99 protein-coding genes and 2 pseudogenes are annotated in these 113875 nt (G+C 68.1%); 49 read left to right on the plus strand and 52 right to left on the minus strand.

The window, feature by feature from the left end:
• Window positions 1-158: 158 nt before the first annotated feature.
• From E1J61_RS19510 to E1J61_RS19625, 24 genes are all read left to right on the plus strand, one after another.
• Complete coding sequence (locus E1J61_RS19510) at window positions 159-416, plus strand: hypothetical protein (protein ID WP_133095678.1); 258 nt, start codon at window positions 159-161, stop codon at window positions 414-416.
• 3 nt (window positions 417-419) lie between these two features.
• Window positions 420-1058 (plus strand): DUF4255 domain-containing protein, encoded by a 639-nt coding sequence (locus E1J61_RS19515; RefSeq protein WP_133095679.1) that lies wholly within the window; start codon window positions 420-422, stop codon window positions 1056-1058.
• Window positions 1055-2236: a hypothetical protein gene (locus E1J61_RS19520; protein WP_133095680.1), complete on the plus strand. Its 1182-nt coding sequence runs from the start codon at window positions 1055-1057 to the stop codon at window positions 2234-2236. The genes E1J61_RS19515 and E1J61_RS19520 overlap by 4 nt, the downstream gene beginning before the upstream one ends.
• Before the next feature lie 54 nt (window positions 2237-2290).
• On the plus strand, window positions 2291-6091 hold the full coding sequence (locus tag E1J61_RS19525) for a phage tail sheath C-terminal domain-containing protein (RefSeq protein WP_133095681.1): 3801 nt from the start codon (window positions 2291-2293) through the stop codon (window positions 6089-6091).
• A 33-nt stretch (window positions 6092-6124) separates the two neighbouring features.
• Window positions 6125-6583, plus strand: coding sequence for a phage tail protein (locus tag E1J61_RS19530; protein ID WP_133095682.1), 459 nt, complete (start codon window positions 6125-6127; stop codon window positions 6581-6583).
• Window positions 6584-6615: 32 nt separating this feature from the next.
• Entirely contained in the window at window positions 6616-8694 is a 2079-nt protein-coding gene (locus E1J61_RS19535) for a phage tail sheath C-terminal domain-containing protein (protein WP_133095683.1), read from the plus strand.
• Complete coding sequence (locus E1J61_RS19540) at window positions 8691-9245, plus strand: phage tail protein (RefSeq protein WP_133095684.1); 555 nt, start codon at window positions 8691-8693, stop codon at window positions 9243-9245. Before E1J61_RS19535 ends, E1J61_RS19540 begins: the two co-directional genes overlap by 4 nt.
• The gene (locus tag E1J61_RS19545) at window positions 9242-9472 is read left to right on the plus strand and encodes a hypothetical protein (RefSeq protein WP_133095685.1); all 231 of its coding nucleotides are present in this window, start codon (window positions 9242-9244) and stop codon (window positions 9470-9472) included. The genes E1J61_RS19540 and E1J61_RS19545 overlap by 4 nt, the downstream gene beginning before the upstream one ends.
• A complete protein-coding gene (locus E1J61_RS19550; RefSeq protein WP_133095686.1) occupies window positions 9469-10173 on the plus strand; it encodes a LysM peptidoglycan-binding domain-containing protein in 705 nt (234 codons plus the stop codon). Before E1J61_RS19545 ends, E1J61_RS19550 begins: the two co-directional genes overlap by 4 nt.
• A 10-nt stretch (window positions 10174-10183) precedes the next feature.
• Window positions 10184-11431, plus strand: coding sequence for a phage late control D family protein (locus tag E1J61_RS19555; RefSeq protein WP_133095687.1), 1248 nt, complete (start codon window positions 10184-10186; stop codon window positions 11429-11431).
• A complete protein-coding gene (locus E1J61_RS19560; RefSeq protein WP_133095688.1) occupies window positions 11428-11940 on the plus strand; it encodes a phage baseplate assembly protein V in 513 nt (170 codons plus the stop codon). The genes E1J61_RS19555 and E1J61_RS19560 overlap by 4 nt, the downstream gene beginning before the upstream one ends.
• A 53-nt stretch (window positions 11941-11993) precedes the next feature.
• Complete coding sequence (locus E1J61_RS19565) at window positions 11994-12758, plus strand: hypothetical protein (RefSeq protein ID WP_133095689.1); 765 nt, start codon at window positions 11994-11996, stop codon at window positions 12756-12758.
• A gap of 1 nt (window position 12759) precedes the next feature.
• Window positions 12760-13158: a GPW/gp25 family protein gene (locus E1J61_RS19570; RefSeq protein ID WP_133095690.1), complete on the plus strand. Its 399-nt coding sequence runs from the start codon at window positions 12760-12762 to the stop codon at window positions 13156-13158.
• Between the two features lie 10 nt (window positions 13159-13168).
• Window positions 13169-15163 (plus strand): putative baseplate assembly protein, encoded by a 1995-nt coding sequence (locus E1J61_RS19575; RefSeq protein ID WP_133095691.1) that lies wholly within the window; start codon window positions 13169-13171, stop codon window positions 15161-15163.
• The gene (locus E1J61_RS19580) at window positions 15160-17544 is read left to right on the plus strand and encodes a hypothetical protein (RefSeq protein ID WP_133095692.1); all 2385 of its coding nucleotides are present in this window, start codon (window positions 15160-15162) and stop codon (window positions 17542-17544) included. Before E1J61_RS19575 ends, E1J61_RS19580 begins: the two co-directional genes overlap by 4 nt.
• A 74-nt stretch (window positions 17545-17618) precedes the next feature.
• Window positions 17619-20123: a hypothetical protein gene (locus tag E1J61_RS37845; protein WP_133095693.1), complete on the plus strand. Its 2505-nt coding sequence runs from the start codon at window positions 17619-17621 to the stop codon at window positions 20121-20123.
• A 13-nt stretch (window positions 20124-20136) separates the two neighbouring features.
• Window positions 20137-22149 carry a hypothetical protein gene (locus tag E1J61_RS19590; protein ID WP_133095694.1) on the plus strand — a complete coding sequence of 671 codons (2013 nt, stop codon included), beginning with the start codon at window positions 20137-20139 and terminating at the stop codon, window positions 22147-22149.
• A gap of 12 nt (window positions 22150-22161) precedes the next feature.
• Window positions 22162-24426 (plus strand): hypothetical protein, encoded by a 2265-nt coding sequence (locus E1J61_RS19595; RefSeq protein WP_133095695.1) that lies wholly within the window; start codon window positions 22162-22164, stop codon window positions 24424-24426.
• Between the two features lie 11 nt (window positions 24427-24437).
• Window positions 24438-24686 carry a hypothetical protein gene (locus E1J61_RS19600; RefSeq protein WP_133095696.1) on the plus strand — a complete coding sequence of 83 codons (249 nt, stop codon included), beginning with the start codon at window positions 24438-24440 and terminating at the stop codon, window positions 24684-24686.
• Between the two features lie 2 nt (window positions 24687-24688).
• On the plus strand, window positions 24689-26437 hold the full coding sequence (locus tag E1J61_RS19605) for a hypothetical protein (RefSeq protein WP_133095697.1): 1749 nt from the start codon (window positions 24689-24691) through the stop codon (window positions 26435-26437).
• A gap of 4 nt (window positions 26438-26441) precedes the next feature.
• Window positions 26442-28577, plus strand: coding sequence for an ATP-binding protein (locus E1J61_RS19610; RefSeq protein WP_133095698.1), 2136 nt, complete (start codon window positions 26442-26444; stop codon window positions 28575-28577).
• Between the two features lie 15 nt (window positions 28578-28592).
• Window positions 28593-30716, plus strand: a complete 2124-nt coding sequence (locus E1J61_RS19615) for a DUF4157 domain-containing protein (protein ID WP_133095699.1) — start codon at window positions 28593-28595, stop codon at window positions 30714-30716.
• 16 nt (window positions 30717-30732) lie between these two features.
• Window positions 30733-33717 carry a DUF4157 domain-containing protein gene (locus E1J61_RS19620; RefSeq protein ID WP_133095700.1) on the plus strand — a complete coding sequence of 995 codons (2985 nt, stop codon included), beginning with the start codon at window positions 30733-30735 and terminating at the stop codon, window positions 33715-33717.
• Window positions 33714-34178 (plus strand): hypothetical protein, encoded by a 465-nt coding sequence (locus E1J61_RS19625; protein WP_133095701.1) that lies wholly within the window; start codon window positions 33714-33716, stop codon window positions 34176-34178. Before E1J61_RS19620 ends, E1J61_RS19625 begins: the two co-directional genes overlap by 4 nt.
• A 71-nt stretch (window positions 34179-34249) precedes the next feature.
• Here the strand turns inward: E1J61_RS19625 and E1J61_RS19630 are convergent, their stop codons facing one another.
• The gene (locus E1J61_RS19630; RefSeq protein ID WP_243736927.1) at window positions 34250-35293 is read right to left on the minus strand and encodes a sigma-54-dependent Fis family transcriptional regulator; all 1044 of its coding nucleotides are present in this window, start codon (window positions 35291-35293) and stop codon (window positions 34250-34252) included.
• A gap of 232 nt (window positions 35294-35525) precedes the next feature.
• Here E1J61_RS19630 and E1J61_RS19635 point away from each other — a divergent pair.
• The 4 genes and pseudogenes from E1J61_RS19635 to E1J61_RS19650 form a co-directional block, all read left to right on the plus strand.
• Window positions 35526-36296 (plus strand): annotated as a pseudogene (locus E1J61_RS19635) (aminomethyltransferase family protein); the annotation flags it as partial.
• A gap of 360 nt (window positions 36297-36656) precedes the next feature.
• Window positions 36657-38177, plus strand: coding sequence for an aldehyde dehydrogenase (gene adh, locus E1J61_RS19640; RefSeq protein ID WP_133095702.1), 1521 nt, complete (start codon window positions 36657-36659; stop codon window positions 38175-38177).
• A 115-nt stretch (window positions 38178-38292) separates the two neighbouring features.
• Window positions 38293-39321, plus strand: coding sequence for an alcohol dehydrogenase AdhP (gene adhP, locus E1J61_RS19645; RefSeq protein WP_133095703.1), 1029 nt, complete (start codon window positions 38293-38295; stop codon window positions 39319-39321).
• Window positions 39322-39335: 14 nt separating this feature from the next.
• Window positions 39336-39731 carry a DUF779 domain-containing protein gene (locus E1J61_RS19650; protein WP_133095704.1) on the plus strand — a complete coding sequence of 132 codons (396 nt, stop codon included), beginning with the start codon at window positions 39336-39338 and terminating at the stop codon, window positions 39729-39731.
• 6 nt (window positions 39732-39737) lie between these two features.
• Here the strand turns inward: E1J61_RS19650 and E1J61_RS19655 are convergent, their stop codons facing one another.
• Window positions 39738-41699, minus strand: a complete 1962-nt coding sequence (locus E1J61_RS19655; protein WP_133095705.1) for a sigma-54-dependent Fis family transcriptional regulator — start codon at window positions 41697-41699, stop codon at window positions 39738-39740.
• Window positions 41700-41878: 179 nt separating this feature from the next.
• On the minus strand, window positions 41879-42121 hold the full coding sequence (locus E1J61_RS19660; protein WP_133095706.1) for a hypothetical protein: 243 nt from the start codon (window positions 42119-42121) through the stop codon (window positions 41879-41881).
• Window positions 42122-42327: 206 nt separating this feature from the next.
• On the opposite strand from E1J61_RS19660, the gene E1J61_RS19665 reads away from it, so the two are divergent.
• The 3 genes from E1J61_RS19665 to E1J61_RS19675 are packed head-to-tail and all read left to right on the plus strand — an operon-like array spanning window position 42328 to window position 46813.
• The gene (locus tag E1J61_RS19665) at window positions 42328-43302 is read left to right on the plus strand and encodes an alpha/beta hydrolase (RefSeq protein WP_133095707.1); all 975 of its coding nucleotides are present in this window, start codon (window positions 42328-42330) and stop codon (window positions 43300-43302) included.
• 55 nt (window positions 43303-43357) lie between these two features.
• On the plus strand, window positions 43358-45514 hold the full coding sequence (locus E1J61_RS19670) for a penicillin-binding protein 1A (protein ID WP_133095708.1): 2157 nt from the start codon (window positions 43358-43360) through the stop codon (window positions 45512-45514).
• Between the two features lie 45 nt (window positions 45515-45559).
• The gene (locus E1J61_RS19675) at window positions 45560-46813 is read left to right on the plus strand and encodes an arsenic transporter (protein WP_133095709.1); all 1254 of its coding nucleotides are present in this window, start codon (window positions 45560-45562) and stop codon (window positions 46811-46813) included.
• Window positions 46814-46857: 44 nt separating this feature from the next.
• Here E1J61_RS19675 and E1J61_RS19680 read toward each other — a convergent pair whose 3' ends face one another.
• Window positions 46858-47055 carry an arsenite efflux pump ArsB gene (locus tag E1J61_RS19680; RefSeq protein WP_240745822.1) on the minus strand — a complete coding sequence of 66 codons (198 nt, stop codon included), beginning with the start codon at window positions 47053-47055 and terminating at the stop codon, window positions 46858-46860.
• A gap of 323 nt (window positions 47056-47378) precedes the next feature.
• Between E1J61_RS19680 and folE the strand changes: the two genes are divergently transcribed.
• Both folE and E1J61_RS19690 read left to right on the plus strand, forming a co-directional pair.
• A complete protein-coding gene (gene folE / locus E1J61_RS19685; protein ID WP_133095710.1) occupies window positions 47379-48128 on the plus strand; it encodes a GTP cyclohydrolase I in 750 nt (249 codons plus the stop codon).
• Window positions 48129-48184: 56 nt separating this feature from the next.
• On the plus strand, window positions 48185-48628 hold the full coding sequence (locus tag E1J61_RS19690; protein ID WP_133095711.1) for a BLUF domain-containing protein: 444 nt from the start codon (window positions 48185-48187) through the stop codon (window positions 48626-48628).
• A 57-nt stretch (window positions 48629-48685) separates the two neighbouring features.
• On the opposite strand, the gene E1J61_RS19695 is transcribed toward E1J61_RS19690, so the two are convergent.
• Entirely contained in the window at window positions 48686-48937 is a 252-nt protein-coding gene (locus tag E1J61_RS19695) for a hypothetical protein (protein ID WP_133095712.1), read from the minus strand.
• Window positions 48938-49118: 181 nt separating this feature from the next.
• Window positions 49119-49376 carry a zinc ribbon domain-containing protein gene (locus E1J61_RS38885; protein WP_371704464.1) on the minus strand — a complete coding sequence of 86 codons (258 nt, stop codon included), beginning with the start codon at window positions 49374-49376 and terminating at the stop codon, window positions 49119-49121.
• 375 nt (window positions 49377-49751) lie between these two features.
• Between E1J61_RS38885 and E1J61_RS19705 the strand changes: the two genes are divergently transcribed.
• From E1J61_RS19705 to E1J61_RS19715, 3 genes are all read left to right on the plus strand, one after another.
• Window positions 49752-50399: a response regulator transcription factor gene (locus E1J61_RS19705; RefSeq protein ID WP_133095713.1), complete on the plus strand. Its 648-nt coding sequence runs from the start codon at window positions 49752-49754 to the stop codon at window positions 50397-50399.
• 26 nt (window positions 50400-50425) lie between these two features.
• The gene (locus E1J61_RS19710; RefSeq protein ID WP_133095714.1) at window positions 50426-53881 is read left to right on the plus strand and encodes an ATP-binding protein; all 3456 of its coding nucleotides are present in this window, start codon (window positions 50426-50428) and stop codon (window positions 53879-53881) included.
• A 148-nt stretch (window positions 53882-54029) separates the two neighbouring features.
• A complete protein-coding gene (locus tag E1J61_RS19715) occupies window positions 54030-55421 on the plus strand; it encodes an MFS transporter (RefSeq protein WP_133096023.1) in 1392 nt (463 codons plus the stop codon).
• A 23-nt stretch (window positions 55422-55444) separates the two neighbouring features.
• On the opposite strand, the gene E1J61_RS19720 is transcribed toward E1J61_RS19715, so the two are convergent.
• The 3 genes from E1J61_RS19720 to E1J61_RS19730 all read right to left on the minus strand — a co-directional run bounded on the left by E1J61_RS19720 (window position 55445) and on the right by E1J61_RS19730 (window position 58450).
• Window positions 55445-56257, minus strand: coding sequence for an SDR family oxidoreductase (locus E1J61_RS19720; protein ID WP_133095715.1), 813 nt, complete (start codon window positions 56255-56257; stop codon window positions 55445-55447).
• A gap of 45 nt (window positions 56258-56302) precedes the next feature.
• Window positions 56303-57235, minus strand: coding sequence for an IclR family transcriptional regulator (locus tag E1J61_RS19725; protein WP_240745823.1), 933 nt, complete (start codon window positions 57233-57235; stop codon window positions 56303-56305).
• Between the two features lie 186 nt (window positions 57236-57421).
• Complete coding sequence (locus tag E1J61_RS19730) at window positions 57422-58450, minus strand: YeiH family protein (protein WP_133095716.1); 1029 nt, start codon at window positions 58448-58450, stop codon at window positions 57422-57424.
• Between the two features lie 459 nt (window positions 58451-58909).
• On the opposite strand from E1J61_RS19730, the gene E1J61_RS19735 reads away from it, so the two are divergent.
• Window positions 58910-59587, plus strand: coding sequence for a hypothetical protein (locus E1J61_RS19735; RefSeq protein ID WP_133095717.1), 678 nt, complete (start codon window positions 58910-58912; stop codon window positions 59585-59587).
• 17 nt (window positions 59588-59604) lie between these two features.
• Entirely contained in the window at window positions 59605-60270 is a 666-nt protein-coding gene (locus E1J61_RS19740; protein ID WP_243736928.1) for a hypothetical protein, read from the plus strand.
• 60 nt (window positions 60271-60330) lie between these two features.
• Here the strand turns inward: E1J61_RS19740 and E1J61_RS19745 are convergent, their stop codons facing one another.
• The 6 genes from E1J61_RS19745 to E1J61_RS19770 all read right to left on the minus strand — a co-directional run bounded on the left by E1J61_RS19745 (window position 60331) and on the right by E1J61_RS19770 (window position 66561).
• Window positions 60331-60867 (minus strand): GNAT family N-acetyltransferase, encoded by a 537-nt coding sequence (locus E1J61_RS19745; RefSeq protein WP_133095718.1) that lies wholly within the window; start codon window positions 60865-60867, stop codon window positions 60331-60333.
• A 62-nt stretch (window positions 60868-60929) separates the two neighbouring features.
• Entirely contained in the window at window positions 60930-61196 is a 267-nt protein-coding gene (locus tag E1J61_RS19750) for a hypothetical protein (RefSeq protein WP_133095719.1), read from the minus strand.
• A gap of 93 nt (window positions 61197-61289) precedes the next feature.
• Window positions 61290-62492 carry an acetate/propionate family kinase gene (locus E1J61_RS19755; protein WP_133095720.1) on the minus strand — a complete coding sequence of 401 codons (1203 nt, stop codon included), beginning with the start codon at window positions 62490-62492 and terminating at the stop codon, window positions 61290-61292.
• 4 nt (window positions 62493-62496) lie between these two features.
• Entirely contained in the window at window positions 62497-63459 is a 963-nt protein-coding gene (locus tag E1J61_RS19760) for a phosphate acetyltransferase (protein ID WP_218959454.1), read from the minus strand.
• A gap of 36 nt (window positions 63460-63495) precedes the next feature.
• The gene (locus E1J61_RS19765) at window positions 63496-65817 is read right to left on the minus strand and encodes a DUF3141 domain-containing protein (protein WP_133095722.1); all 2322 of its coding nucleotides are present in this window, start codon (window positions 65815-65817) and stop codon (window positions 63496-63498) included.
• 156 nt (window positions 65818-65973) lie between these two features.
• Entirely contained in the window at window positions 65974-66561 is a 588-nt protein-coding gene (locus tag E1J61_RS19770) for a hypothetical protein (RefSeq protein ID WP_133095723.1), read from the minus strand.
• A gap of 421 nt (window positions 66562-66982) precedes the next feature.
• On the opposite strand from E1J61_RS19770, the gene E1J61_RS19775 reads away from it, so the two are divergent.
• Window positions 66983-67504, plus strand: coding sequence for a hypothetical protein (locus E1J61_RS19775; RefSeq protein WP_133095724.1), 522 nt, complete (start codon window positions 66983-66985; stop codon window positions 67502-67504).
• A gap of 107 nt (window positions 67505-67611) precedes the next feature.
• Here the strand turns inward: E1J61_RS19775 and E1J61_RS19780 are convergent, their stop codons facing one another.
• The gene (locus E1J61_RS19780; RefSeq protein WP_133096025.1) at window positions 67612-68295 is read right to left on the minus strand and encodes a nitroreductase; all 684 of its coding nucleotides are present in this window, start codon (window positions 68293-68295) and stop codon (window positions 67612-67614) included.
• 257 nt (window positions 68296-68552) lie between these two features.
• On the opposite strand from E1J61_RS19780, the gene E1J61_RS19785 reads away from it, so the two are divergent.
• The 4 genes from E1J61_RS19785 (at window position 68553) to E1J61_RS19800 (ending at window position 73091) form a co-directional block, all read left to right on the plus strand.
• A complete protein-coding gene (locus tag E1J61_RS19785) occupies window positions 68553-69689 on the plus strand; it encodes an iron-containing alcohol dehydrogenase (protein WP_133095725.1) in 1137 nt (378 codons plus the stop codon).
• Complete coding sequence (locus tag E1J61_RS19790) at window positions 69689-71110, plus strand: amidase (protein WP_133095726.1); 1422 nt, start codon at window positions 69689-69691, stop codon at window positions 71108-71110. The genes E1J61_RS19785 and E1J61_RS19790 overlap by 1 nt, the downstream gene beginning before the upstream one ends.
• Window positions 71107-72015, plus strand: coding sequence for a tryptophan 2,3-dioxygenase (locus tag E1J61_RS19795; RefSeq protein ID WP_133095727.1), 909 nt, complete (start codon window positions 71107-71109; stop codon window positions 72013-72015). Before E1J61_RS19790 ends, E1J61_RS19795 begins: the two co-directional genes overlap by 4 nt.
• 104 nt (window positions 72016-72119) lie before the next feature.
• A complete protein-coding gene (locus E1J61_RS19800) occupies window positions 72120-73091 on the plus strand; it encodes a glutathione S-transferase family protein (RefSeq protein WP_371704471.1) in 972 nt (323 codons plus the stop codon).
• 91 nt (window positions 73092-73182) lie between these two features.
• Here the strand turns inward: E1J61_RS19800 and wrbA are convergent, their stop codons facing one another.
• Together wrbA and E1J61_RS19810 are read right to left on the minus strand one after the other, a co-directional pair.
• Window positions 73183-73809, minus strand: a complete 627-nt coding sequence (gene wrbA, locus E1J61_RS19805; protein WP_133095729.1) for an NAD(P)H:quinone oxidoreductase — start codon at window positions 73807-73809, stop codon at window positions 73183-73185.
• 17 nt (window positions 73810-73826) lie between these two features.
• Entirely contained in the window at window positions 73827-74777 is a 951-nt protein-coding gene (locus E1J61_RS19810) for a ring-cleaving dioxygenase (RefSeq protein ID WP_133095730.1), read from the minus strand.
• A 276-nt stretch (window positions 74778-75053) separates the two neighbouring features.
• Here E1J61_RS19810 and E1J61_RS19815 point away from each other — a divergent pair, with 276 nt between their 5' ends.
• Entirely contained in the window at window positions 75054-75965 is a 912-nt protein-coding gene (locus E1J61_RS19815) for a LysR substrate-binding domain-containing protein (protein WP_133095731.1), read from the plus strand.
• Window positions 75966-76180: 215 nt separating this feature from the next.
• Here E1J61_RS19815 and E1J61_RS19825 read toward each other — a convergent pair whose 3' ends face one another.
• Together E1J61_RS19825 and E1J61_RS19830 are read right to left on the minus strand one after the other, a co-directional pair.
• Window positions 76181-76378, minus strand: coding sequence for a hypothetical protein (locus E1J61_RS19825; protein WP_133095732.1), 198 nt, complete (start codon window positions 76376-76378; stop codon window positions 76181-76183).
• A 124-nt stretch (window positions 76379-76502) separates the two neighbouring features.
• Window positions 76503-77057: a TetR/AcrR family transcriptional regulator gene (locus tag E1J61_RS19830; protein WP_133095733.1), complete on the minus strand. Its 555-nt coding sequence runs from the start codon at window positions 77055-77057 to the stop codon at window positions 76503-76505.
• Window positions 77058-77271: 214 nt separating this feature from the next.
• Between E1J61_RS19830 and E1J61_RS19835 the strand changes: the two genes are divergently transcribed.
• Window positions 77272-78135, plus strand: a complete 864-nt coding sequence (locus E1J61_RS19835) for an NmrA family NAD(P)-binding protein (RefSeq protein ID WP_133095734.1) — start codon at window positions 77272-77274, stop codon at window positions 78133-78135.
• A 590-nt stretch (window positions 78136-78725) separates the two neighbouring features.
• On the opposite strand, the gene E1J61_RS19840 is transcribed toward E1J61_RS19835, so the two are convergent.
• Both E1J61_RS19840 and E1J61_RS19845 read right to left on the minus strand, forming a co-directional pair.
• Complete coding sequence (locus E1J61_RS19840) at window positions 78726-79757, minus strand: hypothetical protein (protein WP_240745826.1); 1032 nt, start codon at window positions 79755-79757, stop codon at window positions 78726-78728.
• Window positions 79758-79915: 158 nt separating this feature from the next.
• Window positions 79916-80929, minus strand: a complete 1014-nt coding sequence (locus E1J61_RS19845) for a carbon-nitrogen hydrolase family protein (RefSeq protein WP_133095735.1) — start codon at window positions 80927-80929, stop codon at window positions 79916-79918.
• Between the two features lie 351 nt (window positions 80930-81280).
• On the opposite strand from E1J61_RS19845, the gene E1J61_RS19850 reads away from it, so the two are divergent.
• Window positions 81281-82240 carry a GlxA family transcriptional regulator gene (locus tag E1J61_RS19850; RefSeq protein ID WP_133095736.1) on the plus strand — a complete coding sequence of 320 codons (960 nt, stop codon included), beginning with the start codon at window positions 81281-81283 and terminating at the stop codon, window positions 82238-82240.
• 205 nt (window positions 82241-82445) lie between these two features.
• Here E1J61_RS19850 and E1J61_RS19855 read toward each other — a convergent pair whose 3' ends face one another.
• The 6 genes from E1J61_RS19855 to E1J61_RS38890 form a co-directional block, all read right to left on the minus strand.
• On the minus strand, window positions 82446-83903 hold the full coding sequence (locus E1J61_RS19855) for an AdeC/AdeK/OprM family multidrug efflux complex outer membrane factor (RefSeq protein ID WP_133095737.1): 1458 nt from the start codon (window positions 83901-83903) through the stop codon (window positions 82446-82448).
• Entirely contained in the window at window positions 83900-87052 is a 3153-nt protein-coding gene (locus E1J61_RS19860) for an efflux RND transporter permease subunit (protein ID WP_133095738.1), read from the minus strand. Before E1J61_RS19860 ends, E1J61_RS19855 begins: the two co-directional genes overlap by 4 nt.
• 27 nt (window positions 87053-87079) lie before the next feature.
• Window positions 87080-88249: an efflux RND transporter periplasmic adaptor subunit gene (locus tag E1J61_RS19865; RefSeq protein WP_133095739.1), complete on the minus strand. Its 1170-nt coding sequence runs from the start codon at window positions 88247-88249 to the stop codon at window positions 87080-87082.
• A 422-nt stretch (window positions 88250-88671) separates the two neighbouring features.
• A complete protein-coding gene (locus tag E1J61_RS19870) occupies window positions 88672-89163 on the minus strand; it encodes a YkgB family protein (protein ID WP_133095740.1) in 492 nt (163 codons plus the stop codon).
• Between the two features lie 229 nt (window positions 89164-89392).
• A complete protein-coding gene (locus tag E1J61_RS19875; RefSeq protein ID WP_133095741.1) occupies window positions 89393-89698 on the minus strand; it encodes a carboxymuconolactone decarboxylase family protein in 306 nt (101 codons plus the stop codon).
• 375 nt (window positions 89699-90073) lie between these two features.
• Window positions 90074-90214, minus strand: coding sequence for a hotdog domain-containing protein (locus E1J61_RS38890; protein ID WP_371704477.1), 141 nt, complete (start codon window positions 90212-90214; stop codon window positions 90074-90076).
• Window positions 90215-90218: 4 nt separating this feature from the next.
• Here E1J61_RS38890 and E1J61_RS19885 point away from each other — a divergent pair, with 4 nt between their 5' ends.
• Window positions 90219-90644, plus strand: a complete 426-nt coding sequence (locus tag E1J61_RS19885; protein WP_165971504.1) for a MarR family winged helix-turn-helix transcriptional regulator — start codon at window positions 90219-90221, stop codon at window positions 90642-90644.
• Between the two features lie 127 nt (window positions 90645-90771).
• Here the strand turns inward: E1J61_RS19885 and E1J61_RS19890 are convergent, their stop codons facing one another.
• The 3 genes and pseudogenes from E1J61_RS19890 to E1J61_RS38895 all read right to left on the minus strand — a co-directional run bounded on the left by E1J61_RS19890 (window position 90772) and on the right by E1J61_RS38895 (window position 92604).
• Window positions 90772-91173, minus strand: coding sequence for a cupin domain-containing protein (locus tag E1J61_RS19890; protein WP_133095743.1), 402 nt, complete (start codon window positions 91171-91173; stop codon window positions 90772-90774).
• A gap of 387 nt (window positions 91174-91560) precedes the next feature.
• Window positions 91561-92427 (minus strand): annotated as a pseudogene (gene pstS / locus E1J61_RS19895) (phosphate ABC transporter substrate-binding protein PstS); the annotation flags it as partial.
• A gap of 24 nt (window positions 92428-92451) precedes the next feature.
• On the minus strand, window positions 92452-92604 hold the full coding sequence (locus tag E1J61_RS38895) for a hypothetical protein (RefSeq protein WP_371704479.1): 153 nt from the start codon (window positions 92602-92604) through the stop codon (window positions 92452-92454).
• A gap of 69 nt (window positions 92605-92673) precedes the next feature.
• Between E1J61_RS38895 and E1J61_RS19900 the strand changes: the two genes are divergently transcribed.
• The gene (locus E1J61_RS19900) at window positions 92674-92904 is read left to right on the plus strand and encodes a hypothetical protein (protein WP_133095744.1); all 231 of its coding nucleotides are present in this window, start codon (window positions 92674-92676) and stop codon (window positions 92902-92904) included.
• 27 nt (window positions 92905-92931) lie between these two features.
• Here E1J61_RS19900 and E1J61_RS19905 read toward each other — a convergent pair whose 3' ends face one another.
• The gene (locus E1J61_RS19905) at window positions 92932-93717 is read right to left on the minus strand and encodes an SDR family oxidoreductase (RefSeq protein ID WP_133095745.1); all 786 of its coding nucleotides are present in this window, start codon (window positions 93715-93717) and stop codon (window positions 92932-92934) included.
• A 99-nt stretch (window positions 93718-93816) separates the two neighbouring features.
• Between E1J61_RS19905 and E1J61_RS19910 the strand changes: the two genes are divergently transcribed.
• The gene (locus E1J61_RS19910) at window positions 93817-94728 is read left to right on the plus strand and encodes an AraC family transcriptional regulator (RefSeq protein WP_207951237.1); all 912 of its coding nucleotides are present in this window, start codon (window positions 93817-93819) and stop codon (window positions 94726-94728) included.
• Between the two features lie 31 nt (window positions 94729-94759).
• Here the strand turns inward: E1J61_RS19910 and E1J61_RS19915 are convergent, their stop codons facing one another.
• The 20 genes from E1J61_RS19915 to E1J61_RS20010 all read right to left on the minus strand — a co-directional run bounded on the left by E1J61_RS19915 (window position 94760) and on the right by E1J61_RS20010 (window position 113842).
• Window positions 94760-95344, minus strand: a complete 585-nt coding sequence (locus E1J61_RS19915; RefSeq protein ID WP_133095747.1) for an NADPH-dependent FMN reductase — start codon at window positions 95342-95344, stop codon at window positions 94760-94762.
• A 27-nt stretch (window positions 95345-95371) separates the two neighbouring features.
• Window positions 95372-95893, minus strand: coding sequence for a DUF4863 family protein (locus tag E1J61_RS19920; protein ID WP_240745828.1), 522 nt, complete (start codon window positions 95891-95893; stop codon window positions 95372-95374).
• The gene (locus E1J61_RS19925) at window positions 95890-96912 is read right to left on the minus strand and encodes an amidohydrolase family protein (protein WP_133095748.1); all 1023 of its coding nucleotides are present in this window, start codon (window positions 96910-96912) and stop codon (window positions 95890-95892) included. The genes E1J61_RS19920 and E1J61_RS19925 overlap by 4 nt, the downstream gene beginning before the upstream one ends.
• A 6-nt stretch (window positions 96913-96918) precedes the next feature.
• A complete protein-coding gene (locus E1J61_RS19930; protein WP_133095749.1) occupies window positions 96919-97725 on the minus strand; it encodes a 2-keto-4-pentenoate hydratase in 807 nt (268 codons plus the stop codon).
• On the minus strand, window positions 97722-98762 hold the full coding sequence (gene dmpG, locus E1J61_RS19935; protein ID WP_133095750.1) for a 4-hydroxy-2-oxovalerate aldolase: 1041 nt from the start codon (window positions 98760-98762) through the stop codon (window positions 97722-97724). Before dmpG ends, E1J61_RS19930 begins: the two co-directional genes overlap by 4 nt.
• A gap of 11 nt (window positions 98763-98773) precedes the next feature.
• Window positions 98774-99724: an acetaldehyde dehydrogenase (acetylating) gene (locus E1J61_RS19940; RefSeq protein ID WP_133095751.1), complete on the minus strand. Its 951-nt coding sequence runs from the start codon at window positions 99722-99724 to the stop codon at window positions 98774-98776.
• Complete coding sequence (locus tag E1J61_RS19945; protein ID WP_133095752.1) at window positions 99721-100548, minus strand: fumarylacetoacetate hydrolase family protein; 828 nt, start codon at window positions 100546-100548, stop codon at window positions 99721-99723. Before E1J61_RS19945 ends, E1J61_RS19940 begins: the two co-directional genes overlap by 4 nt.
• On the minus strand, window positions 100545-102035 hold the full coding sequence (locus E1J61_RS19950) for a 2-hydroxymuconic semialdehyde dehydrogenase (protein ID WP_133095753.1): 1491 nt from the start codon (window positions 102033-102035) through the stop codon (window positions 100545-100547). The genes E1J61_RS19945 and E1J61_RS19950 overlap by 4 nt, the downstream gene beginning before the upstream one ends.
• Window positions 102036-102178: 143 nt before the next feature.
• A complete protein-coding gene (locus E1J61_RS19955; RefSeq protein ID WP_133096028.1) occupies window positions 102179-103228 on the minus strand; it encodes a porin in 1050 nt (349 codons plus the stop codon).
• Between the two features lie 191 nt (window positions 103229-103419).
• Complete coding sequence (locus tag E1J61_RS19960) at window positions 103420-104382, minus strand: LysR family transcriptional regulator (protein WP_133095754.1); 963 nt, start codon at window positions 104380-104382, stop codon at window positions 103420-103422.
• Window positions 104383-104407: 25 nt separating this feature from the next.
• Window positions 104408-105058, minus strand: coding sequence for a flavin reductase family protein (locus E1J61_RS19965; RefSeq protein WP_133095755.1), 651 nt, complete (start codon window positions 105056-105058; stop codon window positions 104408-104410).
• Window positions 105059-105083: 25 nt separating this feature from the next.
• Window positions 105084-105632 carry a 3-hydroxyanthranilate 3,4-dioxygenase gene (locus E1J61_RS19970; RefSeq protein WP_133096029.1) on the minus strand — a complete coding sequence of 183 codons (549 nt, stop codon included), beginning with the start codon at window positions 105630-105632 and terminating at the stop codon, window positions 105084-105086.
• A gap of 13 nt (window positions 105633-105645) precedes the next feature.
• Entirely contained in the window at window positions 105646-106095 is a 450-nt protein-coding gene (locus E1J61_RS19975) for a RidA family protein (RefSeq protein WP_133095756.1), read from the minus strand.
• Between the two features lie 47 nt (window positions 106096-106142).
• Window positions 106143-107744 carry an MFS transporter gene (locus E1J61_RS19980; protein ID WP_133095757.1) on the minus strand — a complete coding sequence of 534 codons (1602 nt, stop codon included), beginning with the start codon at window positions 107742-107744 and terminating at the stop codon, window positions 106143-106145.
• A gap of 209 nt (window positions 107745-107953) precedes the next feature.
• A complete protein-coding gene (locus tag E1J61_RS19985; protein WP_133095758.1) occupies window positions 107954-109108 on the minus strand; it encodes a patatin-like phospholipase family protein in 1155 nt (384 codons plus the stop codon).
• Between the two features lie 263 nt (window positions 109109-109371).
• Window positions 109372-109791, minus strand: a complete 420-nt coding sequence (locus tag E1J61_RS19990) for an organic hydroperoxide resistance protein (RefSeq protein WP_133095759.1) — start codon at window positions 109789-109791, stop codon at window positions 109372-109374.
• 99 nt (window positions 109792-109890) lie between these two features.
• Window positions 109891-111405 (minus strand): fumarate hydratase, encoded by a 1515-nt coding sequence (locus E1J61_RS19995; protein ID WP_133095760.1) that lies wholly within the window; start codon window positions 111403-111405, stop codon window positions 109891-109893.
• A gap of 18 nt (window positions 111406-111423) precedes the next feature.
• Window positions 111424-112467, minus strand: a complete 1044-nt coding sequence (gene gtdA, locus E1J61_RS20000) for a gentisate 1,2-dioxygenase (protein WP_133095761.1) — start codon at window positions 112465-112467, stop codon at window positions 111424-111426.
• Between the two features lie 24 nt (window positions 112468-112491).
• The gene (maiA, locus tag E1J61_RS20005; RefSeq protein WP_133095762.1) at window positions 112492-113130 is read right to left on the minus strand and encodes a maleylacetoacetate isomerase; all 639 of its coding nucleotides are present in this window, start codon (window positions 113128-113130) and stop codon (window positions 112492-112494) included.
• Window positions 113131-113143: 13 nt separating this feature from the next.
• Window positions 113144-113842 (minus strand): fumarylacetoacetate hydrolase family protein, encoded by a 699-nt coding sequence (locus tag E1J61_RS20010; protein WP_133095763.1) that lies wholly within the window; start codon window positions 113840-113842, stop codon window positions 113144-113146.
• Window positions 113843-113875 lie beyond the last annotated feature (33 nt).

The following is a 113875-nucleotide window of genomic DNA, read 5'->3' on the forward strand; positions in this document are numbered from 1 at the left end:
TCCCTCCTCCCCCCCTCCTCCCCCGCCGTGCCGCCGGTTGCAAGGCCTGGCCGGCCTGGCCCGCTTGTTGCACATTGGGTTGGCCAACCCGCCCCACCCGCGACAGCCACGATATGGTCGACAGCTCGGTCTCAGGCCTTGACCCCAGTGCAGCCGCCGTGGCGCTGCAGGTGGTCCGGTATGTGCGCCGCAATCCGCGGGCCGCCGATACCTGCAACGGCATTGCCCGCTGGTGGCTGCCGGCCGGCGCGCAGGCCGACCCTGCCGTGGTACTGCGGGCGCTGGAGGCGCTGGTGCGGGACGGGATGCTGCAGGCGAGGCGCTTGCCCTCGGGAGACTTCCTCTACAGCGCCGCCGCCGCTTTCGGCAACGGCAACGGCAACGGCAACGACAGCGCGCCGCGCAACGGGAACTGAGCGATGAAGACAGCGATACGCGATGCCTGCCAGAGCCTGCGCCGCCATATCGAGCAGGCGCTGCGCGACGACCCGGACTTGTCGCCGTACTTCGATCCGGCCGACCCGATGCCGGACGCGATCGGCACCATGATCGTCTCGCTGGACACGCCGCAAGAGCTGGAAGAGCGCGATCGCGAAGGCCTGTCGCTATGGCTCTACCTGGTCCAGCGCGAGGAATTCACGCTCAACCGCCCGCCCCGGCGCAGCGCCGCCGACCGCATCGAACATCGCCCGCTGCCGCTGCGCCTGCATTTCCTGGTCACGCCCCAGGTCGCGGATGAGCGCGAAGACGCCACCGACCTCGAGCACCTGATCCTGGGCAAGATCCTGCAGCTTTTCCACGACGACGCCAGCCTGAGCGGCGCGCGCCTGGCCGGCACGCTGGCCGGCTCCGGGCTGGAGTTCTTCGTGCGGCTGGAGCCGCTGTCGCTGGAGGAGATCACGCGCGTCTGGGACGCGCTCGACAAGCCCTACCAGCTTTGCGTGTCGTTCGAGATGAGCATCGTGCCGATCGCCTCGGGCCACGATCCGGAGCGGGTCACGCCGGTGGACTCGGTGCTGTCCGAACACGGCATCGCCAGCGTGCAGGAGCCGGCATGATGGACTGCCGCCCGGAAACCATCGGCGCCGCCACCTGGCACCTTTGCCCCGACCCGCTGCAGCCGGCGGGCGCGAGATTGCGCGCACTGGTACAGGCGCGGCTGATCGATGAGATCACGCAGCGGCCGGTGCAGGCCAGCCGGGTCGGCACGACCGACCGGCGCCTGGCCTTGCACGTGGCCCAGCGCATCACGCGCGATGGCCTGGCGGGTCTCGCCGGCTGGCCGGCCAGCGTCTTCCCGGCCCTGGCATCGGGCGCTGCCGCGATACCAATGCGGATCGAAGCCCACGGCTACCTGCCACTCGACCTCGACGGCACGCTCGGCCCGTTTCCCGCCTTCCCCGGCGACTTCACGGCGCTGGACCACGGCGATGTCTTCCTGCACCGGACCGGGGTCGCCTGCAAAGGCCGCGTCGTGCGGCGCGACACGGCGGCCAACTTGCCCCTGCCCGGCGCGACGGTGGAGATCGACGGCGTATGGCCGGCCTATCCGCCCGCTGGCGTGATGCCTGCCGCGGTGATGGAACCGGCCAACCTGGTAGCGCTGTCGCCTGGGCTTTACCGCAGCCATGCGGTGGCCGCACTGGCGCGCTGCGACCTGGTCGAAGACCTGCCGCAGGCCAAGCGCCTGCTCCAGCCCGCCGCGCCGGGCGCGCGCCGGCTGCGGCTGGACAACCGCGACACACTGGCGCCCGGCATGCCGCTGGTGATCGACGCCGGCGATGCCGAACGCCGGGAAGTGATCGGCATCCATGCGGTCGATACCAGCCTGTCCGCCGACCAGCCGGCCTGGGTTGAACTCGACTACCCGCTCAGGCACCTGCACCGGCGCCAGGCGCAGGCAGTGCCCGCCAGCATCCCCGCCACGCACGACCCGCGCAACCTGTCGCGCGCGGCGCAGGCGGGCGACCCGTGCGCCTTCCTGGCGGCGGCCGCGCCGTGGCCGGCGTTGTCGCTGGTGCAGGTCGACGACGGCGCCAACCCGCCCGAATACCAGCGCATCGAGCACTACGCCACCGCCGCCGACGCCGACGGCTATTTCCGCCTGCCGCGCATCTCGCGGCTGGCCCTGTTCCGGCTGCTCGCCACGCACCCCGCGCCGCCGCAACCGCTGCTGCTGACCATCGAGCCCGACTACGGGCTGGCCGAGCAGGTCCTGCCGGTGGCTTTCGAATGACGCGAATGAACTACGCCCTCCTGTTCCGTCCCGCAACCGCATAGGGGAACCAATATGCCCGAATATCTCGCACCCGGCGTCTACGTCGAGGAAACCCAGGCGAGCAACAAGCCGATCGAGGGGGTCAGCACCAGCACCACCGGGCTGGTCGGCGTGACCGAGCGCGGCCCGCTGAACGTGCCGCAGCTGGTCACCAGCTTCGGCGAGTTCCAGCGGCTGTTCGGCGGCATGCTGCCAGCGGACGAGTTCACCGGGCCGGGCGCACGCGTGCACAGCTACCTGCCACATGCGGTCGAGGGCTTTTTCCTCAACGGCGGCAAGCGCGCCTGGGTCACGCGCGTGCTGCCGGAGCAGGCCGAGCGCGCGCGGCGCGACCTGTTCCACCTCGACCTGGCCAATGCGGCCATCGGCGGCAGCGTACTGCTGCGCCCGGCACTGCAGGACACCGGCACGGCCATCAACCTGCCGCGCCTGTACGTGCTCGATCCCGGCAACTTCGGCGTCGGCGACTGGGTGCGCGTGGGTGACGGCAGCCGCGCCGACTACCGCCTGGTGCAGGCGCTGGGTGCGGCGCCGGCCCATACCGCGCTGACGCTGCCGCTGTATTTCTCGCACGCGGCCGGCGCGCCGACGCGCGATATCGCCGTCACCGTGAACGCCACGCTCAGCCCCTTCACGCTGCGCGACGACACCCGCGCCGGCGCCACCGAAGTGGTGCTCAGCGGCACCGCCGCGCTGATCACCAACCTGCTGCCGCTGACGCACCAGCTGCTGCAGGTCGATGGTGCCGAGTACGTGTTTGCCGCCGCGGTGGTCGGCCTAAGTACGACCGAGGCCCGCGTGCTGCTGGAAACCCCGCTGCGGCTGCCGCATGCGCGCGGCGCGCAGCTCGACGGCCTCGACATCCCGGCCGGCGCCAACGTCAACCTGGACGTGGCGGCCAGCGCCGGCGGCCTGCTGCTGTTCGGGCCCGGCTTCAGCACCGCGGGCAACCTGGTGGTGGTCGGCGTGGGCAGCGCGCAGGAAGAAGTGCAGCGCGTCGGCACGCTGGCGCAGCTGCCGCTGGACGTGCCCGCCTACGCGCCTTACCCGGCCGGCACCATCGGCCAGCTGGTCACGCTGGACGACGACGCGCGCACGGTCGTGGACCTGCCGACCAATGTGGTGGTGCCGCTCGATACCGTGGCCGGCATGAGCGCCGGCATGACCTTCACCTTCGGCGCCAACAACCAGGTGGTGGCGGCGGTCAACCCCGCCCTCGGCCTGGTGCGCCTGGCCGCGCCGCTGCCAGGCCCGGCGCTGGCCGCCGGCGATGCCGTGCAGGTGGGCGCGATAGCGGCCAGCGTGGTGGCCTATCCGACCGAACGCGTGGTGCCGCTCGACAGCGTCAACGGCGTCGAGACCGGCATGACCTTCGACAATGCCGGCGATACCGCGCTGGTTGCGACCGTGCTGCCCGACCTGCGCGCGGTGGTGCTGGCGACCGCGCTGGCGGCAGCGCCTGCCGCCGGCACCGCGGTCACGGTCGGCGGCAATGCCAATACGGCGCAGTCCCTGCTGCGCCCCGACGTGATCCCGCTGGACGATGTCGACGGCCTGGCGCCCGGCATGTCGATCACCATCGGCGCCGATACCGGCACCATCAGCGCCGTCAACACCACGGTGGGCGCGGTCGCGCTTCAGGCCCCGCTGCCCGCGGCGCCCGCCGCAGGCGCCACCGCCAGCTTCGCGCTGCGCCACACCACCCAGGCCGCCGGCGCCGGCGCCGCGACGCTGGCGCTGGACAACCGCCTCGGCCTCGATGCCGGCGACGTGCTGCGCATCGGTGCGTCTCCGGACGAGGAATACGTGGCCATCGCGCGCATGCTGGGCGAGCGCGGCGTCTCGCCCGACGCCGGCGTGGTCCAGCTGGCGCACCCGCTGAGCGCGGGCCATGCCAGCGGCGTCGAGGTCGCGCGCCAGGACGTGGCGGTCGACACCACGCGCCAGCCGGCCACGCTGGTGCTGTCGACCGCCGACGGCAGCGATCAATTGCTGGTTGGCGACGGCACCACCTATGGTGCGGTGCTGCCGGAAGTGGTCCGCTTCACCACCGCGGACGGCATTGCCTACTTCCACCGCCTCGACGGCGCCGCGGCCAATGCCAGCCCGCTGGAGATCGAACTGGACGACCGCCTCGACTTCAGCCACGCCGCGGGCGCGGTGGTGGCCGAGCGCAACCGGCTGTTCGCGGTGCAGGCGCTGGACGCCGGCGGCTGGGGCGACCGGCTGATGGTCGCCGCGGCGGACGAGGCCAGCAGCCTCGCGGCCAACGCCAATGTGCTGGCCGCCAACCCGCCGCCGGGGCCGGGCATGTTCTCGTCGCTGCAGCTGGCCACGCTGACCGGCATCGAGCCCGGCACCATCCTGGAGCTGCTCGCACCCGACGGCGCGCCGGTGGCCGGCGCCCCGCTGCTGAAGGCGCGCGCGGTAGACCGCGCCAGCCGGCTGGTGCTGCTGGACCCGCCCGGGCTGCAGGCGGCACATATGAACGCCGTCAACAACGCGCTGATGGCCGGCCTCAACGCCCGTGTGCGCTCGCGCGAGTGGAGCCTGACGGTGCTGCTGCGCCAGCGCCCCGACCCCGCCGTACCCACGCGCAACGACAACCTGCTGGACCAGGAGAGCTTCCGCCAGCTGTCGATGGACCCGCGCCACAGCCGCTATTTCGAGCGCGTGATCGGCGCCACCTTCACGCCGGGAGCGCCCGCCGACGACGCCGGCAACCCGCTGCGGCGCTGGGACCGGCGCTCCGAAGGGGCGTCGCAATATATTCGCGTGCTGGACCTGGAGCCGGTGATCGCCAACCGCACCGCGATCCGGCTCGGGCCGGAGGCCTTGCTGGACGTGCTGCCTTCCGGCCTGGTGCGCCCCGCGCGCCTGCCGCTGTCCGGCGGCAGCGATGCCGTGCCGCTGATGGGTGATCCCATGTACGCCGGCACCGACAACAACGAGCCCGACCTGCGCACCGGCCTGCAGGCACTGAAAAACCCGCAGAACATCTCGCTGGTCGCGATTCCCGGCCAGACCACCGCGGCCCTGCAGCAGGCGCTGATCGACCAGTGCGAGGCGATGCGCTACCGCTTCGCCGTGCTCGACGGCCCGCCGCCCGACAACGACACGCTGGCCGACGTGCAGGACCTGCGCAGCCGCTACGACTCGCGCTATGCCGCGGTCTACCACCCGTGGCTGACCATTCCCGACCCGTTCCCGCAGAGCCTGGCCAACCTGCGGCAGGTGCCGATCCCGCCGTCCGGACACATGCTCGGCATCTATGCCCGCGTGGACAACGAGCGCGGGGTGCACAAGGCGCCGGCCAATGAAGTCGTGCGCGGCATCAGCGGGCTGACGCGCTACTTCAGCAAGGGCGAGCAGGACATCCTGAACCCGTATCCGGCCAATATCAACGTGGTGCGCGACTTCCGGCCCAACAACCGCGGCCTGCGCGTGTGGGGCGCGCGCTGCATCACCTCCGAGAGCGAGTTCAAGTACCTGAACGTGCGCCGCCTGCTGATCTTCCTGGAAGACTCGATCGACCGCGGCATGCAGTGGGTGGTGTTCGAGCCCAACGCCGAAGAGCTGTGGGCGCGCGTGCGGCGCAGCATCACCAACTTCCTGACCACGGTGTGGCGCAACGGCGCGCTGGAAGGCACCACGCCCGAGCAAGGCTTCTTCGTCAAGTGCGACCGCACCACCATGACCCGCGACGACATCGACAACGGGCGCCTGATCGTGGTGATCGGGGTGGCGCCGGTCAAGCCGGCCGAGTACGTGATCATCCGCATCGGACTGTGGACGGCCGACGCGGAGCAATAAGCGAACAATGAGCGAAAGCCGAGGAGCAAGGCCATGGCCGCCACCGACATCCGCATCGATCCCTTCCCGGTCTTCAACTTCCGCGTCGAGCTGGACGGACTGATCGTGGCCTCGTTCAGCGAGGTCAGCGGCCTGACCGCCGACGGCGACGCGATCGACTACCGCGAGGGCAAGGACCCCACCAACAACGTGCGCAAGCTGCAGGGGCTGCGCAAGTACACGCCGCTGATGTTCAAGCGCGGCTACGTGCAGGACGACACGCTGTGGCAGTGGTACCGCCATATCGCCGACGGCGCCAACGAGCGCCGCAACGGCAGCGTGATCCTGATGAACGAGGCCCACCGCGACGTGCTGAGCTGGAACTTCGTCAACGCGTGGATCAACAAGATCGAGGGGCCCAGCCTGACCGCCACCGGCAACCAGGTGGCCGTGGAAAGCATGGAGCTGCACCACGAGGGCCTGACCATCGAGATCATCAGCACCGCGCCCTGAACGGAACGGCAACCCCAGCACCGGAGACCGCCATGCGCCACGGCATGCCCGCCGTCAGCATCGAACGGACCGACGCCGCCAGCGACGGGCCGGTGGTGCTGCGCACCGACATCGCCGCGTTTATCGGGCTGGCCGAGCGCGGCCCGCTCGATACGCCGGTGGCAGTGGAATCGTGGCGGCAGTTCCAGGCGCACTTCGGGCGCCCGTTCGGCAGCGCCTACCTGGCGTGGGCGGTGCGCGGCTTCTTCGACAACGACGGCCTGCGCTGCTGGGTCGTGCGCGTGGCCGCGCGGCAGTTTGGCGACGATGGCAACGAGGCCGCGCCGGGCGGCGGCGCACGCAGCGCCGGCGTGCTGCTGGCGGACACCGCGGGCGTGCCGCGCTGGCGGCTGTCGGCCACCTCTCCCGGCAGCTGGGGCAACGAACTCAGCATAGCGTGGCGTCGCGAGCGGCCGCTGACGCAGCGCGCCTTGTCGGCCGACAGCACCAGTGCACGGCTGGCCGCCGTGGCCGGCTTTGCGCCCGGTGAGCTGGTGCGGCTGGCGCAGCCGGCGGCGAGCGCGCATCGCGTGCTGGTGCATGTCGACGCAGCGGCGGGCAAGCTCTATTGGGTCCATCCCGATCCGCGCCAGCGCGGCGCCGACCAGCTCGCCTGGAGCGCGCTGGACCCTGCCCAGCCGCTCATGGTGGAGCGTGTCGCCTACACGCTCGACGTCTGGCGGCGCGACGCCTTTGCCGCGCAATACCGCGACCTGCACCCGTCGCCGCGGCACCCGCGCTACTTCGGCACCGTGCTGGCGCCGGCGTATGGCAGCGGGGCCGAACGGCTGCGCCTGCCGCCGGTGAATCCCGGCGCCCTGCCCGTGCCGCCCGGACTGGTCGAGATTGCTGGCCTTGCCCCCGCGCTGCCGCCCCTGCCCCTGGCGGCGGCGTCCGGCGAGCGGCTGCCGCTTGCGTCCGGCGCCGACGGCCTGGCCGCGCTGACCGCCAGCGACTTCCTCGGAGAGCCGTACTCCCCGCGCGACAGCGACTTCGCCCGACTACGCAAGGCGCGCGGCCTGCAGGCGCTGGCGGAGATCGACGAAATCTCGCTGGTGGCCGCGCCCGACATCCTGATCCGGCCGCAGCCGGACCCCGACTACGAGCCGCTGCCGCCTGATGCCGCCAATCCCTGCCTCGCCTGCCCGCCGCCCGCGCCGCCGCGCCGCGTGCACCAGCCGCGCGCCGTCGCCGAGCTGCCGCCGGTCTTTGCCGAGCCCGACATCCTGCGCGTGCAGACCGCGCTGATCGCCGACTGCGATGCGCGTGGCGACCGCTTTGCCGTGCTGTCCGCGCCGTTCGAGCGCGCCACCAGCCGCGCCCGCGGCATCCGCGCGCTGGCCGAATGGCGCCGCATGCTGGTCGAGCAGCAGCCCGCCCGCGCCGCCGCGCTGTACGCGCCTTGGCTGGCGGTGGCCGAGAACGACGGCGCCGCGCCACCCGTTGCCGGCAGCGTCGCCGGCGTCAGGATCGTGCCTGCCTGCGGCCACGTTGCCGGTGCCATCGCCAGTACCGACCTGGCGCTCGGCGTGACGCGCGCGCCGGCCAATGTGCCGGTGCAGCGCGTGGTCGACGTGCGCAGCGCGGTCAACGATGCCCAGCATGGCGAACTCAACGATGCCGGCGTCAACGTGCTGCGCGCCGAATTCGGCCGCGCGCCGATGCTGCTGGGCGCGCGCACCGTCAGCGACGAACCGGAATGGCGCTACGTCAGCACCGTGCGCATGCTGATCGCGCTCAGGCGGGCCTGCGACATCGCGCTGCGCTGGGCCGTGTTCGAGCCCAACGACGCGCCCACGCGCGCCGCCGTGGCCACCACGCTGATCGCCATCCTGACGCTGTTCTGGCAGCGCGGCGCCTTTGCCGGCGCCACCGCGGCGGAATCGTTCTTCGTGCGCTGCCAGGAGGACCCCACCGAAGACACCACCAACGCCGACGCGCGCGAGCACGGCCAGCTGATCGCGCTGGTCGGCATCGCGCCGGTGGCGCCGGCCGAGTTCATCGTGCTGCGCGTGGGCAGGCAGGACAACCTGCCGGTGTTTTCGCTGTTCGAACGCAAGGAGTTCGCATGAGCCTCGCCACCCGCCGCGACCCGCTGCTCGGCTTCAACTTCCTGGTCACGCTGTATGACTCGACCGCTTCCACCGGTTCGGCGGTGACACGGATCGCCCTGTCGCCGCTGATGCCCGCGCCGGTGGCCGGCTTCAGCGAATGCAGCGGACTGGAGATGACGATGGAAACCGACGACTACATGGAGGGCGGTCTCAACGGCACCGTGCTCAAGTTCCCAAAGCGCATCCGCAACACCGAGATCGTGCTGCGCCACGGCGTGACCAGGAGCACCGAGCTGTTCGACTGGTTCTACGCCTTCACGGCGGGCGCCGGCAAGCGCAAGGACGGCCTGATCACGCTGTGCGACGCGCGCCACAAGCCGCACACGGTATGGGGCTTCCGCCGCGGCCTGCCGACCAGGTACAGCGGGCCGCAACTCAATGCCCAGCAGAGCGCGGTGGCGGTCGAAGCCGTCACCATCACCCACGAAGGCCTCTACCAGCTGGGCGGCGCGGCCGCGCTGGCCGGCGCCATCGGCGAGGCCGCCGGAGCCATCGGGAGCCTGTTTTGAGCGACGTCATCATCGAAAGCGTGGTCAGCCGCGTGCGCATCGTCGACGGTGCCGGCGGGTTGTCCGAGCAGACCGTGCGCAGCATCGTCGCGGCGATCCTGCCCGCGGTACAGCAGATGCTGGCGCATCAGCGCCAGGTGTCCAGCGAGACTTCGACCGGCAATGGATACCTCGACTGGATGGAAGGCGAGACCGGTTCCGGCGGACCTGACGGAGCAACGCCATGACGATACCGGCCAAGGGCAAGTTCAAGGTGCGGGTGGGGCCCAAGCCTTCCGACACCATCAGCTACCCGGTGCAGTTCAACCCCACCGAGCTGCAGTTCGACAAGCAGGTGCAGATGGCGGAGATCGGCATTCCCGGGCTGGATGCGCCATTGCAGCAGTTCGTGCGCGGCAATGCCGAGAAGCTGACGCTGGAGCTGTTCTGCGACAGCACCGACAAGGGCATGGGCATCGGCGCGCAGTCGGTGACGAAAGAAGCCGACAAGTACTACCAGCTGGTCAAGATGATCCCCGCGCTGCATGCGCCGCCGGTGGTCACCTTCATCTGGAACGACCAGTTTCCCGGCAACGAAGTCGGCAAGGCCTGGGGCGGCAGCCAGCGGCGCACCAGCTTCACCGGCGTGGCCGAGAGCGTGCGCAGCCGCTTCACGTTGTTCAGCCCCGAAGGCATCCCGCTGCGCGCCACGGTCAACCTGGTGTTGCGCGAGTGGCGCCCGATCGAGCAGCAGCTCGGCAGGCAGAACCCGAGCTCGCCCGACCGCAGCCACGCCCACGTGCTGCGCCGTGGCGACACCCTCAGCGCGGTCGCGGGCGACTACTACGAGCGCGCCGGCGAGTGGCGCGCCATTGCCGACGAGAACGGCATCGAGGATCCGCGCCGGCTGGCGGCGGGATTGCGGCTGACGGTGCCGTCGATCCGCTAGGGGCGATGCCATGGGCGCGAGCGAATACCTGACCCTTGCCGGCGAATCCGCCCGCAGCGAAATGGGTGGCCTGCGCGTGCCGCGCTTCGAGCTGACCATCGACGGCGTGCGGCCGGAGAACAGCGTGCTGCGCGACATCGTCGACATCACCTACCGCGACAACATCGACCAGATCGACGGCTTCGAGCTGACCGTCGGCAACTGGGATCCGGCGCGGCGCCGCTACAAGTACATCGGCTCGGAAGACAGCAAGAGCGCGGCCGATGCCACGCTGCATGAGCTGGAGACGCTGTTCGAGCCCTGCTCCAAGGTGGTCCGCATCAGGATGGGCTACGCCAGCGAACTGGTGGAGATGCTGACCGGCAACTTTACCACCATGGAGCCGACCTTCTCCACCGGCGGCCCGCACACGCTGGCGGTGCGCGGCCTGAACCGGCTGCACCGGCTGCGGCGCAAGCGCTATGACGGCAACTGGCACGACACCACCGACAGCGCCATCGCCCGCAGCTTCGACGGCCTGACGGACCCCGACTGGCGCAACAGCGGCCAGGACGCGCGCCGCATCCCGATGCCGATCCGCACCGACCCCGACAACGAACCGCCGCTGGTCTTCGTCGGCCAGAAGAATGAATACGACATCGATTTCCTGTGGCGGCGCGCGCGGCTGCGCGGCTACGTGGTAACGATCGAGCAGGACCCTGCCGACGGCAGCGACAGGCTCTACTTTGGCCCGTCCACCAAGGGCGGGCCCAGGCCCTACCGGCTCGACTGGGGTGCCGGCCTGGTGGACCTGAAGGCCACCCTGACCACCGCCAACCAGGTCAAGAAGGTGACTGTGCGCGGCTGGGACCGCGCCGGCCAGCGCGCCATCGAGGAAACCGCCGACCTGGAAGACCCGCGCTTCCTGCGGCGCAACCCGCGCCTGCTGGAGATCGTCAGGCAGTGCGACCCGCGCGAGGAACGCGTGGTCACGCGCCCGGTATCGACCCGCAACGAGGCCCGGCGGCTCGCGCTCGACATCCTCACCGGCCACGCGCAGGAACTGGTGAAGGTGCAGGCCAGCGTGGTCGGCCTGCCGCGGCTGCGCGCCGGCTCGCACGTCAGCATCCAGGGCATCGGCGCGCGGCTCTCGGGCGAATTCTTCGTCACCGAGACCACGCACACGATCAACGCCAGCGGCTATGTCACCCGCTTCACCGCGCGCCGGGAAGACCCGGACACCGGCTTGCAACTCGCCCCCGGAGGAGGCACCCCATGAACCGCAGCGAACGCAGTGCAGGCATCGTCATCGGCAAGGTGATCGCGGTGCGCGACCCGGAGCGCCTGGGCCGCATCCAGGTCAACTACCCCTGGCTGTCCGGACCGGAGCAGCGCTGGGTGCCGGTGGCCGCGCCAATGGCCGGCAGCGAGCGTGGCGCGTTCTTCATGCCTGAGGTTGAGGACGAGGTGATCCTCGCCTTCGACCAGGGCATGTGGGACCACCCCTATGTGATCGGCTTCCTGTGGAACCCGCGGCAGCGGCCGCCGTCCTCCGACGAGCGCCAGCGCATGATCCGCTCGCGCAACGGGCATGCGCTGCGCATGGTCGACTCCACGCCGGTGGCCGGCAACAAGGGCGCGCTGATCATCGAGGACGCGCACGGCAATACCGTGGTGATGACCAACACGCATATCAGCATCAACACGCGCGGCGCGCTGGCGATCAACGCGGTCGGCAGCATCACCATCAACGACCGGCTGGTGCGGCCCGCCGGCGGGCCGATCTGAAGGCTGGCCCTGCAGGCTGGCCCTACCGACGCAGACCACACCGCGAGGCAAGCATGGACGTCCCGATCGAGGTACCGCTGCCCGAATCCCTGCAGAAGGCGCTGCAGAAGCCGGTCTGCATCCCGCTGCCCAAGCCCGGCAGCGCGCAGATCCAGCTGCCCACCGGCGGCACGCTCAAGGGAATCGTCGATATCACCAAGGGCATTCCGGACGACTGCTCGCTCAACTTCTCGCTGGTGCTGCAACTGGCGCCGGTGATGGCGAGCATCGAATGCCTGGTCAAGGTGCTCAAGCTGATCAAGCCGCTGATCGACGTGGTCAAGGCGCTGGGCCCGCCCGACCCGCCCACGCTGATCAAGGTGGTGCCGGAGTTCCTGCAGGCGGCCGAGGCGGTGCTGCCCTGCCTGGCGGTGCCAACGCCCGTGGTGATGATCCCGTTCGTGCGCGACGTGCTGCTGCTCATCATCAAGCTGCTCAGGTGCATCATCGGCCAGCTCAAGAGCGTCCTGGCGCTGATGGGCGGTCTGGCGCTGCAGATCTCGTCGGCGCAGGCCGAGGGCAACAGCGAGCTGATGGCCGCGCTGGAATGCGCGCAGGCCAACGCCAATGTCTCGGCCCAGCACATGATGTCGGCAATCGACCCGGTGCTGGTGCTGCTGTCGCTGGCCGAGCCCTTCATGGGCATCGCCGGGGTCGATCCTATCAAGACGCCGACCATCGGCGCGGCCGAGGACATCGAGAGCCTGCAGAACGTGGTCACCACGCTCGACGAGCTGACCAAGGCGCTGCAGCTCGTCGCCGACGCGCTGGGAGGCTGAGATGGCACAGGACTTCCTCGGCACCGGCTTTGCCTTCCCGCTCTCGGTCACGCCGCGCGGCAAGCTGGCGCTGGCGCGCGCCGGGCAGCGCATCGAAGAATCGATCTACCTGATCCTGGGCACGCGGCTGGGCGAGCGCCTGATGATGCCGGCGTTCGGCTGCGCCATCCACGACCTGCTGTTCGCGCCCAACGACCCCACCACGCGCACCGAGGCGGTCGACGCGGTGCGCGAGGCGCTGGCGCTGTGGGAGGCGCGCATCGACGTGCTGGCCGTGACGGCCGACTTCGACCCCGCGCAGCCCAGCCTGCTGCTGATCCGCGTCGACTACCGCATCCGCGCCAACAACGCGCTGGCCAACCTGGTGTACCCGTTCTACATCAACGAATCCTACGTCTAGGGCCAGGATCATGCCGCTCAGGAACGAATACCCGGTGATCGACGACAGGCGCTACGCCGACCTGGTGGCCGAGGCGCGGGCGCGCATCCCGCGCTACACGTCGGAGTGGGACGACGTCAACGACAACGAGCCCGGCATGGCGGTGGTGCAGCTGATGGCCTGGATGAGCGACCTGCTGCTGGCGCGGCTGGGACGCGTGCCCAAGCTGAACTACCTGAAGTTCCTGGAGCTGCTCGGCATCGAGCTGCTGCCGGCGCGGCCGGCGCGCGCCGAGCTGAGCTTCCCGGTGCAGGCGACCTACGCCGAGCCGACGCTGATCGTGCCGCTGCACACGCAGGTCGCTGCCGAGGTGCCGGGCGAAGACCGGCCCGTGGTGTTCGAGACCGAGAAGGCACTGGTCGCGCTCAGCGCCCGGCTCGATGCGGTGCAGGTCGACCTCGGCCTGCAGACCACCGACGTCAGTGCCGCCAACGCGGAGGTCCAGGCCGGCTTCCTCGCCTTCGGGCCGGCGGTACGGACAGGCAATGCGCTGATGCTGGGATTCGACTCCCCGCTGGACTTCCCCAGCGTGCCGATCGACCTGGCGGTGTGGATCGCCCGGCGCGATGCGCGCGCGCCCTTCTATGTCGACAGCCCGCTGGCCACCGCGCCGCCGGCGACGCTCGCGTGGGAATACTGGAACGGCAAGGACTGGTACCCGCTCGACACGCTGCGCGACGACACCGCCGCCTTCACCCGCAGCGGCCATGTGCTGCTCGGCGCCGCGCCCCGCAACGGCCCGCAGCGCGCGGTGCTGGGCAAGGTGGCCGCGCCGCGCTACTGGCTGCGCGCGCGGCTGGCCGGCGGCGCCTACCAGCGCCCGCCGCGGCTGCTGGCGGTGCGCACCAACACGGTCCCGGCGATCGCCGCGCAATCGGTCGATGCCGAGATCGCCGGGCGCAGCACCGGCATGCCCGACCAGGTGTTCCAGCTCGCCCAGCACCCGGTGCTGGCCGGCAGCCTGGCGCTTGAAGTCGATGAAGGCGACGGCTTGCAGCCGTGGCAGGAGGTGGCGGACTTCCTGGCATCCGGGCCGGACGACGCGCACTACGTGCTCAACCGCACCACCGGCGAGATCCGCTTCCACGGCATCGGCGGCCGCATCCCGGTGGCCAACCCGAACCGCCCCGCCAATATCGTCGCGCGGCGCTACCGCGTGGGCGGCGGCGCGCACGGCAATGTCGGTGCCGGGTTGATCGCCACGCTGCGCGGCAGCCTGCCGGGCATCGACACCGAGGGCGTGGGCAACCTGTTCCCGGCCTTCGGCGGTGCCGATGAAGAGACGCTGGAGGCCGCGCGCGAACGTGCCGCGGCCACGCTGAAGAGCCACGAGCGCGCCGTCACCCGCGACGACTTCGAGCTGCATGCGCGGCAGGTCGGCGGCGTAGCGCGCGCGCGGGCGCTGCCGCTGTTCCATCCGGCCTTCCCCAATGTGGAAGTGCCCGGCGTGGTCAGCGTGGTGGTCGTGCCCGAGGCCAGCAACCCGCAGCAGCCGCTGGACGACCCCGCGCCGCAGCCCACCGAAGGCCTGCTGCGCGAGGTCTGCGCGCAGCTGGACCAGCGCCGCCTGGCCACCACCGAACTCTATGTGCTGGCACCGGCCTACCGGCTGCTCCGGCTCTCCGCCACGCTCACCGTGGCCGGCGCTGCCGACCTGGCCGCGGTCAAGCAGGCCGCGCTGCTGGCGCTGCGGCGCTACTTCCATCCGCTGGTCGGCGGCGAAGACAGCAAGCCGGATGCCGACGGCAGCGGCTGGCCGTTCGGCGGCGACATCAACTACTCGCGCGTGGTGCAGCGGCTGCTGCTGGCCGGCGTGGTCAGCGTGGACGACCTGCTGTTCCGGCTCGACGACACCGACTACCCGGCCTGCACCAATGTCCCGGTCGGCGGCGGCGCGCTGTTGCGGCTGGCCGACGACTCCCTGGCGTTCAGCGTCCGCTACGAGACCAGCGAGGTGGATGCATGACCCAGCCCTGCACCTTGCCCGCCGCCACGGCACCGGCGGGGCCAGCCTCGCACGCGCCCTACCTGCCACCGGTACCGCGCCCGCCGCACGATCCCCTGACGCTGGTGCTCAACGGACAACTCGGCTGGCAGGCGCTGCCCGGCAAGCCGCCGGCCGTGCCGGCCGCCACCATCGGCCCGCTGGGTCAATGCGGCGCGCTGACGCTGCTGCCGCTGCCGGGTTCCGGCCGCACGCTGCCGGAAGCCAGCGGCAGCTTTGGCGGGCTGGTGCTGCCACGGCATATGGCGCTGGCCACGCTCGGGCCTTGCCAGCAGGCGCTGTTGCTGTTCGATGCCACGGGCCGGCGCCTGCTGCGCTTCGACCCATGCGCCTGCGTGTTCACCGACGCCTTCTGCCTGCGCCCGCAGGATCCTCGGCTGCCCTCGGGCCCGGCCACTCTGGCCGCGAGCTGCGGGCGTCTCTACCTGGCCGATCCTGCCACGCGCCGCGTGGTCGTGCTCAACGCAGCCACCGGCGCGGCACGCGGCGTGTGGCGCGCACCGCTGGCCACGCCACCGTGCGATGCCGGCAGCCGGCTCGACGACTGGCAGCCCGCGGCGCTGGCGGTGGCGCCCAACGGCGATATCTGGGTCGGCGACCGCATGCACGGCCTGCTGCTGCGCTTTGCCGCGTCCGGCTGCGTACTGGAGCGCCATGACGGCTTCGGCGCCGTCGCCGCGCTGGCCGCCGCCTGCGACGGCAGCCTGCTGGTCGCCACGGATGGCGCCGAGGCGGTGGTGTTCTACGATCCCGCCACGCGCAGGCGTCTCGATCCGCCGCTGCGCCCGGCCGACCTCGCCGGCGCCTTCGCGCCGCTGCCGCTGACGGTGCATGCCGACGGCTCGGTCGACCTGTCCGCGCTATGCAGCCCGCCATGCGCCGCGCCGTGCGTGTTCGACCCGTCCGGCACGCTGCTGGACGCGCCGCCCGACGACCCACCCGATGCCTGGCCCTCCACCGGCACGTGGCACTCGCAGGCGCTCGACAGCGGCATCTCGGAGTGCATGTGGGACCGCATCGTCCTTGGCGCCACGCTGCCCGCGCATACCCGGCTTGCCATCGACGTGCTCACCGCCGAAACCGCGCTGCAAGCGTCAGACCTGTTCGAGAGCGGCGACTGGCAGCCCGCGCTGGCGCTGCATCCCGAGCCTGAAGGCGCCACCGCCTTCGACGGCATCGACTACATGCTGCGGGCCCGCCCCGGCCGCTTCCTGTGGCTGCGTTTGCGGCTGGACGGCAACGGCGCGGCGACGCCGTCGCTGGCCTGCGTGGCGATCGATTTCCCGCGCATCAGCTGGCGCCGCTATCTGCCGGCGATCTTCGGCGCCGAGCCGGTCAGCGCCGAATTCACGGACCGCTGGCTGGCGCTGTTCGACCGCCAGTTCCGCGACATCGAACGGCAGATCGACACACAGGCGCGCTTGTTCGACCCGAATTCGGCGCCTGCCGGCGGGCGCCAGGATTTCCTCGGCTTCCTGGCCGGCTGGCTCGGCCTGGGCAGCGGCCTGTCGGCGCTGCCGCTGGCCCGGCAGCGCGCGTTCATCAAGCATGCGGCGCGGGCATTTGCCTGGCGCGGCACGCCGCGCGGGCTGACGCACACGCTCTACCTCTTTCTCGGCCTGCAGCGCTGGTGCGGATACAGCGCCGGCGCGGCGCCCTGCGTACCGTGCGCCAGCGACATTCCCGAACGCTTCCGCTGGCGCCCACCGCGGCTGCTGCTGGAGCACTACATCCTGCGGCGCTGGCTGTTCCTGGGATTCGGCCGGCTGTCCGACAACGCGCGCCTGTGGGGCGAGCGCATCGTCAACCGCAGCCGGCTGGGCGCGGGCGCGCCGCCGGCGGCGATGCCAGGCTGCCCGCTGCCGGGCCGTGCCGGCAGCGAAGGCGGCGATGACTGCGAGCCGTGCGTCGGTGCCGTCCATGCCGGCCGGCACGGCGCCGCCAGCCCGGACGAAAGCGCGCGTCTCGGCGTCACCCAGCTCAAGACCGCGCAGGACCCGTGGCGCGATCCCTTCCATGTCTATGCGCACAAGCTGTCGGTGTTTGTGCCCGCGGCGTGCGTGCGCGATCCGGCGCTGGCACGCGCGCTGGCACAACTGCTCAAGGCCGAGGTGCCGGCCCACGTGCAAGCCACGCTGGTGCCGGTGGAGCCGCGCTTCCGCATCGGCGTGCAGGCCATGCTGGGGCTGGATGCCGTGATCGGCTACCGCGCCGCGCCGGCCGCGCTGGATGCGATGCGGCTGGGACGCGGCACCGTGCTGGGCGGCGCCGACCGCGACGGCGGCGCGCGCGCCTTGCGTGTGGGCACGCGGCGCGTGGGGATGGACACCACCATGCAGTAATGGCTGTAGCTGGCCACCAGAGCGGATCAACGACAGCGGCCAAACGACGAGAGGTCTGAATTATGGGCAACGCAATGCATACCCCGACTGGCTGCTGCGACGCACCCTGCCCCGGCTGCGAGGTGCAGACCCCGCTGCGCAACCACTACTTCTTCGGCAAGCTGATGGACGTGCCGGACTTCGACGTGGAACAGGCCTACGTGGTGGAGAAATTCCGCCGCCACCATGCACGGCTGCACGGCACCGGCGTGATCTGCGGACTGGAAGTGGCAGCACACCCGAACCCTGCCTGCCGCGACCGCTACGTGGTGGTCAGGCCCGGCGCGGCGCTCGACTGCTGCGGCAACGAGATCCTGGTGATCGACGAGGAAACGCTGGACATCACCTGCTTCCCGGCGGTCCGTGCGCTGATCGAGCAGCCCGACAACGCGGACCACCTGTTGCTGCTATGCATCCGCTACCGCGAATGCCCCACCGAGGAAGTGCCTGTGCTGTACGACGAATGCGGCTGCGACGACTCCCGCTGCGCGCCGAATCGCATCCTGGAAAGCTACGAGTTTGACGTGCTGGTTGACCCGGAGCTGCCGGCGGTACCGCCCGCGCAGCCGCAGCCGCCCACGCTGACGTGGCAGGCCAGCGTCACGCTGGCCGGCGCGCGCGCGGTGGCGCTGCATGAGGCGAGCCAGCGCGCCTATCTTGCGGCGGACTTGTCGGGCGGCGGTGGCACGGTGCAGCAGTTGTGGCTGTCGAACCAGGCGTATATCGCCACCCACAATTTCACCACCGCCGTGTCCGGCATCGCCGTGAGCGGCGACGGCACGCTCCTGGTGGCGCTGGTCGCCGGCGCCACCGCGGCGGACCCGGCACGGCTGGCGCTGCTGGATACCACATCCGCCGGCGATTTCGCCGGTGCCGAAGACGCAACGCTCGACCTGCCGGGCACGGCTGGTGCCACGCAGGCCTGGGTAACGGCGATCGGTCCCAACCGCGTGGCCGCGCTCGTGGTCGGCGGCGGCGACAGCCTGCTATTCACGGTCGATCTCGCGCCGGGCACGCTGACGGCCGTGCTCGACGCCACGCTGAGCGGCTTTGCCGCCACCGCCTGGGCGCTTGGCAGCGACGGCAAGACGCTGTACCTGGCGCAGGCCAATGGCGCGATGCAATCGGTCGACCTGGCCGCGGCAGCACTGACGCCGGCCGCGCTTGGCCTGTCCGGCACCAGCGTCAGTGCGCTGGCAACGGTCAAGACCGATGCCCTCGACCTGCTCGCCTGGACCGACCAGGCCGGCCAGCGCATCGCATTGTCCAAGCCGGACGGCACGCTGCTGCACCAGGATCCGCTGCCCGCGCCTCCCGTGGCGCTGGTCGCCGAAGCGGCCGGCCGCTTCGGCTATGTGCTGATGCAGCCCGCCACCGGCAACAGCCGCATCGTCGCGGTAGACCTGCGCCGCATGCAGCAGGGCCAGCCGGCGCTGCTGTCCAACGCACTGGAAATCGGCCCGGGCGGCGACGCGCTGGCGCTCGCCGGCGAGCGGCTGTGGGCAGTGTATGACGACGGCGCCGCGATCGCCGCCATCGAAGCTACCCATTGCGAGGACTTCCTGGATCCGCATCCCTGCCCGGCCTGCCCCGCGCCGGACTGCGTGACGCTGGCCACGATCGCCCGATACCGCCCGTCGCGCAAGCTCGAAGACCCGACCGTGCCGCCCAGCGACCCGCTCGCCGACACGGCGGCCAATATCGCCCGCCTCGACATGCTGACGTGGCGCGCGGACGTGCCCAGCGTGGCCGACCTGGCGCTGGCGGTGCGCTGCATGCTGGAGCACTGCTGCGGCGGCACCAGCGCCAAGGGCGAGCAGGGCGACCCTGGCCTGCCCGGACAACAGGGTGAGAAAGGCGATAAGGGGGATAAGGGGGATAAGGGGGATAAGGGCGACAAGGGCGACCCCGGCGATCAGGGCGAGCCAGGCAAGCCCGGCGACGGCCTGGACTGGGCCCTGCCCCACATCTGCGACATCAACTGGAAGCATGCCGAGCGAATCCCCTTCGACGCCATCGCCAGGGGACTGGTGGTGGCGTTCGACACGCCGGTGATGGCCGGGGACCTGCATGCCGACTCGATTCACCTGCAGGTGCAGCACGAGGGCCGCCTGGTCGAACTGCCACTGCAATGCTGGTGCGACCTGCCACTGTCGCGCGAAGACCTGAAACCCGGCCGGCTGGAACGCGACTGCGATGCGCAGACCCAGTTCGACCCCGGCGTCGACGCCAACGGCATGGCCACCGCGGTGCGCATCGGCCAGCAGGTCCTGCCAAAGCTGTTTGGGGCCATGCAGGGCAAGCCGGTCAAGCTGCGGCTGCTGGTCAACGGAGACTTTATCCGCGGGCTGCACCATGACACCAAGCAGCTGCGCGCGCTCGACGCCGACCACATCCCCAAGCTGGTCCCGCCGTCGCCGCCCAATCCGCCGCAGCCCGGCGCAGTGCCGGAGTGGCTGCAGCCTCAGGACGAGCGCGTCAGCGGCGACGGCATCGAGGGCGGCACCTTCGAAAGCTGGTTCACCATAGAGCAACGATAGGGAGCACCAGGCCATGAACACCGTGAACGACCTCTATCGCAAACGGCAGGGGCAGAGCCCCACCGCCTGCCCGCCCGAACCCTGCGTCTGCGGCACTTGCGGCATGCTGGAATGCCTGTGCCGGCCGCGCTTCTTCGCCGGCCAGGTGCTGACCGCCGACGACCTCAACCGGCTCGACGGCTATATCCGCGGCAAGCACCGGCTGCACAACCGGCAGCTGCACGGCTGGGGCGTGGTCAACGGGCTGGAAGTCACCTGCAACCCGTGCGGCGACGGCGTCGCGGTCGGCTGCGGCTATGCGCTCAGCCCCTGCGGCGACGACATCGTGGTGTGCGAGGCGGTCAGCGTCGATGTGTGCGAGCTGATCCGCCGCTGCAAGGACGCGGAGCACCGCTGGCAGCAGTGCGAGCCGATGAAGCATCCGCCGCCGCAGCAGTGCGATGCCGGCGAGGAGGAGTGGATCCTGGCGATCCGCTACGCCGAGGCGCCAGCGCGCGGGGTCAAGCCGCTGCGCCCGGCGCCGGACTGCACCGCCAACAGCTGTGCCTGCGGCGGCAATGGCGGCAAGTGCGGCTGTGGCGGTGCCTGCGGCGGCATGAAGTGCGGCTGCAACGGCGCCACGCTGGCCAGGCCGCGCGGCGCGCCGGTGCAGTGCGAGCCCACCGTGATCTGCGAGGGCTTTGCCTTCGAGGTCTACCGCAAGCCGCCCGACAAGGCCCCGGACCCGGTCGGGACCAGCGACAGTACCGTCGGGGGCGCGGCTGGCAACAACCAGGCCTTCAACCCGGACTCCGAACTGATGCAGCGCTTCCGCTGCTGCGTCGAGCTGCTGGTCACGCAGATGCCCAAGCTGCCCGGCGCGCTCAAGGTCCCCGCCACCGCCGCCGAAGCGCTGGCGTGGTACCAGTGGCTCGGCGCGGCGCGCATGCAGCTGCGGCGCTATTTCGGCAGCCACGGCAGCTACAACTGCGACCTGATGGCACAGTTCAATGCCATCTCCTACCCCGCCGCAGGCACGCTCGCCAATGCGGGCGCCATCTACCTGGCGGTGGTGCTGCTGATGATCGTGTGGCTGGACGCCATGCTCGCCTGCTTCTGCTCGGCGCTGCTGCCGCCGTGCCCGGCGCCGACGCGCGAGGTGCGCGTGCCGCTGGCGTCGCTGCATGTCGCCGGCGGCTGCGGCGCCCAGTCCTGCCGCGTGCTGCGCGTGTGCAACTGGACCGTGCACCGCAAGTTCGCCACCACCTTCCCGTCGCTGCAGTACTGGCTCGGCATCCTGCCATTCGGGAAGCAGTTGCGGCAGTTGCTGGAGAACCTGTGCTGCTTCGATATCGGCGGCATCCTGCCCGACAACCGCCTGCAGGACAGCGCGGCGGGCGCGCAGCCCGGGCTCTTCGCGATGCGCGCGGAGGTGGCGCCCGATGTAGCCCCGAACATGGCGCCTGACAACGCGGCCGGGAATGGCAACGGCAATGGCAACGGCAACGGCAACGGCAGCGGCAGCGGCAGCGGCAACGCCGACATCAAGCTGGCCGATGCGGCCTACCAGCGCGCCAACGACCTGCTGAACCCGGCCGTGGCCGAACCCGAACGCATCGCCGGCGCCACCGGGCTGCTGCGCGCCGCGCTGGCGCGCACCGGCAAGACGCTGGAGTTCAGCACGCTGGCCGAGAGCATGATGGGGCCCGGCAGCCCCGGCAATGGCCGGGACCGGCTGTCCCCCGCGGAGACGGCCAACCTGCCCCAGTTCGTGATCGCCAACCAACTGATGCGTCCGAGCGTCGCGGCCGCGATCGCACCGCTGCTCGACGCCGCGCTGGGCCTGTCGCTGCGCGCCACGGCCTTTGCCGGGGCAGCGCCGGAGACGGCCGCCCCCGATGCCATGGCCATCCTGCGCGCCGACATGGACGCGTTGCGCGACAGCGTCAAGGCGCAGGCCGCCGAGATCGAACGGCTCAAGGCAGCGGCCAGACCTGCGCCCAAGCCCGCGCCTGCCACCAAGCGCGGCGGCCGCAAACCCGGCTAGGAGGAGTGCGCCATGACCACCGAATTTGCCGAGCGTCCGCGCTTCTTCGAGGGCCAGTATCTCGGCGCCGAGGACCTGCAGGCGCTGCTGCGCTACTTCAGCACACAGCTGGCGCGCCACCACCTGGGCAGCCACAGCTGGGGCATCGCCTCCGGCATCGAGCTGGTCTACCAGGATTCGCCGCAGGGCGCGGTCGAGGCTTACCTGACGCCGGGGCTGGCCACCGACGGCTATGGCCGCGCCATCGTGGTGGCCGAGCCCTTCCCGCTCGACGCCGGCCTGTTCGCGGGTCAGCCGGCCGGGCTGGTCAACGTATGGATCCGCTATGACGAGGCCGCCGGCCAGGGCGTGCGCCCCGGCTTCGAGGTGTGCGGCGCCACCGATGCCTATGCCCGCGTGGCGGAGTCCTTCCTGGTCGAGGTCGGCGAGCGCAAGACCATCGAGACCCGCCAGGGCGGCGTGGCGCTGGGCGACGACAGCTACGGCGACGCGCGCGAGGCGCCGGGCGCGCTGCTGCCGCTGCAGCCGATCGCGCCGGATGGTTCGGTGCCGGCGCAGCGCTTTCCCGGCGACGACGATCCCAGCCTGTGGCTGATCCCGGTCGGGCGCGTGCTGTGGCAAGGCGGCACGCTACAGAAACCGACGCCCGCCAGCGCCACCCAGTCGCGCCTGTTCCGCCGGCATTCCGGCTGGATCGGCGAGGCGCTGCACGGCACCGGCGGCCTGCTGCGGCTGCGCGGGCGCTGGATCCCGCGCGCGGGCGCCACGCCGGTCGAGCAACTGTGCGAGGCCGACCAGCCCGCCGCCGCCGACCTGGTGTTCTGCGCCAGCGACCCCGACACGCCGCACTTCCGCGAACCGGTCTGGCTCGACGCCGACACACGCGCGCGCGGCCACCTGCGCTACTACGGCACGCGCGCCGAGTGGGTCGATGCCGGCGGCACCGACTACCTGGCACAGGGCACCGTCACCGCGCTCCAGCGCGCCGCGCCCAGTGCCGTCGACGGGGTCGACCTGCGGGTGCTGCTGGGCCAGCCGCAAGGCAGCGCCGGCCCGACCCGGCTCACCCTCGGCGCCGCCACCCCGACCGGCACCGATCCCTGCGCGATCGGATTCAGCTATACCGCCGGCGTGGCGATCCAGCACGACGGCCGTGTCGGCATCGGCAGCACCGACAAGGCGCTGGCCTTGCCGCTGACAATACGCGCGCTCGCGGCCAATGGCGGCCTGGTCGGGCTGGAAGGCACCGGCGGCGCGCTGGCGTGGCAGATCAACATGGGCCCGGCAAAGAACGGCCTGAACGTGACCCAGTCGGATCCGACGCTGAGCAACCTGTTTATCGAGGCGGCCAGCGGCAACGTCGGCATCGGCACGCTGACGCCGGGCGCACGGCTCGACATCCAGGGCGTGCCGTCGCCGCAGGGCAATGCGGTGGGCAACGGCAAGTGGCTGCAGATGGGCAGCAGCACCGCCCCCGATGCCGGCCAGGCCTGGTTCCAGTACGGCCCGCAACTGGCGCCGCTGCTGGTGCTGAGCGACTTCGACGATCCGCCCCGGGTGCAGTTCCAGCAGGTCGGCAACGGTAACGAGGCGGCCGCGCAATTCTCCAGCTGGATCGGCCAGGCCCGTGGCAACTCGTCCGACCTGGCATTGTTCGGCGGCAGCGTCGGCATCGGCACGCTGACGCCGTCGCGCACGCTGCACGTGCTCGGCAGCGAGATCCACAGCGGCGGCGGCGGCGCCGGGTTTTCGTTCGAGAACCGCGAGACCGGCGCCTTTATCGGCAACCCCGGCAACGGCGAGCGCTGGGTCTGGTACGCCAGCGGCGGCAATGCGCGGCTGTGGAGCAACGGCGACAAGCTGACCGTGACCCCGGCCGGGCGCATGGGCCTGGGCACCGCTGCGCCCGCCAGCACGCTGGAAGTGCGCGGCGCGATCCGGCTCGGCGACAACGGCGACTACTTCGCGGTGGGCGGCCTGGCCGAGATGCGCATCGTGGCCGGGCAGGCCAGCGCGGGTGGCGGCTCCGCCGGCACAGGGTGGAGCGTGACGCGCACCGGCACAGGCCAGTACACCGTGAGCTTCGCGCCGGCCTTCACCGCGACGCCGGTCATCGTCGCCAGCCTGGTCGACTCGGCCAACGACGACCAGGTCTGCACCGTGCGCAACGTCGGCCCCGGCGGCTTCACGCTGATCGCCCGCGACGTCACGCCGCCGTCGGAAGGCAGCTTCGTCGACAACGCCTTCCACTTCGTCGCCTACGGGCCCCGCACCTGAAAGGAGCCGCCATGGACCACGCCACCGCCAATGCGCCCGCGGCATCCGCCGCGCCCATCGAACGCAGCCTGCTGCAGGCGCGCCTGGCCACGCTGCGCGGCGAATACAGCGCGGGCCAGCGCCTGCTGGCCGAGGCCGAGGCGCGCGCCGCCACGTTGCGCGAGCAGCTGCTGCGCATCGGCGGCGCCGCGCAGGTGCTGGAAGAACTGCTGGCCGTCGATGCGCAGCCGCCTGCAGCGGCCGTCACTGCGCAGGCTTAGCCATGGCCCACCTGCGCATCCGCCAGTGGCACAACGCATATGCGGTGCCTGCCGCGCACCCCGCGCCGGCCGCGCTCGGCCACCAGCTCGACGCGCTGGCGCCGCAGCTGGCGCAGGCGCTGGCGGATCAGCTCGACGCACTCGGGCTGGATGACGACGCCGTGGTGCTGCTGCCGCGGCTGGAGATCGCCTGCGAGATCGATACCGCGTGCCCCGCCGGGCAGATCGTGCGGCACTGGTCGCGCCAGCTGGCGCTGGCCTTTGCGCGCGCGCTGGCGGATCCAGCCGGCGACGCCATCAGGATGCCCTCGCGCGCGGCTTACCATGCGCGCTTTATCGAACGGCTGCTGCGCGGCGACGGCTGGGACAGCTGGCTCTTCCACCGCTTCGCCGGCCTGCGCATGCTGCCGGCGGGCGCGGCCATCCGCACCCTGCTGACGGAAGACGCCGCCACGGGACGCGCCACGCTGGCGCTGCTGGACAGGGCAAGCTGGCCCATGCTGCTGGCGGCGCTGGGCGAGCGCGAGGCGGTGCGCATCCTGTCCCGCTGGCACGAACAGGAGAGCGAGGCCACCGACGTGGGCCCGTTGGAGCCTGCCGCCAGCGCATGGCGGCAGGCGTCGCCCGGCCGCGTCGCGCCCGCGCTGCTGGCACTGTGGCTGCTCGCGCATGGCGGCGCGGCGCAGCCGGCTGGCATCGGCGCGCTGTGCTGGCTGGCGGCGTTGCTGTCGATGCCTGAGGACATGCCTGCCACCGTGCTGGCGCGTCTTGCCGCGCACGGCGTCATCGATGGCAAACCTGCCTGCGCCACGGATCCCGACTGGCTGGTGCTGCTCGCCACCACGCCGCAGCCTGTGCGTGCGGCAATGGCATCGCTGGCGGCGCAGGCCAGGCAGGTGCAGCAAGAGCGCGCGTCGTCCACACCCGATGCCGCTGCGGAACCGCTTGACGCGCCATTCGGCGGCCTCGCGTGGCTGCTGCCTGCCCTGCATGACCTGTTCGACGGCGGCTGGGCCAGCGCACTGCCCGCGCCGCCGGCCGGGGCCGGCAGCGCGCGCGACGTTGCCGCGCTGCTGGCGCTGGCGATCGCCGCCGGCCATCGTGGCGAACGGGTGTGGCGCGACCCGTTCTGGCGCACCTTCCTGCAGGTGGCGCCAGCCTTTTCACTGCCAGCGCTGCACGACTGGCTGGCCGCCACGGACGCCGAAGCGCCGGCCCTGGCACTCGCCGCCTCGTTGCGCCGCTGTGCCTTCACCGGCGTCGCGCGGCTGCGGGTGCCAGCCGGCGCGATCCGCACCGAAGTATGGATCGAACCCGGCAGCGCCTGCCGCCTGCATGCCGCGACGCCACCGGCTGGCCTGGCCGAGTCCGCGCCGCTGCCGTTCGCCATGCGGCTGCGCCTGACACGGTTGCTGCGCCAGGATCGTGCGCTGCTGGGTGCCAGCCCGGTGCTGGCGGCGCTGCCGCCGGCCTGGCGGGACATCTTCGCCACGCTGGCGCAGGCCGCGCTGCGGCGCATCGCCTTCCGCATTCCGGGCGCGGCCTGTTGCACCTTGCCGTACCTGTTCGCCAACGTGCTCGATACACGCGGCGAGGCCCACCGCGGCGGTGCCGGCGCCGCAACCGGGACCGCCTGGACCCTCTCGCTGCGGCGCCCGCCGCTGCACGTGCTGATGAGCCTGAACGGCATGGCGCGGCTGCGCGTGGCCTGGCCGGGCCGGCGCGAGCTGAGCCTGCACTGCACGGAGTGAACGCATGCGCCGCGATCTCGACCCGCTCATCGCCGGTGGCCGGCAAGCACCGATGCCGGCGCCATGGCCGCAGGCGCATCCCTTCGGCAACGAACGGCTGTGGCTGGACTGCCTGGTCGAGCGCGAGATCCTGCGCCTGCGCGCACGCTACGAACTGTCGCTCGACGAACTGCGCGGCCTCTACATCTCCGACCGCCAGGTCGATGCGCTGCTGCGCCAGCAGGCCGGGCAGCTCGGCCAACCCGATGCCGATCCCGCCGGCGCGCTGACGCGCCAGGCCGCGCAGTGGCGCGAGCATTTCAACGCGGGCTCGCCGCTGGCGCTGCTGGGCGAGCGGCTGGCGCTGGCGCCGGACGATCTGGAGTTGCTGTTCGTGGTGCTCGCGCCTGAACTCGACCTGCGCTACGAAACGCTCTACGCCTACCTGAACAACGACATCGCGCGCAAGGTCGCCACCGTCGACATGGTGTGCCGGCTGCTCGGCGCCGACGTGGTCCCGCATGACGCCGCCGCGCTGCGCGGCCGCGTCCGCGCGCTGGCCGCGGCCGGCATCCTGGTGCTGGCCGACAGTGACAAACAACGCAGCACGCTCGGGCAAAGCCTGGCGCTGGCGCCGCCGGTCGCGCAATTCCTGCTCGGCATCCCGCCCGCCGCGCAGGAGACGGCAGACGCGGACGAACCCTGGCTGGAAGCCGTAGCCGACGCCGTCGGCGCGCCAACCGCCTGCAGCGAGTTGATCGCCTGCCGCAGCGACGACCCCGAACGCCAGGCCGGCTGGGCGCGCCGCCTGCTGGCCCGCCGCGGCCGCCACGCGCTGCACCTGGCGCCGCACGCCCTGCTGGCCGGCACATCGCCGCTGCTGGCCGCCCGGCTCGCGCACGCCGCGCTGGTGCTGCATGATGCCGCCGGCACCAGCCGCGACGCCGCCGCGGACGAACGCCTGGCCGCCGCGCTGCGGCGCACGCTCGACGGCGGCCTCGACGTGCTGTGGCTGGTGCCGCCGAACTGGCGCCCCCTGCCCGCGCTGTCGCGCCTGCCGCTGACCACCTTCACGCTGCCGGCCGCCACCGGCGCCGAGCGCGCGCGGGAATGGGCCGATGCCATCCGCGACGCCCGGCTGGCCGATGCGGGACAGCCGGCCGCGAGCCTGGCCGACACGCTCGCCGCCCGCTTCTCGCTGTCCGGCACCCGCATCCGGCAGGCGGTGCGCGCCGCGCAGGCATTGTGGGCGGCCGACCCGGCCATCGCCAGCGGCCACGAGGCCCTCGACCGCGCCGCGCGCCAGCTCGCCGCGCAGGGGCTGGCACAGGTGGCCGAGCTGGCCACGCGCCCGCACCGCTGGCCGCAACTGGTGCTGCCCGCCACCACGCTGCAGCTGCTGCATGAAATCGCCGCCGCCATCGCCTGCCGCGAGCAGGTGTTCCGCGACTGGAACATGCAGGGCCGCACCGGCCGCAGCGCGGGACTGATGCTGCTGTTCGCCGGCGCCTCCGGCACCGGCAAGACCATGGCCGCCTCGGTGCTGGCCAACCACGCCGGGCTGGACCTGTTCCGCGTCGACCTGGCCAGCGTGGTGTCGAAGTACATCGGCGAGACCGAGAAAAACCTGGAGCGCATCTTCAGCGCGGCGCAGGATGCCGACGCGATCCTGCTGTTCGACGAGGCCGACGCCCTGCTCGGCAAGCGCGCCGAGGTCAGGGACGCGCACGACCGCTACGCCAATATCGAGGTGGCCTACCTGCTGCAGCGCATGGAAACGCACGACGGCGTGGTGATCCTGGCCAGCAACCTGCCCAAGAACCTCGACCCTGCCTTTGCGCGGCGCATGCACTATACCGTCGAGTTCGGGCGGCCCAACGCGGCGCTGCGCGAGCAGTTGTGGCGCGGCATGTTCCCGCCGGGCGTGCCGCTGGCGGGCGACATCGACTATGCGTTCGTCGCCGGGCAGTTCGAGCTGACCGGCGGCGACATCCAGGCCATTGCGCTGGAAGCGGCCCTGCTCGCCGCGGGCGAAGGCAGCACGGTCGGCATGGCGCAACTGATGCGGGCACTGTCGCGGCGCCAGACCAAGCATGGCGACCCTGGCACGGCGGCGCGCTTCCGCGCCTACCAGGACACCATCGAGCGGGGGCGCGCCTGAGGCGCGGCGACGGCCATGGCGCACTATGCCCGCCATGCCTGGCGGCAACGGCCCGCGGGCGAACCGCCGAAAGAACTTGGCCGGCAGCACCACCGGCCCGGCGGCGGCGCACCAGCGCGACTCGACAACCAGGCCGCCCAACGCTACCGGCCCGGGACTGGAACCAGGACCGGGACCACGGCCGGCCACGATGTCGCCGCCATGCTCGGCAGGCTCGCCGCCCTGCCCGCGCGCAGGCTGGATGCCGGCGAGCGCGAACGCCTGCCCGCCGCGGTGCGGGAGCCGGCCCGGCAGGCCCTGCTGCACACCGGCCCCGAGGCCGCCGCGATGGCGCTGGCCCTGCGCGCCCGCGCCTTCACGGCCGGCCGCCACGTTGCCTTCGGCGAGCGCCAGTTCGAGCCGGGCTCGACGGCAGGCAACCGGCTGCTCGTGCACGAGCTGAGCCACGTCGGCCAGCACCGCGGCGGCGATCTCCCCAGCCATGGCGAAGTGGCCCCGGCCGACAGCGCGCAGGAGCAGGAGGCCGCCCGGGTGGCGCAGGGCGCCGCGCCTGCCATCGCCGTCCCCGGCCACGGCGGCATCCTGCGCGACGAAAACCGGACCTCGAGCCGCGACGACCTGATCGCGCGCTTCCGCGCAGCCGTGCGCGCCGGCCGCTGGGAAGAGGCCGCCGTGCTGCTCAACGGCTTCAGTGACGAAGACATCGGCATGCTGCTCGGCGAGCTCTCGCGCAAGGACCGCGAGCTGCTGCGCAACGGCGCCGCCAGGGGCATGCGCGGCTGGTCGAAGCGGGTCACCGATCCGATCGAGAACATGGCCTTTGCCGACATTGAGCAGGACCGCATCCGCCAGTTGCGGCAGGACTACGACAACGCCGTCGCCAAGGGCAACTGGGAGGATGCCGCGCTGCTGCTCAACGGCTTCAACGACGCGGACATCGCGGCACGCACCGCCCAGCTGGGCCCCGAACAGCTCGACGCGCTGACCAAGGCCGCGGACCGCAAGATGCCGGGCTGGGGGGACCGCGTGATCTTTCCCGCCCAGGCCAGCCTGCTCAGCCATGTGCCGCTGCTGTTCCCCGGCGGCGGCACGCCGCGCAACCCGCTGGTCAACTGGAACGCGGGCAACCTGCGTGGCCTGCCGGCGGAAGACATGGTGCTGGTCAACAACTATCCGGGCGCGGTCAAGCTGCCGCGCAACTTTCCCGGCGTGGATTTCATCGAGGGCGGCACCGCCATGCCGATCACCGGACTCGGGCGGCAGGGCCTGCCCTTCTCCGGGCAGAGCGCCAGCATCGAGGGCGGCGCGCTGATCCAGCTCAAGACCATGAAGAACTCGATGGACTTCTATCAGCGGCCCGACACGATGTACAAGGAGCTGAGCAAGGGGCTGGAAAAGCTCGCCAACTTCGAGCCCGGCACCGGGCGCAGCGAGAAGATCGGCAACGAATGGTTCCGCATCGAACACCAGGGCACGCCGCAACGGCGCATCCTCCATATCGAACTGGAGGTCGCGCCGACGCCGCAGCAGCAGGCGCAGCTGGCCCGGCTGGCGACCGACGCGCAAAGCTACGGCGCCTTCGGCGCGGGCAACAAGGTCGAGGTGGTGGTCAAGACGCCAGCGCCGCAGAGCAAGGCCGGCCCCTATGCCAGCTGGGGGGCGGGCACCTTCAACATCGCGATGTTCGCCGCGCAGATCATCGGCCGGCAGAAGAAGATGGCGCGCGACCTGGAAACCAAGGGTTACGCGCCGGTGGGCCCGCTGGCCTACGCCGACCAGCCGTGGTACGTCAGGCTCGGCAGCTTCCTGCGCGGCGACTTCATGGAGCGCTACGGCGATGTCGGGCCGCTCAACATGCCCGTGTGGCGCGCCAACGTCCGCGGCAAGGCGAACGCCAAGCGTCCCGGTGAAACGCTGGTGGTGAGCTGGCAGTACAAGGATCCGCTGGATCCGCTGGGCTTTATCCAGGACGTCGACGTCACCTACCTGAAGAAGCAGGATGGCAGCTGGGAAGTGAAATCGGTCGAGGACAAGCCAGAGGGCTTTACGCCGCCCAGCCTCGATACGATCCTGGATTCCAAAGTTACGGACCAGGACGTGGAACTCCACCTGACCTGCTCCGCCACCCGGTGCGCCTGAGCCGCCGGCGAACGCCATGCAGACCCGAGCCCACGCTGACCGCACCGCCGACACCGCCGGCACCGACCGCGCCGGGAAGTCCGCCAATGCCGGGCGCCAGCCGGGCGAGGGCGCCGACCCCGCCGGCACCCGGCTTGCCGGCGCCGCGCAGCTTGGCAACCTGGCCTTGCAGGACCTCTGCGCGCGTGGCGAGATCCGCGCCAAGCACGCGGTGGGCGCACCCGGCGACCCCGAAGAAGCCGAAGCCGACCGCATGGCCGATGCCGCGCTGGCCTCCAATCCCGTCGCCAGGCCCGCCGGCTGCACCTGCGCGGCCGGCCTGCCGCCGTGCCCCCATTGCCAGGCCGCGGCGCATGGCACCGTGCGCCGCAAGCCGCGCGGCCACGGCCTGCCTGCCGGTTCATCCAACCTGTCGCTGGGCCATGCGCGCCGCCTCGGCGACAACGAGCGCAGCTTCTTCGAGGCGCGCTACCAGGCCGACCTGTCCGATGTCAGCATCCACGACAATGCCGAGGCCGCCGCCAGCGCGGCGCAACTGGACGCCCGTGCCTTCGCCCTTGGATCGCACATCGCCTTCGGCGCCGGCCAGTACCGGCCGCACACCAGCGATGGCAAGCGGCTGCTCGGGCACGAACTCGCGCACGTGCTGCAGGACGGCCGTGGCGCGCGGGCAGAGCCGACGCTGCGCCGGGATCCGCAGCAGTCCTCCGCTTCGTCCGCGGCACAGGCCTCTTCTCCGCTGAGCCTGGCGCCATCTGCCGACGAACCCCAGGTCTGCCAGGCCGAAGCCCCGGCCGCGCCGCAGATGTGCGTGGCGCCACCAGACCCGGCCAACCCGACCGTACTGAACCTGACCGGCCCGCTGGACGAGCGCGTGTCGTCCTTCAAGGAACTGGTGAAGACCACGGCCATCCACCGGTTGCTGGCGAACAAGCGCAATCTCGGCATGTGGTCGGAACTGGTGGACGAAATCATTCCCAGCGAAGACCTGGCGGCGATGGGCATGACACAATCCGGCGCGTCGCGCCCCTATTTCGAGCTGCAGGAAATGCGCGACCCGCTGATGCGCGAACTGCGCGCGAGGCAGGCGTTCGGCGAGTTCCGGGCCTGCACGGGGTGCCACCTGGAAACCCAAATCTCCGCCTCGCGGACCGAGCGCGAGGCGCTCAGCTTTGGCAGTTGGGCAACCCCCACCGAACTGCGCGCGGGAGTGCGCCCGCCGTCGCGCTTCGACATGCTGGCCGGCCGGTCCGCCCTGCCGGACCTGGGTGCGCTCTACGGGCTCACCCCGGCCCCCGCCACCGGCACGGCAACGCCGCAGGCGGCCAGCGGCGCCGCGCGGCCGAGCCTGTACCGCCCGCCGGCCGGCTCGGCCGAAGCCGAGCTGCACCAGATGTTTCCCGATCCCGCGGCGACCCGGCAAGCGCTGGCCCGGGTCGGGCCGATCATGCAGGCACTGGGGCCGGAGGGCTACAAGGTGCTGCCGGAGGGCATGCTCGGCACGTTGCGCACCGGCACCGCGCGGGAGATACGCGATCAGATCCTGTCGGCCATCACCACGCGCCGCGGCAACTACGACGAGCTGATCAGCAAGATCCGCGCGAACGAGGTCGGCTACGAGCATTTCGGCCCCGTCATCAGGAGCCTGCTGCCGCTCGCCGACACCGAGGTCCGCACCGCCATCCAGGATGAGATGGACCGCAACGCGTTCTGGGAGAAAGTCGAGTCGGTCGTCGTGGCCGCGCTGTCGGCGCTGGCGCTGCTGCTCGCCATCTTCCCGCCGACCTCGGCCGCCGGCATCGCCTTCTTCGCCGCGCTGGAAATCTCGCTTGGCGTCTATGGCGTGCAGAAGGGCCAGGAATCGATGCGCATAGGCTCCGCCTACGCGCTGGCCACCGGCGCGCATGACGTCTTCACGCCCGAGCAGCAGCGGGCCGGCAACGCGATGGTGCTCGGCGGCTTCATCAGCGTGGCCACCGGCTACCTGGGCATATTCAGCGGAGCCTTCCGCATGGGCGCCGCCCTGCCGCGCGCGGCTCCGCTGGCGGAAGGCACCACCGCGCTGGCCGCCCGCGGCACCACCGCGGCCCGCACCATCGAGCGTGGCGAGTACGTCATCACGATCGGCGAGGATGGCTCCATGTTCGTGACCGTCGCCTCCCGCCCCGACCTGGTGATCATGGTGCGCGGCGAAACCGCGACGCTGTACCAGCTGCTCGAAGGCGGCGGCATGCGGGTCGCCGCCACCGCCACGGTGCCGTCGCGGGCAGCGGGCCCGGCGCCGCTGCTGCTGGGCGCGGGTAGCGAAACCGGCGCGGCCAGTACCGCGCTGGTGCCGGCGGGCACACCGTCCCTGGTCGCGCCGGCGCCGGGTACCACGGGCAGCGCTCCGCTGATGCTGGGCGCCGGCAGCGAAGCGGGTGCCGCCAGCACCGCCCTGGTTCCGGTCGGTCCGCAGGCGCTGGTGCCGTTTGCGCCGGCGTCGCCCTTGTCGACCACCGGCCCGCTGTCGCTCGGCACCGGCCAGGCCAGCCGTGTGCTGATCACGCCGCCGCCGCGCGAGCCGCTGATGCTCGGGCCGGGCAATGCCACCACGTACACCTGGGACGAAATCAGCCGCATGCGCCAGCCCATGCTGTGGCAAGAGCGCGAGACATACCTGCAGCAAGTGTACGGCGCGCCGGGACAACAGCACTTCCCGGTGCCGAATACCGGCGGGCGCTACGTGGACGTACCCGTGCCGCAGGCCGGCGGCGGCGTGCTGGCGGGCGAGGCAAAATCGTACACGCGCTGGATCGGCGTGCCCGGACAGCGCGGCGGGATTCCGAACCAGGTCGAACTCACCGACCGCATCCGCGAACAGATCCAGCGCGATGTCTGGCTGCGCAACAACGTCCCGGGCTATGATCCACGCTGGATGTTCACCGACGCCCCGCCCTCTGCAGCGTTGCGGCAGGCGCTGCGGGACGAGGGCATCGTCTTTATCGAGTACAGCTTTTGACCGAGCCCGCCCAACCCCTCCCTTCGCTGGCCGCCCGCCGCGCCTGGCTGGACACGCTCAAGGCGCGCCAGCGCGACATGCTGGACGAACTCGCGCAGGTCGCCGGCATCGTGCCCCACAGCGCCCTGTCGGACGACCCGCAGGGCCAGTTCGCGCGGCTCGCGGCCTTTGTCGATCGCACCGACCTGCAGGCGGCGACGGACGACGCGCGCACCTGGCTGCTGAACCGGCTCGGCCTTTACCTGGCGCACTACGTGATGGCCCGCCACGGCGGCCAGCTCACGGTGCAGGACAATCCGCAGCAGCGCTTCTATCTTGCCTTTGTGGTCACCGGCATGGACGCGCCGGTGCCGGCCGGGGCCAGGCTTGACCCGTTCGCGCTCGCATACGACGCGATCCACGCACTGCCGCGCATCCCGCTCGGCACGCTGCTTGCCACCGCCGAACACGAGCTGGCCTGAATCGGCCCCCTGAATCGGCCCCCTGAATCGGCCCCCTGAATCGGCGTATCGCAAGCGCGCCTGCAAGCCGGCTAGGAGAACTCGGCCCGATCGATGCCGTGCTTCTTCAGCAACCTTCCGAAGACCCGTCGCTCCTTGCCCGCCTCACGCGCCGCCGCTGACACGTTGCCGTGGCTGCGCGCCAGCGCCGAGCGCAGGTAGGCCGCCTCGAATGCCGCCAGGGCCTGGTCGCGCGCCTCCTTGAATGGCTGCATGCCGGGCGCAGCCTCGCTGGCCAGGTCGACCGTGCAGTGCGTCGCCGGGCAGCCTTCGGCATGCACCACGCGCCCGTCGCACGACAGCAGGCAGCGCTGCACGAAGTTCTCCAGCTCACGCACGTTGCCCCGCCACGGCTGTGCCAGCATCCACGCCAGCGAGGCCTGGTCGAACCGGCAGCCGGGCCAGCCATAGCGGGCACAGAAGCGCGACGCAAACAGCTCGACCAGCGGCGGGATGTCTTCGGGGCGCTCCCTCAGGCTGGGCATGCGCACGTTGGCCACGTTGAGCCGATAGAGCAGGTCTTCGCGGAACCAGCCATCCTGGGCGCCCTGCTTCAGCTCGCGGTTGGTGGCGGCGACGATGCGCACGTCGGCCTTGCGGCTGTGCGGGGCACCCAGCGGCCGGTAGCGGAAGTCCTGCAGGAAGCGCAGCAGCGACGCCTGGCTGCGCAGGGACAGCGCATGGATTTCGTCGAAGAAGAGCGTGCCCCCTTCTGCCTGCGCGACCAGGCCGGCGGCATCGCGGCGCGCATCGGTATAGGCGCCGCGCACGTGGCCGAAGAGTTCGCCTTCGAACAGCGTTTCGGGCAACGCGCCGCAATCCACGGGGACGAAGGGCCGGTCGCGGCGCCCGCCGCGATAGTGCAGGCTGCGCGCCACCAGCTCCTTGCCGGTGCCGGTCTCGCCCAGGATCAGCACGGGCACGTCGACGCGGGCCAGCCGGGCCACCACCGCCATCGCCTCCCGGAACACCTGGCTGGATCCCAGCAACCCGCCGGGGTCCTCGCCGTCCGGCATGACGCCGTCCTCCCCTGCCTGCGCGATGCCGGCAGGCGCGAATTCTTGCTTCGGAGACATCTTTCCCTCCCCCGGCGCCGGCAGCGCAGCGACAAGCATCGCGCGTCACGGGCCCAAATGCCTCACCCGGCGCCTTTGTGCAGGGCAGCAGCAAGCGGCGGGATGGCTACACACTAGCCCATGGCGGCCGAAACGCAATTAAGTTTGCCGCAGATCAGCTTTCACACGGCATTTGCAGCTTGTATTCAAGGATTTAGGCGTTTCGCAGGGCGACGCGAAAGCGCATTGAAGTGAGAAGCGCTGCGTGATCGTCGACATCACCGGCCAGTACGCGGTGCTGGCGGTGATGGGGCCGCGCTCGCGCGAGCTGCTGCGGAAGGTGTCGCGCGCGGACTTCTCCAACGAAGGCTTTCCCTTCGGCAGTTCGCGCGAGATCGATCTCGGCTATGCCACCGTGCGCGCGACCCGCCTGACCTACGTGGGCGAGCTGGGCTGGGAACTGTACGTGCCGGTGGAATTCGCCGTGGGCGTCTACGAGACCCTGCACGAAGCCGGGCGCACCCTCGGGCTCATCAATGCCGGCTACTACGCGATTGAATCGCTGCGGCTGGAAAAGGGCTACCGCGCCTGGGGCCGCGAGCTGTCGCCGTCGGTCAACCCGTTCGAGGCGGGACTGTCGTTCGCCTGCAAGCTGGCCAGCGGCATCGACTTCCGCGGCCGGCAAGCGCTGCTGCGATTGCGGCGGGCGGGCGGTCTCACGCGGCGCATGGTGGTCGTCACGGTGGATGGCGCCAGCGATGCCATGCTGTGGGGCGGCGAGGCGGTACTGCGCACCGGCCCCGACGGCAGCGTGCGCGCAGTGGGATCGCTCAGTTCCGCCGCGTTCGGCCATACGCTGGGCTGCCCGGTCGGCATGGCCTTGCTGGCGCGCGAGGATGGGCCGGCCGATGCGGCCTGGCTGGAAGCCGGCACGTATCACGTGGACCTGGCCGGCGCGCTGCTGCCGGCACGCGTACACCTGCGCGCGCCCTACGATCCGGCATCTGAGCGACCTAAGGGTTGAGCATCGGGCCGCGCGGAAAATACCTGCAAGCGACGCACCGTTCGCGAGGGCGGTGACCATCCCGCGTGTTTTCTCCCTCTCCCGCTTGCGGGAGAGCGTTTGCGAGGGGTGGTGGCAAGCGCCAACCCGGTCGCCTAGCGGCGTCAGTTCACCAAGTGCTCCAATCTGGAACACCCGCTGTCACGCGCTGGCACACCGCCTCCAGCGCGTGACACATTCCTGGCCGCTCTCCGCGGCCATTCCTCTCAATTTCCCTCGCTTTTCCGCCTCTACGCACTCCGGCACAGCTCTTGCGATCTGCCTGCCTGCGCACGGCCCTGGCCGTGGCGACACGACACAGATCATCGAACGGAGCGAGACATGAACATGGCGGAAATCGCCCAGCTGGGCGTCAGCAACCCCTACAAGCAGCAGTACGAGAACTACATCGGCGGCCAGTGGGTGCCGCCCGCCGGCGGCGAGTACTTCGAGTCGGTCACGCCGATCACCGGCAAGCCGTTCACGCGCGTGCCGCGCTCCAACCAGCAGGACGTCGATGCCGCGCTCGATGCCGCGCACGCCGCCAGGGCGGCATGGGGACGCACCTCCACCACCGAGCGCGCCAACATCCTGAACCGCATCGCCGACCGCATCGAGGCCAACCTGACGCTGCTGGCGGTGGCCGAGACCATCGACAACGGCAAGCCCGTGCGCGAGACCACCGCCGCCGACCTGCCGCTGGCGGTCGACCACTTCCGCTACTTTGCCGGCTGCATCCGCTCGCAGGAAGGCGGCATCTCCGAGATCGACGGCGACACTATCGCCTACCACTTCCATGAGCCGCTGGGCGTGGTCGGCCAGATCATCCCGTGGAACTTCCCGCTGCTGATGGCCACCTGGAAGCTGGCGCCGGCGCTGGCCGCCGGCAACTGCGTAGTGCTCAAGCCGGCCGAGCAGACGCCCGCGTCGATCCTGGTGCTGATGGAGGTGATCGGCGACCTGCTGCCGCCCGGCGTGGTCAACGTGATCAATGGCTTCGGGCTGGAGGCGGGCAAGCCGCTGGCATCGAGCCCGCGCATCAGCAAGGTGGCCTTCACCGGCGAAACCACCACCGGCCGGCTGATCATGCAATACGCGTCGCAGAACCTCATCCCGGTGACGCTGGAGCTGGGCGGCAAGTCGCCCAACATCTTCTTCGAAGACGTGCTGGCCGCCGACGACGCTTACTTCGACAAGGCGCTCGAAGGCTTTGCCATGTTCGCGCTGAACCAGGGCGAGGTCTGCACCTGCCCGTCGCGCGCGCTGATCCAGGAATCGATCTACGACCGCTTCATGGAACGCGCGCTCAAGCGCGTGGCGGCGATCCGCCAGGGCCATCCGCTCGACAAGGGCACCATGATCGGTGCGCAGGCATCGGCGGAACAGCTCGAGAAGATCCTGTCGTACATCGACCTGGGCCGCAAGGAAGGCGCGCAGTGCCTGGCGGGCGGCGAGCGCAATGCGCTGGACGGCGACCTGGCGGGTGGCTACTACGTCAAGCCGACCGTGTTCGCGGGGCACAACAAGATGCGCATCTTCCAGGAAGAGATCTTCGGGCCGGTGGTGTCGGTCACTACCTTCAAGGATGAGGAAGAGGCGCTCGCCATCGCCAACGACACGCTCTACGGCCTCGGCGCCGGCGTGTGGACGCGTGACGGCGCGCGCGCATTCCGCATGGGCCGCGGCATCCAGGCGGGCCGCGTGTGGACCAACTGCTACCACGCTTATCCCGCGCATGCCGCATTCGGGGGATACAAGCAGTCCGGCATCGGCCGCGAGAACCATCGCATGATGCTTGACCACTACCAGCAGACCAAGAACCTGCTGGTCAGCTACAGCCCCAACGCACTCGGGTTTTTCTGACGACGCTCAAGGCATGGCGCAATGGCCGCCTATTGCGGCCCTGCCCGTGCCATGATCCGGTTGTGCCCCGCGGACGCGGGGCCATCCCGGACAAGGAGTCATTGAAGGAGTCGAGATGCCTGCAACCATGAAAGCTGCCGTGGTGCGCGAATTCGGCGCGCCGCTCACGATCGACGAAGTTCCTGTTCCCCAACCCGGCCCCGGCCAGATCCAGGTAAAGATCGAGGCCTCCGGTGTCTGCCATACCGACCTGCACGCCGCCGACGGCGACTGGCCGGTCAAACCCACCCTGCCCTTTATCCCCGGCCACGAAGGCGTCGGCTACGTTTCCGCCGTGGGCAGCGGCGTGACCCGCGTGAAAGAAGGCGACCGCGTCGGCGTGCCCTGGCTCTACAGCGCCTGCGGCTATTGCGAACACTGCCTGCAAGGCTGGGAAACGCTGTGCGAGAAGCAGCAGAACACCGGCTATTCCGTCAACGGCGGCTACGGCGAATATGTCGTCGCCGATCCCAACTACGTGGGCCTGCTGCCCGACAAGGTCGGCTTTGTAGAGATTGCGCCGATCCTGTGCGCGGGCGTGACGGTCTACAAGGGTCTGAAGGTGACCGATACGCGGCCGGGCCAGTGGGTGGTGATTTCCGGCATCGGCGGCCTCGGCCACGTGGCCGTGCAGTACGCGCGTGCCATGGGTCTGCGCGTGGCCGCGGTCGATATCGATGACGGCAAGCTCGCGCTGGCGCGCAAGCTCGGCGCCGAAGCCACCGTCAACGCACGCACCACCGATCCCGCCGCGTGGCTGCAGAAGGAAATCGGCGGCGCGCATGGCGTGCTGGTCACCGCGGTGTCGCCGATTGCATTTTCGCAGGCGATCGGCATGGTGCGCCGCGGCGGCACCATCGCGCTCAACGGGCTGCCGCCGGGCGAGTTCGGCACGCCGATCTTCGACGTGGTGCTCAAGGGCATCACCATCCGCGGCTCGATCGTCGGCACGCGCAGCGACCTGCAGGAATCGCTGGACTTTGCCGCGCATGGCGACGTGAAGGCGACGGTGTCCACCGCGAAGCTCGACGACATCAACAATGTGTTCGGGCGCCTGCGCGACGGCAAGATCGAAGGCCGGGTCGTGCTGGACTTCAACGCCTGACGAGGAGTGGGGTCATGCCGGCTTCCGCATCTGCCGTCCCGTCCGTCGCCCGCGTGGTGGCAACGCCCGCCGCGCTGGCGCTGATCGCGCAGCTGGCCGCGCGGCATGGCCCGCTGATGTTCCACCAGTCCGGCGGCTGCTGCGACGGCAGCGCGCCGATGTGCTACCCCGACGGCGAGCTGCTGGTCGGCCCGGCCGATGTCCGGCTGGGCGAGATCGGCGGCGCGCCGTTCTACATGACGCGCGCGCAGTTCGAGTACTGGCAGCACACGCGGCTGGTGATCGACGTGGTGCCGGGCGCGGGCGGGATGTTTTCGCTGGAGGGGCGGACGGGTCAGCGGTTCCTGACGCGGTCGGAGTTGTTCAGCGATGAAGAGGCGGCGTGGCTGGCGGCGCAGCCGGCTCCGTGATGCGTCTCAGGTATCGCCCAGGTCTTTCAAGCGCCTGTAGATCGTGTTGCGCGACACACCCAGTTCGCGCGCAGCGTGGCTGACATTGCCCTTGTGCCGTGCCAGCGCCTCGCGGATGACCCCGACCTCCCAGCCACGCAAGTCGCGACCATGGCTTTCACGTGAGGCAGGTGCTGCCGCGGCGGTCGCGGACGGCGCCGCTTCCACCGGCCCGCCGCACTCCTGCTCAAACCCCTCCGGCAGGTGCTCGCACCCGATCTCCGCCTCGCCCTCGGCCAGTATCGCCGCCGTGCGCAACACATTGGCGAGCTGCCGGATATTCCCCGGCCACGGATGGCTGCGCAGCGACGCCAGCACCTGCGCGCTGACCTGGACCGGTGATCCGGGCCCGGCCTCTTCCCGCTGCCGTTGCAGGATCCGCTCCACCAGCACCGGCAGGTCGCTGCGCTCGCACAGCGCCGGCAGCGTCACCACCAGTGCATTGATGCGGTAATACAGGTCTTCGCGGAAGGTGCCGTCGGCGATCATGGCGCGCAGGTCGCGGTGGGTGGCGCAGACCACGCGCACATCGACCGGCACCGCGTGCGACGCGCCCAGCGGCGTCACCGCGCGCTCCTGCAGCACGCGCATCAGCCGCACCTGCTGCGCCAGCGGCATGTCGCCGATTTCATCGAGGAACAGCGTGCCGCCATGCGCCTGCGCCAGCTTGCCGGCGCAGCCGCGGCGGCGCGCGCCGGTGAAGGCGCCTTCTTCATAGCCGAACAGCTCGGCTTCGATCAGCGTTTCGGGGATGGCGGCGCAATTGACGGCGACAAAGGGGCCCCTGGCGCGCGGCGAAGCGGCGTGGATGGCGCGCGCCAGCCACTCCTTGCCGGCGCCGGTGCGGCCCTGGACCAGGATCGGGATATCGCGGCCGCTGACCTTGCGCACGCGGCGCAGCACCGCCGCCACAGCGGCATCGCCGGTGTCGAGCGCGGCCAGCGCGGGCGGCAGCGGCTCGTCCGGCAGCGGCTGGCGCACGCTGACCGGCACGGCGCGGTATTCGATGCGCGCGAACACCTGCACGCGGCTGGGCAGCGTCAGCACGTGCAGCGTTCCGGCCGCGCGCGCCTGCATCGCCATGCGCACCGGCTGGCCGAACAGCTCGGCAAAGCCTGACAGCGCCAGCGCGTGCGGCGCCAGCCCGAGCTGGAACAGCCCGCTGCGGTTGGCGGCCAGGAAGGCGCCGTCGGGCGTGAATGCCGCCATGCCCTCGAACAGCGTGCCGACGAATTCCGGCCGCGCATGGAAGCGCACCAGCACGGCTTCGGGGAAATGGTTGGCGAACAGGTGGTTCTCGATCATCTGCGCCGACATCCGCACCAGCGCCATGGTGTGGCGATGGAAGCCGCGGTGGTCGCCGCTGACGTCGAGCGCGCCCAGGATCTCGCCGGTGGGGCCGGCAATCGGCGCGCACGAGCAGGTGAGCTGGTGGTTGGCCTGCAGGAAGTGCTCGCCGGCGTGGACGATGGTGGGGCGCGCCTCGGCCAGCGCGGTGCCGATGGCGTTGGTGCCCTTGCTGGGTTCTGACCATGACACGCCCGGCGCCAGCGCCACGCGGCGGGCGCGCGCGACGAAATCGCCGTCGCCCAGGCTGTGCAGGATCACGCCGCTGCTGTCGGTCAGCAGCACCATGCTGTCGGTGTTGGCGATCTGCGCGTGCAGGGTTTCCATCACCGGCAGCGCGTGGCGGTACAGGTCGCGGCTGGCGTCGACCAGCTCTCCCAGGGCGCGTGCGGCAAGGGCCTCGTAGCCCGGCGCGTGGCCGGCATCGAGCCCGAAGCCGGCCGAGCGCGCATGCGCGCGCGCGATCAGCGCGGCGCGATCGGTGTCATCCGGATTTGCGCCTGCTTCGGCGCCGTGGCGCTGGACGCCGGAAAGCGCTAGGTCTGCGGCGGGATCTGCAGCGGGATGGGCGGCACGGTGCATGACGGCGGGTCTCCAGTGGCGGCCGGCGGCTCGCGTGGCGGCCGCTGCCTTGCCGTCCCCTTGCACACATCGTGCAGGCCGCGCAGGCGGACGCTGCGGCAGGCCGGGCGGCTGTTGTCCGGCAACCTTATCACAGCGGACTGGCCGTGTACGGGATCCGCGCCGCCCAGGGCGCCGGGTCAGCGTTTTTCGTCGAGCAGGTCGTTCAGGATCTCGTCGAACGCCGCCTGGGCGTCTTCCAGCGCCTGCAGCGCCGCATCGAAGGTCTGCAGCGCGAGCTTGGATGGCTTGCCGCTGCCTTGCGGCGGATAGTGACCCTGCAGCGCGGTGAATGCCACCTGTACCTGGCGCGTGGCCGCGACCACGCGCTCCATGGCCTGCGCCTCTTCGGCGCGGAACTGCTCGTCTTTCTGCTCGCTCATGTGGTTTGCTCCCTGGGCGCGCCGTCGGCCGGGATGCCGGTGGGGGTGGGCGCGCGTGTGCGTGTATGAGGCATATCGTACAAGAACTGCGCGGCCCGGCTTGCGCCGCGCGGCCGCGCCTGTCAAAAATGAGGTAGGCTGCGCAGCTTGGGCGGCATGGCCGGCGCCCCCCGGCGCCACGCCCGCCGCGCACCTGAAGACTTGCCATGCGATTCAAGACCCGCCACGCGCTGGCCGCCGCGCTGATGACTGCCAGCGGCTTCGCCTGCTACTGGACCTACCTGACGCTGAACCAGGACCGCCTGCTGTTCGACGCGCGCCGGCGTCCGCCGCGCGACCTGCCGGACGGCATCATCGCGTATTCGCACAGGATTCCCGGCGGGGTGGTGCGTGGCTACATCTACCAGGCGCCCGGCGACAGCGTGGGCGACCTGCTGTTCTACCTGCCCGGACGCGGCGAGGATGTGCTGGAAACGCTGCAATTCGCACGCTGGCTGCCGGCAGGCATGGCCTTCGCCACCTATGACTACCGCGGGCTGGGCCATTCCGACGGCCGTCCGTCCGAAGCAGGGGCCGTCGCCGATGCCAGCCAGTTCCTGCTGCATGTCCGGCGCGTGTTTCCCGACACCCGCGTGCACGTGGTCGGGCGCAGCCTCGGCACCGGCGTCGCGATCCAGCTGGCCGACCTGCAGGAATTCGAGAGCCTGCAGCTGATCACGCCCTACGACTCGCTGCTGGAACTGGTGCGCAAGCGCTTCCCGCTGGTGCCGCTGCGGCAGCTGATGCGCCACCATTTCGATTCGATCTCGCACTGCAAAAAGGTCGTGCAGAGCACCAAGGTGCTGCTGGCGGAGTCGGACGAGGTCGTGCCGCATGCCTGCTCGGAGCGGCTGATGGCAGCATGGCCCGGGCCGGTCGCGCTGCAGACCATGCCCGGCACGGACCACTTCACCATCATCGAACAGCAGCAGACCTGGCTGTCGCTGTTCGAGTTCGCGCGCCAGCACAGCGAGGCCCGGCTGCGCATGGCCGAAGCCGCGCCGGCGCAGCCGGAACCGGACAACGCCGCCGCTACCGCGCCGGCGCTCCATGCCGTGCCGGACGCCATGCCGGACGCCATCGCCCCGCCCGCCGAGCGGGACGACGACGGCAGCCCGCTGCCGCTGGCAGCCACCCGATGACCGCCCCGCCGGTTCGGCGACCCGGAGCAGGTAGCGGAGCAGGTAGAATGCGCGCATGAAAAAAATCGCAGTCAAGGCAGGCGGCGCCATACTGGCGCTGGCTGCGGCCGCCAGCCTGCTCGCCGGCTTTGCCGCGGTGCTGAGCCTGCGGCAGCTTCCACCGGTCGACGCCCTGCGCGACTATCGCCCCGATGTCCCGCTGCGGATCTACACCAGCGACAACGTGCAGATCGGCGAATTCGGCAGCGAGCACCGCGAATTCATCCCCTTCGAGCAGATTCCCCCGCGCATGGTCCAGGCGCTGCTGGCGGCCGAGGACGACCACTTCTACCAGCACGAGGGCGTCGACATCCCCGGGCTGTTCCGCGCCGCGCTGGCCAACCTCGGCCAGGGCTACGCACAGGGCGCGTCGACCATCACCATGCAGGTCGCGCGCAATTTCTACCTGTCGCGCGAGAAGACGCTGGCGCGCAAGTGGTATGAAATGCTGCTGGCATGGCGCATCGACCAGTCGCTGCCCAAGGACCGCATCCTCGAGCTGTACATGAACCAGGTCTACCTGGGCGAGCATGCCTATGGCTTCGGCAGCGCGGCGCATGCGTATTTCGGCAAGCCGCTGGCGGCGCTGTCGCTGGCCGAGAGCGCGATACTGGCGGGGCTGCCCAAGGCGCCGTCGACCATGAACCCGGTGGCCAACCTGCCGCGCGCCAAGCGCCGCCAGGAATACGTGCTGGGCCGCATGCTGGCGCTGGGCATGATCAGCCAGGACGACTACCGCGCGGCCCGCGCCGAGCGCCTGGCCATCTCCGGCGAAACGCCGGGCAGCTTCGCCGGCCATGCCGAATACGTGGCCGAACTGGCGCGCCAGCTGGCGCGCGAGCGCTTTGGCGACGAGGCCTACACGCGCGGACTGAACGTCTACACCACGGTGTCGTCGGTGCGGCAGACGCTGGCCCACGATGCCGTGAGCGGCGGACTGCAGCGCTATGCGCGCCGCCACCGCAAGGCCGTGCCTGAGCTGGCGCAGGGGCCGCAGGCGGCGCTGGTGTCGCTCGACGCCAGTACCGGCGCGATCGAGGCGATGGTGGGTGGCGCGGACTTCGGGACCAGCCGCTTCAACCACGCCACGCAGGCGCTGCGGCAGCCGGGCTCGACCTTCAAGCCCTTCGTTTATGCCGCCGCGCTGGAACGCGGCGTGTCGCCGGGCACGGTCATCAACGATACGCCGCTGGCCAATTCGTCGCGCTGGCAGCCGACCAACGACGACGGCCGCTTTGTCGGCCCCGTCACCGTGCGCCAGGCGCTGGCCGAATCGCGCAACCTGCCGGCAATCCGCACGCTGCAGGCGATCGGCATCCCCTATGCGGTGGAGTTCGCCAGCCGCTTCGGCTTCTCGCCCAGGCGGCTGCCGCGCTACCTGCCGCTGGCGCTGGGCACCGGCACCACCTCGCCGCTGCGCCTGGCCGCGGCCTACGGCGTATTCGCCAACGGCGGCCAGCGCGTGGAGCCCTACCTGATCGAGCGCATCACCGACAGCGAGGGCAACGTGCTGTTTGAAGCAAGCCACACCAGCGCCAATGGCGCCGCGGCGCCGACGCGCGTGATCAGCGCGCGCAATGCCTTTGTAATGGACAGCCTGCTGCGCAGCGTGGTCGACGAAGGCACCGGCGCGGGCGTGCGCCGCTACCTGCGCCGCGACGACGTGGCCGGCAAGACCGGCACCACCAACGAAGTCATGGACGGCTGGTTCGCCGGCTACGCCGGCGGCGTGGTCACGGTGGCGTGGATGGGCTACGACGACAACCGCAGCCTGGGCGAGCATGAGTTCGGCGCCACCACGGCGCTGCCGGTGTGGGCAGCGTACATGGAAGGGCGGCTGGCCGGCGTCCCCGAGGCGCAGCCGGATGCCCCGGCCGGCCTGGTGCGCGCGAACAACGACTGGGTGTATGCGGAATATGCGGACGGCAGCCGTGGCATCGCCTCGCTCGGCTTCCCGCTGCCGCCGGCGGATGCGCCGGTGACGCCGGCAGCCGATCCGGTCGTGGCGCCGGTGGCAAGCAACGCCGCCAGCCCGGCCACCCCGGCCACCCCGGCCAGTCCCGCCACATCCCCGGCGCCGCCGGCCGCGGGCACGCAGCTTCCCGCCACCGCCATGCCGGCGCCCGCCGCCGTGGCCGCGCCCGGCGTTTCCATCAGCCGGGACGGCCTGTAAACTCCTCGCTTTCCCGCCGCCTCACCCCACTTCGAGCCCATCCCGATGTCCAGCCACAGCCCGCTGCTGATCTGGTCGGTCGCCGCGCTGACCACCGCCGGCGTCCTGTTCCGCCCCTTCCGCCTGCCCGAGGCATTCTGGGCCGCCGCCGGCGCCCTGCTGCTGTGCGCCACCGGACTGCTGGCGCTGCCCGACGCATTCGCCGCGGTCATGCGTGGCTACGACGTCTACCTGTTCCTGGCCGGCATGATGCTGATCTCCGAACTGGCCCGCAAGACCGGCCTGTTCGACCACGTCGCCGCGCTGGCGGTGCGCCAGGCGCGCGGCTCGGCGCTGCGGCTGTTCCTGCTGGTGTATGGCTTCGGCACGCTGGTTACGGCATTCATGTCGAACGATGCCACCGCGGTGGTGCTCACGCCCGCGGTGCTGGCCGCCACGCGTGCGGCGCGCGTGCGCCATCCGCTGCCCTACCTGTACGCGTGCGCGTTCATCGCCAACGCGGCCAGCTTCGTGCTGCCGATCTCGAATCCTGCCAACCTGGTGATCTTCGGCGAGCGCATGCCGCCGCTGGCGGGATGGCTGGCGAGCTTCGCGCTGCCGTCGCTGGCCGCGATACTGGCGACGCTGGCCGCGCTGTGGTGGACCCAGCGCCATGCGCTGGCCGAGCCGATCGGCAGCGACGTCCCGGTGCCGCCGCTGTCGCTGCAGGCCTGGCTGACCGCGCTGGGCATCGTGCTGACCGGCATCACGCTGCTGGTGGCGTCGCTGCGCGGCAGTGAGCTGGGCTGGCCCACCTGCGCCGCGGGCGTGGCCACGCTGCTGCTGGTCTGCGCCACCCGGCGCGACCTGCTGCTGCCGGCGCTGGGCGAAGTCTCGTGGAGCGTGCTGCCGATGGTGGCCGGCCTGTTCGTGCTGGTGGCCGCGCTGGAACAGACGTCGGTGATCGGCTACCTGGCCGATGCGGTCGCGGCCGCCTCGCGCGATGGCGGTGCGCTGGCGCTGCTGGCGGTGGGCGGGCTGGTGACGCTGGCGGGCAATATCGCCAACAACCTGCCGGCGGGGCTGATCGCGGCGTCGGCGCTGTCCGCGGGCGATGCGTCGCACGCGGTCACCGGCGCGGTGCTGATCGGCATCGACCTGGGTCCGAACCTGTCGGTGACCGGCTCGCTGGCCACGCTGCTGTGGCTCACCGCGCTGCGCCGCGAGGGGCATATGGTCAGCGCCGGCCAGTTCCTGCGCCTGGGCGCGATCGTCATGCCGGCCGCGATGGTCCCGGCGCTGGCGCTGCTGCTCTGGTAGGTGTTGCGGGGCGCCTGAACGGGTCCGGCACGCTGCCGCGCGCCTCAGCCGGTGGTGGTACGCCCGCCGGTCGGCACGCGTGCGCCCACGGCGATCGGCCGCCGCAAGCCGGGCTTGCCCGCACGGGCCGCGCTGGCGTGATGCTCCGCCACACCCGTTTCCACCGGCGTTGCCGGCAGCGGTACCGTCACGACATGGATCAGCATCAGGCTGCTGCACGGAAAGGCGATCGGCAAGGTCACGTTGTTCCCGACAAAAAGTAAGGCCGCAACTTGCGGTACGCCCGCCATCGAGGTGGCGGGCGGCTCATGTTTGCGGACATTATGTGCGTTTGTCGGCGTCGCGCGGGACGACGTTGAGCGTTGTCACGAACTATTCACGGAGGCACGCGGGACTGTGCGCTATGCGGCGCGTCCGGCAGTGGGCAACGGTCCTCGGGACGCGCGGCAGCGTAGGTTGTCGGGCCACCGCATCTGCCATATAGTGAATCCGGCACACCCGCCGGCGCCCATGCCGGAACACTCCGGGACCACTCCGGAATCCATCCGCAACCACCACGCTACCCATGAACAGCAAGGACGCGGCACGCCGCGCGCATGATCTCCACCCGGCCGACGCGGCGGCCGGCGACCCGGCCTCCTCCGTCTCGGAGCGGATCCGCGCGCGCCTGCTGGCGGCGCAGGAACGCTACCACGCCAACGACAATATCGCCCGCTATATCGAGCCGGGCGAGCTGGAGCAGCTGCAGGCCGAGGTCCAGTCCCGCATCGAAGGCGTGCTGCGCGCACTGGTGATCGACGTCGACAACGACCACAACACGCAGGAAACCGCGCGGCGCGTGGCCAAGATGTACCTGAAGGAAATCTTCGCCGGCCGCTACGCGAAGCCCCCGGCAGTGACCGAATTTCCCAACGTCGGCCAGCTCAACGAGCTGATGATCGTGGGCCCGCTGCGCGTGCGCAGTGCCTGCTCGCACCACTTGTGCCCGATCCTCGGCAAGCTGTGGATCGGGGTCATGCCCAACCAGCATTCCAACCTGATCGGCCTGTCCAAGTACGCGCGGCTGGCGGAGTGGATCATGTGCCGGCCGCAGATCCAGGAAGAAGCCGTGGCGCAGGTGGCCGACCTGCTGCAGGAAAAGATGAATCCCGACGGCCTTGCCATCGTGATGGAGGCCGAGCACTTCTGCATGCACTGGCGCGGCGTGCGCGACACCGACGCCAAGATGACCAACAGCGTGATGCGCGGCTCCTTCCTGAAGGACGACAGCCTGCGGCGCGAATTCCTCACGCTGCTGAACAACAACCGCGGCTAGGTGCCCCGTCTCCGCACCAGCCTCCGCCCCTTCCCCATCACGGAACCGCCACGACCATGCTAGTCCGCCTGATCTATGCCAGCCGTGCCCGCCAGGCCATCGACACGGCCCTGCTCGATGCGATCCTGGCCACCAGCCTGGAACGCAACCCGCGCCACGGCATCACCGGCGTGCTGTGCCACGGCAACGGCATCTTCCTGCAGGCGCTCGAAGGCGACCGGCAGGAGGTCTCGCAGCTGTTCCAGTCGATCACGCGCGATCCGCGCCACCAGGACGTGACGCTGCTGCATTTCGAGGAGACCTGCACGCGCGACTTTGCCGGCTGGGCCATGGGGCAGGTCAACGCGGCGCGCATCAACACCGCGACGCTGCTGAAGTTCTCGGCACACGCCGAACTCGATCCGTTCCGGACCAGCGGCGCGGCCTCGCTGGCACTGCTCAAGGAACTGATTGCCGGCGCCTCGGTGGTGTCGCGCCTGGGCGAGCGCGGCCGGCACTGAGCCGCGCTGCCAGCGGTGTCTTGCGCCCCTCGGCGCTCTTCTCCCGGCGCTCCCGCGCTACGCCGCCACGCGCCCGAACAGGCCGCATTCGAGATCGCTCTCGAATTCCTCGACCCAGGCCGAGCCCGGCCCCGCCTCATAGACGCTGACCGCGTCCGTGCCCAGCCGCCTCACGCTGACGCGGCGTCCCTCGCCGCCGCCCTCGTCCGTGATCTGGAACGCCTCGGTTGCAATCCCGACATGCATGCAAACCTGCGTTACCTGTTGCTGCTCGTCGGCGGGAAACTGGGAAAACGGTCTCGTGGCCATGGCATCCTCCGTCAAGGTTGAGATCGCCGCTTGCGCGCAGCGCGAACGCGCGTGGCGGTGCATGCGCCACGCATAAAAAACCACTCGGCATCCCGCCGGCTTTGTCCGGCGGCATGCACGCCAGCGCCCCGCTGCGGCCTCGCGGCGGAGCGCAAATCTCCTGGGACGTTGCTGTTACGGCTCAGCTCTTGCGCTGGGTCACTGCCACGAACGGGGCCGGCGCGTGCTGGACGGACTGGCTGCCGCATTTCGGGCAATTCGGATGGGCAGAGACATGTTCCGCGAGATGCTCGGTTTTCTCGAACACATGACCGCACTTCTCGCAGCGGTATTGATAGACGGGCATGGCAAATTCCCCCACGCGGCACGCGCCGCAAGCGCCACCCGGCGCGAGCCGGGCCTGCGCGGCATGATGGCCGCGGGCGCGTGTCAGGTTCATTCTAGGACAGCGTGCGCGGGCCAACGTGAAAGTTCGATGGCTGCTGCTGCCGGCGCGCCGGCATATGTCGCCGGCAATCCACTTCCTCGGTAAGGACACTGCTGCGCCATGCGTTGATGTCCCGCAAATGCCATTGCGCGCGATCCGCGGAAAAATCGCGCAGCCTTCGCGCAGTTCGCCGTCAATGCATGTGGGGTTCAGGCCGTACCCTTGTATTCCACCTGCCCGTCCGTACGACCGCAGTGACCGGGAACTAGCCGAATTGCGATTCAGGGGCGCCGGGAACATAGCCAGAATGCGGATTTTGGGTGACGCCGCGGCGCCTGCAGGGGCCCCGGCCAGGCAAGCGCCAAGAACCCGGAGGACTAGAAAACGATGTACGACCGAATCATCCGTGTCGCCCTGGCGGACGACCATCCGCTGGTCATGGTCGCGCTGCGGGACTGCCTGCAGCGCACGCCCAACTTCCAGGTCACCAGCAACTGCGGCAACGGCACGGAACTGCTGGCCGCGCTCGACCGCGAGCCCGCCGACATTGCCATCACCGACTTCTGCATGGGCCGGGGCGATGCCTCGTCGGACGGCTTCAACCTGCTGAACCGGCTCGCGCGCCGCCATCCGCTGACCCGCATCGTAGTGGTCAGTGCCCAGGCCAATGCCGCCATCATCCGCCGCGCCATGAAGCTGGGCGCGCGCGCCTACGTCAGCAAGGAAGACCCGATCGATGAAGTGGTGCGGGCCTGCCTCCAGGTTGTCGCCTGCGATGGTCGCTACCACTCGCCTGCGGCGCAGGCCATCCTTGACAGCGCCGCGCTCGCCGCGGCGCCGGCGACCGAACTGACGCTGCGCGAACTGGAGGTGGTCAGGCTTTATGCGCAGGGGATCCAGCTCGCGGACATCGCCGGCAAGCTCGGGCGCTCGGTCAGCACCATTTCCAGCCAGAAGACTGTTGCCATGCGCAAGCTCGGGGTGCAGACCAACACCGGCCTGATCCGCTACGCGTATGAAAACGGCCTTATCTGAACCCCTGGCAACGTAGACCCGCGCCGATGCAGCCATCCCTGGAACGCACGCGCGAATCGCTGGCCAGCGCCTTTGACGCCCTGGCCGAGCAATCCCGCCGGCAGCAGCAGCGCTATGCGGCCACCATCGCCGTACTGGTCGCCATGGTGGTGTTCTCGGGCCTGCTGCTGGCCGGACTGGCTGCCGCCAGGCACCTCGACTACCGGCGCGGCCACGCGGCGCAATACGTCGCGTCGCTGACGCAGCTGCTGCAGAGCGAGTCCTCGTTCCTGCGCCGCAGCGTGCTGACGCTGCGCTACCAGCGCGATACGCCAGCCCCGGATCCGGTCCGCGATCCCGCGTTCGAGTCGTTTCTGCGCACCGGCGCGGCCAGCGTCCATGTCGAGGCGGTGCACAAGGACTACCACCTGCTCGCTGCCGAGGCCACGCGCCAGGCCTGGGGAGCCAGGCTGCCTTCGGAGTTCGCCCGCCTGCGCCAGCTGGCCATGGCGACCATGGCCACACAGCAGGCGTTCAACCTCGACCACGACGCCTTCGCAGTGTCGCTGGACGAGGACAGTGCCGTCGTCATCCGCCAGCCGGAATCCGGGGCGCGCGCACCGATGGCGCTCGACCCCACCCTGATCCCGCTGCTGCGCACGCGCCTGAACGAAGCCTTGCTGGACCGCACTGGCCATGCCGTCCCGGCCCCCGACCGGCAGGTGTGGCTGGGGCCGCTGCGGCATCCGGTCGACGACAGCGCGATCATGGCGCTGGCCAGCGCCGCCTACGCGGGCGATATCCCCACCACGCTGGTCGCTGCCTGCATCCCGGCCCAGGGATTTCTCGCGGCACTGCAACGGCCATCCGACCCGGCGCTGCTGGTGCTGCTCAACGAATCCGACGACATTATCGACATCTCGCCGCGCGACGGCATGATCCCCGCGGAGACCTTGCACAGCCTGACCGGGCGCGCTCGCGACCGGCCACAGGATTCGCTGCAATACACCGGCTCGGGCGTGCTGCTGGTGCAACCGCTGCAGGCCGGCCTTGGCCGGCTGGTCTATTTCCTGCCGTACCGGTTGCTGGCGGACGCATTGGCCTCCGAGCTGGCCGGCATTGTCGCCGCCATCCTGGTGCTGGTGGGCGGCATTGTCCTCACCGCGCGCTACTGGAGCCGGAACCTGCTGCGGCGCATGCATGCCGATGCGTCGCGCGCGCTGGAAAGCGAGCTGATGAACCACATTCTCGTCAGTGCCACGCCGGTTGGCCTGTGCATCGTGCGGCGGCGCGACTACGCCGTGCTGATGTCAAACCAGCAGGCCGATACCTTGCTGCAGCGGCAACCGTGCGGGCCCATGCCGCAGCCGCTGGTGGAGGCCTTCGGCAGGCAGCCGCGCGATGGCGGCAAGAGGCCGGACGCGATCGCCAGCTTCACGGTCGCAACGCCAGCGATGGCACCGCCCGCCGATGCCGGGCGCTTCCTGCAGGTCACCTATGCGCCTGCACGCTACCGCGACGACGACGTGCTGTTCTGCGCAGTGCACGACTGCACCGCGCAACAGGCGCTGCAGGACCAGTTGCGCTCGGCGCAGCAGGCAACCGAGTCGATGATGCACGCGCGCTCGACCTTCTTCGCCGCCATGAGCCACGAGATCCGCACGCCGCTCAATGCGCTGCTGGGCAACCTGGAACTGCTTGCGCGCAGCCCCGGGCTGGAGCCGCATGCGCCCAGGCTGAAGGCCCTCGACACGGCGGCCGAAGCGCTGCGGCGCATCGTCAACGACGTGCTGGATTTTTCCAAGATCGATGCCGGCAAGCTCGAACTGGTCGAGGAACCGTTCCGCCCCGTCGACGCGCTGGAGAGCGTGGCGCTGGCCTATGCGCCGATGACGGCCGGGCGCCCGCTGCACTTGAGCCTGCACCTGTCGCCGTCGCTCGACGTGGACATCACCGGCGACCGTACACGCCTGGTGCAGGTGATCAACAACCTCCTCAGCAACGCCTTCAAGTTCACCACCAGCGGCCGCATCGCCCTCAGCGGCGAGCTGGTGGCGAATGAACACGGCGTGCCGCAACTGGTCTGCCGCGTCAGCGATTCGGGCATCGGCATGCCGCCCGCGCTGATGGAGCGGGCATTCCAGCCGTTCGTGCAGGGCGATGGCGCCGGTGCCAGCCGCTACGGCGGCACCGGCCTCGGGCTGTCGATCTGCGCGCGCCTGTGCGAACTGATGGGCGGCAGCATCGCGGTGGCCAGCGTGCCTGACGTGGGCAGCGCCTTCACGGTGACCATCCCGGCCCGCGGCGTGCAGGCGGTACCGGCGGCGGCCGGGGCTGCAGCGCGGCGCGGAAACGGGCGCGGAAACGGGCGCGGAAACGGGCCCGGACACGGGCGCGGCCACGTCATGGTGCTGTGCCAGGACGCGCGCACCGCCGCAAGCCTGGACGCGTGGCTGCAGTCCGCCGGCTGGCACACCAGCGTGCTGGCGTCGGTCGAGGCAGCCCGGGAATATCAGGCCTTCACGCCGGTACGCGCCATCGTGGCCAGCGACGAATTCACGCTGGCATCACTGGACGCGCTGCGCGAAACGGTGCCCGCCACCGTGGCGTGGGTCACGCCGGACGGCCCCCATCGGCCGCAACCGCGGGCGCCCGGCATCCTGGAAGTCACCGCGTTCAGCCACCGCGCGCTGCTGGCGTGCGTAGCCGAGGCTTGCGAGAACGCTGCCGCGGGCGTGGCATTGCATGCCGGCGAAGGCGGCAACGCGGCCGGGGCAGCAACGCCTTCCGCTGACGCGGCCGCAACCGTGCCGACCATCCTGGTGGCTGAAGACAATGCGCTGAACCAGGCCCTGATCGCCGAACAGCTGCAGGCGCTCGGCTGCCAGCCGATCGTCGTAAGCCACGGCAGGCAGGCGCTGGCCGTGCTGGAGACCACGCCGGTCGACGCCGTGCTGACCGACATCCGGATGCCCGGCATGGATGGCTATGAACTGCTCGAAGCGGTACGCGCCCGGCATGCCGGCGTGCCGGTGCTGGCGTTCAGCGCGTTCGCGCGCAGCGAGTGGTTGGCCGACTGGCGCCAGCGCGGGTTCGCCGGCTATGTGTCCAAGCCGGCGTCGCTGCAGGACCTGCAGGCATGCCTGCGCAACCTGCCCGGTCGCGGCCGGGCACAAGCCGCCCCACCCGCCGGCGCCGGCACGGATCCCGCCGCCGCCGACCGCGAGCGCTATGAAGCCATGCTGCGCTCCCAGCTGCGGCAGGACCTGCCCGAGCTGGAACGCATCATCGCGCAGTGCGAGCTGCCTGCGCTGCGTTGCTGGACGCACTCCGTGGCCGGCGCCTTCATGATCGTGCGGCGTAACTCGATCGTGCGCGAGTGCCGGGCACTGGAAGCGCTGTGCGCCGCGGCCGGAGGCTGGACACCCGCGATCGCCGCGGCGGCGGCGGCGCTGCGCGAAAGGCTGCGCGGCTATATGCAGGACACCGCCGTGGCAGCCTGAGCGTTGCGCGCGGGACGCCTACCACAATTCGCGGATTTGCGAGGACCGCGACGCCGGACGATAATGGGCGAGGCCGCGCCAGCGGCCAGCCATCCGGGTCTTCATGCGGTTTTTCCGCGGCCCGGCATTGTCTCCAATGTCTTTCCCGATGCAGCCAGAACAAGGCCTCCCCCAGCCGCAACGCACCTGGGCGATCCTCACCGTTTTCTTTGGCCTGATCATGGCCGTGCTCGATGGCTCGATCGCTAACATCGCCCTGCCCTCCATCTCGCGCGAACTGCACGCGGAGCCGTCGAGCACCATCTGGGTCGTCAACGCGTACCAGCTCACGGTGACCGTGTGCCTGCTGCCGCTGTCGTCGCTGGGCGACATCCTCGGCTACAAGCGTGTGTACCGTGCCGGGCTCGCAACCTTCCTGGTCGGCTCGCTGCTGTGCGCGCTCTCGGTCAACCTGCCGATGCTGGTGGCGGCGCGCGTGCTGCAGGGCATCGGCGGCGCCGGCATCATGAGCGTCAATACCGCGCTGGTGCGCTTTATCTACCCGCCCACGAAGCTGGGCCGCGGCATCGGGCTGAACGCGCTGGTGGTGGGCGTGACCATTGCGGTGGCGCCTTCGCTGGGGGCGATCATCCTGGCGGTAGCCAGCTGGCAGTGGCTGTTCGCGGTGAACGTGCCGGTGGCCATCCTGGCGCTGGTGCTGAGCCGGCGCGCGCTGCCGGCAACGCCGCCGCAGCCGCGCGAGTTCGACTATCCCAGCGCGCTGCTGTCGGCGCTGGTGTTCGGGCTGTTTATCCTGGGCGTGGACGGGCTCGGCCATGCAGCCTGGCGCGCGGCCGGCGTCGCGGGGCTTGCCGCGGCGATCGTGCTGGGATGGCTGCTGGTGCGGCGCCAGCGCGGCCGCGCCGCGCCGCTGGTGCCGGTGGACCTGTTTGCCAGCCGGGCCTTCGCGCTGGCGGTGGGCACCTCGTTCTGCTCGTTCATGACGCAGATGCTGTCCTTCGTGGCGCTGCCCTTCTACCTCGAATACCAGCTTGGCCGCTCGCTGCAGGAGACCGGGCTGCTGATCACGCCGTGGCCGACGATGGTGGCGGTGATGGCGGCGCTGTCGGGGCGGCTGTCGGACCGCTACCCGGCCAGCATCCTCGCCGGCCTCGGGCTGGCCATGCTGGCCGGCGGGCTGGTAGGGCTGGCAACGCTGGGAGCGGATGCAAGCAGCCTCGACATAGCGTGGCGCATGGCGCTGTGCGGTATGGGCTTCGGCTTCTTCCAGTCACCTAACAACCGCGCCATGATCGGCGCCACGCCGCCGGCACGCAGCGGCGGCGCCAGCGGCGCGCAGGCGACCACGCGGCTGCTGGGCCAGACCACCGGCACGGCGCTGGTGGCACTGCTGTTCAGCCTGGCGCCGGACGGCGCCGCGCGCATCGCGCTGTATGTGGCGGCGGCGGTCGCAACCGTCGGCGCCCTCATCAGCCTGAGCCGGCTGCGCGATCCCAGCGGCGAAGGCAATGCGCAGGCGGCGGCGGAGCCGGACGCCTGAAGCGGGCCGCCGGGCCCGCGCGCTTACACCGCGATGCCGCCGAACTCCTGCATCACCTTGTCATGCAGGCGCCGCATGCCGCGCAGCCAGCGGTCGTAGTCCTGGCCCTTGCGGCGGTAGTACTCCAGCACTTCCGGGTGCGGCAGGATCAGGAAGCGCTCGTGGGCCACGCCTTCCAGGGTCGCCGCGGCCACGTGCTCGGCGGTAACCGAGCCCTCCTGCAGGAAGCCCTTGCGCTCACCGTTCTCGCCGAACAGCATATTGGTCTGCACGCCCTGCGGGCAGATGCAGCTGACCTTGATGCCGCGGTCGCCATAGGTGATCGACAGCCATTCGGCAAACCCGATCGCCGCGTGCTTGGTCACCGCGTAGGGGGCTGAACCGATCTGCGACAGCAGCCCTGCCGCCGATACCGTATTGACGAAATAGCCGTCGCCGCGCTCGAGCATCTGCGGCAGCACCGCGCGCGCCGCGTGGATATGCGCCATCACGTTGATTTCCCAGATGCGCTGCCATTCGTCGGCACCCGCGTCGAGGCCCTTGCGCAGGATGATGCCGGCGTTGGAGCAGAACACATCGACCTGTCCGAAGCGGCGCGTGGCCTCGTCGGCCAGTGCCTGCACCGCGGCGGCATCGGCAACGTCCACCGCTTGCGCGAACACCTGGCACGACGGCACTGCCTGCTGGACTTCGCCGGCGACCTTGGCGGCGCCGGCCTCGTTCAGGTCGGCCACGGCCACGCCACGTGCACCGGCCTGGGCAAACGCCAGCGCCAGCGCGCGGCCAATGCCGGTGGCCGCGCCGGTCACCACTACGGTCTTGTTACGTATGTCCATGCGCTATCTCCTCATCGATCCTTGTTGATATGGTCTGCTACCGCGTCATTCGTTGGCGGCTCGCTGGCCGGCGGGACATGCGCCCGCCTCGGGCCCATCCGCTGGCAGGCGCATCGAAGCGCGCGCGCCGCCGGGCTGCCACAGGCGCGCCTGCAACGTCTCGGCCAGGTCGCGGATGCGCGGGCCGAGATTGCCTTCCAGGATCTCCGGCGACAGCCGCGCCGCGGAGCCGCCGATATTCATCGCCAGCACTTCGCTGCTGCCCGCGAGCCGCAGCGGCGCCGCGGCGCCGCTGACGGTGCGGTCCCATTCCGCGTGCGCCACGCAGAAGCCGCGGCGGGCGTAGTCGTGCAGCGCGCGCTCGATGCCGCTGCGCATGGCAGCCCAGCGCGCGCCGTAGTGGCGCGCCAGCTCGGCCAGTGCCGCTTCGCGCTGGCCGGGGTCGAGCCCTGCCAGCCAGGCGCGCCCGATCGCCGAGGTGGCCATCGGCAGGCGCGCACCCGGCGCCAGCCGGATCACCAGCGCGCCGCGCGGCTGGCAGCTTTCCAGGTAGACCATGGCGTGCCGGTCCGGCATCGCCAGCGCCACGGTGCAGTCGGTGGCAAAGGACAGCGACTGCATCAGCGGCTGCGCGATCTCGCGGATGCCCGCGCCCGCGATGTAGCGATGGCCGAGCACCATCGCGCCCTGCCCCAGCCGGTATTTCTCCGTGCCCTCGATATAGGTCAGGTAGCCGAGCGTGGCGAGCGTGTAAGTCAGCCGCGACACGGTCGGCCGCGGGATGCCGGTGCGGCGCGACAACTCGGCATTGCCGAGGTAATCGTCCTGCGGCCCGAAGGCCCGCAGCAGTTCCATGCCGCGCGCCAGCGCCGTGACGAAATTGCGGTCCTCGCAACCGGAGTTCGCCTGCGCGTCGACCGGCGCAAGCGCATGCGCGGCATCGGGCGGCGGAGTCGGGATGGTGGTGGAGCGCTTCATCGGGCAGGCGGCTACGGCGTGCGGCAACGGCAAAGGACTCTTGATAGCAGTTCCCGGCCGAAGCTGGCATCGGTATGTAGCGAAATCATGTGCGCGAGAGACGGCGTTCATGGGCACGAATCCGCACGTTCGCGCGACCATTGCCGTTGACCGCGGGAGCAAAAGCCCGCCGAGCCGCCGGACAAACTAGGACCGCGCCAACACCAGCATGCCGTAGAACAGCATGGCCAGGAACAGCGTTTCCAGGACCATCAGCGCCACGGGCTTCCACCCTACGGACAGAATGTCCTTGAGGTGAGTCTTCATGCCGATTGCGACCATGGCCATGACCAGGCACCACTGCGACGCGAACTGCCCCGCCTTTACCAGTCCCGCAGGCAGCCAGCCGGTGCTGTTGATCGCCACCAGTACCGCAAACGCCACGGCAAACCACGGCAGCAGCGGCGGACGCGGCCCCTTTCCGGCTTCTCCCTGCGCCCGCTGATGCCGCTGCGACAACCACGCGGCCAGCGCGATCACCGGCAGCAGCATGGCCACCCGCATCAGCTTGACCAGCGTGGCCGCATCGCCGGCTTCGTGCGAGATGCTGTAACCGGCCCCAACCACCTGGGCCACGTCATGGATGGTCCCGCCGATAAAGGCTCCGGCCTGCAGGGAAGGCAAGGCCAGCAGTTGCGCGATCATCGGATACACCACCATCGCCATCGTCGACAGCGCGCTGACGGAGATCACCGTGAACAGCGTCGCGCGCTCCTTTAGCGGATGCTGGGGCATGGCCGCCGACAAGGCCAACGCCGCGGAAGCCCCGCAGATCGCCACGGCGCCGCCGGTGAGCAAGCCGAAGAAGGTCTGGAATCCCATCAACCGGGCCAGCACGATGCCGCACAGTATGGTCAGCGCCACCGCCAGTATGACCATGGCAACCGAGTGCCAACCCAGTGCCGCCACCTGCGACGCCGTGATGCGCAACCCCAGCAAGGCCACGCCCAGCCGAAGCACCTGCTTGGCGCTGAAGTCGATGCCTGCGGCGCTGGAGGATTCCCGGGACAGGAAGTTCAGCGCCATGCCTAACAGCAGGGCGAACAGCATTACCGGCGCCTGGTAATGCGCGGCGAGCGACATGGCTGCCACGGTTACCACCGCGCTGATGACCATGCCGGGCAGGTAGCCGCGGAAGGTGCCCAGCCAGCCCGGATTCAGAAATCTTTCGGACATCAATGTCTCCCCGATGTCCGCCATCGTTGCAAACCGGAAAACGCACGCGGACACACTCTGCAATTTCCCATCCGGCAAGCATGGTGCAGCGAACCGGTTTCCGCCATGCAAAGGATGCCAGCGGCTTTGCATTACATGCCACCGTTACTGGTGAGCGTTCCCTGCAGCACCTCGCTTCGGGCTGATGGCGGCGCAGATGCCGAAGGTACCGCAGGCTGCCGCCATACCTCCGGGTGTAATTTCCGCACCATGCGCCGCTATCGCCGGTGTGAATCTTTGCCTACAGTAGATGCGGCGGCAGTTGGCGAGTGCCGGCGGCGCCGCCTTCGCCGTCAGGTCGCGCCCCCGGGATGCCTGCCCGCCCGGGAGCCGCAGGCTCGATGCTGTCGCACCCGGCACGGGGGGCGGGGGCTTCGTCGCAGACCTTCGCCGCGGGCAGTTGCAGCCGGGTGCAAGCCAGTGTTGACTACTTCCCTCGACCCCCACGCCGCCGAAGTGCGGCCGCGCCTGCTCGATACCGTCGACCGCGTATGCGAGATGTGCTTCGGCCTGTTCATGGCCCTGACCTTCGTTGGCGCGGTGTCGGCCGTCGGCGCGACGGCGGATGCCCCACGCACGATGTTCTTCACTGCGCTGGGCTGCAACCTGGCCTGGGGGCTGGCCGATGCCGTGATGTACCTGGTGCGCACGCTGACCGAGCGCGGGCGCAGGCTGTCGCTGGTCAAGGCGGTTCGCAATGCCGGCGACCCGGGCGACGCCATCGCGCGCCTGCGTGATGCGCTTTCGCCCGCCTTGCGCACGCTGGTCGACGATGCCGAGCTGGAAGCGATGCGGGGCCGCATCGCCCGCACCGTCGATCTGCCCGCGCGCCCGGCGTTGGGCACACAGGATCTGCTGGCAGCTGCCGGGATCTTCCTGCTGGTCGTGCTTGCCACCTTCCCGGTGGCCCTGCCGTTTATCGTGTTTGCGGACGTCTCCACGGCGCTGCTGGTATCGCGCGTGCTGACCATCCTGATGCTGTTCGGGGCCGGCATCGCGCTTGGGCGCCATGCCGGCTTCGGCGGATGGATAGCGGGTGCGGCGATGACGCTGGTCGGCGTTGCACTGACCGTGGCCATCATCGCGCTTGGAGGCTGACCATGGAGGCCGGGGGTATGGCTGCACCACCCGCAACACGACCCGCAACACGACTGGCCGCACGCTGGCTGGTGCTGGCCGCGGCAACCGCGCCGCTGCCCTTGCATGCCGCCGAAGACAGCGTCGCGCCCGCGACCGCGGAGGCGCCGGCGTGGAGCGGCGGAGTCTCGGCTTACCTCAATCTGCCGCGCGGCAGCGAAGCCTATGTCACGGGCATCGCCATCGCCAAGCGCGGCGTCTTGCACCTGGAGGCGCGCAGCAACTACGAAGGCATGGATGCGTACTCGTTCTTCGTCGGCTACAACCTTGGCTGGGGTGACGCCTTGCGGCTGGATTTCACGCCCATCCTGGGTGTGGTCACCGGCAGCACGCACAGCGTCGTGGGCGGGTTCGAGGCCACGCTGACCGGCCGCTATGCCGATGCCTATATCGAGTTCGAGTACGTGCCGGACGCCGAGCCGTCCGGGTACGCCTATGCATGGAGCGAGCTAGCCTGGCGCCCTCGTGACTGGCTGCGGCTGGGCCTGGCGGCCCAGCGCACGCGTGTGCCTGACAATGGCCGCAATTTGCAGCGCGGCGTGTTTGCGCAAGTGAAGGGCAAGCATGTCTCCGGTGCGGTCTACTGGTTCAACCCCGCCGCGCACGACCAGATCGCCGTGGTCTCGATCGGGCTGAGCTTCTGACGGTGGCGAGCGCAGCACGTACGTTTGAGTACGGTTTGATCCGGATGCGCGCGCTTGTACTTACAGCGCAAGCGTCACCACGCGCAGCGTGGCATCGTCCGGACAGGCCACGTCGGCAAAGCCAAATTGCCTGGCCAGTCGCCGCATGCCGGTATTCGACGACAAGACATAGCCTTCCATGCACCGATAGCCGCGGCTCCGGGCAATGTCGATCAGGGTGCCCAGCAGCCGGCTGGCCAGCCCAAGCCTGTGCCAGTCATCGGCGACCGTTACCGCGAACTCGCAGGTATCGCTGCCCGGTGCCGCAGCGTAGCGCGCGCCACCCACGATGGACGACGCCTTGCCTTCCTTGGCAAGCGCCACCAGCGCAAACTCGCGCTCGACCGAGGGGTGCGTCGCATGTTCGAGCATCGCTTCCGGCAGCTGCTGCATGGCAGCCATGAATCTGGCGTAGCGCGCATCGGCCGACAGCCTGTTGAATGCCGCCAGCAGCCCGACCTTGTCGTCTTCGGTTATCTCCCGCACAAGCACTTGCCGTCCATCGCGCAGCGGCACGTTGAAGGGCACGAAGCTTGTCGCTGCAGGCTTGTCTTGCATGGCAACGTTGTGGGTGGAAAAGAAAGCGGGTTCGCTGGACGGCAGCTCCGAATTGCCATGCATCAATACTTGATGTCCCTGGCTGTCTCGCGGCCTTGCTGCTTTGTCTGCCGCTTGTCCTGCCGGCAACCGGCATTGCTTTGCTGGTCCGCGGCACGACAGTCTTGCTTGGTCTGCCTGGAGTCCTGACGTGTTTCCTGGCGAACGTCACGACCGGCGCGGCGCTGTTGCGCTTGCTCGGTCGCCCATGCAACGCTGGCAAACGCAACATTGGCAAGGACCAGCGATGCCGCCAGCGAAGCCAGCCGCAGCGGGTAGGAATGGAACATGGCGCCTCCTTGATGGATCGGCCTTGTGTCGTCAATCCACTTTAGTTTCCGCAGGAGAGCTTGGCTAGCTGGCGCGGTCTGGCATCGCCCCCGTCATCCGTCCGACCGGCGTGCGGGCACTGCGAGGACCTCCCTGGTATGCCTGGCAATCATCAGTTCCTCGTTGGTCGGGATGACCCAGACCGGAACCTTCCCGGACGCCGGGCTGATGCGCGGTCCGTCGCCCGCGTTCGCCGCGGCATCTACGCTCACGCCGAGCCATGCCGCGAGCTGGCATACGCGCTCGCGGACCGGCGCAGCATGCTCGCCGATGCCTGCGGTGAACACCAGCGCGTCCAGCCCCTGCGCGGCGGCGGCCAGCGAGCCAAGCTCCCGGGCGATGCGGTAGGTGTACAACTCGACGGCAAAGCGGGCCTGCGCATCGTCGCTGGCGAGCAGCGCGCGCATGTCGCTCGACAAGCCGGAGACGCCAAGCAGGCCGGACTTGCGGTAAATCAGGTCCTCGATGGCGTGGGCATCCATGCCGAGTTCGCTGATCAGGTACAGGATCACGCCCGGATCGAGGCTGCCGCAGCGTGTGCCCATCGGCAGCCCGTCCACCGCGGTAAAACCCATGGTGCTGGCCACGCTGCGCCCTCCGACCAGCGCGCACATGCTGCTGCCGTTGCCGAGGTGTGCCACAACCGTGCGGCCCGCGGCGGCGCGCGCATCGACACTCGGCAGGACGCTTGCGATGTACTCGTAGGACAGCCCGTGAAAGCCGTAGCGCCTGACGCCCCTGTCGGTAATCTCCGCCGGCAACGCGAAGGCCTGTGCCACTTCCGGCTGCGCCCGGTGGAAGGCGGTATCGAAGCAGGCGACCTGCGGCAGTTCCGGACGCCGCTCGGCGAGGATGCGGATCGGCTTGAGGTTGTGGGGCTGGTGCAAGGGGGCAAGCGGGCAAAGCGTATCCAGCTCGGCCAGCAGCGCATCGGTCACCCTGGCCGGCTGGGTGAAGCGCACGCCGCCATGCACCACCCGGTGCCCCACCGCGCTCAGCGCATGCCCTTCGCCGTGGCTGCGCAGGAAGTCCGCCAGGAAGGCGATGGCACCCTCGTGCCCGAGCTCGGTGCCGGCCTCCCAGCGCTTTGCCTCGATCTCGGCCCCTGCCGCGTCGGTGGCGCGGAATGCCGGCGCCGTATAGAGGCCTTCGAGGCTTCCGCGCAAGACAAGTCTCAGGGCATCGTCATGGGTATCGTAGGCGCAGTACTTGATGCTCGACGAACCCGCATTCAGGACCAGGATCAGTTCGGCCATGGCATCACCCCGCCACCTGGCCGGACTCGCGGCGCGCCCTGGCCACCAGCGCGGCCACCGCGCACGACGCCAGCCGGGTCGTGACGGAGTCGGCGCGGCTGGTCAGGATGATGGGCACGCGCGCGCCCAGCACGATGCCCGCGGCGTCGGCGCCGGCCAGGAAGGTCAGGCTCTTGGCCAGCATGTTGCCGGCGTCCAGGTCCGGCACCAGCAGCACATTGGCGCGCCCGGCCACCGGTGAGTCGATCTTCTTGATCCGCGCGGCATCCAGGTTGATGGCGTTGTCCAGCGCGAGCGGCCCGTCGACGACGGCACCGGTGATCTGGTGCCGATCGACCATCTTGCATAACGCGGCCGCATCCAGCGTGGACGGCACCTTGGGGTTGACCGTCTCCATGGCCGAAAGAATCGCCACGCGCACCTCCTCGACCCGCAAGGCATGGGCCAGGTCGATCGCGTTCTGCAGGATGTCGGCCTTCTCGGCCAGCGTGGGGGCGATGTTGACGGCCGCGTCGGTGACGATCAGCGCGTCCTCGTGCCCGGGCACGTCCATCACAAAGCAGTGGCTGATACGCCGCGCGGTGCGCAAGCCGGTGTCGCCCTTGACCACGGCTCCCATCAGCTCGTCGGTGTGCAGGCTGCCCTTCATCAGGGCCTCGGCCTTGCTCTCGCGCACCAGCTGCACGGCGGCAGCCGCCGCCGCATGACTGTGCGCGGCATCGACGATCGGGTACTCGCGGATGTCGATGCCGGCTTCACGGGCGGCGTCCTCGATGCGGGCGCGCGGCCCGACCAGGATCGGCGCGATCAGGCCCAGCCGGGCGGCCTCCACGGCGCCTTCCAGCGAAGACTTGTCGCACGGATGCGCCACTGCGGTCGGCGTGGGCGGCATGGTCTTGCAGTAGTCGATCAGACGCTGGTATTTCTCATGCTTGGCATTCACGGTTTGCTCCTGCGTCGGGTTCATCGGTTTCAGTCGCCTGCGATGCAGCTCCACGGCGCGCTAGGAAGCGCGCTTGATCGGAACGGCCGCGCCGCGCGCGCGTTCTGGCCGGCTGCCGAGCACGGTGCGGATCCGCTCAAGCATTGCCGCCTGCTCGTCGGTGGGCGTGGCGCCAAGCACGCGCTCATCGGTACGCAGTTTGTCCGCCAGCGCCTGCAGCCGCTGGCGGTCGGCCTGATGCCTGAGCAAGGCGGGCAGCGTCGCGAGCGCCTCCTCGGGCGCGTAGCGCGTGATCAGTTCCTGCCGGCCGCGGATCTTGCGCCAGGCGTCCGGCTCCAGTTCCGGTAGCAGATCCGCATAGTCCGTGACCAGTTCCTTGCGCAACTCCAGCCTGGACAGCGGCAGGGGCTCGCCCTTGCGGCTCAGCAGGCAGGCCAGCCGGGCGATGGCTTCGGCGTACCCGCCTTGCCCGGCCGCGGCCAGCGCCGCCTTGACTTCCGGCAGCTCCCGCGGGTCGGTCGCCGCCGGTGTGCCCGCGTGCGCATCGGGCTCGCTCCTTGGCTGGAACGGGAACAGGTTGGCGTACACATTGAAGAAGGTGTACTCGGTCATCGCATCGCGCACGGCGCGGTATGCGTCCAGTCCGGCGCTGAGCAATTCCGCGCCTGCCTGTTCCTGCCGCCGCAGCGGATGGTCCGGTTCCAGCGCCTGCCGGTTGGCCTTGATCGCCTCGGCGGCAGGCTTCAACCATGACATCCACGGGTTCAGGTCCGAGAACAGCCAGTTCTGCATGCGCAGCGGATGGAATTCGCGCAGCACCCGCGCTGTCATCTCGTTGGACACCGCCTGGACATAAGGCTGCGCAAACAGCTCGTAGGCGCGCTGCGTAAAGTCCGACAGGTTGGCGACGGTCTGGAATGGCCGCTCGTCGACGCGCTCAAAGCGGTTGAGCCGGCTGGCGATGTCCTCGAGCGAATGCTCCTCGAACTCGACCTCGTACTCCACGCCATCGCTGCCCTTGCGCTCATGGATGACCATGCCGTAGAGCCCCGGCGGCAGCAGTTCGATACTCTTGAGCACCGAGACGATCTGCGCGTGCTCCTTCTGCGCCACCTTGCCGGAAACGAAGATGCCGAGATGGCCGACGCTCCGGTGCATCATGCCAACGATCACCTGGCCGCGGCTCTTGATCTCCTCGGTACTGCCGTAGATGTCCACCACCCAGTTGAATGCCTGCTGCGGCGGGGTGATGTTGTCGCCCATCGACGCAAACAGCACGATGGGCGAGCGGATTTCGCGCAGGTCGAACGCCTTGCCGCCGGCGTTCTTGACGTCACCGCTCCAGAGCTTGTTGCCGACGAACAGATTGCGCGTGATCCATTCGATCTCCTCGCGGTTCATCAGGTAGTAGCCGCCCCACCAGCGTTCGAACTCCAGGAAGCGCGGCGGCTCGGTATCGGCCTTCCGGTACAGGTTGTAGTACTTGTCCCAGAGACTGTTGGCAGGATTCAGGTTCTCGAAATTTTGGACCAGCCAGGCGCCATCGAACTTGCCGTTGCCAAGGTCCGCCGTGAACGAGGCCAGCCAGGTGCCGCCAAGGAGCCCGCCGGAATAGCGCATCGGGTTGTCGCCTTCGCCCTCGCTCCAGGCACCGCTCCAGTACGACATCGGCGCGCCGTTGATGACGATCGGCCCGGTGTCGTCGGGATCCGAGGCGCCCAGCATCATCGCGGCCCAGCCCCCCTGGCAATTGCCGATGATGGCCGGCTTGGGGCTGTCCGGATGCAGCGCGCGCACCTTCCTGATGAACTGCTGCTCGGCCTCGCACACATCCAGCAGGGTCTGTCCCGGCTCGGGATCGCGGAAGAAGATGACGAAATACACGGGATGGCCGGCACGCATCGCCACGCCGACCTGCGAGTCGTCCTTGAAGCCGCCGATGCCCGGCCCATGGCCGGCGCGCGGATCAATGATGACGTAGGGCCGGCGGCTGTCATCGATCGTCACGCCATCGGGCGCCGTTATCTTCAGCAGCGCATAGTTGACGGGCCGCTCGAACTGGCGCCCGTCCATGATGGTCTCGTAGCCGAAATGCAGGACCGGCTTGAGGCCCTGCATGGTATTTTCGACAAAGTTGTTGCCCCGTTGCCTGAGCGTGTCCCAGAACAGGATGGCACGCTGCATGCTGTCGACGGCATAGGCATAGCCGCCCATCGGATCCATGTCGGCCATCGGCGTGGACGGAGCGCTCCCCGGAGCTCCAACGGCTTGCTGCACGCGGCCGCTATAGGCCTCCTGCGCATTCTTCAGGCGCTTTTGCAGCACCATGCCGGTCTTGAGGCCAACTTCACGCGCGTGAACCAGTTGCTTTGCTGCATCCATGCCGTTCTCCACCAGACATTCTGTGACAGGGAGGCCAGGGGGCGGGGGTCGGTCCACCGTGGCGGTACGCCCCGACCGCCCCGACCGCGGACGCCAGGAAACGGCCCGCATGACTGGCGGGCCTGTCCTGGAGCAATTCGGTGCTTTTCGGTACTGCTACTTGGCTGCGGCCGGTTGCACGGACACAGCAATGGCCTCGGTATAGACCGCTTCGACCCGGTCACCCTTCTTGATGCCCTTGAGACGTTCCGGATCCTCGACCAGCAGGTCCACGGTGCGTCCCTTCGGCCCCTTCAGGGTGACGGTCTTGGCGCTGGTATTGACCGCCACAACGTCGGCGGTCACGGTCACTTCGCGGCCGACTGTGCCGCCCGGCTTGGCGCCCGGCGCCGCACGGTCCGAGATCTCGCGCTCGGTCATGGCAAGCGGCCCCTTGCCCTTCTTAAGGCTCATGGTCAGGGCTTCCTTGTACTCGATCGCGACGGTATCGCCGACCTTGAGCTGCTCGAAGTTCCGCGCCTCCGGCCCCACCACCAGATCCGTGACCTTGCCGTCGGCGGATTTCAGCGAGACCGTTCGCTTCGGCGCATCGATCTTGACGATCGTGGCATTGAGCTTCGCCGTGCCGGTCGCGGTCGCCTGTCCGGGCGACTGCGTGACATCCACGCGGGTTTCGGGTTGCGCCCAGACAGAAGCGGTCGCCGCGACCATGACCGCCGCAGCCAGTAGAGTCATTCGTTTCATGCTATCCCCTCTGATCAGACTTGCCTTGCGCCCATTCGGGCTTCCTATGCCGCCTTTCGCCTCGGTTGAAGCGCTCACTCACTACCAGGGCGGAAATCCTGTGACTGTTGGAGAACATGCCGCGGAGGCGCCTCGCAACCTGTACTTGCAGCTTGACAGGGCGTCACTGTCCGGCCCGGGATCCCGCCCGAAGGCGTGCCCGTCGTGGGTGACGATGAAAAGGCTTTTGATGCGGGTATCCGTGGATAAGGTCGCTCCGAACTCTAACGTCAGTCGTGGTCGCAACTGAACTGAATCTTTTCGGAAGACGACATGAGAAAAATTTCGGTCACGGGCGGCCGGATGCATGAACACTCCTGCGCTGCGTGCGCTATGCTGAACTGGCGCGGCGCGTGCCCCGCCGCCTCCCAGGAGAACGATCATGGGTTATCGCCTCCCCACCTGCGTGGCCGCCGCCGTGGCGAGCCTGGTGCTGGGCGCCTGCGCCTCCCTCCAGCCCCTCCAGACGGCAGAACGCATGCTCGGCGCTCCGCAGAATGCCGTGCGCGATACGTTCGGCACTCCCACCGAAACCTACCAGCTCGCCGACGGCACCACCCGCTGGATCTATTCGAAGCAGCCGCTCGGCTTCGAGGTCTACGCGGCAGACTTTGACGGAAACGGCAAGCTGACAAGGTTCAGGCAGATGCTCACCGAGAAGGAAATCTACGAAGCGCGCCCGGGCGTCTGGACCAAGCAGGATATTGCCGAGCGCTTTGGCCATCCGCGCGAGCCCATCCAGTTCTACCCGCTGATGAAGCGGGAAGCCTGGTCCTACCGGCTCTACGCAGGTGCCTACATGCCGGCACATTTCAGCGCCTACTTTGACGAACGCGGCGTTCTCGACCGGACCATGATCATCCTCGACGCGATCGGCGGCGACGCGCGCGACAGCAGCAAATAGGCCGGCCGCGGGCAGGCCGCCTGCGCGCAGGCCGATGGCGTCGCACCACACTCGCCGATGACAATTGCGCCGGACAGGTCGGGGCGCGGCCTGTCCGGTTCCGCGTGTCAGCCATCGACGAACGAAACGAACTCGTCCAGCTCCAGCTTGCAAAGCTCCATATTGTTTTCTGGGATGCTGTTGTCCGCATAGCCGAGTGACATCCCGGCCACGACCATCTCCCCGTCGGGAATGGCGAGTCCTTCACGAAGCACCGGCGATTGCAGCGACCAGATCTGCTGCGGGCAGGTGTCCAGCCCCCGCGCGCGAGCGGCCAGCATGAGGTTCTGCAGGAAGCAGCCGTAGCAGATGAAGCTGGCCCATTCCAGGCGCCGGTCCATGGTGAAGATCAGTCCCACTGGCGCATCGAAGAACCGGAACTGCCGTTCGACGTCGCGCCGGCGCCCGGCGATATCGCTCCTGTGCACGCCCTGCGCATCGCCCAGCATCCCGCGAAACGTGTTGAAGCGCGACGCAAATGGCGCCGGCAATTCCTTTGGGAAGAAAGGGTAATCGGGCACCAGTCCCTCGGGATCGGCGCGATACGCCTCGACCGCGGCACCGGCAATTTTCTCGCGCGCCTTTCCGGTCAGCACATAGCAGCGCCAGGGCTGCGTGTTGCTCGAACTCGGCGCGTATTTCGCGACCGACAGGATGTCCCTGACAGTCTCCATCGGCACCGGCCGGTCAAGGAAGCCGCGCTTGCTGTGGCGTCCGCGGATCAGCGCTTCCGTCATCTGCATTGTCTCCATCTTCATGTCTCCGTTCTTGTGGTGGGGGTCGCTACGGTGGAAAAGATCATAGACACGTCCCCTGCCTTGTGAAGATGGCAATGCTTGAATGCTTCGTTCGGCAGCAGCGAACGACGGCGCGCGACCGCGCAGGCCCGGCGTCCAAATTCCTGAACGCTTCGTTCCCCGATCCCGCGCGCACGCGCGCACGCGATTCGCCTATCTTCCTACACGGGATCGGAGCCCCGATCGCATATGAAAACATGGGGAGACGTGGAATGAACCAGTTGAAATGCCTGCCGCAGGAAGAGATTGCCTGGGGACACGACGTGCTGAAGACCGTCGCTGCCTCCATGGAGAACTACGGCATCCGCCGTCCGATCACGTTCACGGTCGAATTCCTTGAGGCACTGAACCGCGAGCACCTGCAGCCTGTCATCGGCGACGGCGTGGGCACCTTCACCGGCCTGCCGCCGCATGTGCCCGATTTCGCCGTACGCGACGGGCTGCGTGCCTGCATCGAGGCCGATGCGGGATCGATCATCGCCCTCGGCGGCGGCTCCGTGCTCGACGCCGCAAAGGCAGTCTCGTACCAGCATTTCCAGCAGACGGGCCGCTACCTGCCGATTGCGGCGATTCCGACGACCTTGTCGGGCTCGGAGTTCTCCCACTACTTCGGCGTGACGGAAACGGACGGCCCGCAGAAGTTCAAGCGCAGCTATGCGGTGCGCGAAACGACACCGCGGCTGGTGGTGCTCGATCCCCGCATGATCGTCGACACGCCACGCATGCTGCTGCTGAGTTCGGCCATCAAGGGGATCGACCATGCGGTGGAAGGCATGCGCCGGGTCGACGTGGATCACCCTCACGCCATCCTGGCCGCCAGGGGCGTGGAGCGTTTCCTTGCCGTGCTGGAGAAGTGGCCGCGCAAGCTCGAAACGCGCGAGGCCATCGCGGGCGGCCTTGTGTCGACCGACGACCTGCTGCAGCTTCAGCTCGCCGCGTGGCAGTGCTACTTCTATCCCGCTTCGGTCATCTACGGCCTGAGCCATCGCATCGGCCACATCCTCGGCGGGACCTTCGGGGTACCGCACAGCGTGACTTCGTGCATTGCGCTGGCGCCCGTCATCCGCGCCTGCGCCGGCGCCTATGGCCGCAAGCTCGAGATCTTCGCCACGGAACGCGGCAGCCGCCCGCCCGCCGCAGTTCTCGCCGACCGCATCGAGGCAGCCGTGGATGCATTGCAATTGCCCAGCCGGCTCCGCGACCTCGATTTCGATCGGGCTAAGCTTCCCGAGATCGCGGCCCTGCTCAGGCAGAACTATCCTTCCGAAGTCGGTGACCTTGGCGACCTTGGCGACCTTGGCGACAATGCCGGCACCAGGCTGGATGCGCTGCTGGAGAGCCTGTGGTAATGACCGGCCGGCCATCCTACAGCTTCCCGCATCCCGCGGGCCTGCGCCACGCGCTTGCGGCCCTGGCCAGCCGGCGGATCACCGCGACGGGCCTGACCGAAGAGGCGCTCCTCCGCGCGCAAGCCAGCAAGCAATCGCTCAACGCGTTCGCCGCCATTGACCGGGACCGCGCGCTGCAGGCCGCGGCGGAGAGCGACCGCCGCTACGGCGAAGGCAGCCAGCGTCCGCTGGAAGGGCTGCCCATCGCCATCAAGGACCTGATCGACACGAAGGGCATCGAAACACTGTATGGATCTGCCGCCTACCGCGGCAATGTTCCCGCTGCCGATGCCGACATCGTGAAGACACTGACCGGATGCGGCGCCATCGTCATCGGCAAGACCACCACCCACGAATTTGCGTGGGGCGTGACGACCGCCAGCCCGAGCTTCGGCGACACCCTGAATCCCCTCGACCATTCCCGCATTCCCGGCGGCTCCAGCGGCGGCGCCGCGGCGGCGATCGCGCATGGCGCGGTCATGGCGGGCGTGGGCACCGATACCGGCGGCTCGGTCCGTATCCCGGCCGCGCTGTGCGGTGTCGTCGGCTTCAAGCCGACGCTCGGCACGCTGTCCACGCGCGGCGTGTTTCCGCTGGCGGCCACCTGCGACCACGTCGGCCTGCTGGGCGGACAGGTCGATGACGTGCTGGTGCTCGCCGATGCCGCTGGCATCGACATCCCCCGCAGCGATGCCACGCCTTCCGCCCGCCTCGGCATCGTCAGGCAGATCGCGCCGGTGCCGCTGAGTCCTGAGGTCGCCAGCGCATTCGACGAGGCGGTGGAACAACTGGCGCAGCGATTCAGCTGCGTCGACCTCGGCGAGACCCGCCGGTTCGACGCCATGTTCGATATGGTGTTCGATGCCTTTGCGGCCATCGTTCTTATCGAGGGCGGAATCGAGCACTTCCGACGCCACGACTGGGATCGCATCGCCACGCACTACAACCCGGAAACGGTCGACAGGCTCAGGCGTGCACAGGCCATGGACCTGCGCGCCTATGCGTCGGCCCACCAGGCCAGACGGCATTTCACGGCCCGGCTGCATGAAGCGATGTCGACACTCGACTATCTCGTGCTGCCGACCTGCCCCTGCACCGCCCCGCCCCGCGATGCCGGCACGGTCGACATCGGCAACTGGACCGGCACCGTCCGCGAGGCCCTGATGACCTACACCGCGCCGTTCAACGTCGCGGGATTTCCCGCCATCTCGATTCCGCTGCCGTCCCGCGTCGGCGGCCTTCCAGCCGCATTGCAGGTCGTCGGCAGGCCCGGCGGCGACGGCGCGCTGCTGCAGGTCGCGCAGCAGATCGAGTCGATGCTGGGGACCGTCTCCGTTGCACAAGACTTGCCTGACCACACCACCACGAGGAGACCAGAATGAAAGATTCCGTCAAGCCCGCATCCCGGGCACCGGCAGAAACGCCAGCCGGGCGCACGCCATACAGTGACTGGTTGCAGACAGACGTGCTCCACTCGCTGCAGCACCCGGTCAGCGATCATCCCGGCGAGCACGCCTGGATCGTATCGGCGCAGGTGTCCGAGCTCTACTGGATGCTGATCATCAGGGAAATCCAGGCCGCGCAGGCGCAATTGCGTGCCGATGACCTGGCCGGCGCATGCCGCACGCTGCGGCGCGTGGTTGCCCACCACGAGCCGCTCAATGCCACCTGGCGCTCCATCGCGTGGATGACGCCGGTCGACCTGCTGGCCATCCTGTCCTGCGTCGGGCCGAAGTTTGGCAAGGACACCGCACTGCAGGGCTGGACGTTCCGGCAGATGGTCTACCTGCTCGGCATCAAGCAGGGGGAGCACCTGCAGCACTTCCTGCCGCAGCCCCGGCGCTGGGAGCAGCTCAGCAAGGCGCTGGCAGAGCCGAGCCTGTATGACGATGTGCTCGCCCACCTGAGCCGCAAGGGCTTCGCCGTGCCGGCGCTGGCACTCGACCGCGATTTCAGCGTGCCCTACGCGCCGGACAAGGCGGTCGAGAACGTCTGGCGCGAAGTCTACGCCGACCCGGACCAGCACCGCGAACTGCAGCAACTCGGCGAGACGCTGGCCGATATCGCGGAGGGATTCTCCGCATGGAAGCACCTGCACCTGATGGCCACGCGCCGGACCTTCGGCGCCCGGCCGGCCTACTTCGGCACCGAGGGCATTGCCTGGCTGCTGCCGACCATGAACGAGATCCCGTTCCCTGAACTCTGGTCCGCGCGCGGCTTCATCGGCGATCCGCCCGCGGTGTGTCCGCACGCGCGCGGACAGGCCGGCGCGCGGGCTGCGGAGTGACGTGACTAACCATCAGCTGGAAGAAACCCATGCGCAATGACTTGTTGAGAAACCTGGCAGCCGGTGCCCGCGCTGCCATCGCCGATCCTGCGCGGATCTCCATCGTGGGAAGCGATGCAAACCCGCGCTTTGAGCTGTTCCACGCGGCCAGTTCGCTGTGCTCGCAGAAGGTCCGCACGGTGCTGTCCGAGAAGCAGTTGCCATACCGGTCGAACGACATGATGATCCTGAGTTCGATGGGTCCGGACGGCGTCGTTCCCGCGGAGCACTATCACCCGCCCTATGTACGCCTGCGGCTGATGGCCGGACTGGAAATCGGACGGGAGTTCGTCAGCGGCTATAGCGGGCGCCCTTCCGTGGATACCGACGGCTTCGATCCGTGCGCGGTGCCGTTGCTCGTCGACTACGAAGCCTCCCGCGTGATCGCGGATTCCCGGCGGATCTGCTGCTATCTCGACGCGGTGTCGCGCGCGCCCGTCCAGCTCTTGCCGGACGATGACCAGGCGCGTGCCGCGGTGATGCGCCAGGTGAGCATCGTCGACCAGATGCCGAACGGCGCCCTGCTATATGGCTTTCATCCCGACGCCGACCGGCGGCCAGACGCGCTCAAGACGGTCATGGAAACGGTCTACGACCACAAGATCGCAGCGCTCGAGGCCATGCTGGCCGGCAATGGCGACGACGCTGAACTCGTTGCCGCCTATCGCGCCAAGCTCGCGAAGGAGCGCGGTGGCCGGGCGGTCCGCCGCGATGCCGCATTCCAGCGCGCCGCGCACCATCACGTCGAAGGCGTGTTGAAGGAGCTGGACCGCACGCTGGGGGCCGCACCGGCCCTGTATGTTGCGGGACACGCGTTCTCCCTTGGAGATGTGCTGTGGGGTGTCAACCTGGTGCGGCTGGCGTACCTGGGGCTCGCGCCGATGTGGGACGACCTGCCCAACGTTGCCCGCTATGTCGAAAACCTGGTCAAGCGGCCTTCGCTCTGCAGGGAGGCGGTCCGCGCCACGATCGACTCGCTGCCGCCATCGCAACACATGGATGTCCTGGGAACCTGCATGGAGACGGCGCCGGCCTGAGCGGTAGCCATCCTGTCATCGGCCCGTGCCGATGAAGCAATCGGGCGGAGACCGCGAGTCTCCGCCCTTTTTTACGGTCAGACTCTTACTTTCAGGCCGCCACCGGCTCCGGCTGGACGTGCAGGGCACGGGCGACCGTCGTCACCCTGCGGCCCTGGTACCGTGCAACGTCGAGGTGATCGTCGTCGGGCTTCAAGGTGTCGCGGTGCGAGACGTGCGTCGCGCCGTACGGAGTGCCGGCCTTGAACATCGCCGCGTCGGCATAGCCCAGCGGCACGATGATCAGGCCCAGGTGGGCCATGGGCGTGTAGGCCGCCAGCAGCGTGGCTTCATTGCCGCCGTGGCGCGAGGACGTCGTGCCGAACACCGAGCCCACCTTGCCGTTGAGCTTGCCCGCGAACCACAGGCCGCCGAGCCCGTCGATATAGGCCTTGAGTTCGGTCGAGATGGTCCCGAACCGCGTCGGCGTGCCGAACACGATGGCGTCGGCCCACTCGGCATCGGCTTCGGTCGGCGCGTCGTATTTGGCGTTCATCTCCGTGGCGTTCTCGAGCCAGCCCGGCGCCTGCCGCATGACGTCGGGGCCGACGACCTCCCGCGCGCGCCGCATGCGGACTTCGGCGCCGGTCTCGAGGGCCCCCTCGGCGACAGCCTTGGCCAGCATCTCGGTGGAGCTGTTGCGTGAATAGAAAACGATCAGTACCTTTGGCTTGCGCATATCGATCCCCGGCAACGTCATGCGGAAATGGGCTCGAGCCGGCCCAGCAGCTCATCCTTGCGATCCACCAGCCAGGGCGGAAGCTGGAACTCCTCGCCAAAATGGCCGGGCTCTTCATCGATCGCGAAGCCGATGTCGGTGGTCGTGGCCTCGAACATCACGCCGCCGGGCATCTTGAAGTACATCGAGCGGAAATAGTTGCGGTGCACCGATTCGGAGGTGTCGATGTAGCCCAGCGCAAACAGCTTCTCCTTCAGGATCTCCTGCTGTTCGACGTTGTCCACGGCGAACGCCACATGGTGGATCGTACCCTCGCCGTAGATCGACGAGCCCTGGTGCCGGTCCGGCTCATGCTGGAACTCGACGACCGTGCCCGGGCCGCCGGTGTACGTCTCGAAGCGGTAGTAGGGTCCCGACTGGCCAACGTGGCGGAAGCCGATCGCTTCGCTCATGAAGCGGATCGATTCGGCGACATCGCGCAGCGACAGCGTGATGCTGTGCACGCCGCGGATGGCATGGGCCTCGGGGATATCGCTGGCCACGCAGGCCGGACGCGGGTCCAGATCCGTTTCGACGAGATCGAACTCGATGCCGCACGGATGCTGGAACCGCTGGCGGCGCTCGCCGAAGCGCTCGACGATCTCGCTGTCATACGGCACGTTCATGGCATCGAAGCGGCTGCGCCAGAACTCGAGCGAGCCCGTGGGCACCGAGTAGTTGATGACCCGCACCTGGCCCGATCCCTGGCGCGCCATGACCCCGCGCTGGCGGAACGGGAACGACGTCACCAGGGTCCCCGGATCGCCATTCGCGTTGCCGTAGTAGAGGTGGTAGATGGGATCTTCGCCGTCGAGAAGCACGGTCTTCTTCACGAGGCTCTGCCCGAGCAGCGTGACGTAGAAGTCCACATCCTCCTGCGCGTGCCGCACGCCGGCGGTCAGGTGATGAAATCCCTTGAGCATTGTCATTGTCCTCTCCAGTTTGAAATAAGCATGTAGAAACAGCGCAGAGCCGCTCCTGCGCAACAGCTTATGTCGCCGGATTCCGCTTGGGCAGCCGTCACGGGTTGTACGCAGGGTTCGGCAAACTTGGACAATGGCGCCCGGTGCGGCGCGGTGCGCCCGGTGGGCACCAAGGCTTGCCCGGATGGCAGTGGGTGCCGGCGCTGGAGTATGATCGGGCGTCACCCACTCGCCCCCTCAGCAAACCCGCCGGCATTGGAATGGCCGGCGAATCCCCATGCCATGCTCGATCTGAAGGACGTCTATTACTTCGTGCAGGTGGTCGACCGCGGCGGATTCACCGCGGCCGGCGAGGCGCTCCGGCTTCCGAAGTCCACGCTGAGCCACCGCGTCAAGGAACTGGAAGCCTCGCTGGGCGTGCGGCTCATCAACCGGACCTCGCGCCAGTTCGCGATGACGGAAGTGGGCCAGGAGTTCTACCAGTACGCCATGGCGCTGATGCGCAGTGCCGAGCTTGCCGAAGAAGCCATGCGCCAGCGGCTGGCGGAGCCGAGTGGCGTGATCCGCGTGACGGTGGCTGTGGACATCGCCCAGTTCGCGCTGCGCCACGTGCTGCCGACCTTCCTCTCCGACCACCCCAAGGTGAGAATCGACGAAACCGCCACGGACAGGATCGTGGACATCGTCGGCGAGGGCTTCGACCTGGCGATCCGCGGTCATGTCGGCCAGCTGCAGGACTCCAACCTGGTCCAGCATCCGCTGGCCAGGACGCCGTGGTATCTCTTCGCCGGGCCCGACTATCTCGAACGGACGTCGGTGCCGACGCAGCCCGAGGAACTGGCGTCTCACTCTATCATCGCCATGGCGGGCAAGGGCGCGTCGCAATGGCAATTGCAGGGGCCGGACAAGCGCGTGGCCACCGTGCCGTTTGAACCGAGGTTCCTGAGCAACAGCCTGATCTCGCTGAAAGAAGCGGCGTGCGCGAACGTCGGCATCACCGCGCTGCCGGTGTACGCCTGCCAGGCCGAGCTGAAGGCAGGCGGGCTGCGGCAGATACTGCCGGAATGGATCGCCGCGGACGCCCGTATCACCGCCCTCATTCCCTATCGCACGGGCCTGCTGCCGGCGGTCCGCACACTGGTGGACTATCTCGCCGTGGTGCTGCCGGAGGTGACGGCGTTCGACCGGCACTGAGCCCGCCCGGAACGCAGCAACGCCGCAACGCCGAACGCCGGAGCCGCTCGAACAGGAAATCGATGACGACGCGCAGCTTCGCGGGCTGGTGGCGGCGGCATTGGTATGCCACGTTTATCGTCAGCCTGGGAAGCTGCCGGTCCGCCAGCACCGGCACCGGCCGGCCACGATGTCTTCGTAGATGATGTGCCTCACCCACGCCGCGTGCCGCGAGACTATCGCGCCGCGGTCGATTCGCGCTCGAATTCGCGGATCACCGGGTTGCCAAGGATGGCATCCCTTCCCGCTTCGATCAGGCGATCGACGTCACTCTCGGGCAACTGCTGCATCATTTGATGGATGGGCGATCCGGCCAGCATGCCGTCCGGCGCCACGATAGTGGTCAGGTATTCGAGCCGTTCAACTGCTCGCACGTCGGCTGTGCATCGGACTGCGGACATCGACCATCTAGCGCCTTCAAAGCCTCGTTGCGCTCCTGTGATGACGGAGCCAGAACGACAATCGCGAGGTCAAGCGGCACCACCCGATAAACGAGCGTTAGTCCAGAGCCGCCCGAGTTTCACGAAGAATCTCTTCTGACAGTTCAGGATCATCCACCGCCCGAGCCAGAATGAGCGCGCCGACGATGCTTGAAAGGGTATGAATCGCATCGCGACGAGCATTCTTCTTTTTTGTCTTTGCACCAGGCTCAGTGAAGCCTTTGAGCATACCCTCGACATGCTGTGTGAAGGCCGGTTGAGCCGCAGGTTCACGCGCAATCTCGCCAGCCAATCCTGCCATCATGCATCCGTTGCCTCTGTCGTCGCGGTGTTGCTCGGTGAGATATCCGTCAACGTACTGAGCCCGCTGCTCACCGCGAGCCCCGCGTTCTCTCATGGACGCGAGCGCTTTGGCCGATGTGTCTTCGATACTCTTCGCGATCAGATCCTCTTTTGACTCGAAGTGATGGTAGAAGGCGCCATGTGTAAGGCCGGTCGCCTTCATGATCTCGCTGAGGCTGACTCCGGAAAATCCGTGTTCGCGAAACAAAATGGATGCCTGTTCCAGGATCCGGGCATGCTTCTCTGCCGTCTCTTCTGGCGGGTAACGCATTGCGTCCTCCGAAAACTGCGAAAAATTAGTTGACGGCAAACAGTATAACCATCATGCTTGGCAAACGGAAGCATGATGGCCATCATGTTTGACGGGTCGCATTTCAAGCGACCCCGGGCACGTGCGCGCCCCATAACATGATGATCATACTGCTTAGTCTTGCGGACACGGCGCACAAGCTTTGGCCGCGTTTCCTTAGTCTCCGGAGATCCATATGAAGAAGTTTCTCGTTACAGGTTCCACTGGCGTTACAGGCACTCCTACCGTTCGCCTCCTGCTGGAAAACGGCCACAAGGTGATGGCTTTCGTTCGTCGTGAAGACGACCGTTCCGAGGCGATGAAGGAACTGGGCGCGGAAATCGTGACCGGCGATATGCTGCAGATCGAAGATGTCCGTCGTGCGATGAAGGGTGTTGATGGAGTCTACTTCTGCTATCCACTGACACAAGGCGCGGTAGAAGCTACGGCGATCCTCGCCCAGGCTGCAACCGAGCACAGTGTGAAGCAGATCGTGTACATGTCGCACCGACAGTCGCGCCCGCACGCGCGCAGCCCGGCAACGATGAGTCACTGGCTTTCCGAGCAGATCCTCGACCGCTCGGGCATTCCGACAGCACATCTTCGCGTCAACTTCTTCGCCGAATGGATGTTGTACACAGCCGCTGAGATTCGCGCCGGCCGCTATCTGACGCCGTTCGATCCGGAGAGCCGCTTCGTGCCCATCGCCGCTGTCGATATCGCACGAGTGGTTGGAAAGATTCTTGAGAATCCCGAGGCGTTCGGTAGGACGATCATTCCGGTCACAGGCTCGGTCGAAGTCAGCCACATCGAACTCACGGGCATTCTCGCGAGGACGCTCGGAAAGGAGATTCGCTTCGAGCAGGTGTCGCCGGACGAATTCGTAAAGGCCATTGGCCTGGACGGCGATCCTTCCTTTGCTGCCCATTTCAAGGCGGTCAAGGTCGATCAGCAGGAGCAATTGCTTGCCGGTGTCGACAAGAGCGCGGCGGAGATCGTCGGTCAGCCGCTGACGACGCCCGAACAATTCATCGAAGAGCATCGCCATCTCTTGGCGTAAATGTCACCGCCGAGTCGCTAGTTGCCCCTGGCGCATGCGCACCCCTGGGCGGGTGCGCCGACGTCGGAGACCGGCCACTCAGAGTCGTTCGGCAGAACCGCTTTCTGACTCGAATGCGCCTCCGGGAAGCCATCTCCCATCGCCATTCACGAAAGTAGGAGATTGGCTGACATCGCTGTGAGCTTCCCTGACCTACTACTGAAGCACCATGACACAACGAAGTTCGGAGACAGCAATGAGAAAGCTAGCCTTCCTTGCCGCCCTTTCGTTAGCCGTTGCAGCTTGGGCGCAGGGCGGTCGCTACGGTTCCCCTCCAACACCCGGGACTGACACTGGCCGGCGCGCGGAGCCGTCTGTGCAGGCAGCCAGCGGTGTCTCTGGCGAGCGCGCAAAAACGAACGGCAAGGCTGACCGCGATATGGGGCGTGCCGCCGGCCAGGGCGCGTCCGCAGCAGCAACGCCTGGCCACCCCGCGTCGTCGCCCAGGAGTCGGCCTTGATGCCCTGTTGGCGGCACTCGAGCTGGCCTCGTTGCGCCGAAATGCAGTGCGCTGGATATCCTTGACTACAAGGGCGCAAGGGCACAAAGGCTCAAGGGGGGCCGTCGAAGGCATCAAAGCGTATATCGGGCGCGTCGGTATTATGCCGCGACGGCACCACCCTCCCGAAACGCACGGAACGCGCCTGTAGCGCGGTAGTTTCGGCCACAGAGGTGTGGTGCGCGCGGCCGGCGGCATCACGCCACTCGACACGGCTTATATCGGCGTTGTCGTCGGCAACATACATCGAGCGCAGCATTGCGAAGCCTGACATGTCAGCCGCCGCGGACTTGTTGGAGGATCGATAGCTCGGCTCGAATGTCACATCGAGCGCGGTGCGCTCGCGGCTCACTTCGATCAATCGCACGCTGGCCTCGCCGCCTGCGATGAAGCGCAGTCGAATGGTTCGCCCCTTGGGGTCGATATCGATATCGGCGATCTCCACAACGGGTCTGCCAGCCTCCGTTATCGGGCCAATCAGAAACGATGAGCCGTATGAATTGCTGCTAGCGGGTGCTGCCGGCAATGGCTTGGCCCGCCAGTACCCGTCGGGGGGGTACAACACCAGCACTTGCGTCTCGCGCAATTTTCCAGCGTGCGAGTGCTTTACATAAAACTGCAGCAGATGGAACTCCTGATACACGCTGCCCCACACCGCCACTGGCACAGACCGTGTCCGCCAGAACGTCTCGTAGGTATTGCCTTCGATGGCGAGATCAGGCCCGTCGTAGATTCGCACCTTACGTGGCTCGAAGCGACGGCCCGGATCCGCGCGGGGCGAATTTTCGCCGAAGTCGCAGTTGGAGAAGTCCGGCGGCGGATAACGGAGCTCGCGAACCTTGCCGAGATATGGCGGATGTAGCGCCTCTACGCGGAAACGCTGGATTGCCGGCGAACTCAGTACGAACGAGACGTTGTCCTCCTCGGTGCATTGGGTCGGCGCGGTGAAGTTCCGCACCTCGATGGTCACGGGTGCGGCGCTTGCTGATCGGGGAGCGCCAGGAACCAGCGAATAGACAGCCGCGATTACGGCGGCAAAAAGATTGGCTTGCCATGACCTGGGGAATCCGTCGGATTTTGACATGTAAGCATCGTAGGCGTTGGCACAGGCTGCAATGAGACTATCGCGCCGTGGTCATTGGCGCTCGAATTCGCGGATCACCGCGTATCTCCATGGCGCACGACCTGCGGATGACGCATGAGCAGCTTCGGAGAACGCGGCGTATTCGAGTGGATACCTCTCTATGCGGTCAGTGTAGGACTGGGTGCTACTGTGGCGTGCAGGTCTCCCGGCTCTTGATGGATGGGCGATCCGGCATGCGCGGCGCGCTCGTGCAGGTGGGCGGTATCCGTGCGGTCGATCATGAGACTAAGCAACTCTGGTCTGTTGTAGTGTCCCGCCGAGTCCATCAATACCTTGCGCCGGTCGATCAAAGAGAAATCAAGATCGGCGATGACCTCACCCTCACCCGAGCGGATAGGTTCGCCCAACAGCATGCCGTCCGGCGCCACGATAGTGGTCAGGCAACCGCCGGAAATCGGCTCGATGTCGCACCCCGTATCCCTAATGATTTGCGCCTGCTGGTCTGGGTCCAGCCACGCTGTTGCGTTCACGACGAAGCAGCCGGACTCAAGCGCATGCTGCCGGATATTGATTTCCATCCTTTTGGCAAACCCTTCGCCGAAGGCTGACCCCGGATACATGGCCGAATGGATCTGCTCGCCGTCGGCGATCATCGCGTAGCGCGCGAGCGGATTGTTGTGCTCAAAGCATGCGAGCTGGCCGATTCGTCCGACCTTGCTGTCGACCGCGCGAAGGCCCGATCCGTCGCCCTGCCCCCAGATCATGCGTTCGAAATAGGTGGGCGTGATCTTGCGGCGGCGCTGGATCAGGGTCCCGTCCGCGTCGAAGAGCAACTGCGTGTTGTAGATGGTGCCTCCGTCACGCTCATTTACACCAATGGACACCACCATGCCGGCCTTGCGGGCCGCCTCGGCGATCGCGTGGGTGGCCGGGGACGGCACCGTCACGGACTGCTCGAGCAACCTGAGATGCTCATTTCCGGCAAGAAGCTGAAGGCCCGTCTGGACCGCTGAAAAATACGGGTAGTACGGCACCACGGTTTCCGGAAACGTGGCGAACTGCACCCCCTTCTCACCAAGCTCCCGGATCTTCCGCACGACTTTATCCACGGTTGCCTCACGGCTGTAAAGCACGGGGCTGATCTGGACTGCTGCTGCTTTGATGACTGTCATTTGAAAAATTTCCTTTGAATGGGACGCGGCATCGTTAGTGCCGCATCGAAGTTGGTTAGGTGTATCCAGTGCCGAGCGTCGATGTGGCTGCCTCCGGCTCACGGTGGGTCCGGCTCAGAACCCGCTGGGTCCGGGCAGGCGACCAAGGACTTGTTCGACTCGGCGCGACAAGGCAAGCAGCTCACGGCCAGCTGCCGCATCGAGCTCGAGCCCGAGTGGAAGGCCTTCAGAGTTCAGTGCCATCGGGATGCTGATACCCGGCGGTCCGAAGCAATTGGATGGCTTTGACAGATACAGGATAGGGGCCTAGGCTTTAGCTCAAATGACCAACTTCCCTCCTTTTAGGCCAACATGAAACGCGTCGGACTCGTGGTGTTCCCCGGCTTCCAGATCCTCGACATCGTGCCGGTCTCCGTGTTCGAGCTGGCTAACGCTGCTGCACCCAGGGCGGCTTATGACATCCATGTCGTCTCCGAATCTGGCGGTGCGGTGAAGAGCTCGATGGGCACGGCCGTCCAGACCGTTGCGCTGGATCCGAACATCTATGACACGATCATCATGGCCGGCGCGACCACGCCTCAGCCGTCATCGCCCAGGCTCCGAAAGCTGCTCGCGCGTGCTCTCGAGCCCACCCGGCGCATGGCCGGCATTTGCACCGGCGCCTTCGTCCTGGCCGAGGCCGGCATCCTGGAGGGCCGGCGGGTGACAACGCATTGGGCACATGCGCGTGAGCTTCAGCGGCGCTATCCGTCGATCCGGGTCGAAGAGGATCGGATCTTCATACGCGACGGCACCATCTGGACCTCGGCCGGCATGACCGCCTGCATCGACCTCGCGCTGGCGCTGGTGGAGGGCGACCTGGGCAGCGACGTGTCGAGAGCGGTCGCAAGACAACTGGTCGTACACCATCGGCGCTCGGGTGGGCAGTCGCAGTTCTCGACGCTGTCGGAGCTGGAATCCAGGTCCGATCGCATCCAGGCGGCACTGACCTACGCCAAGAACCACCTGCGCGAAGACCTGTCGGTGGAGCGGCTCGCCCATGCCGTCCACATGAGCCCACGCCACTTCAGCCGAGAGTTCCGCTTGAACACCGGTCAACCTCCTGCGCGCGCCGTCGAGCGGCTGCGCGCGGAAACGGCTCGCATTCTTGTCGAGGCGGATCGGCTCACCATCGAGCGCATCGCGAGTGAAACCGGCTTCTCCGATCCGGAGCGAATGAGGCGGGCGTTCCTGCGCGTCTTCGGCCAACCGCCTCAGGCGTTGAAGCGGGCGGCCCGCTCGCGGCTTGCAGCAGATTCGGCTCAGCTCTAGTGCTAGTGCGAGTGCGCTTTCGCGCCCTCAGGCACGGTGAACGCCAATGTCACTATCTGTCCGGGGAACACGCTGCTTAAAGAATCTCGAACAGCACGTTGACGTTGCCGCGACGGGAGCGCGAGTATGGGCAGGTCTGGTGAGCGGTTTCCACCAACTGCCTTTTCACAGGGCCCAAATGAGAACGCGCGGGAGATTCACAAATCTACAAATCCCCGCCAACCCTCGTATCGGTGCGCTTGCCGGTCTGGTCGTGCCAGCCGCCGCCCAGGGCCTTGTACAGGTTGACTTCACTGGAGAGTTGCTCGAGCCGGGCTTCGATCAGCAATTGTTGCGCGTTGTAAAGCGAGCGCTGCGCGTCCAGCACGGCAAGGTAACTGTCGACACCCGTGCGGTAGCGCCGGTCGGCCAGGCCATAGGCGTCCTGGGCAGCTTCCACGAAGCGGACCTGGGCCTGGAGCTGGCTGGTGTAGGTGCCCCGCGCCGCCAGCCCGTCGGCCACCTCGCGGAAGGCGGTCTGCACCGTTCGCTCGTACTGGGCGACGTTGACGTCCTTCTGGATGGTGGCGTAGTCCAGACTGGCCCGCAGGCTGCCGGCGGTAAACAGCGGCAGATTGATGCGCGGCTGGAACAACCACGTGCCGGAGCCGGCCCCGAACAGGCCGGAAAGCTGGCTGCTGGCGGTGCCCGCCGATGCGGTCAGGCTGATGCTGGGGAAGAACGCCGCCCGCGCGGCGCCGATATCGGCGTTGGCGGAGCGCAGCCGGTGCTCGGCCGCGAGCACGTCCGGACGGTTTTGCAGCAGGTCTGAGGGCAGCCCGGCCGGCACATCGGCGAACAGCTTCTGCTCCAGCGGCAGGCCTTCCGGCAGGTCCGCTGGCAGGTTCGTGCCGAGCAGCAGCACCAGCGCATTCTCATCCTGGGCAACCAGCCGGGTGTAACGCGCAAGGCTCGCACGGGCGGTTTCCACGGCGGTCTGCGCCTGGCGCAGGTCCAGCCGGGAAGCGATCCCTTCCTCGTAACTGCGCCGGGTCAGGCCATAGCTGCGCTCATAGTTGGCCAGGGTTTCCCGGGTGAGCCGCAGCAGGGTTTCATCGGCGCGCTGGGTCAGGTAGGCGCTGGCAATGCCCGCCACCAGCGAGATCTGCGCACTGCGGCGTACCTCTTCGCTGGCGAAATACTGTTCGAGCGCGGCTTCGCTGAGGCTGCGCAGGCGGCCGAACAGGTCGATCTCCCACGCCGTGGTGCCCAGCGACACGCCGTACTGGCTGCTGATCAGGCGCTGTCCGGTGGCGGACAGGTCGGCGGGAATGCGCTGGCGCGTGCCCTGTGCGGCCGCGCCGATGGCCGGAAACAGGTCGGCGCGCTGGATGCGGTACTGTGCCCCGAACGCCTCCACGTTAAGGACGGCCACGCGCAGGTCACGGTTGTTCTCCAGCGCCAGTTCGATGAGACGGCGCAGGCGCGCATCGGCGAAGAATTCGCGCCAGCCCAGCTCGACCGCGGGCACCTGGCCGGCTTCGGCGGCGGCATCGGCGGGCAGGTAGGCCGGGCCCTGCGGGTACGCTGCCGCCACCGGCGAGGCCGGGCGCTCATACGTGGGAATCAGGCTGCAGCCGGCCAGCATGGCCATGGCGGCAGCGCAAGACAAGGTCTTCTTCATTCGAGCGCGCCTTTTTCCACGGAGGCGCCATGCGGCTGCGGCCTGCGCTTGCGTCCGAACATGGAGGTGACAACAACAAAGAACAGCGGCACCCAGAAGATCGCCAGCACCGTGGCAGTGATCATGCCGCCGATCACGCCGGTGCCGATGGCGTGCTGGCTGCCGGCACCGGCCCCGGTCGACACGGCCAGCGGGAACACGCCGAGCATGAAGGCCAGCGAAGTCATCACGATGGGGCGCAGGCGCAAGCGGCACGCCTCCACGGCGGCCTCGACCAGCCCCTTGCCCTGCTCGTACTCGCTCTTGGCGAATTCCACGATCAGGATGGCGTTCTTGGCTGAAAGGCCGATGGTGGTCAGCAGGCCCACCTGGAAGAAAACGTCATTCGACAAGCCGCGCCCCAGCGTGGCAAGCAGTGCGCCGATCACGCCGAGCGGCACCACCAGCATCACCGAGAACGGGATCGACCAGCTTTCGTACAGCGCAGCCAGGCACAGGAACACCACCAGCAGCGAGAGCGCATAGAGCGCCGGAGCCTGCGAGCCCGACAGCCGTTCCTCGTAGGACAGGCCAGTCCAGGCATAACCCACGCCTGGCGGCATCTGCTTCATGATCTCCTCGATCGCGCTCATGGCCTCGCCGGAACTGCGCCCCGGCGCGGGCTCGCCGAGCACTTCCACCGCAGCCACGCCGTTGTAGCGCTGCAGCTTGGGCGAGCCATAGCCCCACTTGCCGTCGGCAAAGGCTGAGAACGGCACCATTTCGCCCTTGTCGTTGCGCACAAACCATTTGTCGATATCGTTCGGGTTCATGCGGGAATCCGGGCGGCCCTGCACGTAGACGCGCTTGACCCGGCCGCGGTCGATAAAATCGTTGACGTAGCTGGAACCCCAGGCGATCGACACCGTGCTGTTGATGTCAGCCAGCGAAACGCCGAACGCGCGCGCCTTCTCGTCGTCGATCACCAACTGGTACTGCGGCTGGTCATTCAGGCCATTGGGACGCACGCGCTGCAGCACCGGGCTTTGCGCGGCCAGCGCCAGGAACTTGTCACGCGCGTTCATCAGCGCCACGTGGCCAATGCCGGCCTGGTCCTGCAGGTAGAGGTCAAAACCGGTGGCATTGCCCAGCTCCTGCACCGCGGGCGGGGCGAACGCGAACGACATCGAATCGCGAAAACTCATGAACTTGCGCTGTGCGCGCGCGGCCAGGTCGAATACGCTGGTGCTGTCCCCGCTGCGCTGCGCCCATGGCTTGAGCAGAATGAATGCCAGGCCCGAGTTCTGGCCGCGGCCGGCAAAGTTGAAGCCGTTGACGGTAAACAGCGATGCCACCACGCCGCCCTCTTCCTTGAGCAGGTATTCGCGCATCTGGTCGAGCACCTTCTGCGTGCGCTCGGCGGTGGCGCCGGCAGGCGTCTGCACCTGGGCGTACAGCACGCCCTGGTCTTCTTCGGGCAGGAATGAAGTGGGGATGCGCGTGAACAGGAAGCCCATCACCACCAGGATGGCCACGTAGATCAGCAGGAACGGCAGGCGGCGCTTCAGGATGCCCGACACGCTGCGTTCGTAGCGCTGGGTGGTCGCGCTGAACCTGCGGTTGAACCAGCCAAAGAAGCCGCCCTTGTTCTCGCCATGATCGCCCTTTTCGATGGGCTGGAGCATGGTGGCGCACAGGGCCGGCGTCAGGATCAGCGCGACCAGCACCGACAGCACCATGGACGAGACAATGGTGATGGAGAACTGCCGGTAGATCACGCCGGTCGAACCGCCGAAGAACGCCATCGGCAGGAACACCGCCGAGAGCACCATGGCAATGCCCACCAGCGCGCCCTGGATCTGGCCCATCGAGCGCCGCGCGGCCTCCCTGGGCGGCAGGCCTTCCTCGGCCATCACGCGTTCGACGTTCTCGACCACGACGATGGCGTCATCCACCAGCAGCCCGATGGCCAGCACCATGCCGAACATGGTCAGCGTGTTGATGGTGTAGCCGAACGCCGCCAGCACGCCAAAGGTGCCCAGCAGCACCACCGGCACGGCGATGGTGGGAATCAGCGTGGCGCGCACGTTCTGCAGGAACAGGTACATCACCAGGAACACCAGCACGATGGCTTCCATCAGCGTCTTCACCACTTCCTGGATGGAGCCTGCGATTACCGGCGAGGTGTCATACGGAAAGACCACCTTCATCCCGGGCGGGAAGAACGGCTCCAGGCCATCCAGCGTCGTGCGGATGGCGCGCACGGTTTCCAGCGCGTTGGCCCCCGCGGCCAGCCGCACGGCAATGCCCGAGGCCGCCTGGCCGTTGTATTGGGCGTTGATGTTGTAGTCCTGCCCGCCCAGGCCCACCTCGGCCACGTCCTTCAGGCGTACCTGGGAGCCGTCCGGATTGACCTTGAGCAGGATGTTGCCGAACTGCTCGCTGGTCTGCAGCCGGGTCTTGCCGATCACGCTTGCGTTGAGTTGCTGGCCCCGCACCGCCGGCAGGCCGCCCAGCTGGCCCGAGGCCACCTGAACGTTCTGCGCCCTGATCGCGTTGCTCACGTCCAGCGGCGTGAGCTGGAAGCTATTGAGCCGGGCCGGGTCAATCCATACCCGCATGGCATACTGCGCGCCGAACACCTGGAAGTCGCCCACGCCGTAGGTGCGCGACAGCGGGTCCTGAAGGCTCGAGACAATGTAGTTCGACAGGTCTTCGCGCGTCACCTTGGGATCAGTGGAAATCAGGCCCACGATGACCAGGAAGTTGCGCACCGACTTGGTCACGCGGATGCCTTGCTGCTGCACTTCCTGCGGCAGCAGAGGCTGCGCCAGCGCCAGCTTGTTCTGCACCTGCACCTGGGCAATATCCGGATTGGTGCCCTGCTCGAAGGTCACCGTGATCGTCATGTTGCCGTCGGCGTTGCTTTCGGAGGAGATATAGCGCAGGCGGTCCAGGCCATTGAGCTGTTGCTCGATCACCTGCACCACGGTGTCCTGCACCGTCTCGGCGGAGGCGCCGGGGTAGTTGACCGAGATGGCGATGGTGGGCGGCGCGATGGCCGGATACTGGCTGATGGGCAGCGCACGGATCGACAGCACGCCGGCCAGCATGATGACCAGCGCGATCACCCACGCAAAGATGGGCCGATCGATAAAGAAGTTGGACATGGCTACTCCCTCGCCCGGGCGGTGCGCTCAGCGCTTGGCTGCGGATGGGGCCGATGGTGCGGATGGTGCGGATGCACCCGCCACCGGCGCACCCGCCCCGCTCCCGGCCTGGGCTACGCGCACTTTTGCCCCGGGCCGCACGAACTGCAGGCCCTCCACGATGACGCGGTCGCCGGCACCGAGCCCATCGGACACCAGCCACTTGTCGCCAACGGCGCGCTCGGTGCGGATCTGGCGCAGTTCCACCTCGTCCCTGGCATTGACCACCAGCGCCGTCGCCTGGCCCTTGAGATCGCGCGTCACGCCCTGCTGCGGCACGAGCAGCGCATCGGTCTTGACGCCTTCACGCAGGCGGGCATGGACAAACATGCCCGGCAGCAGCTCATGGCGCGGGTTGGGAAACACCGCGCGCAGCGTCACCGAGCCGGTGCCCTGGTCCACGGCCACTTCAGAGAACTCCAGGCGGCCGGTTTCGGGATAGCGGGTACCGTCTTCGAGCACCAGGCTGACCTGGGCCGCGTTGGTGCCGGCACTCTGCAGCGCACCATTGGCCAGTTCGCGCCGCAGCCGCAGCAGCGACGAAGAGGCCTGGGTCACGTCGACGTAGATCGGGTCGAGCTGCTGCACCACTGACAGCGCGGTAGCCTGGCCGTTGGTCACCAACGCACCCTCGGTCACATTCGAGCGTCCGATGCGGCCGGAGATCGGCGCCAGCACCCTGGTATAGCGCAGGTTGATTTCTGCGCGGTCCACCGCTGCCTGCGCCTGCAGCCAGGCAGCCCTGGCCTCGTCATACTGCTGCTTGCTGACCGCCTCGTCACCGACCAGGCGCCCGTAGCGCTCCGCCAGCAGGCGGGCGGATTCCAGCGTCGCCCTCGCGCTCTTGTAGGTGGCCTCGTAGGTAGATGCGTCGATCTGGTAGAGCTGCTGGCCCTGCGTGACGTCGCTGCCTTCCTTGAACAGGCGGCGCAAGATGATGCCATCCACTTGCGGCCTGACCTCGGCAATGCGGAACGCCGTGGTGCGCCCCGGCAGCTGGGTATCCAGCGTCAGTTGCTCGGTCTTGAGCGTGACCACGCTCACTTGCGGTGGCGGCGGGCCCGCGGCCTCCTTCTTGTTGCCGCATCCGGCAAGCATTGATATGGCGATGGCCAGTGTGACCGGAACCCGGGCGCTGCAGCCGCGTGATCGTTGCATTGCGATGTCCCGCTAGGAATGAAGCCGAGTCTGTCGCTGGCGAACCGGTTAGCCGGCGAAGAGTTCCAGGTGACGCAAACGCCATGTCCGCAATTGGTCCAGCGGCAGCGTCGGTTGCTGGCGTAGCCAACGAAGTCTAGCGCGACTCGAAGAATTGGTTAGGCCGATTATCGGCCGCTCGTATTTTCAATCACTTACGCGGTGGCCTGACAGATGATGGGCCTGGTCGTAACGGGACCGATCCCGCAAACGGCCAAGCCCTTTGAGCTGCGATCCAGACATCGATTTTCAACGGACGCTGGCCCTTGGAAAGGGCATTCATGATGTTCCCTTTGTCGTGGGCGACGTTAAGCGCGATAGAACCGGAGCTCACGGAGAATTGCTCGCTTCAGTCACGGAACATGTGCGTGGCATGTATTACGTCAGGATCGCTCCGCCTGCCAACGTGCCAGCGCCGTGCGCAGCAGGGAAGCCGACGCTGCCAGCAGCACGAGGTCCTTCAGCAGGAACTGGCCGATCGGCGCGGAGATCGCCGGAAACCCGCCGGCAGTCGGCTCGGCAACGCCGGGGGTGGTGACAAAGAACGTCAGCGTGATGGCGTACGTCGCGCATGACATGGCTGCACCCAGTACCGCCACCCTGTGATGGAATGCGCCGACGGCCAGTGTCACCGCGGTGGACAGTTCCATCACGCCAATGACAGCGCTGGCGCCACGTACACCGAATGCGTCGATAAGCCAGGCCATGAAGGGGCTATTCTCGATGAACGGCGCAATGCCCTGCGCTTCATAGCCGGTGAACTTCATCCCGCCGAACCAGAGAAAGACGACAACCAGCGACCAGCGCAGCAACGCCTCGTGGTTGTTGGTGGCTTCGCTGGTGCGCGTTGTGGCGACGGATGTGATGGGTTGCATATTTACTCCTCAACGGATAGGTGGTGGTGGAGGAGCACGCCCCGGTGGCGCAGGCCTCCTTTCCTGTCATTGCGAGGACGCGCATGCGCGCGTTCCGGCGGCCGGCTCCAGCTGTGCCGGAGCCTGCGATTCAAAAAAACCTTTGTCCCAGGGACGTATCAGGCGCGTCCCTTACGTGGGTTCAGTCGTGGGTTCAGTCGTGGGTTCAGTCGTGGGTTCAGTCGTGGGTTCAGTCGCGGAACAGGTGCGTGGCATGCGTGACTGCACCGCCCGCCCGGATTGCAGCGGCCACGAGCGCGGCTTCCGCAAGTTGCGCATTGGTAGCGCCGGCATCGTGGGCGGCCTTGGTATGCAGGGCGATGCAATACGGGCACTGCGTCGTCAGCGCCACGGCCACCGCAATAATCTGTTTCTGCTGCACCGAAAGCGCGCCATCTGCAAAAGCTGCGTGGTCAAATGCACGGAAGCTCTTCATCGCTTCAGGAGCGTTTTCGTCCAGCTTCTTCAAACGGGCAAGATCCTTCATATCGAACATCGAAAACTCCATCAAGGTTGGGATTGGAGTAGGTATGATAGGAAGGGTAAGGTTCCACTTGGTCTTAGTTTGGTTTCAATTCGTCCAATGATGGCATCCGCCCCTTCCGCACATCGTGTGCTCGAACATTTCCTTGCCACGCTCGGCATTGGCCTCACGCACATCACACGGGGCAACATCCGCGATGGGTTGGGGCGTGCGTTTCGAAGCATGCGAGACGGCAAGCCTCCACTACTGCCTGGACGGGCGATAGCACGAGCAGCGTAGATGTGCCATGTGACAGGACGGGTCCGTCCATTGCCAGCACGCGAGCTTCCGCAGTGATGATTTGACGGCCCTGGCTGGCAACGCGGCCTTCGGCGGACCCTGCCCGTGTCAGGCTTGATCGGTCTGGAGAAACTGCCCTTTTGTCTCGACAGTGGTGTAACCAACGCCGGCGGGAAGAAGGGAGTTGGCCGCGCAGCCAGTGGCGCTGTCAATGAGCGTCAGGGGCCATCCGCCGTGCACCGAGCCCATTGGATTGAGCAGCCGTGACGACGGCTCGCCTTCGAACGCGGCGAATCCGTCGCGCTTGCTGGCGCGCAGAATCACAGCGGCGTTGGATGAGGCGCTGGCGCCGTCTGGCCTGACCAGTACTCAATTTGGATTGATGTGCCTGATTGCGTCGGCAACAGACGACACGCTGGCCGCATTGGCGCAACGGGCCGGGCTGAATCAATCGACCATGTCAAGGAACGCGGATCAACTTGTCGGCACGGGGATGGTGGAAGTTGTCATGGCGGAAGCCGGTCGTCGCCGCCGCGCGGTTTGGCTGACAGAGGCGTGCGCCTTGACATTGCAACAGGCTCTCGCGCTGTGGCAGCCAGCGCACCGCGCGTTGCTTCGGAAGCTGGGTTTAGAGGCGCACAACATCGTGGGCGCCGTCGCAGCAAGGCTGGAGGAGTAGCGTCGAGCCCTGCCTCGCCTCGGCGGCCTGGCACAGGCTTAGCTGACGCCCAGAGTCACCGCTGACTCATTGGTGCGCCTGGTCCACGACGGACGCGCATGATACCGGCTGCCAAATTGTGCCCGGCCTATTTGGCCGGTGCCACCAGCGGTGCGCCCTTCTTCACGATGTAGGTCGCCAGTTCCGATGCCGTGCCGCTGCCGACATTGCGCGCCGAGTGGGGCGTACCGGCCGGAATGAACAGGGATTCACCGGTCTTGAGCGTGACAGGCGGATTGTTGCCAAGCTGGTACTCCAGCGTCCCCTGCAGCACGTACGCAATCTCCTCGCCCGGATGGGAATGCATCGGCGCGAACGCGCCGGGATCGAGGTCAACCCGGACCTGTACCCCCTCGCGACCCGGCACGCTGAGATCGTGCTGAACGAGATCGGTGCGATGGACGCCTGCCATCTGAGCTTGCGCCGTCTGCAGCAACAAGCCGCTGCCGACGAAGAGCATGGCCGCAGCCATCATTCGGGTCGATTTCATCTGCTGACTCCTGTGTCCTGATTGACATTAACGATGAGATTGCATTTCGCCCAGGGGATGGGCGACGACGTGCAGGCAACGTGCGGTCCTGGCAGCAAGCCATGTGGTCCGGGAACCCCCAATGCAAACCCGCACCAATCCCCTGCACATGGCACATTGAAAGATGGCCATGTATCTGGCCTGTGTCTGCGCACGTTTGCCAATGTATCTTCATGTAATCAGGACTCTGATGGATACCTCCGCACACAAAGCCAAGCCACGACGTCGTGCCGCGGCTCCGTACTTTCAAGCACCGTCCCATCAAGGACGACCTGGGTTGACCTGGGGACGCTGTCCCCGTCGCCTGGCCTGGGGTGACCGCGACTGGCTCCGTGCGAGGCGTTCCCATCATCGGAACGCCTCCTTCCAGTACGCTTCAACATGCCTGACCACGCCGGCCGGAAGCGCGACATAATGCTCGGCCGCGGCGTCTGCCTGCCCCTCCGACAGCGCCCACCGGAAGAACGCGATTGCGTCGTTGGTCTCGGCAGCGTTGCCGTTCGCCTTGGAAATCAGGACGAATACGACCCCGGTGATAGGCCAGGCCTGAGGGCCCGAAGCATCTGTCAGCACCTGATAGAAATCCGCCTTCGGATTCCACTCTGCCGCGGTCACCGCCGCGCTGAAGGTTTCGCGCGATGGCTGCACATAGATGCCGTCCCGGTTCTTGATGGCGGCATAGGCGAGCTTGCGCTGCAATGCGTAGGTCAGCTCGACATAGCCAATGGAGCCCTTCACATTGCGAATGTAGGTTGCAACGCCATCGTTGCCATTTGCCCCGACGCCGACGGGCCATTTCACCGTCGTTCCGGCGCCCACGCTTTCTCCCCATTGCGGGCTGACCTTGGTGAGGTAATCCGTCCAGTTGAAGGTGGTCCCCGAACTGTCGTTGCGATGGACGACCACGATCTTCAGGTCCGGCAGCGCCAGGCCAGGGTTTTCCGCGGCAATCGCCCGGTCATTCCAGTTGACGATCCTTCCCTGGTAGATATCCGTCAGCAACGCGCCGGTCATGCGCAGCTGCCCCGGGCCAACACCATCCAGGTTGAGCACCGGGACAACGCCACCGACCACGATCGGAAACTGCACCAGGCCCGCCGCGCGCAGATCCTCGGGCTTGAGCGGCATGTCGGTGGCGCCGAAGGTCACCCCGGCAGCGCGAATCTGGCGAATCCCGTTTCCCGAGCCCGTGGGTTGATAGTTAACCTGATGGCCGGTTCGGGCGTAGTACGTTGCCGCTCATTTGGACATCAAGGGATAAACAAAGGTGGAACCCGCGCCGGTGATATCGCCGGCGCGTGCCAGTGAAACGGTGCCGAGCAGGAGCAACAGAATCGCGACTTGGCGGATCGCTGGCAGAATCCGCAATCCGCAATCTGGCGCTGGCTTCATGATTGTTCTCCCGCTTCTTCGCCCACGTTTCTGTGCTTGCGCAATTCAGGCTAGCAGATGGCGAGAGACATGACGACAGTAGTCGTGACACCCTGCGGGAAAAAAAAGCGACTCACTCCATGGACCGTTGCCCGCCAGACGGTGGCAAGCAGTCCATTTATCTCTGCCCCAAAATTGTTTGTGACTGTCATGTTTCTGACATCAGTTGCAAGTGCGCCGACGCATCGACATTGGATCTGCGCAATGGCAGATGAAATCGCCAATGGCGGGCATTTCGCGGCATGGGAGCGATATGGTTGAACACGTAGCGGATGAACGGCAATGGCGTCAGTCGAAACGTGATACCGCGGTACGCTCGCCCGCCGGCAATATGTCGCCATGGACCAGGGCGACAGCGTCGGCTCCGGCCGGGAAGCGCAGCTGCCCGGACCGGTCATTTGCCGCCCGCCACACGGCTTCGGCCACATCGGATGCTTGGGTCACCCTGGCAGGCTGCGCGAATCCGGCCAGCACGGACATCGCATACGCGCCGTACGCTTCGGGGATCATGCCGGCCATGCGCGGCCCTGCGTTTTCCGTGAAGCGGGTGTCCGGGCAATAGCCGGGCTCGACCAGCTTGGCGCTGACGCCGAACTCCCCAAGTTCATGGGCCAGCGAAGCGGTGAAACCTTCGATGGCGGTTTTGCTCGCGGTATAAGCGGCCACGAGCGGCATCGGCGCCAGCGTCGCGCTCGAGGTCACGTTGACGATCACGCCGGCACGGCGCTCGCGCAAGCGCGGCAGCATGGCCTGCGTCAGGGCCATCACGCCGAAGGTATTGGTTTCGAATACCTCGCGCACCGTCGTCATCGGCGTCGCCTCGAAGGCGCCGAACAGGCCCACGCCGGCATTGTTGACGAGCACGTCGATGGGCCCGCACACGGCCAGCGCGGCGTCGATGCTTTCGGCACGGGTCACGTCAAGCGCCAGCAGGCGCAGGCGCTCCGACCGGGGCAACAGGTCTTCACGCGGCGAGCGCATGGTTGCGATGACGTGCCAACCCTGGGACAGGAAATGGTGCGCGGTGGCAAGGCCGTAGCCGGACGAGCAGCCGGTGATCAGGACGGTCTTCATGGTGTTGCTCCTTGTTCGATTGCGATGGCATAACGATAGGGAAGCCTGGCCGGACCATCTATAATCAGACGTCCATATAACTTTCGCATTCGTCCAGACATCATGGATCCGCTGTCTGAAGTGATCGCACTGCTCCGGCCGCGTACGGTGTTTTCCAAGGGCATCAGCGGTGCGGGCCGGTGGAGCGTGCGCTACACGGCGTTCGGCCACCCCAGCTTCTGCGCCGTGCTGGAGGGCGGTTGCGTGCTCGGCGTCGACGGCCAGCAACCCGTCACGCTGCAGGCCGGCGATTTCGTGCTGCTGCCTGCGACGCCCGGCTTCACCATGTCAGGCGCCGAGCCGGCGACGCCGGTGCTGATCGACCCGACGGCGATCCCGGAGCCCACGGAGGACATGCGCCACGGCACGCCTGACGGGCCACCGGACTTGCGCATGCTGGGCGGCTACTTCCTGTTCGACTCGCCCGATGCCGCGTTGCTGGTGTCGCTGCTGCCCGGCATGGTCCATATCCGCGACGCAGAGCACCTGTCGGTGCTGGTGCGACTCGTCGGCAGGGAAGCGTCGGCGCAACGCCCGGGGCACAGCCTGGTGCTGACGCGCCTGGTGGAGATCCTCCTGGTCGAGGCGTTGCGCTGCGCGCCCGGTGACGCCGCGCCGGCCGGCCTGCTCCGCGGGCTCGCCGACGAACGGCTCGCGGTGGCGCTGAACCACATGCACGCTGACCCCGCGTACACATGGACGGTGGCGGAACTGGCCGCGAAGGCAGCGCTCTCCCGCTCGGGATTCTTTGAGCGGTTCACGCGGGCGGTCGGCCTGCCGCCCATGGAATACCTGGTTGCCTGGCGCATGGCGCTGGCAAAGGACATGCTGCGCAGGCAAGACGTTGCGCTTGCGCAGGTCGCCGAACGGGTCGGCTATGGATCCGCCAGCGCCTTCAGCACGGCGTTCAGCCGACACGTCGGACAGTCGCCGAGCCAGTTCGCACGGCAATCCACGCAGGCGGCGGCCTGACGACTTTGGTGCGCCAGGGCCGCCGCGGTCGCTATCCCTTGTTCGACAGCCGCCCGGCGGTGCGGCTCAGCGCCACGCCAACCTGGATGACCGCCTTTTCCGCCCCCTTGTCCCGGAGGCCGGTCTCGCCTTCGAAGGCCTCGTGCGCCGTGCCCAGCGCGAATGCGTCGGGAATGACCACTACGCCCAGCTTGTCGAGCACGGTGCGCAGCGCCAGCTGCGAGCGCAGGCCGCCCAGCGGCCCCGGCGACGCCGAAAGCAGCGCGGCCGCCTTGCCGGCCAGCAGCGCGACGCCGGAGGTGCCGTCCTCCTGGGGCCGGCTGACCCAGTCCAAGGCGTTCTTCAGCATTGCCGTGTAGCCGCCGTTGTACTCCGGCGTGGCAATCAGCAACGCATCGTGGCCGGCGAATTCGCGCTGCAGGCGGCGCGCTGCGGCCGGCACGCCCTGCTCCGCCTCGTCATCGCCGTCGTAGAGCGGCAGCGCATAGTCCGCCAGCCGGATGGATGTCACCACCGCGCCCGCGTCGCGCGCGCCATACGCCGCGATGTCGAGCAGCTTCTGGTTAAGCGAGCCGCGACGCGAACTTCCGCTTACTGCAAGGATCCTGATACTCACTCGAATGCTCCGGAGCAAAGGTTGAAGTCATGCGGCGGGCGCCGCGCGGTACTCGATCTCGCCGCCAGGCAGGAAATACATCATCAGCGCCTTGCCCGTGACCGTCGGGAAGTGCTCGCTCATCGGCGGGAACACGCGCCAGCCCGCGCCATGCCCGCAGAACTGCGCGCCCGGTTCAAGCGGGACGATCATGTTGATCTCGCCCCGGGTGTGGCAGTGGTACTGGCCCATGACGTCGCGCAACAGCCCGCTTTCCACGCTCATGCCGGCAGTTTCCGGCGAGGGCTCGGCGATCCTGCCGCGCCGGTAGGTGGCACCCTCGATCTCGACATAGCCCGCCCAGCCCTCCTCCACGCCGAGCTGCAGCAGGCGGCACAGCTCCTGGTAAGGGCGAGTACCCGCGCCATATTCGCGGTTCAGATAGGCCTCGAGGTCCTGATCGAGCGGGCGCGAGCGAATCTCGTCGCACAGCTGACGCACCCATTGCAGCAACTCTTCCTTGTGCGGACCGTGCGGCAGCATCTGGCGCTCCTTCTCTGAATCCATCATTCGTCTCCGCTGCCGTCGGCAGGCAAGTTGAAGAACCTGGCGGCATTGCCGCCGAGGATAAGGCGCCTGGCCCGCTCGCCCAGGTGCGGGTGATTCTCCACCAGGGCCCCGATCTTCTGCTCGCCAAGCGGATAGGGATAGTCCGAGCCGAGCAGGACCCGTTCCTCGCCCATCACGTCCACAAGCAGGCGCAGCGCGCCTGCGTCGAATACCGCGCTGTCCACCGAGAACCGGTCCACGTACGACGACGGCAGGTTCGGACAGTCTTCGCGCACGATATCCCGATGCAGCCAGGCGTTGTCGACCCGCCCGAGCAGGAAGGCGAAGCTGCCGCCGCCATGCGCGAAGCACAGCTTGAGCGAGCGCGGGATACGCTCGAACGCGCCGGACAGGATAAGCGAGAGGATGCCCAGCTGGGTCTCGGCCGGCATGGCCACGAGCCAGGGCAGCATCCACCGCTTCATGCGCCCGTCGGTCATCATGTCCCACGGATGGACCAGCACCGGAATGCCTTCCTGCGCGCAATGGCAGAGAAAGCGGACCAGCGCTTCGTCATCGAGGTCCCGCGAACCGACGTGGTTGCCGATCTGCACGCCGCGATGCCCGGCCGCGACGGCACGCGAGGCTTCGCGGCAAGCGAGCTCGATATCCTGCAGCGGCACCTGCGCCAGGGCCATCAGCCGGTCCGGCGCCACCGAGCAGAGCTCCAGCGCCTTGTCGTTCATCCGTTGGGCCCACTGCAGCGCCGCCGGGGCGTCGTAGCGGTAGCCGAACATCACCGGCGTCGCGCACATCAGCTGCGCGTCGATGCCCTGTTCGTCCATCTGTTCAAGGCGCCGCACCGGGTCCCACAGGGGCCGGCTCACCGGCCGGAAGGGCCGCCCGTCCAGCATGATCATGCCGGACTCGCCATCCTCCGCCACGGCAAGCCACGGCACGCCGGGCTGGTCGGCGCGCTCCGCCTCTTCCCGCGAGATCGTGGGGAAGAAGTGGGCGTGCATGTCGATTCGCAATGTCATGGCTTGCTATGCCTCTTCCAGGTTCTGCGCTACCGTCTGCCCCACGGTCAGGCAGGTCGTGAACTCGACCTCGCCGACACCATTCACCACCGCCTGCACATGGCTGCCCGGCAGGAGCGGATGCGCGGCCGTGGCGGCGCCCGCCATAATCAGCGTGCCGGCCGGCAGGACCGTTTCCGACGCGCTCGCCAGCCGCGACGCTTCGACCACGGCCCGCAGCGGGTGCCCGAGGATGGCGCCGGTGGAGCCAATCTGCACATCACGCCCGTCCACGCGCAGGATCACGCCCGCATTGCGCAGGCCGTCGACGTCCCTGGCCCAGTTGCCGACGACAAGGCCCGCGCTGGAGCAGTTGTCGGCGACCACGTCCGCGAGCGTGAAACGGAAGTCCTGGTAGCGCGAATCAATGATCTCCATCGCCGGCGCCACGGCTTCCAGGTAGTCTTTGGCCTCCAGCGCGGTCAGCGGCCGCTCGATGGCGCGCCGCGTGAGAAAGCACACTTCGGGCTCGACCCGCGGATGGATAAAGCGGCGCAGGTCGACGCGGCCGCCGTCGTCCTCCAGCATGGTGTCCGTCAGCCAGCCCCAGATCAGGCTGTCGACGCCCATCTGCACCATCTTGGCCCGGCTGGTGAACCCGAGCTTGATGCCGACGCGCCGTTCGCCCCGCTGCACCCGCCGCTCGATCGACGCACGCTGGATCCGATAGGCATCCGGCACCGGGAAGTCTTCGGTGGCGGTGAGCTGGTTGATGGCCCTGGCGTGCAACGCCGCGTCATCCAGCAGGCGCGCCGCAGCTTCGATATCGATCATGCTGCCCTCGCTTGTCGTTCGCCGCGCCGGACCAGGTCGAGCGCAACGTCAATGATCATGTCCTCCTGGCCGCCGACCATCCTCCTGCGGCCCAGTTCGACCAGCACGTCGAACGCGGACAGGCCGTACCGCTGCGCCGCGGCCTCCGCATGGCGCAGGAAACTCGAGTACACGCCGGCGTAGCCAAGCGCCAGCGTCTCCCGGTCGACGCGCACCGGCCGCTCCTGCAGCGGGCGGACGATATCGTCCGCCGCATCGATCAGCTTCTTCACATCGCAGCCGTGGTGCAGTCCCTGGCGGTCGATCGCGGCAATGAACACTTCGAGCGGCGCATTGCCGGCCCCGGCTCCCATGCCGGTCAGCGAGGCATCGATGCGATCGCAGCCTTCCTCGATGGCGACCATGGAATTGGCGACACCGAGCGCAAGGTTGTGGTGCGCATGCATGCCCGTCTGCGTAGCGGGATCGAGCACGTCCTTGAGCGCGCGGAAGCGCTCGGCAACGTCGCGCATGTTCAGCGCCCCGCCCGAGTCCACCACGTAGATGCACTGCGCGCCGTAGCTTTCCATCTTCTTCGCCTGCTGCGCGAGCAGTTGTGGCGTCGTCATGTGGCTCATCATCAGGAAGCCGATGGTGTCCATCCCCAGCGAGCGGGCGTATTCGATGTGCTGGCGCGAGATATCGGCCTCGGTGCAGTGCGTCGCCACCCGGACCACGCGGGCGCCCGCGTCATGCGCCTCGCGCAGGTCGTGCAGCGTGCCGATGCCCGGAATCAGCAGGGTCGCCACCTGCGCCCGCCTGACCACGGCTGCCACCGCGGCGACCCACTCGATATCGGTGTGCGCGCCGAACCCGTAGTTGAAGCTCGATCCGGCGAGCCCATCCCCGTGCGCGACCTCGATGCTGTCGACGCCGGCGTCGTCGAGTGCCTGCGCGATGGCAACGGCCTGCGGCAGCGTGTATTGATGGCGCACGGCATGCATGCCGTCGCGCAGCGTCACGTCCGAGACATAGATCTTCTTGCTCATGGCGGTCATCGTCTTCTCCTTCAGGCAGCGACCCAGGCAGCGAGCCGCCTGGCGGCAATCTGGTCGGCGGTGCGCAAGGCGGCCGAGGTCATGATGTCGAGATTGCCGGCGTATGCGGGCAGGTAATGCGCCGCGCCTTCGACTTCCAGCAACACGCTGACCTTGAGGCCGGTCGACGATGCGCCGTGCTTAGCGAACTGGCGCGGCAGCGCGACGCGGTCAAACTGCACCGCCTGCTTCAGGCGGTAGCCGGGCACGTAGGCGGCCACCTTCGCCACCTGGGCATGGATCGATGCCTCGATCCGCGCCGTGTCCGCATCGGCGTCGACCAGGCAGTAGACGGTATCGCGCATCAGCAGCGGCGGCTCGGCCGGATTCAGGATGATGATGGCCTTGCCGACCGTCGCCCCGCCGATGACCTCGATGGCGCGCGACGTGGTTTCCGTGAACTCGTCGATATTCGCGCGTGTGCCCGGGCCGGCCGACCGGCTCGCGATCGATGCCACGATCTCGGCATAGTGGACCGGGGTGACGTCCGAGACCGCGCGGACGATGGGAATCGTCGCCTGGCCGCCGCACGTCACCATGTTGACGTTCTCCGAATCGAGGTTCGCGTCGAGATTGACCGACGGCACGACGAACGGGCCGAGCGCGGCCGGGGTCAGGTCGATCACCGTGACGCCGTGCCGAGCCAGGACCAAAGCGTGCCGCGCATGCGCGCCGGCCGAGGTCGCATCGAAAGCGATGCGGATGTCGCGAAACCCGGGCATGGCGACCAGGCCGTCGAGACCGTCGGCCGTGGTGGCCACGCCCATCCGCGCGGCGCGCGCCAGGCCGTCCGATTCCGGATCGATGCCGACCATGACAGCCATGCTGAGATGTTCGGCATGGCGCAGGACCTTGATCATCAGGTCCGTGCCGATGTTGCCCGAGCCGATGATGGCGACGGGGACTCTGGTCTTGTCATTCACGATTGGATTTCCGGTTGCTTCGAGAAAGCGGCGCGCACCTCGCCCAGGCCTTCGATGCGCGCGCTGAATACATCGCCCGGCACCACCGCTGCCATCGGGCCCAATGCGCCGGTCAGCACCACATCGCCGGCGCGCAGCGGCTCGCCCATCCGGGCCATGGTGTCGGCGAGCCAGATCGCCGCGTTCAGCGGATTGCCCAGGCACGCGGCACCGGCTCCCACGCTGACCTGCTCGCCATTGCGCTCCATCAGCATTCCGCACCTGACCAGGTCGAGCGCTTCCAGCCTGACTGGCTGCGAGCCCAGGACGAAGCATCCGCCGGACGCGTTGTCGGCGACGGTGTCGAGCAGGCGGATGTCCCAGTTCGCGATCCGGCTGCCGACCACCTCGATGGCCGGCAGCGCAAATGCCGTGGCACGAATGATGTCCGCCACCGTATGCCGCGCATGCGGCAGGTCGCGCTCCAGCACCAGCGCAATCTCGGCTTCGACCTTGGGCTGGTGGGTCCGCGAGAACGGGATTTCCTCGCCATCGCCGAACGCCATGCCGTCCAGCAGCGTGCCGAAATCCGGCGCATTCACGCCGAGCTGCGCCTGCACGCTGCGCGACGTCAGGCCGATCTTCCGCCCGACGCGGCGCGCGCCCGCCAGCACCCGGTGCGCAACGTTGATCTGCTGGATGCGGTAGGCGTTCTCCAGCGGGTTACCGTCGATCGCCGCGATCGCCTCGCGCACCGGCGGCACAGGCGCGAACGGCAGCCCGTCATGGGCCTTCCTGAGGGCATCGGCAACGGCCTGCCGAGCTGTGTCATGTGCCGCGCTCATGCCACCCTCACACAGATATTGGTCAGTTCGGAATAGAAGTCCATCGAATGGCGCCCGCCTTCACGGCCGAAGCCGGACAGCTTGGTGCCGCCGAACGGCGTGCGCAGGTCGCGCGCATACCAGGCGTTGACCCAGACGATGCCGGTCTCGATGCGCTGCGCGACGCGGTGGCCGCGGGCCAGGTGCGTGGTCCAGACGCTTGCCGCCAGGCCATAGTTGCTATGGTTGACGCGCGCCACCACTTCGTCCTCGGCGTCGAACGGCGCGATATGGCATACCGGGCCGAACACTTCCTCGTTGACGCAGCGCGCGCTGTCCGGCAGCCCGGTCCAGATCGTCGGCTGCACGAAGGCGCCGTTGTCGCAGGCATCGCCGAAGCGCGGCACGTCGCCGCCGGTGACAACGGTGGCGCCCTCCTCCACGGCGAGCCGCAGATAGCCCAGCACCTTGTCGCGGTGCGCGGCGGAGATCATCGGGCCGGTCGTCACCCCGGACACATACGGCGATCCGATCCGCAGGGCCTCGGTCCGCGCCTTGAGTTCCGCGACGAAGCGCTCGAAGATCGGGCGCTCGACATAGACGCGCTCCGTGCACATGCACACCTGCCCCGCGTTGGTGAAGCTGGAGCGCAGCACGCCTTCCACGGCGGCATCGAAGTCGGCGTCCGCAAAGACGATGGCCGCGTTCTTTCCGCCCAGTTCGAAAGAAATGTTCTTCACACCGTCGGCCACCGCCTTCATGATGGTGCTGCCGGTGCGCGACTCGCCGGTAAAGGTAATGGCATCAATGTCCGGGTGCCGGGTCAGCCATTCACCGGCGGCGCTGGGTCCGTGGCCGTGGATCAGGTTGAAGACCCCGTTGGGGAGGCCGCTGTCCCGGATCACCTCGGCCAGCAGCGTCGCACTGGTGGGTGCTTCCTCGGAGGGCTTGGCCACCACGGAATTGCCCATCGCCAGTGCCGGGGCCACTTTCCACGTCAGCAACAGCAGCGGCAGGTTCCACGGGGAGATCACGCCGACCACGCCAAGGGGCTTGCGCGTGACGTAGTTGAGCAGTTGCGTGCCATCGGCACCGGCAGACTCGAAGCACTCGCTGTGCGCGGTGCTCACCAGGTCCGCAAAGGTGCGGAAATTCGCGATGCCGCGCGCGATATCCAGCTCCCGGGCCTGCGCGATCGGGCGTCCCGTATCGGCCACTTCCGCGGCCACGAACTCGTCGAAGCGTTGCTGGATACCGTCCGCGATGCGGTGCAAGGCTGCCGCGCGCTGCGCCGTGGTGAACTGGCGCCAGGGCCCGCGCTGGGCCCGGCGCGCGGCCTGCACGGCGGCATCGACCGCGTCGGCGTCGGCCTCCGCCACGCGCGACAGCTCGCGCCCGTCGATCGGGCTCAGCTTGGCGAACGAGCCGGGAGACGCCACGAACTCTCCATCAATGAAATGCCGCAGATGTCGGGGCAATCCCGCTGCGACCTCGGCGTAGTACTCCATGGGTTCTCCTGCACACTGTTGGTGAAAGCAAGTGTAGGAGTGCCCGTTTGCCTTGGATAATCAATCCTTGGCGGGTTGATATAAGGGCGTGGAATAGTGAGACGCCGACACGGAGCCGATGGCGGCCGCAACGGGGACGCGCATCAGAAGATGTGCTTGATGCCCAGCATCGCGCCAAGCTGGTTGCCGCCCGCGGTGGGCGGTGCCGCCGGCGTACCGCCTGAACTGACCGACAGTGCAAGGTGCCCGCCGTTGTCGATGAAGCCGGCGGTACCGTAGACCGTGGTGCGCTTGGACAACGCGTAGTTCGCCCTCGCTGCATATAGCCAGGCCTTGTTGGCACTGTGGTGATAGCGCAGGAAAAGGACCTCTGCGTCGACGCTGAAGGCCGGCGTCACCGTATACGAGGCGCCGCCGTACCAGAGATCGCTGCGCGGCGTGGCAGGGTTGGCGTCGTTGTCCCGCCGGATCCAGCCGCCGCCGAGCTTTGCCTTGCCGATATTGGCGTACCCGCTCAGTGAAAGTCGATCGTCCTTCATGCCGCTGCTGCCCAGCCCGGCGCCGGCCCCCGCCGCGCCACGCAGCGAATCGTAGGCAACGGCCATGCCCCATGCGCTGGTGTTGTAGCCGATCAACGCCGACCACTCCCGGCACGCACGGCGGTCGGCAGGGTTCTCTCCTGCGCAGGGGGCGCCGGCTGGCGCGGCATCCCGGCCCAGGCTGTAGGTGGCGCCGAGCGTCACGCCACCAAACGTTCCCTTGTAGGAAATCGCATTGTCGGCGCGCGGATTGGCGAGGTAGCTGTCCAGCGAGGATGAGCCAAACGTGTTCGGCCCGAGCATGTCGGCATCGAGCGTCGCCCAGAACAGCATGGTGTACTGTCGCCCGAGCGCCAACTGGCCCCAGCGCCCGTTCAGGCCGACCCACGCCTGCCGCCCGAACAGGCGCCCGGCCTGGTTGGACACGCCGGAATCCGGCGCGAAGCCGGATTCCAGGACGAATGCAGACTTGAAGCCGCCGCCCAGGTCTTCGGTGCCTCTCAGGCCCCAGCGCGATGGCACGGTTCCCGAGAGATTGTTCATTCTGACGAGCGCGCTGTTGTTGGCACCGGTGTGGTTGAGAACCTCCACGCCGGTGTCGACGACACCGTACAACGTCACGGATTGAGCAAGGGCGATGGTTGGCAAACTCATCGCGCCAGCCCAGATGACTCGGCCTGGGTTCACGTCTCCTCCTTTTTTGTATTGCGGCAGTTGGTTTTGGTAATTCACGGAAAGCGGACAAAGCGCTCCCCTCGAGCCTGCGTGGCGCAGGCTCGGTCAGTCGGGGTTATCGTGTTGTCTTGAAGGGTCTCGGCAGCGCTGCTGAGGCCGGATCCGCGCAGTCAGGACGCCTTGTCGGTGCCGGAGACCTCTTTCAGGCATTCGATAAAGGCTTCGCACGCCGGCGTGAGCGCCTTGTTGGCCCGCACCGAGTAGCCCACCGTGCCGAACGCGCCGAGCTCAGGAATCGACAGCGTCCGCAGCAGCCCGGCCTGGACAAACTGCCTGGCCGCGACCCGCGGCATTACCGCGATGCGGTTGGTTGTCAGCAGCAACCCGAGGTTGGTCAGGACGGACATGGACTCCACCAGGTCGCGCGGCAGCTCGATGCCGGCGTTGCGGAACATCCGTTCGACGGCGTAGCGCAACGGAGAGTCCGGCGTGGGCAGGATCCATGGATGCTGGTCCAGCTCGTGCAACGATGTCACGGACTGGCCAACGGCGTCATTGGCGCTGCCGACCACCACGTCCAGCAAATCCTCGAACAGCACCTGGTGCGTCAGCGGAAAGGCATCCGAGATCGGCAGCTCCAGTTCAGGCAACCTGCCGACGACGATGTCGACCTCGCCGGTGGCCAGTGCCGGGAACAGCTGTGCGGTCGGCCCTTCCCGCACCGTGACGATGATGTTCGGTGCCCGCGCCTTCAGCCTGGCGATCGTGGACGGCAGCAGGTGCGCCGATGCGGCGATCATCGTGCCGACCACCACCCGGCCGGCCGTACCGAAACGGAACTGGTCGAGCTCCTCGGTCATGTAGCGGAACTCGGCAAGCAGCGACTTCACGCGCCGCGCCAGGACCAGTCCCAGTTCGGTCGGCACCACGCCGCGATTGGAGCGGGCAAAGAGGGTGCCGTCGACACAGCCCTCCAGCTCCTGGATGATCTTGGTGACCGCCGGCTGGGTGAGTCCCATGTCGTTGGCGGCATGCAGGATGGAACCGGTCTCGATGACGCGGTCGAACACCAGCAGCTGGCTCAGCTTCAGATTCCGGCTCAGCCGGATCTGCGTTAGCGGATGAATGTGCATGGCAGGATCACCCCCGGGGCGGCACTCACTCTCTGGCAACGCCCACCGTCGGCAGGTAGGTCGGCACCGCAATCCGGCGACGGTCGGACGAGCGGCAGTAGTTTGGCCCGCCCAGGCGCCCCACCGGGTAGAACCGGTCGACCCTGATACGGAGCTTCTCGTCGTCGAACAGGTCGTCGCGGATATACATCGACACGATCTCGCCGAAGACGATGGCGCGCTGCGTCGAAAACTCGAAGACCTTGAACAGCCGGCATTCCCACGCCACCGGCGCCTCGCGGATCCGCGGCACCGCGACCGCCTCCGAAGTCGCGAGCGACAAACCCACCGCCTCGGCCTCGCAGACATGCGGCGGATAGTCGCTGCCGCACATCACCGCGCGCTCGACGATGGGCTCGTCGACCATGTTGACGACGAATTCGCGCCGATCGAGGATGTTCCTGAGCGTGTCCTTGACCTCGCCGGGCCGGTGGCTCTCGTCGCCGTAGTGATCGACCGCGATCGCAAACAAAGGCGGGTCCTCGCCCATGTAGTTGAAGGCACTGTATGGCGCCGCGTTGCAGACGCCGTCGCTGCCGAGGCTGGTGACCAGCGCAATGGGGCGCGGCCCCACGCTGCCGGTAATCAGCCAGTACTTTTGCCTGGCCGACAGGCCCGACATGGCAATGGTTGTCATTGGTGGTCCCGTTTGCAAACCCTTATCAACGCACCGGCGAACGCACCGGCGCTGCGCCGCGGCCCGGATGGATGGCGCCGCAACGGCTGCAGCGCCGCTTGTCTTCGGAAGCATAGAAAGCCGCGAACAGCGGCGGCAGGTCATCGACGATGCTCCTGAGCTGGACCTCCGCCCGGCAGACCAGGCCGTCGCAGCTGTCGCAATACCATTCAAAGCCGTCGACGGCCCCGGCCGGACGCTGGCGCTCGATGACCAGGCACACGCTGTCCTCCTCGGGCCGCTGCGGCGAATGGCGAACGTGCGGCGGCAGCAGGAAGACGTCTCCTTCCCGCAGGTCGACCCGCTCGCGCCTGCCTTCCACCATCAGGTTCAGGTACGCGTTTCCCCTGAGCTGGTAGAAAAATTCCTCGAACGGGTCGTCGTGATAGTCGGTACGCAGATTCGGGCCGCCGACCGCGGTCACGATCAGGTCCGCGTCCTGCCATACCTGCTGGTTGCCCACGGGAGGCTTGAGGAGATGCCGGTGCGCGTCGATCCAATGGTTAAAGTTGAATGGCGCTCCGTACTTCAGCATAGTGTTCTCCATGTCATGGCTCGTGGGTCTGCGCTGCCTCGGCGCGGGGCGCGTAGGCAACGGCCTTGATCTCGATGGTCAGCAAAGGATGCGGCAGCTGGTGGACGGCGACGGTCGTCCGCGCCGGCCCGGCTTCGTCGAAATACTCCGCATACACCTCGTTATAGCCGCCAAAGTCATTCATATTCACCAGAAATGTGGTGATCTCGACCAGATTGGCCAGGTCTGCGCCCTCCGCCCGCAGGATGTCGCGGATGTTCTCGATCACGGCTCGGGTCTGCGCCCGGATATCGACGCGGGACGTACCCAATTCGTCCACGGCCGCCCCGACGAAGCTGTTGTCGGGACGCCTTGAACTGGTGCCGGAAACGAACAGGAAATCGCCGGCGCGCACCACGTGGGGAAACCGCCCCCGGGGCGTGGCCTTGCATTGCACCAGCCGCGCCTGAGCAGACTGCTTCATATCAATGCTCCATTTACTTTCAGGTTGAGCGGGACACTGCCTGTGTGTCACTGGTTCACGTCGACGTCCTTGGTCTCCTTCAGCAGGAACATGCCGAGGACGACCGAGATGCCGCCTACCGCAATCGCGTACCACAACCCGCCCAGCACGCTGCCTGACTTGACCGCCAGCGCCGTGGACATGAACGGCGCCAGGCCGCCGAAGTAACCCGCACCGATGTTGTAGGGGATCGAGATCGAGGTGTAGCGCACCGCCGCCGGGAACAGCTCCACGTAGTACGCGGACATCGGCCCATAGGCCATCGCGCCCCAGATCATCAGCAGGAACAGCAGCAGGTACATCATGGGCCGGTTGATTGCCGCTTCATCGGCCGCCGGGGGATAGCCCGCGGCAACGAGCGCGTCCCGATAGGCCTTCGCATCGAAGCCGGCCACCGGCTTGTCGCCGATATACGTCACCAGCGGCTCGCCGGCCAGGCCAGGCTCCACGCGGTAGGACAGGCCCGCCTGCGTCAGGAAGTCGCGCGCCTTGTCGCACGCGGTCTGAGTGCTGGAGAAAATGCTGTCCGAGCAGTCCGAAGACGCCACGCGGATGGTGACGGACTGCTGGAACTGCGCGAGGGCGGGATTCACCGCCTTGCCGAGTTGCGAGAAGATCGGCAGGAAGGTCAGCACTGCCATGCCGCAGCCGATCAGCACGATCCATTTCCGGCCGACCTTGTCCGACAGCCAGCCGAAGAACACGTAGAGCGGCAGCGAGAAGACCAGCGCGACGACGAGATAGCTGTACGCCTGGCTGGACGGCACCTTCAGCGTCGACGTCAGGAAATACAGGACATAGAAGTTGCACGTGTACCAGACCACGCCGACCGCGGCCTGCGCGCCGAACAGGACCGCCAGCATCCGCCGCACGTTCTGGCCGACCATGAGGCTGTCGCGCAGCGGTGCGCTCGATGTGCGGTTTTCTGCCTTCATGCGCTGGAACACCGGCGACTCGGAAAGGGTCGTGCGGATGTAGGTCGATACGGCAAGCAGCAGCACCGACGCCAGGAACGGCACGCGCCAACCCCAGACTGCGAAGTCCTCCGCGGAAATCCACAGCTGGCAGAGCTGCGTCACGGCCAGCGAAAGCAGGAAGCCGAATGTCGCCGTGGTCTGGAGCCAGCCGGTGGCATAGCCCCGCCGGCCGGATGGCGTATGTTCGGCGATGTAGGCCGCGGCTCCGCCATACTCTCCACCCAGCGCGAGCCCCTGCAGCAGGCGCAGCACGATCAGGATGGCCGGCGAAGCCCATCCCAGGGTTTCATAGGACGGCAGCAAGCCGATGCCCGCCGTCGAAATGCCCATCAGCACGACCGTGGCAAGAAAGGTTGCCTTGCGCCCGGCCTTGTCGCCGAACCGTCCGAATACGACGGCACCTAGCGGCCGGATAATGAAGCCGATGCCGAATGTCGCCAGCGATGCGAGATAGCTGGCGGTTGAATTTCCGGCGGGAAAAAAGTGCGACGAAAAGAATATCGCCAGGCTTCCATAAAGGAAGAAGTCATACCACTCGAGTACGGTGCCGACGCACGCGCCTACGACCACCTTCGCCTCTTCGCGCTTCGACGCGCCGTGCGCTCGCACATTCGCTGCTAGTTCGCTGCTCATCCAGTCTCTCCTCCGTCCATCGGCTTACGGGCTACGAAGCGCCGTTGCTGCCGTCGAAGAGGAGTCTAAGAGCCGCGCCGGTCAGGCCATAATCAATCCTCAGGTCATTGCTATTCCATGCCGGAATAGCAGCGCCGCAAGCCAGACCACAACGTGGAAAGCGGCGCGCGCAAGCTTTCGCGGCGCCTGCTCGCCAGGTGATTCGCATCTCACCCGGGGAGGCTCGCCTGAACCCGGTGCACGGCGATTCCCTCGATCGGGTCGAGCGGTTCGCGCCAGGGGGCACGGCCAATCGCATCCCGCGTGTCCTGGTACCCGGCCGCCCAGCGGCGTTCGATGCCGTGCGTGGAGAAGTCGATATCGCGGTTCATATCGTTGCCGTCGAGTTGCGGTGCATCCAGCTCGACCACATGCATGGTGGTTCCGCAACCCCAGTCGAGCAGTTCCTGCACGGCGGGCTGCGCGCGCTCGCTTTCCGGAATGTGCTTGCCCAGTTCGCGGATCACGTGCCGCAGGCGGTGTATCTGTCGCTGCCGCTCAAGGTGGCATTCCGCGCGGCTGGAGTACTGGATGTCGCGCAGCCGGCTCATTACCTGCCAGATCGAGGTCGGGTCCGGGCCGCTGGCCGGCCACAACTGCACGGCGAAGATCAGCGAACTGCGGCGGGGACGGTCATCCAGGACAGCTTCCAGCGGCGTGTTCGAATAGATGCCGCCGTCCCAGTATGCCTCGCCGTCCACCTGCACCGAGGGAAACCCCGGCGGAAACGCTGCCGAAGCCATCACGTGCGCGACCTTCAGTGGCGCGTCGCGGTTGGTGAAATAGCGCATGCGGCCATTGCGCACGCCGACCGTGCCAACGGTCAGCCGCGTGTTCCCGGCGTTCAGGTAATCGAAGTCGATCAGGTTGCCCAGCGTCGCGCGCAGCGGCTCGGTGGAGTAGAAGGCCGACTGGGCAAGGCCGACCGTGGCGCGCAGCCCCAGCCACCAGGCGGCGGGACTTGGCGTGAAAAACGACGGAATGCCATGGGTGGTAATCGACAGCACCCGCACCCAGTTTTCCCATTCGCGGAAGTGGCCGCTTGCCTCGCCGGCGCCGCGGTAGGCAATGCCATCCCAGAACCGCTTGAGCCGGGAAAGCCGCTCGGCTGGCGGGTTGCCGGCGATAATGGCCCCATTGATCGCCCCGATCGACGTACCGATCACCCACCGCGGCTCGAGGCCGGCCTCATGCATGGCCTGGTAAACGCCGACCTGGTAGGCGCCAAGCGCGCCGCCACCTTGCAGGACCAGCACGACCTGCCCAGGCAGTTCCGCGAGCGCTTCCGCTGGCGCGGAGACGGATACTTTTGCTGTCTCGCCCATTGCATTCCTTCCTGTCGTGGCACAGGGGCACGACTGTTCGGAAGTATCGTCCTACGTCCGGGGCCAGGCAACCGCGGCGCACTGGCGGCCACGCTGCCCGAACTGCTGCAGGCCCGGGGCGTGAGCTGGCGCATCTACCAGGCCCCGAACAAGAACTGGGGCGGACTGTTGCACGGCGGACTGGCATTCAAGAGCTTCCGCGAATCGGCGCGGCTCTCGCCGACGCATCGGCGCGAGCCGATGCGTGCGACGCCCTGCCGTCCTCAGACGATATTGATCTCGACATCAATATTGCCGCGCGTCGCCTTGGAGTACGGGCAAAGCTGGTGTGCGGCCGCGGCCAGGGACTGCGCGACCTCCCGGTCAATCCCGGGCAAGCTCACATTGAGCCGTGCCGCCAGGAAGTAGCCATCACCGGCCTGGCCAAGATCCACTTCAGCGTCAACGGCCGCGTCGGCCGGAACCGTGACCTTTGCCACCTGTGCCGCCTTGGCGATTGCGCCGAGGAAGCAGGCCGACCAGCCGGCGCCCAGGAGCTGTTCCGGATTGGTACCGGCGCCGTTGCTGCCGGGCCCTGACAGATCGACGGCCAGACGGCCGTCGGTGCTGCGGGAGTTGCCGTTGCGGCCGCCGACGGTATGGGTCTTGCCGGTGTAAATGACTTTATCGAACTGGTTGATCATTTCGGGGTATTTCAGTTAAGGATGTTGATCGCCACGCGGGGTTGAGCGTCGTCCGGGGTGGCGGCTACCGGCGACGCGATAATCAGGGCAAGTGAATCTTCATGCCGCCGCGATGCGCCAGGTGCGCGGTCCGCTTTCGTGGACACTGTTGCCGCCGGCGTCCACGGCAACGACAACGGGCAGGTTCTCCACATCGAACTCGTAGATGGCTTCCATGCCGAGATCGCCAAACGCCAGGATGCGGGAGGACCGGACCGCCTTGGAGATCAGATAGGCGGCCCCACCGGTTGCCGCCAGATAGACGCAGCCGTTCTTCACGATGGCGCTGATCGCATCCGGCCCGCGCTCGGCCTTGCCGATCATGCCGAGCAAGCCGGTGGATGGCAGCATGCGCCCGGCAAATTTGTCCATCCGCGTTGACGTGGTCGGGCCGCAAGGGCCTACTACTTCGTCACGCACGGGATCAACGGGCCCGACGTAGTAGATCATCCGATTGCGGAAGTCCACCGGCAAGGGCTCGCCACGCGCGAGCATCTCGTCGATCCGCTTGTGCGCGGCATCGCGCCCGGTCAGCATGCGCCCCGACAGCAGCAGCGTCTCGCCGGCGCGCCAGGTGCGGGTTTCCTCCCGGGTCAGGGTGTTCAGATCGACCCGGCGGCTCGCCGTGCCGTCAGGCAAAGGCAGATCCGGCCAGAGGTCTGGCCAGCGATCCGGCGAGAGCGGCGTCAGCATGACCGGGCCGCTGCCATCGAGTTCGAAGCGCGCATGGCGCGTTGCCGCGCAGTTCGGCACGATGGCGACAGGCATGCTTGCCGCATGCGTGGGGTAGGTCGCAATCCTGACATCGAGCACGGTGGTCAACCCGCCGAGCCCCTGCGCCCCGATGCCGAGCGCATTGATGCGGTCATGGATCTCGATTCGCAGCGCCTCCAGTGCGTTGCGCGGGCCCCGGACCTTGAGATCGAGCATGTCGAGCGGCTCGGTCAGGCTCTGCTTGGCCAGCAGCATGGCCTTCTCGGCCGTGCCGCCGACGCCGATGCCGAGCATGCCGGGAGGACACCAGCCGGCCCCCATCGACGGCACCATGCTGACGATCCAGTCTGCGACCGAATCGCTGGGCATCAGCACCGCGAACTTGCTCTTGTTCTCGCTGCCTCCGCCCTTTGCCATCACGTCGACCACGACGGTGTTGCCTGGCACCAGCTCGACATGGACGACCGCCGGGGTGTTGTCGCCGGTATTGCGCCGCGCAAACAGCGGGTCTTCGACGATGCTGGCCCGCAGCGTATTGTCGGGATCGAGATACGCACGACGCACACCAACATTGGCCGCATCGACGATGCCCGACGGGAAGCCGGCGAGCCGGACATCCATGCCGACGCGCAGGAAGATATTGACGATGCCCGTATCCTGGCAGATCGGACGCCGTCCTTCCGCGCACATCCGCGAGTTGATCAGGATCTGGGCAATCGCCTGCTTCGCCGGCTCGCTGGCCTCGCGTTCATAGGCTGCGGCAAGGTGCCGGATATAGTCGGGAGGATGATGGTGACTGATGAACTGCAGCGCCGCGGCGATGCTGTCGACAAAGTCTCCATAGGAAACGACGGTGGTCATGATGCCGGCCACCCCGCCTCAGCAACGCTGCTCGCGGAACAGGCCGAGCTTTTCCTGCGCGACGCGGTCCGAATACGAGAACAGCACCAGGTCCTGGCTGGCATGCAGCGTGTAGCGGCTCCAGCCCGGCACCACCACCACGTCGTGCGGCGCAAGCTCCAGCTGCTGATCGCCGATCGTGACATGGCCACTGCCTTCCACGCAGACGAAGACGATGCTGTCGGTCGAGCGGTACGGCAACGTCGCGAAGCCGGACGGCAGCAACCGGATCATGGTGGCGATGGTCGGCATGGCCCAGCCGCCGTCCACCGGATTGGTGTAGCGCATGAGGTAGCCCGCGTGCGGATCGGGAGCACCGGCGCGTGGCAACGCGAACAACGCCTCGCGCGTACGCGCGTAGGGATAGTTGAAGACCGGGGAGTTCATCGTGGACGCCTGGTAGCCCACCGGCATCAGACCTGTGCCATAGCGCGCGAGTGCGTCGCCTGCAGGGCGCGTGACCGGCGCTTCGCCGGATTTGAATTCCTCGCGGAAGCCGCCGTTGAAGAGCGACACGATAGGAATATCGAGTCCGTCCAGCCAGACCATCGGCGCGTTGCCCTCGTGGCCGTGATGGTGCCATGTCCACGCCGGCGTGATGACGAAATCGCCGGGTTCCATATAGGTTTTCTCGCCGTCCACGGCGGTGTAGGCGCCCGAACCTTCGACGATGAAGCGCAATGCCGATTGGGTATGGCGATGCGCGGGCGCGACTTCGCCCGGCAGGATGAGCTGCAGGCCGGCGTACATCGTTCTGGTGATGCACGAAGTGCCGGGCAGGCCCGGATTCTCCATCAGCAGCACGCGCCGTTCAGCTTCCTCGGCCGAGATCAGGCTCGCCGATTCCATCAGGTACGGGCGGGCCTTTTCATATGCCCAGCGGTGCGCCACGCCCGCCGGTGTGGGTTCCGATGGAATCAGCTTGCGCAGCCGGGTCCAGAGGGCTGCCATCGCATGCGGTTCCAGCTCGCGGTAAAAGGCGTCGCGCCGGGTCAACACGTCAGGCGTGGGATTGGTTGTCATGATCGGATGCCTCCTGCATCGGTATCAGTGGGCGGCTATGTAATCGGGCTGGGCACTCGGCGCCGCCACGCGGAAGGCCTCGTGACGCATGCAGTGCTCGTAGGCAAGGCGCACTCGCGGGAACGGGTCGAGGCTGAACCCCGCACGCTGCGCATTGGCAACTTGCGGTACCAGGCAGCAGTCGGCCAGGGTCGGGGCGTCGCCGACGCACCAGCCGCCGTCCGCGGGCAGCCACGGTTCCAGTGCGCTGAAGCCCGCGGTGAGCCAGTGGGCGACCCATTCGGACTTGTCGGCGTCGGCAATGCCAAGGCGGGCGCTAAGGTACTTCTGCACACGCATGTTGTTCAGCGGGTGCAGGTCGCAGGCGATGGTCAGCGCCAGCTCCAGCACGCGTGTGCGAGCCTGGCCGTCGGCGGGAACCAGCAGCGGCACGGGGCACTTGCGATCGAGATAGTCGATGATCGCCAGGGATTGCGTGATGGTCTGCCTGCCATCCTGGATCGTCGGCACCAGCCGGTTCGGATTGAGCGCCTGGTACCCGGGCCGGTCCTGCTCGCCGGCGCGCAGATTCACGCCGATATGGTTCCAGGGAAGGCCCTTCAGTGCCATGGCGATGCGCACCCGGTACGCCGCCGAACTGTTGAAGAAGTTGTACAGATCCATGCTCGTACCGCCTTCAGGCTACGCGCACTTCGACGTCGGTGAGCCCGGCGATGCCGCCACGCATGACCTCGCCGCTGCGCACCGGCCCGATGCCTTCCGGCGTGCCGGTGAAGACGAGGTCGCCGGGCTGCAGTGTGAAGAACGTCGACAGGTTTGCGACGATCTCGGGCACCGACCAGATCAGCTTGTCCAGGTCACTGCGCTGGCGGTCCTGTCCGTCGACCTGCAGCCAGATCTCTGCGGCTGCCGGATGGCCGACTTCGCTGGCAGGATGCAGCAGTGAAACCGGCGCGGACTGGTCGAAGCTCTTGCCGAGTTCCCACGGGCGGCCCCGGTCGCGCGCCGCGATCTGCAGGTCGCGCCGCGTCATGTCGATGCCGACCCCGTAGCCCCAGATATGCGCATTGGCCTGCTCGACCGGTATATCCCGTCCCGCGCGGCCGATCGCCACCACCAGTTCGATCTCGAAGTGGAACTGCCCGGTCGCCGGCGGATAGGCGATCTGCGCGCCGGCGCCCGCGGGGGCTACCACGATCGCATCGGCAGGCTTGCAGAAGAAGAACGGCGGCTCGCGGCTCGGGTCCATGCCCATCTCGCGTACGTGCGCGGCGTAGTTGCGGCCAACGCAGTAGATGCGGCGCACGGGAAACAGTCCGTCGCCACCGGACACGGGAATCGTGACGGCGGGAATGGGCGGAACGACAAAGGTCATGCAGAACTCCAGGTTTGGGATCTGCAAGGTCAG

Origin of the sequence: Cupriavidus sp. L7L (assembly GCF_004353535.1) — a bacterium.
Classification (GTDB): Bacteria; Pseudomonadota; Gammaproteobacteria; order Burkholderiales; family Burkholderiaceae; genus Cupriavidus; species Cupriavidus oxalaticus_A.

Excerpts from the sequence above, each read along its gene's own strand:
- E1J61_RS19675 (WP_133095709.1), top strand. The coding sequence starts at position 45,560 with ATGTCCAGCCACAGCCCGCTGCTGATCTGGTCGGTCGCCGCGCTGACC.
- E1J61_RS20010 (WP_133095763.1), bottom strand. The coding sequence starts at position 113,842 with ATGACCTTTGTCGTTCCGCCCATTCCCGCCGTCACGATTCCCGTGTCC.
- E1J61_RS19785 (WP_133095725.1), top strand. The coding sequence starts at position 68,553 with ATGAACCAGTTGAAATGCCTGCCGCAGGAAGAGATTGCCTGGGGACAC.
- maiA (WP_133095762.1), bottom strand. The coding sequence starts at position 113,130 with ATGGATCTGTACAACTTCTTCAACAGTTCGGCGGCGTACCGGGTGCGC.
- E1J61_RS19595 (WP_133095695.1), top strand. The coding sequence starts at position 22,162 with ATGACCACCGAATTTGCCGAGCGTCCGCGCTTCTTCGAGGGCCAGTAT.
- E1J61_RS19725 (WP_240745823.1), bottom strand. The coding sequence starts at position 57,235 with ATGAAGCGCTCCACCACCATCCCGACTCCGCCGCCCGATGCCGCGCAT.
- E1J61_RS19995 (WP_133095760.1), bottom strand. The coding sequence starts at position 111,405 with ATGACCACCGTCGTTTCCTATGGAGACTTTGTCGACAGCATCGCCGCG.
- E1J61_RS19620 (WP_133095700.1), top strand. The coding sequence starts at position 30,733 with ATGCAGACCCGAGCCCACGCTGACCGCACCGCCGACACCGCCGGCACC.
- E1J61_RS19855 (WP_133095737.1), bottom strand. The coding sequence starts at position 83,903 with ATGAAGAAGACCTTGTCTTGCGCTGCCGCCATGGCCATGCTGGCCGGC.
- E1J61_RS19535 (WP_133095683.1), top strand. The coding sequence starts at position 6,616 with ATGCGCCACGGCATGCCCGCCGTCAGCATCGAACGGACCGACGCCGCC.
- gtdA (WP_133095761.1), bottom strand. The coding sequence starts at position 112,467 with ATGACAACCAATCCCACGCCTGACGTGTTGACCCGGCGCGACGCCTTT.
- E1J61_RS19845 (WP_133095735.1), bottom strand. The coding sequence starts at position 80,929 with ATGACAGTCATCAAAGCAGCAGCAGTCCAGATCAGCCCCGTGCTTTAC.
- E1J61_RS37845 (WP_133095693.1), top strand. The coding sequence starts at position 17,619 with ATGCATACCCCGACTGGCTGCTGCGACGCACCCTGCCCCGGCTGCGAG.
- E1J61_RS19615 (WP_133095699.1), top strand. The coding sequence starts at position 28,593 with ATGGCGCACTATGCCCGCCATGCCTGGCGGCAACGGCCCGCGGGCGAA.
- E1J61_RS19780 (WP_133096025.1), bottom strand. The coding sequence starts at position 68,295 with ATGGAGACAATGCAGATGACGGAAGCGCTGATCCGCGGACGCCACAGC.
- adhP (WP_133095703.1), top strand. The coding sequence starts at position 38,293 with ATGCCTGCAACCATGAAAGCTGCCGTGGTGCGCGAATTCGGCGCGCCG.
- E1J61_RS19695 (WP_133095712.1), bottom strand. The coding sequence starts at position 48,937 with ATGGCCACGAGACCGTTTTCCCAGTTTCCCGCCGACGAGCAGCAACAG.
- E1J61_RS19900 (WP_133095744.1), top strand. The coding sequence starts at position 92,674 with ATGACGACAGTAGTCGTGACACCCTGCGGGAAAAAAAAGCGACTCACT.
- E1J61_RS19775 (WP_133095724.1), top strand. The coding sequence starts at position 66,983 with ATGGGTTATCGCCTCCCCACCTGCGTGGCCGCCGCCGTGGCGAGCCTG.
- E1J61_RS19965 (WP_133095755.1), bottom strand. The coding sequence starts at position 105,058 with ATGACAACCATTGCCATGTCGGGCCTGTCGGCCAGGCAAAAGTACTGG.
- E1J61_RS19815 (WP_133095731.1), top strand. The coding sequence starts at position 75,054 with ATGCTCGATCTGAAGGACGTCTATTACTTCGTGCAGGTGGTCGACCGC.
- E1J61_RS19580 (WP_133095692.1), top strand. The coding sequence starts at position 15,160 with ATGACCCAGCCCTGCACCTTGCCCGCCGCCACGGCACCGGCGGGGCCA.
- E1J61_RS19955 (WP_133096028.1), bottom strand. The coding sequence starts at position 103,228 with ATGAGTTTGCCAACCATCGCCCTTGCTCAATCCGTGACGTTGTACGGT.
- E1J61_RS19715 (WP_133096023.1), top strand. The coding sequence starts at position 54,030 with ATGCAGCCAGAACAAGGCCTCCCCCAGCCGCAACGCACCTGGGCGATC.
- E1J61_RS19920 (WP_240745828.1), bottom strand. The coding sequence starts at position 95,893 with ATGATGGATTCAGAGAAGGAGCGCCAGATGCTGCCGCACGGTCCGCAC.
- E1J61_RS19930 (WP_133095749.1), bottom strand. The coding sequence starts at position 97,725 with ATGATCGATATCGAAGCTGCGGCGCGCCTGCTGGATGACGCGGCGTTG.
- E1J61_RS19990 (WP_133095759.1), bottom strand. The coding sequence starts at position 109,791 with ATGATCAACCAGTTCGATAAAGTCATTTACACCGGCAAGACCCATACC.
- E1J61_RS19945 (WP_133095752.1), bottom strand. The coding sequence starts at position 100,548 with ATGAGCGCGGCACATGACACAGCTCGGCAGGCCGTTGCCGATGCCCTC.
- E1J61_RS38890 (WP_371704477.1), bottom strand. The coding sequence starts at position 90,214 with ATGGGCTCGGTGCACGGCGGATGGCCCCTGACGCTCATTGACAGCGCC.
- E1J61_RS19890 (WP_133095743.1), bottom strand. The coding sequence starts at position 91,173 with ATGAAATCGACCCGAATGATGGCTGCGGCCATGCTCTTCGTCGGCAGC.
- E1J61_RS19565 (WP_133095689.1), top strand. The coding sequence starts at position 11,994 with ATGGACGTCCCGATCGAGGTACCGCTGCCCGAATCCCTGCAGAAGGCG.
- E1J61_RS19830 (WP_133095733.1), bottom strand. The coding sequence starts at position 77,057 with ATGCGTTACCCGCCAGAAGAGACGGCAGAGAAGCATGCCCGGATCCTG.
- E1J61_RS19790 (WP_133095726.1), top strand. The coding sequence starts at position 69,689 with ATGACCGGCCGGCCATCCTACAGCTTCCCGCATCCCGCGGGCCTGCGC.
- E1J61_RS19555 (WP_133095687.1), top strand. The coding sequence starts at position 10,184 with ATGGGCGCGAGCGAATACCTGACCCTTGCCGGCGAATCCGCCCGCAGC.
- E1J61_RS19690 (WP_133095711.1), top strand. The coding sequence starts at position 48,185 with ATGCTAGTCCGCCTGATCTATGCCAGCCGTGCCCGCCAGGCCATCGAC.
- E1J61_RS19710 (WP_133095714.1), top strand. The coding sequence starts at position 50,426 with ATGCAGCCATCCCTGGAACGCACGCGCGAATCGCTGGCCAGCGCCTTT.
- E1J61_RS19610 (WP_133095698.1), top strand. The coding sequence starts at position 26,442 with ATGCGCCGCGATCTCGACCCGCTCATCGCCGGTGGCCGGCAAGCACCG.
- E1J61_RS19525 (WP_133095681.1), top strand. The coding sequence starts at position 2,291 with ATGCCCGAATATCTCGCACCCGGCGTCTACGTCGAGGAAACCCAGGCG.
- E1J61_RS19720 (WP_133095715.1), bottom strand. The coding sequence starts at position 56,257 with ATGGACATACGTAACAAGACCGTAGTGGTGACCGGCGCGGCCACCGGC.
- E1J61_RS38895 (WP_371704479.1), bottom strand. The coding sequence starts at position 92,604 with ATGAAGCCAGCGCCAGATTGCGGATTGCGGATTCTGCCAGCGATCCGC.
- E1J61_RS19850 (WP_133095736.1), top strand. The coding sequence starts at position 81,281 with ATGAAACGCGTCGGACTCGTGGTGTTCCCCGGCTTCCAGATCCTCGAC.
- E1J61_RS19600 (WP_133095696.1), top strand. The coding sequence starts at position 24,438 with ATGGACCACGCCACCGCCAATGCGCCCGCGGCATCCGCCGCGCCCATC.
- E1J61_RS19590 (WP_133095694.1), top strand. The coding sequence starts at position 20,137 with ATGAACACCGTGAACGACCTCTATCGCAAACGGCAGGGGCAGAGCCCC.
- E1J61_RS19840 (WP_240745826.1), bottom strand. The coding sequence starts at position 79,757 with ATGTCAAAATCCGACGGATTCCCCAGGTCATGGCAAGCCAATCTTTTT.
- E1J61_RS19605 (WP_133095697.1), top strand. The coding sequence starts at position 24,689 with ATGGCCCACCTGCGCATCCGCCAGTGGCACAACGCATATGCGGTGCCT.
- E1J61_RS19740 (WP_243736928.1), top strand. The coding sequence starts at position 59,605 with ATGGCTGCACCACCCGCAACACGACCCGCAACACGACTGGCCGCACGC.
- E1J61_RS19905 (WP_133095745.1), bottom strand. The coding sequence starts at position 93,717 with ATGAAGACCGTCCTGATCACCGGCTGCTCGTCCGGCTACGGCCTTGCC.
- E1J61_RS19765 (WP_133095722.1), bottom strand. The coding sequence starts at position 65,817 with ATGGATGCAGCAAAGCAACTGGTTCACGCGCGTGAAGTTGGCCTCAAG.
- E1J61_RS19570 (WP_133095690.1), top strand. The coding sequence starts at position 12,760 with ATGGCACAGGACTTCCTCGGCACCGGCTTTGCCTTCCCGCTCTCGGTC.
- E1J61_RS19975 (WP_133095756.1), bottom strand. The coding sequence starts at position 106,095 with ATGAAGCAGTCTGCTCAGGCGCGGCTGGTGCAATGCAAGGCCACGCCC.
- E1J61_RS19750 (WP_133095719.1), bottom strand. The coding sequence starts at position 61,196 with ATGTTCCATTCCTACCCGCTGCGGCTGGCTTCGCTGGCGGCATCGCTG.
- E1J61_RS19980 (WP_133095757.1), bottom strand. The coding sequence starts at position 107,744 with ATGAGCAGCGAACTAGCAGCGAATGTGCGAGCGCACGGCGCGTCGAAG.
- E1J61_RS19665 (WP_133095707.1), top strand. The coding sequence starts at position 42,328 with ATGCGATTCAAGACCCGCCACGCGCTGGCCGCCGCGCTGATGACTGCC.
- E1J61_RS19760 (WP_218959454.1), bottom strand. The coding sequence starts at position 63,459 with ATGAACCCGACGCAGGAGCAAACCGTGAATGCCAAGCATGAGAAATAC.
- E1J61_RS19795 (WP_133095727.1), top strand. The coding sequence starts at position 71,107 with ATGAAAGATTCCGTCAAGCCCGCATCCCGGGCACCGGCAGAAACGCCA.
- E1J61_RS19835 (WP_133095734.1), top strand. The coding sequence starts at position 77,272 with ATGAAGAAGTTTCTCGTTACAGGTTCCACTGGCGTTACAGGCACTCCT.
- E1J61_RS19875 (WP_133095741.1), bottom strand. The coding sequence starts at position 89,698 with ATGTTCGATATGAAGGATCTTGCCCGTTTGAAGAAGCTGGACGAAAAC.
- E1J61_RS19810 (WP_133095730.1), bottom strand. The coding sequence starts at position 74,777 with ATGACAATGCTCAAGGGATTTCATCACCTGACCGCCGGCGTGCGGCAC.
- E1J61_RS19925 (WP_133095748.1), bottom strand. The coding sequence starts at position 96,912 with ATGACATTGCGAATCGACATGCACGCCCACTTCTTCCCCACGATCTCG.
- E1J61_RS19515 (WP_133095679.1), top strand. The coding sequence starts at position 420 with ATGAAGACAGCGATACGCGATGCCTGCCAGAGCCTGCGCCGCCATATC.
- E1J61_RS19860 (WP_133095738.1), bottom strand. The coding sequence starts at position 87,052 with ATGTCCAACTTCTTTATCGATCGGCCCATCTTTGCGTGGGTGATCGCG.
- E1J61_RS19630 (WP_243736927.1), bottom strand. The coding sequence starts at position 35,293 with ATGTCTCCGAAGCAAGAATTCGCGCCTGCCGGCATCGCGCAGGCAGGG.
- dmpG (WP_133095750.1), bottom strand. The coding sequence starts at position 98,762 with ATGACCGCCATGAGCAAGAAGATCTATGTCTCGGACGTGACGCTGCGC.
- E1J61_RS19575 (WP_133095691.1), top strand. The coding sequence starts at position 13,169 with ATGCCGCTCAGGAACGAATACCCGGTGATCGACGACAGGCGCTACGCC.
- E1J61_RS19540 (WP_133095684.1), top strand. The coding sequence starts at position 8,691 with ATGAGCCTCGCCACCCGCCGCGACCCGCTGCTCGGCTTCAACTTCCTG.
- E1J61_RS19745 (WP_133095718.1), bottom strand. The coding sequence starts at position 60,867 with ATGCAAGACAAGCCTGCAGCGACAAGCTTCGTGCCCTTCAACGTGCCG.
- E1J61_RS19660 (WP_133095706.1), bottom strand. The coding sequence starts at position 42,121 with ATGAGCGAGCAGAAAGACGAGCAGTTCCGCGCCGAAGAGGCGCAGGCC.
- E1J61_RS19670 (WP_133095708.1), top strand. The coding sequence starts at position 43,358 with ATGAAAAAAATCGCAGTCAAGGCAGGCGGCGCCATACTGGCGCTGGCT.
- E1J61_RS19985 (WP_133095758.1), bottom strand. The coding sequence starts at position 109,108 with ATGGGCGAGACAGCAAAAGTATCCGTCTCCGCGCCAGCGGAAGCGCTC.
- E1J61_RS19560 (WP_133095688.1), top strand. The coding sequence starts at position 11,428 with ATGAACCGCAGCGAACGCAGTGCAGGCATCGTCATCGGCAAGGTGATC.
- E1J61_RS19870 (WP_133095740.1), bottom strand. The coding sequence starts at position 89,163 with ATGCAACCCATCACATCCGTCGCCACAACGCGCACCAGCGAAGCCACC.
- E1J61_RS19960 (WP_133095754.1), bottom strand. The coding sequence starts at position 104,382 with ATGCACATTCATCCGCTAACGCAGATCCGGCTGAGCCGGAATCTGAAG.
- E1J61_RS19865 (WP_133095739.1), bottom strand. The coding sequence starts at position 88,249 with ATGCAACGATCACGCGGCTGCAGCGCCCGGGTTCCGGTCACACTGGCC.
- E1J61_RS19530 (WP_133095682.1), top strand. The coding sequence starts at position 6,125 with ATGGCCGCCACCGACATCCGCATCGATCCCTTCCCGGTCTTCAACTTC.
- E1J61_RS19970 (WP_133096029.1), bottom strand. The coding sequence starts at position 105,632 with ATGCTGAAGTACGGAGCGCCATTCAACTTTAACCATTGGATCGACGCG.
- E1J61_RS19520 (WP_133095680.1), top strand. The coding sequence starts at position 1,055 with ATGATGGACTGCCGCCCGGAAACCATCGGCGCCGCCACCTGGCACCTT.
- adh (WP_133095702.1), top strand. The coding sequence starts at position 36,657 with ATGAACATGGCGGAAATCGCCCAGCTGGGCGTCAGCAACCCCTACAAG.
- E1J61_RS19730 (WP_133095716.1), bottom strand. The coding sequence starts at position 58,450 with ATGTCCGAAAGATTTCTGAATCCGGGCTGGCTGGGCACCTTCCGCGGC.
- E1J61_RS19770 (WP_133095723.1), bottom strand. The coding sequence starts at position 66,561 with ATGAAACGAATGACTCTACTGGCTGCGGCGGTCATGGTCGCGGCGACC.
- E1J61_RS19655 (WP_133095705.1), bottom strand. The coding sequence starts at position 41,699 with ATGCACCGTGCCGCCCATCCCGCTGCAGATCCCGCCGCAGACCTAGCG.
- E1J61_RS19950 (WP_133095753.1), bottom strand. The coding sequence starts at position 102,035 with ATGGAGTACTACGCCGAGGTCGCAGCGGGATTGCCCCGACATCTGCGG.
- wrbA (WP_133095729.1), bottom strand. The coding sequence starts at position 73,809 with ATGCGCAAGCCAAAGGTACTGATCGTTTTCTATTCACGCAACAGCTCC.
- E1J61_RS19550 (WP_133095686.1), top strand. The coding sequence starts at position 9,469 with ATGACGATACCGGCCAAGGGCAAGTTCAAGGTGCGGGTGGGGCCCAAG.
- E1J61_RS38885 (WP_371704464.1), bottom strand. The coding sequence starts at position 49,376 with ATGAACCTGACACGCGCCCGCGGCCATCATGCCGCGCAGGCCCGGCTC.
- E1J61_RS19755 (WP_133095720.1), bottom strand. The coding sequence starts at position 62,492 with ATGGCCGAACTGATCCTGGTCCTGAATGCGGGTTCGTCGAGCATCAAG.
- folE (WP_133095710.1), top strand. The coding sequence starts at position 47,379 with ATGAACAGCAAGGACGCGGCACGCCGCGCGCATGATCTCCACCCGGCC.
- E1J61_RS19705 (WP_133095713.1), top strand. The coding sequence starts at position 49,752 with ATGTACGACCGAATCATCCGTGTCGCCCTGGCGGACGACCATCCGCTG.
- E1J61_RS19650 (WP_133095704.1), top strand. The coding sequence starts at position 39,336 with ATGCCGGCTTCCGCATCTGCCGTCCCGTCCGTCGCCCGCGTGGTGGCA.